The 115,343-nt window shown below is 45.1% G+C and carries 106 protein-coding genes and 3 pseudogenes (1 of these 109 cut by a window edge); 26 read left to right on the top strand and 83 right to left on the bottom strand.

The window, feature by feature from the left end; translation table 11 throughout:
- The 17 genes from AC0L13_RS05185 to AC0L13_RS05105 form a co-directional block, all read right to left on the bottom strand.
- A protein-coding gene (locus AC0L13_RS05185) for a methyl-accepting chemotaxis protein (RefSeq protein ID WP_473644654.1) crosses the window boundary here: on the bottom strand, nt 1–141 show its beginning. It extends 1,341 nt beyond the left edge of the window; 141 of the gene's 1,482 nt are visible here — the first part of the coding sequence; its start codon is at nt 139–141; its stop codon lies off the left edge, out of view.
- Between the two features lie 176 nt (nt 142–317).
- A complete protein-coding gene (fliT, locus tag AC0L13_RS05180) occupies nt 318–656 on the bottom strand; it encodes a flagellar protein FliT (protein WP_473644652.1) in 339 nt (112 codons plus the stop codon).
- Nucleotides 657–667: 11 nt separating this feature from the next.
- Nucleotides 668–1,069, bottom strand: a complete 402-nt coding sequence (gene fliS / locus AC0L13_RS05175; RefSeq protein ID WP_473644650.1) for a flagellar export chaperone FliS — start codon at nt 1,067–1,069, stop codon at nt 668–670.
- A gap of 76 nt (nt 1,070–1,145) precedes the next feature.
- Nucleotides 1,146–2,633: a flagellar hook-associated protein 2 gene (locus AC0L13_RS05170; RefSeq protein ID WP_473644648.1), complete on the bottom strand. Its 1,488-nt coding sequence runs from the start codon at nt 2,631–2,633 to the stop codon at nt 1,146–1,148.
- Nucleotides 2,634–2,648: 15 nt separating this feature from the next.
- Nucleotides 2,649–3,020, bottom strand: coding sequence for a flagellar protein FlaG (gene flaG, locus AC0L13_RS05165; RefSeq protein WP_473644646.1), 372 nt, complete (start codon nt 3,018–3,020; stop codon nt 2,649–2,651).
- A gap of 135 nt (nt 3,021–3,155) precedes the next feature.
- A complete protein-coding gene (locus tag AC0L13_RS05160) occupies nt 3,156–4,637 on the bottom strand; it encodes an AMP-binding protein (RefSeq protein ID WP_473644644.1) in 1,482 nt (493 codons plus the stop codon).
- 18 nt (nt 4,638–4,655) lie between these two features.
- Nucleotides 4,656–5,396 carry a 3-oxoacyl-ACP reductase FabG gene (gene fabG, locus AC0L13_RS05155; protein ID WP_473644642.1) on the bottom strand — a complete coding sequence of 247 codons (741 nt, stop codon included), beginning with the start codon at nt 5,394–5,396 and terminating at the stop codon, nt 4,656–4,658.
- 12 nt (nt 5,397–5,408) lie between these two features.
- Nucleotides 5,409–6,308 carry an intracellular short-chain-length polyhydroxyalkanoate depolymerase gene (phaZ, locus tag AC0L13_RS05150; protein WP_473644640.1) on the bottom strand — a complete coding sequence of 300 codons (900 nt, stop codon included), beginning with the start codon at nt 6,306–6,308 and terminating at the stop codon, nt 5,409–5,411.
- Nucleotides 6,280–7,335 carry a 3-oxoacyl-ACP synthase gene (locus tag AC0L13_RS05145; protein WP_473644638.1) on the bottom strand — a complete coding sequence of 352 codons (1,056 nt, stop codon included), beginning with the start codon at nt 7,333–7,335 and terminating at the stop codon, nt 6,280–6,282. Before AC0L13_RS05145 ends, phaZ begins: the two co-directional genes overlap by 29 nt.
- On the bottom strand, nt 7,332–8,324 hold the full coding sequence (locus tag AC0L13_RS05140; RefSeq protein ID WP_473644636.1) for a branched-chain amino acid ABC transporter permease: 993 nt from the start codon (nt 8,322–8,324) through the stop codon (nt 7,332–7,334). Before AC0L13_RS05140 ends, AC0L13_RS05145 begins: the two co-directional genes overlap by 4 nt.
- A 4-nt stretch (nt 8,325–8,328) precedes the next feature.
- The gene (locus tag AC0L13_RS05135) at nt 8,329–9,189 is read right to left on the bottom strand and encodes a branched-chain amino acid ABC transporter permease (RefSeq protein ID WP_473644634.1); all 861 of its coding nucleotides are present in this window, start codon (nt 9,187–9,189) and stop codon (nt 8,329–8,331) included.
- Nucleotides 9,190–9,202: 13 nt separating this feature from the next.
- The gene (locus AC0L13_RS05130; protein WP_473644633.1) at nt 9,203–9,910 is read right to left on the bottom strand and encodes an ABC transporter ATP-binding protein; all 708 of its coding nucleotides are present in this window, start codon (nt 9,908–9,910) and stop codon (nt 9,203–9,205) included.
- Complete coding sequence (locus AC0L13_RS05125; protein ID WP_473644630.1) at nt 9,888–10,661, bottom strand: ABC transporter ATP-binding protein; 774 nt, start codon at nt 10,659–10,661, stop codon at nt 9,888–9,890. Before AC0L13_RS05125 ends, AC0L13_RS05130 begins: the two co-directional genes overlap by 23 nt.
- A 106-nt stretch (nt 10,662–10,767) precedes the next feature.
- Nucleotides 10,768–12,027 (bottom strand): substrate-binding domain-containing protein, encoded by a 1,260-nt coding sequence (locus AC0L13_RS05120; protein ID WP_473644629.1) that lies wholly within the window; start codon nt 12,025–12,027, stop codon nt 10,768–10,770.
- Nucleotides 12,028–12,346: 319 nt separating this feature from the next.
- Complete coding sequence (locus AC0L13_RS05115) at nt 12,347–15,541, bottom strand: BTAD domain-containing putative transcriptional regulator (protein ID WP_473644627.1); 3,195 nt, start codon at nt 15,539–15,541, stop codon at nt 12,347–12,349.
- 141 nt (nt 15,542–15,682) lie between these two features.
- Nucleotides 15,683–17,284 carry a gamma-glutamyltransferase family protein gene (locus AC0L13_RS05110; RefSeq protein WP_473644625.1) on the bottom strand — a complete coding sequence of 534 codons (1,602 nt, stop codon included), beginning with the start codon at nt 17,282–17,284 and terminating at the stop codon, nt 15,683–15,685.
- Nucleotides 17,285–17,415: 131 nt separating this feature from the next.
- On the bottom strand, nt 17,416–17,694 hold the full coding sequence (locus tag AC0L13_RS05105) for a hypothetical protein (protein ID WP_473644623.1): 279 nt from the start codon (nt 17,692–17,694) through the stop codon (nt 17,416–17,418).
- A gap of 416 nt (nt 17,695–18,110) precedes the next feature.
- Between AC0L13_RS05105 and AC0L13_RS05100 the strand changes: the two genes are divergently transcribed.
- Nucleotides 18,111–20,093 (top strand): methyl-accepting chemotaxis protein, encoded by a 1,983-nt coding sequence (locus AC0L13_RS05100; RefSeq protein WP_473644620.1) that lies wholly within the window; start codon nt 18,111–18,113, stop codon nt 20,091–20,093.
- Nucleotides 20,094–20,189: 96 nt separating this feature from the next.
- On the opposite strand, the gene AC0L13_RS05095 is transcribed toward AC0L13_RS05100, so the two are convergent.
- From AC0L13_RS05095 to AC0L13_RS04970, 26 genes and pseudogenes are all read right to left on the bottom strand, one after another.
- Entirely contained in the window at nt 20,190–21,491 is a 1,302-nt protein-coding gene (locus tag AC0L13_RS05095; protein ID WP_473644618.1) for a Na+/H+ antiporter NhaC family protein, read from the bottom strand.
- 175 nt (nt 21,492–21,666) lie between these two features.
- Complete coding sequence (locus AC0L13_RS05090; protein ID WP_473644616.1) at nt 21,667–22,974, bottom strand: protoglobin domain-containing protein; 1,308 nt, start codon at nt 22,972–22,974, stop codon at nt 21,667–21,669.
- Nucleotides 22,975–23,271: 297 nt separating this feature from the next.
- Entirely contained in the window at nt 23,272–24,264 is a 993-nt protein-coding gene (locus AC0L13_RS05085) for an ABC transporter ATP-binding protein (RefSeq protein ID WP_473644614.1), read from the bottom strand.
- A complete protein-coding gene (locus AC0L13_RS05080) occupies nt 24,261–25,244 on the bottom strand; it encodes an ABC transporter ATP-binding protein (RefSeq protein WP_473644612.1) in 984 nt (327 codons plus the stop codon). Before AC0L13_RS05080 ends, AC0L13_RS05085 begins: the two co-directional genes overlap by 4 nt.
- Nucleotides 25,245–26,138, bottom strand: coding sequence for a serine hydrolase (locus AC0L13_RS05075; RefSeq protein ID WP_473644610.1), 894 nt, complete (start codon nt 26,136–26,138; stop codon nt 25,245–25,247).
- Nucleotides 26,139–26,152: 14 nt separating this feature from the next.
- The gene (locus AC0L13_RS05070; RefSeq protein ID WP_473644608.1) at nt 26,153–27,049 is read right to left on the bottom strand and encodes an ABC transporter permease; all 897 of its coding nucleotides are present in this window, start codon (nt 27,047–27,049) and stop codon (nt 26,153–26,155) included.
- 29 nt (nt 27,050–27,078) lie between these two features.
- A complete protein-coding gene (locus tag AC0L13_RS05065; RefSeq protein ID WP_473644606.1) occupies nt 27,079–27,999 on the bottom strand; it encodes an ABC transporter permease in 921 nt (306 codons plus the stop codon).
- Nucleotides 28,000–28,062: 63 nt separating this feature from the next.
- Nucleotides 28,063–29,619 carry an ABC transporter substrate-binding protein gene (locus AC0L13_RS05060; protein ID WP_473644603.1) on the bottom strand — a complete coding sequence of 519 codons (1,557 nt, stop codon included), beginning with the start codon at nt 29,617–29,619 and terminating at the stop codon, nt 28,063–28,065.
- A 313-nt stretch (nt 29,620–29,932) separates the two neighbouring features.
- Nucleotides 29,933–30,535 carry a DUF8042 domain-containing protein gene (locus AC0L13_RS05055; protein WP_473644601.1) on the bottom strand — a complete coding sequence of 201 codons (603 nt, stop codon included), beginning with the start codon at nt 30,533–30,535 and terminating at the stop codon, nt 29,933–29,935.
- Nucleotides 30,536–30,639: 104 nt separating this feature from the next.
- Entirely contained in the window at nt 30,640–31,344 is a 705-nt protein-coding gene (locus AC0L13_RS05050) for a hypothetical protein (protein WP_473644599.1), read from the bottom strand.
- 426 nt (nt 31,345–31,770) lie between these two features.
- Nucleotides 31,771–32,952: a hypothetical protein gene (locus tag AC0L13_RS05045; protein WP_473644597.1), complete on the bottom strand. Its 1,182-nt coding sequence runs from the start codon at nt 32,950–32,952 to the stop codon at nt 31,771–31,773.
- Between the two features lie 435 nt (nt 32,953–33,387).
- Nucleotides 33,388–33,501, bottom strand: a pseudogene (locus AC0L13_RS05040) (flagellin); the annotation flags it as partial.
- Nucleotides 33,502–33,843: 342 nt separating this feature from the next.
- Nucleotides 33,844–35,106, bottom strand: coding sequence for a flagellin N-terminal helical domain-containing protein (locus tag AC0L13_RS05035; RefSeq protein WP_473644595.1), 1,263 nt, complete (start codon nt 35,104–35,106; stop codon nt 33,844–33,846).
- Between the two features lie 242 nt (nt 35,107–35,348).
- Nucleotides 35,349–35,573 carry a carbon storage regulator CsrA gene (gene csrA / locus AC0L13_RS05030; RefSeq protein WP_473644593.1) on the bottom strand — a complete coding sequence of 75 codons (225 nt, stop codon included), beginning with the start codon at nt 35,571–35,573 and terminating at the stop codon, nt 35,349–35,351.
- Nucleotide 35,574: 1 nt separating this feature from the next.
- A complete protein-coding gene (gene fliW, locus AC0L13_RS05025; RefSeq protein ID WP_473644591.1) occupies nt 35,575–36,012 on the bottom strand; it encodes a flagellar assembly protein FliW in 438 nt (145 codons plus the stop codon).
- A gap of 94 nt (nt 36,013–36,106) precedes the next feature.
- Nucleotides 36,107–36,661 carry a DUF6470 family protein gene (locus AC0L13_RS05020; RefSeq protein ID WP_473644589.1) on the bottom strand — a complete coding sequence of 185 codons (555 nt, stop codon included), beginning with the start codon at nt 36,659–36,661 and terminating at the stop codon, nt 36,107–36,109.
- Nucleotides 36,662–36,716: 55 nt separating this feature from the next.
- Entirely contained in the window at nt 36,717–37,607 is an 891-nt protein-coding gene (gene flgL, locus AC0L13_RS05015) for a flagellar hook-associated protein FlgL (protein WP_473644587.1), read from the bottom strand.
- 18 nt (nt 37,608–37,625) lie between these two features.
- Entirely contained in the window at nt 37,626–39,164 is a 1,539-nt protein-coding gene (gene flgK / locus AC0L13_RS05010; RefSeq protein ID WP_473644585.1) for a flagellar hook-associated protein FlgK, read from the bottom strand.
- Between the two features lie 11 nt (nt 39,165–39,175).
- A complete protein-coding gene (locus AC0L13_RS05005; RefSeq protein ID WP_473644583.1) occupies nt 39,176–39,673 on the bottom strand; it encodes a flagellar protein FlgN in 498 nt (165 codons plus the stop codon).
- 36 nt (nt 39,674–39,709) lie between these two features.
- Nucleotides 39,710–39,973 carry a flagellar biosynthesis anti-sigma factor FlgM gene (gene flgM, locus AC0L13_RS05000; protein WP_473644581.1) on the bottom strand — a complete coding sequence of 88 codons (264 nt, stop codon included), beginning with the start codon at nt 39,971–39,973 and terminating at the stop codon, nt 39,710–39,712.
- A gap of 278 nt (nt 39,974–40,251) precedes the next feature.
- Entirely contained in the window at nt 40,252–40,752 is a 501-nt protein-coding gene (locus AC0L13_RS04995) for a GNAT family N-acetyltransferase (protein ID WP_473644579.1), read from the bottom strand.
- Nucleotides 40,745–41,164 (bottom strand): TIGR03826 family flagellar region protein, encoded by a 420-nt coding sequence (locus tag AC0L13_RS04990; protein WP_473644577.1) that lies wholly within the window; start codon nt 41,162–41,164, stop codon nt 40,745–40,747. Before AC0L13_RS04990 ends, AC0L13_RS04995 begins: the two co-directional genes overlap by 8 nt.
- 12 nt (nt 41,165–41,176) lie before the next feature.
- Nucleotides 41,177–41,785: a ComF family protein gene (locus AC0L13_RS04985; protein WP_473644575.1), complete on the bottom strand. Its 609-nt coding sequence runs from the start codon at nt 41,783–41,785 to the stop codon at nt 41,177–41,179.
- The gene (locus AC0L13_RS04980) at nt 41,782–43,161 is read right to left on the bottom strand and encodes an ATP-dependent helicase ComFA (RefSeq protein WP_473644573.1); all 1,380 of its coding nucleotides are present in this window, start codon (nt 43,159–43,161) and stop codon (nt 41,782–41,784) included. Before AC0L13_RS04980 ends, AC0L13_RS04985 begins: the two co-directional genes overlap by 4 nt.
- Before the next feature lie 377 nt (nt 43,162–43,538).
- Complete coding sequence (locus AC0L13_RS04975; protein WP_473644570.1) at nt 43,539–44,384, bottom strand: DegV family protein; 846 nt, start codon at nt 44,382–44,384, stop codon at nt 43,539–43,541.
- Between the two features lie 63 nt (nt 44,385–44,447).
- Nucleotides 44,448–45,683, bottom strand: coding sequence for an EAL and HDOD domain-containing protein (locus AC0L13_RS04970; protein WP_473644568.1), 1,236 nt, complete (start codon nt 45,681–45,683; stop codon nt 44,448–44,450).
- A 134-nt stretch (nt 45,684–45,817) separates the two neighbouring features.
- Here AC0L13_RS04970 and AC0L13_RS04965 point away from each other — a divergent pair, with 134 nt between their 5' ends.
- Nucleotides 45,818–46,594 (top strand): enoyl-CoA hydratase-related protein, encoded by a 777-nt coding sequence (locus AC0L13_RS04965; RefSeq protein WP_473644566.1) that lies wholly within the window; start codon nt 45,818–45,820, stop codon nt 46,592–46,594.
- Nucleotides 46,595–46,691: 97 nt separating this feature from the next.
- Here AC0L13_RS04965 and AC0L13_RS04960 read toward each other — a convergent pair whose 3' ends face one another.
- Nucleotides 46,692–47,099 (bottom strand): flagellar export chaperone FliS, encoded by a 408-nt coding sequence (locus AC0L13_RS04960; RefSeq protein WP_473644564.1) that lies wholly within the window; start codon nt 47,097–47,099, stop codon nt 46,692–46,694.
- A gap of 115 nt (nt 47,100–47,214) precedes the next feature.
- Between AC0L13_RS04960 and AC0L13_RS04955 the strand changes: the two genes are divergently transcribed.
- Nucleotides 47,215–48,042, top strand: a complete 828-nt coding sequence (locus tag AC0L13_RS04955; protein WP_473644562.1) for a flagellin N-terminal helical domain-containing protein — start codon at nt 47,215–47,217, stop codon at nt 48,040–48,042.
- Between the two features lie 24 nt (nt 48,043–48,066).
- Here the strand turns inward: AC0L13_RS04955 and AC0L13_RS04950 are convergent, their stop codons facing one another.
- The 10 genes and pseudogenes from AC0L13_RS04950 to AC0L13_RS04905 form a co-directional block, all read right to left on the bottom strand.
- Nucleotides 48,067–48,351 (bottom strand): late competence development ComFB family protein, encoded by a 285-nt coding sequence (locus tag AC0L13_RS04950; RefSeq protein WP_473644560.1) that lies wholly within the window; start codon nt 48,349–48,351, stop codon nt 48,067–48,069.
- A gap of 295 nt (nt 48,352–48,646) precedes the next feature.
- Nucleotides 48,647–48,859 carry a helix-turn-helix domain-containing protein gene (locus AC0L13_RS04945; RefSeq protein ID WP_440499859.1) on the bottom strand — a complete coding sequence of 71 codons (213 nt, stop codon included), beginning with the start codon at nt 48,857–48,859 and terminating at the stop codon, nt 48,647–48,649.
- 10 nt (nt 48,860–48,869) lie between these two features.
- Nucleotides 48,870–49,288 (bottom strand): annotated as a pseudogene (locus AC0L13_RS04940) (DUF2975 domain-containing protein).
- A 294-nt stretch (nt 49,289–49,582) separates the two neighbouring features.
- The gene (locus AC0L13_RS04935) at nt 49,583–50,227 is read right to left on the bottom strand and encodes a TetR/AcrR family transcriptional regulator (RefSeq protein WP_473644557.1); all 645 of its coding nucleotides are present in this window, start codon (nt 50,225–50,227) and stop codon (nt 49,583–49,585) included.
- Nucleotides 50,228–50,239: 12 nt separating this feature from the next.
- Complete coding sequence (locus AC0L13_RS04930) at nt 50,240–51,268, bottom strand: ABC transporter permease (RefSeq protein ID WP_473644555.1); 1,029 nt, start codon at nt 51,266–51,268, stop codon at nt 50,240–50,242.
- Nucleotides 51,265–51,996 carry an ABC transporter ATP-binding protein gene (locus AC0L13_RS04925; RefSeq protein WP_473644553.1) on the bottom strand — a complete coding sequence of 244 codons (732 nt, stop codon included), beginning with the start codon at nt 51,994–51,996 and terminating at the stop codon, nt 51,265–51,267. Before AC0L13_RS04925 ends, AC0L13_RS04930 begins: the two co-directional genes overlap by 4 nt.
- A gap of 132 nt (nt 51,997–52,128) precedes the next feature.
- Nucleotides 52,129–52,659, bottom strand: coding sequence for an SF0329 family protein (locus AC0L13_RS04920; RefSeq protein WP_473644551.1), 531 nt, complete (start codon nt 52,657–52,659; stop codon nt 52,129–52,131).
- Nucleotides 52,656–53,201: a GNAT family N-acetyltransferase gene (locus tag AC0L13_RS04915; RefSeq protein ID WP_473644549.1), complete on the bottom strand. Its 546-nt coding sequence runs from the start codon at nt 53,199–53,201 to the stop codon at nt 52,656–52,658. Before AC0L13_RS04915 ends, AC0L13_RS04920 begins: the two co-directional genes overlap by 4 nt.
- Nucleotides 53,202–53,218: 17 nt before the next feature.
- The gene (locus tag AC0L13_RS04910) at nt 53,219–55,189 is read right to left on the bottom strand and encodes a S9 family peptidase (RefSeq protein ID WP_473644547.1); all 1,971 of its coding nucleotides are present in this window, start codon (nt 55,187–55,189) and stop codon (nt 53,219–53,221) included.
- A gap of 77 nt (nt 55,190–55,266) precedes the next feature.
- A complete protein-coding gene (locus AC0L13_RS04905) occupies nt 55,267–56,340 on the bottom strand; it encodes a citrate synthase/methylcitrate synthase (RefSeq protein WP_473644545.1) in 1,074 nt (357 codons plus the stop codon).
- Between the two features lie 103 nt (nt 56,341–56,443).
- Between AC0L13_RS04905 and AC0L13_RS04900 the strand changes: the two genes are divergently transcribed.
- Nucleotides 56,444–57,325: a LysR family transcriptional regulator gene (locus tag AC0L13_RS04900; RefSeq protein WP_473644543.1), complete on the top strand. Its 882-nt coding sequence runs from the start codon at nt 56,444–56,446 to the stop codon at nt 57,323–57,325.
- Between the two features lie 150 nt (nt 57,326–57,475).
- Here AC0L13_RS04900 and AC0L13_RS04895 read toward each other — a convergent pair whose 3' ends face one another.
- From AC0L13_RS04895 to AC0L13_RS04865, 7 genes are all read right to left on the bottom strand, one after another.
- The gene (locus tag AC0L13_RS04895; protein WP_473644542.1) at nt 57,476–57,691 is read right to left on the bottom strand and encodes a hypothetical protein; all 216 of its coding nucleotides are present in this window, start codon (nt 57,689–57,691) and stop codon (nt 57,476–57,478) included.
- A 193-nt stretch (nt 57,692–57,884) separates the two neighbouring features.
- Nucleotides 57,885–59,438 carry a fatty acid--CoA ligase family protein gene (locus tag AC0L13_RS04890; RefSeq protein WP_473644539.1) on the bottom strand — a complete coding sequence of 518 codons (1,554 nt, stop codon included), beginning with the start codon at nt 59,436–59,438 and terminating at the stop codon, nt 57,885–57,887.
- A 320-nt stretch (nt 59,439–59,758) separates the two neighbouring features.
- Nucleotides 59,759–61,681 (bottom strand): FtsX-like permease family protein, encoded by a 1,923-nt coding sequence (locus AC0L13_RS04885; protein ID WP_473644537.1) that lies wholly within the window; start codon nt 61,679–61,681, stop codon nt 59,759–59,761.
- 30 nt (nt 61,682–61,711) lie between these two features.
- Entirely contained in the window at nt 61,712–62,482 is a 771-nt protein-coding gene (locus tag AC0L13_RS04880; protein ID WP_473644535.1) for an ABC transporter ATP-binding protein, read from the bottom strand.
- Nucleotides 62,436–63,485, bottom strand: coding sequence for a sensor histidine kinase (locus tag AC0L13_RS04875; RefSeq protein ID WP_473644533.1), 1,050 nt, complete (start codon nt 63,483–63,485; stop codon nt 62,436–62,438). Before AC0L13_RS04875 ends, AC0L13_RS04880 begins: the two co-directional genes overlap by 47 nt.
- Nucleotides 63,482–64,186 (bottom strand): response regulator transcription factor, encoded by a 705-nt coding sequence (locus AC0L13_RS04870; protein WP_473644531.1) that lies wholly within the window; start codon nt 64,184–64,186, stop codon nt 63,482–63,484. The genes AC0L13_RS04875 and AC0L13_RS04870 overlap by 4 nt, the downstream gene beginning before the upstream one ends.
- Nucleotides 64,187–64,611: 425 nt before the next feature.
- Nucleotides 64,612–65,604: a lipoate--protein ligase gene (locus AC0L13_RS04865; RefSeq protein ID WP_473644529.1), complete on the bottom strand. Its 993-nt coding sequence runs from the start codon at nt 65,602–65,604 to the stop codon at nt 64,612–64,614.
- Between the two features lie 134 nt (nt 65,605–65,738).
- Between AC0L13_RS04865 and yhfH (AC0L13_RS04860) the strand changes: the two genes are divergently transcribed.
- From yhfH (AC0L13_RS04860) to yhfH (AC0L13_RS04850), 3 genes are all read left to right on the top strand, one after another.
- A complete protein-coding gene (gene yhfH, locus AC0L13_RS04860) occupies nt 65,739–65,873 on the top strand; it encodes a protein YhfH (protein ID WP_473644527.1) in 135 nt (44 codons plus the stop codon).
- Between the two features lie 187 nt (nt 65,874–66,060).
- Nucleotides 66,061–66,186, top strand: a complete 126-nt coding sequence (gene yhfH / locus AC0L13_RS04855; protein ID WP_473644525.1) for a protein YhfH — start codon at nt 66,061–66,063, stop codon at nt 66,184–66,186.
- Between the two features lie 78 nt (nt 66,187–66,264).
- Entirely contained in the window at nt 66,265–66,390 is a 126-nt protein-coding gene (gene yhfH, locus AC0L13_RS04850) for a protein YhfH (protein WP_252502348.1), read from the top strand.
- Between the two features lie 37 nt (nt 66,391–66,427).
- Here the strand turns inward: yhfH (AC0L13_RS04850) and AC0L13_RS04845 are convergent, their stop codons facing one another.
- From AC0L13_RS04845 to hemE, 4 genes are read right to left on the bottom strand one after another with little or no spacing between them, the layout of a single operon-like run.
- Complete coding sequence (locus tag AC0L13_RS04845; RefSeq protein WP_473644523.1) at nt 66,428–67,282, bottom strand: glycerophosphodiester phosphodiesterase; 855 nt, start codon at nt 67,280–67,282, stop codon at nt 66,428–66,430.
- A gap of 50 nt (nt 67,283–67,332) precedes the next feature.
- Nucleotides 67,333–68,754, bottom strand: coding sequence for a protoporphyrinogen oxidase (gene hemY / locus AC0L13_RS04840; RefSeq protein WP_473646852.1), 1,422 nt, complete (start codon nt 68,752–68,754; stop codon nt 67,333–67,335).
- Nucleotides 68,755–68,779: 25 nt separating this feature from the next.
- Entirely contained in the window at nt 68,780–69,712 is a 933-nt protein-coding gene (gene hemH / locus AC0L13_RS04835) for a ferrochelatase (RefSeq protein WP_473644521.1), read from the bottom strand.
- 33 nt (nt 69,713–69,745) lie between these two features.
- Nucleotides 69,746–70,783 carry a uroporphyrinogen decarboxylase gene (hemE, locus tag AC0L13_RS04830; protein ID WP_440499879.1) on the bottom strand — a complete coding sequence of 346 codons (1,038 nt, stop codon included), beginning with the start codon at nt 70,781–70,783 and terminating at the stop codon, nt 69,746–69,748.
- Between the two features lie 217 nt (nt 70,784–71,000).
- On the opposite strand from hemE, the gene AC0L13_RS04825 reads away from it, so the two are divergent.
- The 3 genes from AC0L13_RS04825 to AC0L13_RS04815 all read left to right on the top strand — a co-directional run bounded on the left by AC0L13_RS04825 (nt 71,001) and on the right by AC0L13_RS04815 (nt 73,699).
- The gene (locus tag AC0L13_RS04825; RefSeq protein ID WP_473644519.1) at nt 71,001–71,516 is read left to right on the top strand and encodes an antibiotic biosynthesis monooxygenase family protein; all 516 of its coding nucleotides are present in this window, start codon (nt 71,001–71,003) and stop codon (nt 71,514–71,516) included.
- A gap of 311 nt (nt 71,517–71,827) precedes the next feature.
- Nucleotides 71,828–72,994: a M20 family metallopeptidase gene (locus AC0L13_RS04820; RefSeq protein ID WP_473644517.1), complete on the top strand. Its 1,167-nt coding sequence runs from the start codon at nt 71,828–71,830 to the stop codon at nt 72,992–72,994.
- A gap of 168 nt (nt 72,995–73,162) precedes the next feature.
- Nucleotides 73,163–73,699 (top strand): competence protein ComK, encoded by a 537-nt coding sequence (locus tag AC0L13_RS04815; RefSeq protein ID WP_473644515.1) that lies wholly within the window; start codon nt 73,163–73,165, stop codon nt 73,697–73,699.
- On the opposite strand, the gene AC0L13_RS04810 is transcribed toward AC0L13_RS04815, so the two are convergent.
- The 4 genes from AC0L13_RS04810 to AC0L13_RS04795 all read right to left on the bottom strand — a co-directional run bounded on the left by AC0L13_RS04810 (nt 73,665) and on the right by AC0L13_RS04795 (nt 76,872).
- Nucleotides 73,665–74,039: a YhjD family protein gene (locus tag AC0L13_RS04810; RefSeq protein ID WP_473644513.1), complete on the bottom strand. Its 375-nt coding sequence runs from the start codon at nt 74,037–74,039 to the stop codon at nt 73,665–73,667. The genes AC0L13_RS04815 and AC0L13_RS04810 overlap by 35 nt on opposite strands.
- Nucleotides 74,040–74,374: 335 nt before the next feature.
- Complete coding sequence (locus AC0L13_RS04805; RefSeq protein ID WP_473644511.1) at nt 74,375–74,962, bottom strand: nuclear transport factor 2 family protein; 588 nt, start codon at nt 74,960–74,962, stop codon at nt 74,375–74,377.
- A 60-nt stretch (nt 74,963–75,022) separates the two neighbouring features.
- Entirely contained in the window at nt 75,023–75,697 is a 675-nt protein-coding gene (locus tag AC0L13_RS04800) for a response regulator (RefSeq protein ID WP_440499886.1), read from the bottom strand.
- 20 nt (nt 75,698–75,717) lie between these two features.
- Entirely contained in the window at nt 75,718–76,872 is a 1,155-nt protein-coding gene (locus AC0L13_RS04795) for a sensor histidine kinase (RefSeq protein ID WP_473644509.1), read from the bottom strand.
- A 145-nt stretch (nt 76,873–77,017) separates the two neighbouring features.
- On the opposite strand from AC0L13_RS04795, the gene AC0L13_RS04790 reads away from it, so the two are divergent.
- Complete coding sequence (locus tag AC0L13_RS04790) at nt 77,018–77,650, top strand: YigZ family protein (RefSeq protein WP_473644507.1); 633 nt, start codon at nt 77,018–77,020, stop codon at nt 77,648–77,650.
- A gap of 165 nt (nt 77,651–77,815) precedes the next feature.
- Entirely contained in the window at nt 77,816–78,880 is a 1,065-nt protein-coding gene (locus AC0L13_RS04785; protein WP_473644505.1) for an LCP family protein, read from the top strand.
- Between the two features lie 102 nt (nt 78,881–78,982).
- Here the strand turns inward: AC0L13_RS04785 and AC0L13_RS04780 are convergent, their stop codons facing one another.
- Nucleotides 78,983–80,026, bottom strand: a complete 1,044-nt coding sequence (locus AC0L13_RS04780) for a glycosyltransferase family 4 protein (RefSeq protein ID WP_473644503.1) — start codon at nt 80,024–80,026, stop codon at nt 78,983–78,985.
- 239 nt (nt 80,027–80,265) lie between these two features.
- Between AC0L13_RS04780 and secA2 the strand changes: the two genes are divergently transcribed.
- Entirely contained in the window at nt 80,266–82,632 is a 2,367-nt protein-coding gene (gene secA2 / locus AC0L13_RS04775) for an accessory Sec system translocase SecA2 (protein WP_473644501.1), read from the top strand.
- A complete protein-coding gene (locus tag AC0L13_RS04770; protein ID WP_473644499.1) occupies nt 82,629–83,522 on the top strand; it encodes an accessory Sec system S-layer assembly protein in 894 nt (297 codons plus the stop codon). Before secA2 ends, AC0L13_RS04770 begins: the two co-directional genes overlap by 4 nt.
- A gap of 139 nt (nt 83,523–83,661) precedes the next feature.
- Here AC0L13_RS04770 and AC0L13_RS04765 read toward each other — a convergent pair whose 3' ends face one another.
- The 6 genes and pseudogenes from AC0L13_RS04765 to AC0L13_RS04740 all read right to left on the bottom strand — a co-directional run bounded on the left by AC0L13_RS04765 (nt 83,662) and on the right by AC0L13_RS04740 (nt 90,244).
- Entirely contained in the window at nt 83,662–84,465 is an 804-nt protein-coding gene (locus AC0L13_RS04765; RefSeq protein ID WP_473644497.1) for an SDR family NAD(P)-dependent oxidoreductase, read from the bottom strand.
- A 232-nt stretch (nt 84,466–84,697) separates the two neighbouring features.
- A pseudogene (locus AC0L13_RS04760) lies at nt 84,698–86,345 on the bottom strand (ABC-F family ATP-binding cassette domain-containing protein).
- Nucleotides 86,346–86,621: 276 nt separating this feature from the next.
- Nucleotides 86,622–86,780: a hypothetical protein gene (locus AC0L13_RS04755; protein ID WP_473644495.1), complete on the bottom strand. Its 159-nt coding sequence runs from the start codon at nt 86,778–86,780 to the stop codon at nt 86,622–86,624.
- Between the two features lie 220 nt (nt 86,781–87,000).
- A complete protein-coding gene (gene ltrA, locus AC0L13_RS04750) occupies nt 87,001–88,263 on the bottom strand; it encodes a group II intron reverse transcriptase/maturase (RefSeq protein ID WP_473639970.1) in 1,263 nt (420 codons plus the stop codon).
- A gap of 592 nt (nt 88,264–88,855) precedes the next feature.
- Nucleotides 88,856–89,350: a C40 family peptidase gene (locus AC0L13_RS04745; RefSeq protein ID WP_473644493.1), complete on the bottom strand. Its 495-nt coding sequence runs from the start codon at nt 89,348–89,350 to the stop codon at nt 88,856–88,858.
- A 192-nt stretch (nt 89,351–89,542) separates the two neighbouring features.
- Nucleotides 89,543–90,244: a glucosamine-6-phosphate deaminase gene (locus AC0L13_RS04740; RefSeq protein ID WP_473644490.1), complete on the bottom strand. Its 702-nt coding sequence runs from the start codon at nt 90,242–90,244 to the stop codon at nt 89,543–89,545.
- A 305-nt stretch (nt 90,245–90,549) separates the two neighbouring features.
- Between AC0L13_RS04740 and AC0L13_RS04735 the strand changes: the two genes are divergently transcribed.
- From AC0L13_RS04735 to AC0L13_RS04725, 3 genes are read left to right on the top strand one after another with little or no spacing between them, the layout of a single operon-like run.
- A complete protein-coding gene (locus AC0L13_RS04735) occupies nt 90,550–90,705 on the top strand; it encodes a cytochrome c oxidase subunit 2A (RefSeq protein WP_473644488.1) in 156 nt (51 codons plus the stop codon).
- 24 nt (nt 90,706–90,729) lie between these two features.
- Nucleotides 90,730–91,233, top strand: coding sequence for a cytochrome c oxidase subunit II (locus tag AC0L13_RS04730; protein ID WP_440499897.1), 504 nt, complete (start codon nt 90,730–90,732; stop codon nt 91,231–91,233).
- A complete protein-coding gene (locus AC0L13_RS04725; RefSeq protein ID WP_473644486.1) occupies nt 91,230–92,885 on the top strand; it encodes a b(o/a)3-type cytochrome-c oxidase subunit 1 in 1,656 nt (551 codons plus the stop codon). Before AC0L13_RS04730 ends, AC0L13_RS04725 begins: the two co-directional genes overlap by 4 nt.
- Nucleotides 92,886–93,014: 129 nt before the next feature.
- On the opposite strand, the gene AC0L13_RS04720 is transcribed toward AC0L13_RS04725, so the two are convergent.
- Nucleotides 93,015–94,907, bottom strand: a complete 1,893-nt coding sequence (locus tag AC0L13_RS04720) for a sensor domain-containing phosphodiesterase (RefSeq protein WP_473644484.1) — start codon at nt 94,905–94,907, stop codon at nt 93,015–93,017.
- A 379-nt stretch (nt 94,908–95,286) separates the two neighbouring features.
- Between AC0L13_RS04720 and AC0L13_RS04715 the strand changes: the two genes are divergently transcribed.
- The 6 genes from AC0L13_RS04715 (at nt 95,287) to AC0L13_RS04690 (ending at nt 101,538) form a co-directional block, all read left to right on the top strand.
- Nucleotides 95,287–95,634 carry an SCP2 sterol-binding domain-containing protein gene (locus AC0L13_RS04715; RefSeq protein WP_473644482.1) on the top strand — a complete coding sequence of 116 codons (348 nt, stop codon included), beginning with the start codon at nt 95,287–95,289 and terminating at the stop codon, nt 95,632–95,634.
- A 149-nt stretch (nt 95,635–95,783) separates the two neighbouring features.
- Nucleotides 95,784–96,542, top strand: a complete 759-nt coding sequence (locus tag AC0L13_RS04710) for a C40 family peptidase (RefSeq protein WP_473644480.1) — start codon at nt 95,784–95,786, stop codon at nt 96,540–96,542.
- Nucleotides 96,543–96,739: 197 nt separating this feature from the next.
- Nucleotides 96,740–97,342, top strand: coding sequence for an ECF transporter S component (locus AC0L13_RS04705; protein ID WP_473644478.1), 603 nt, complete (start codon nt 96,740–96,742; stop codon nt 97,340–97,342).
- A 24-nt stretch (nt 97,343–97,366) separates the two neighbouring features.
- On the top strand, nt 97,367–98,134 hold the full coding sequence (locus tag AC0L13_RS04700) for an energy-coupling factor transporter transmembrane component T family protein (RefSeq protein ID WP_473644476.1): 768 nt from the start codon (nt 97,367–97,369) through the stop codon (nt 98,132–98,134).
- The gene (locus AC0L13_RS04695; RefSeq protein ID WP_473644474.1) at nt 98,131–99,789 is read left to right on the top strand and encodes an ABC transporter ATP-binding protein; all 1,659 of its coding nucleotides are present in this window, start codon (nt 98,131–98,133) and stop codon (nt 99,787–99,789) included. Before AC0L13_RS04700 ends, AC0L13_RS04695 begins: the two co-directional genes overlap by 4 nt.
- A 165-nt stretch (nt 99,790–99,954) precedes the next feature.
- Nucleotides 99,955–101,538, top strand: coding sequence for a SulP family inorganic anion transporter (locus tag AC0L13_RS04690; protein WP_473644472.1), 1,584 nt, complete (start codon nt 99,955–99,957; stop codon nt 101,536–101,538).
- Nucleotides 101,539–101,583: 45 nt separating this feature from the next.
- Here AC0L13_RS04690 and AC0L13_RS04685 read toward each other — a convergent pair whose 3' ends face one another.
- From AC0L13_RS04685 to AC0L13_RS04665, 5 genes are all read right to left on the bottom strand, one after another.
- Nucleotides 101,584–103,557 carry a TRAP transporter permease gene (locus tag AC0L13_RS04685; RefSeq protein ID WP_473644470.1) on the bottom strand — a complete coding sequence of 658 codons (1,974 nt, stop codon included), beginning with the start codon at nt 103,555–103,557 and terminating at the stop codon, nt 101,584–101,586.
- 69 nt (nt 103,558–103,626) lie between these two features.
- Nucleotides 103,627–104,631 (bottom strand): TAXI family TRAP transporter solute-binding subunit, encoded by a 1,005-nt coding sequence (locus tag AC0L13_RS04680; RefSeq protein WP_473644468.1) that lies wholly within the window; start codon nt 104,629–104,631, stop codon nt 103,627–103,629.
- Nucleotides 104,632–104,864: 233 nt separating this feature from the next.
- Complete coding sequence (locus AC0L13_RS04675; protein ID WP_473644466.1) at nt 104,865–105,968, bottom strand: amidohydrolase; 1,104 nt, start codon at nt 105,966–105,968, stop codon at nt 104,865–104,867.
- Nucleotides 105,969–106,079: 111 nt separating this feature from the next.
- Complete coding sequence (gene murJ / locus AC0L13_RS04670; protein ID WP_473644464.1) at nt 106,080–107,363, bottom strand: murein biosynthesis integral membrane protein MurJ; 1,284 nt, start codon at nt 107,361–107,363, stop codon at nt 106,080–106,082.
- Nucleotides 107,360–108,460 (bottom strand): glycosyltransferase, encoded by a 1,101-nt coding sequence (locus AC0L13_RS04665; RefSeq protein WP_473644462.1) that lies wholly within the window; start codon nt 108,458–108,460, stop codon nt 107,360–107,362. Before AC0L13_RS04665 ends, murJ begins: the two co-directional genes overlap by 4 nt.
- 367 nt (nt 108,461–108,827) lie before the next feature.
- Here AC0L13_RS04665 and AC0L13_RS04660 point away from each other — a divergent pair, with 367 nt between their 5' ends.
- The 3 genes from AC0L13_RS04660 (at nt 108,828) to AC0L13_RS04650 (ending at nt 113,932) form a co-directional block, all read left to right on the top strand.
- On the top strand, nt 108,828–109,724 hold the full coding sequence (locus AC0L13_RS04660; RefSeq protein ID WP_473644461.1) for a C40 family peptidase: 897 nt from the start codon (nt 108,828–108,830) through the stop codon (nt 109,722–109,724).
- Between the two features lie 137 nt (nt 109,725–109,861).
- A complete protein-coding gene (locus tag AC0L13_RS04655; protein ID WP_473644459.1) occupies nt 109,862–111,574 on the top strand; it encodes an N-acetylmuramoyl-L-alanine amidase in 1,713 nt (570 codons plus the stop codon).
- 192 nt (nt 111,575–111,766) lie between these two features.
- Nucleotides 111,767–113,932, top strand: a complete 2,166-nt coding sequence (locus tag AC0L13_RS04650; protein ID WP_473644457.1) for a 5'-nucleotidase C-terminal domain-containing protein — start codon at nt 111,767–111,769, stop codon at nt 113,930–113,932.
- 219 nt (nt 113,933–114,151) lie between these two features.
- Here the strand turns inward: AC0L13_RS04650 and AC0L13_RS04645 are convergent, their stop codons facing one another.
- Nucleotides 114,152–115,231 carry a CapA family protein gene (locus AC0L13_RS04645; RefSeq protein ID WP_473644455.1) on the bottom strand — a complete coding sequence of 360 codons (1,080 nt, stop codon included), beginning with the start codon at nt 115,229–115,231 and terminating at the stop codon, nt 114,152–114,154.
- Nucleotides 115,232–115,343 lie beyond the last annotated feature (112 nt).

Raw genomic sequence — 115,343 nt, 5'->3', positions numbered from 1 at the left:
GATCGTCTTCAACGCATCTTGCCCGGTCAAAAAATAATAAATTGCACCAATTAAACTTGACGCGCCGAGTGTGATGAATAATATGAAATTTTTCTTCGCAAATTGCTCCTGCATTAATGTATCCACATTTTCAGTTGCCATTTCCATTCCCCCTTGCCGGTATAGTTAATCCCTTGTCTCTATTTTCAATGTATCATGAATAGTAAATTTGTTCCATATTAAATTAGTGTGAATTAGACTTAGCGGTGACTAGAAATGACTTTCAATCTGCGGACAAAAAAAGACGAAGGAAAATACTATATTCCTTCGTCCCATTATTATTGTTTCGTATCGTAAAACGTTCCATCACGCGCAACTTTCCCGTATGGATTGACATAACTTTTGACATGTTCTTTCTTGGATTGTGCCGCAGTAATGTCTGTGCGGATCCTTTTAGTAAAGGCGACAAGAGCAGCAGCAACTTCTTTTTCGAGTGCGACGAGCTCCTTGCCCAATGCCTCTTCTTCCGGCGCGAAAGGAGCGACGATTTCTGCCTGCAAAGCATCTCTTTCATCGAGCAGTTTGTTGATTTCGTCTATGACGGCATCCCGATGTTCTTCCTCGGTGCGGCTTGTTGCGGACAAAAGCTGCCGGGCACTCTCTTGCCACCGGATCATTGCCGGCCGTATCATATTTCGTCCGTATTCGCGTACTGCTTCGTGCGATTAATCTGGATCACTTGCTTCCAAGTATCGCGAAACTCCGTAATAATTTCGGCAGCTTCATCGTAGAGCGCGATATCGTTTTTAATATTTCCTTCAATCAGGCGGTTATTGACGAAATCATAGAGCACCATCATATTTTCGGAAACCGGAACGGACATGTCCAACGTTACCATCAACTCGGACACGATGGCCTGCGCCTTTTGAGTTGCCGTGTTCTTTTCCTCGATATTGCCTTGTTCCATTGCCTTCTTCGCCTGTTGAATGAATTTCAAGCATCCATTATAGAGCATGAGCGTCAATTCGCCAGGCGTCGATGTATTCACAGAGTTATTCTGATACGTTGCATATGGATTGTTAATCGCCATTGATTGCATATCTCCTTTAGGGGATCCCACCCAAACACCAGAGGAATCCATTTCTTACTCATTGATTGTATAAAAATCATTGCCCTAATGCACTCATAAGACTTGCAGACTGGGCGTTCGCCCGCTGAATAGCCGTTTCCATAGCCGTGAATTGTTTCCATAGTCGATTTTCAGTCATCTTTAAACGCTCTTCGAAACGGGCGATTTGTTTATTCATGCTATCTAACGTCTTGCCTAATGTAAATGTATCATTTACGTCGCCGACTTTACCGGCCCGCTTTGCGATTGCACTTTGGGCCTCGTCAACCGCAGTACGTAATTGCCGGGCCAACCCAATATTTTTGGTCGGATCTGCATCTTTACTAGCGTCGCGTGCAAATAGCTCATGTACTTTATTCGGATCTTCAGCAATCGCCTTTTTCAATTCGTCCTCATTGATAACCAATTTACCATTATCTAAATATGCTTTTGATGTGGTAATACCAATATCCTTCAAAGTTGTTCCGTTCACCGAACCCATCAACGCAGTCCGCATTTTTGTGAGCATCGTGGAAATTTCGGAGTCATTTCGCAATGTGCCGCTTTTCGCTTTTTCTTCCCAAAGCTCAATCTCTTTCTCTTTCATATCTTTTTTCTGTTCCGCAGAAAGTGGTTGAAAATCTCGATATTTCGGCTCCCGAATTTGCTTGTTCAAATCTTCGATGAGTTTGTTATATTCATCGACGTATTTGACGACGGATTCGAAGATTTTATCGGTGTCCGCAGTTGAACTGAATGAGATATCTTTCGAATTTGCTTCATTCAATGTAAATTCAAATCCATTCAATTTGAAATTGTTTGTTGAGCGGGTCATATCAAGTCCGTTAATAGAGAATTTAGCTTCTTGACCTTTAACGACTTCCACCCCTTCTAAATTAAGGGCTGCAGCCAAGTTTCCAGTCAGTTGAATTTCTTTTTCGTCGGTGGGCAATGCGCCGCCATGCTTGGAGGTGACTGCAATTTGTCTAGTTTTCGGATCAAAGAAAGCATTAACACCAGTTTCTTTATTTATTTTATTTATCACTGTCTGAAGAGTATCTGTTTTATCGAATTTAAGTGGTTCTTTTAGTGGTTGAAGTTCTCCATTTTCATCTAATGCACTAATATTTATTTCAATTTTTCCATCAGCTGTAAAAACAGCATTCGGTAAATCCTCCAACTTTGAGTTTACTGTAAAACCGTCTGTCCCAATTGCCGCCGAACTCTTCGCTGTTGATGACTTCGCCAGTTGTGTAACTTTAATTGTCCCAGCAAAGTCACTTGTAGAGCCTGCTCCCTTTATAGTAACATCACTTGATGACACATTAACCGTTTTCGCTTGGAAATTCGTCGACAAGATCATATTACTGAACGTGTTCTGACTAAAATCAAACAATTGCCTATTCACTGCCCGATAATCATTCAATTGCCATTCCAAGTATTGCTTCTTCTGTGTAATCTTATCCAAAGGGATCCGATTCGCTGTCATCATATCTTTAATAATCTGTTCCGTATCCATTCCTGTTGCTAACCCACTAATTCGCATGTCCTAGTAACCCCCTCAAATTTTTCGGTCGATGAGCAATCCGACAAATTCCTTCATGGCCGCGTAAATATCCATCAGTTTTTTCGAAGGAATCTCTCGGACCACTTCGTCTGTTTTCGAGTCGACGATTGTCACGTAGTACTCCTTTAGTTCATTATGCAATTTGAATCGTAATTGTGTGTTTACGCTTTCGAGGAACTTATTCATACTATCGGTCATCTGCTGCGCTTTTTCAACGGGCAGTTGACGTTCTTCTCCAGCTTGCTGTTCGTTTTGTACTGTAATAGCTTGCACTTCCGCTACCGCGATTCCCCTATCAAGTGCTGTGCTTTCCACTTTTGCACTAATTTGCTGCGTGCCATTCGCTCCCCCAATGCGTCCGACCATACTCCCGCCTCCTTGTTTTTGAAAATCCCATTACTCTTTCTATCGGCCTTGGTCAAAAAAAGTTGAGCCAACACTGGAAATTTGATTGGAAATAAAAAAGTGTCTCCGAGCCAAAAGAGGCTTAAGAGACACCTATCATTTCATGAGCATTTTGCACAAGCTCCCATTGTCAATCTTCCCAACATGGGTTTTAGGCAGTTCTGGTAGCACGATGAACTTTTTCGGAACTTTATAGGAGGCTAACGAAGCCTTACAATGCGTAATCAATGAATCTTCATTAAACCTATTCTCACCGTCAATCGCGACAAACGCAACGACTGTTTCTCCCCACACTTCATCTACAAAACCGACGACAGCCGCTTCGCGAATGCCTTCAAAAGTAACAAGGCATTGCTCCACTTCTTGCGGATACACATTTTCTCCGCCTGTAATGATCATATCTTTTTTTCTGCCTACGATAAACGCGTCCCCGTCTTCGTCGATTTTAGCGAGATCACCTGTCCGAAGCCAACCTTCCTTCAACGCTTGCTCTGTTTCACGTGGTTTATTCCAATAGCCAGAAAATATATGTGGACCTTTCAACAGTAATTCGCCGATTTCACCGGTCGGACAACAATTCCCTTGTTCGTCCACAACTTGAATTTCATTGAACATCATGCTTTTCCCGACAGAGCCAACTTTGTCCTTCGCCACCTCGGGGGTGATGAAGAAATTATTCGGACCCGCCTCCGTCATTCCATACCCTTCCTTGAATCGCAGCCCTTTAGCTCGGAATGAATGGTAAACCGTCTGCGGACAAGGCGCTCCGCCGGACAAGAAAACATCCATAGATGGAAATGAAGATTGCCTGAAATAGGATGTTCCGATCATCAATTGGTACATCGTCGGGACGAACAACGATATCGTCGCTTCGTACTTGTCTGTTGCGACGAGCGCTTCCGTTGGTTCGAACTTATGTCCGACAACAACCGTTCCGCCAGCCATCAGCAATGGAATGCTTAATGCATTAAGCCCACCAGTATGGAAAAGCGGCATATAACTGATCGTCGTGTCGCGACTTGACAATCCCCAGCTCGTAATCGTGTTCAAAGCATTCCAATTGACCGCATCATTGGAAAGCATAACCCCTTTCGGCAACCCGGTCGTGCCGCCCGTATAAATGATCATCCACGTATCGGAGCGATCATGAAGACCGGATGGCTGCCACCTTACTGGTGTAAGGACTCTCTCGATAACGGAAAGCGAAATGGAACTTTTCGCTGACAATCCATCCATACGATCTTCGAAATCATCGTGGAAAAGAAGCAGGATCGGCTTGCAATCATCAAGCAAAGACTGCAATTCAATTTGACTCAACCGCCAATTGAGTGGAACGTATATTAATCCTTGCAGGCCGCAAGCAAACAGCACGGCAAAGAGTTCCGGGTTGTTCGGCGAATAAACAGCGATACGCTCCCCTTTTTCATAGCCTCGCTCCCGGAAAAAGGATACCCATCGAAGGATGCGATTTTTCAAGTCCGCGTAAGTCCAGCACGTTTCCGAATGGACGTCAATCAATGCGGGCCGTTCCGCGGAGAGTGCGGCCCTTTTCAATATCCAGCCATGCTCATGGAACACGCGGAACCCCTCCTTCTCTTACATCATTATGCCGCCATCAACATGTAAAACGTGGCCGTGGACATAGTCCGATTCTGAGCTCGCTAAGAAAAGATATGCATTCGCGATGTCCTCCGGCTTTCCGAGCCGTTGCAAGGATACGACAGATTCCATCTGTTGGATGACTTTCTCAGGCATCTTCGCGACCATTGCCGTCGCCGTGAAACCAGGTGCCACTGCATTGACATTAATCCCTTTTCGCCCTAATTCCTTCGCCCACGTCTTCGTCATCCCGACGACCGCCGCCTTTGTCGCCGCGTAATTCGTTTGACCGAAATTCCCATACACACCGCTGACAGAAGACGTATTGATGATTTTCCCTGCACCTGCTGAGATCATATGAGGTGCAACTGCTTGTGTACAATTGAAAACACCAGTCAAGTTCACGTCCAGCACACGTTGGAAATCAGCAGGATCCATTTTAAGAAGTGTCGCGTCTTTCGTAATGCCCGCATTATTGATCAACACGTCGATTTTGCCGTGTTGATCAAGCGTCTGTTCTACAAGACTTGCGACGCTTTCACGGTTAACGACATCTACTTGTACGAACGTAACGTCATGCCCTTTTTCTTTTAAAAACGATTCCTGCTCTTTCCCTGCATTCTCATCAAAATCGGCCATAATGACGGAAGCCCCTTCTTCCGCAAAACGCTCGCACGCAGCGAGGCCGATTCCGTTCGCACCACCAGTAATGATTGCCACTTTTCCCGATAGTCTCATGCTGTCCTCTCCTTACTCCAAAAACGTTTCGATTGTTTTCGTTAGTTGGTCTAAATTATCGACGAGCGGCGAATGCCCCATATCTTCAAGGGAAACGAACGATGCATTGTCGCTGAGATCTTCCATAATTTCTTCCGTCATTTGTGCATTGACGACATAATCCCGGTCCCCTCGCAAGACAAGCACAGGGATGTCAATATCCTTCGCCTGGTTGCTGCCCTCGTTCACACCGTTATGACGCGGACTAATATTGAATGTGTTCAATGAATGATACACATCCGCCAAATTCCGCTGCGTGAGCATATCCTCAACGTATTCATCGTATTTCGCTGCATCTGGCTGATTATGCGTGTAGATCACTGCATTCCAGACTGCTTTCAGCCCGTCCCGGTTTTTCGTATCATACAGACCTTGCATCGGTATTGTTTTGCCAGGGTCCTGCTCGACATCCTCAATCGTTTGGAGGCGATGTTCAAGATTCGGACTGCCATCCTCCTTCGTCCCGAAAAACGGATAACCACGCGTCGAAGCAGATGCAAGCAGGACGAGCTTTTCACATTTCCCCGGATGATCCGCCACATATTGCATACATATCGCGCCGCCTGTTGACCAGCCAACTAAATGGAAATCTTTCAGACCCAACGCTTCGATGAACCCGTGCAGATCTTCTGAAAAATCGCGGATGCCTGTCACTCTTTCGTTGTAAGTCGATTCCCCAAACCCCCGGTTATCCGGCGCGTAAATTTTATACTTTGGATCCATCGCGTCAATGAGGACATCCCAATGCTTCGACGATGTCATATTGCCGTGGACGAGGATGACGACTTGCTCGCCGCCTGCCCGTTCCCGATACGCAATCTGTTCAGTGTTCGCCAAAGTCACTTTATTCAGCCCCACTTTTTGAAGTGCCATTTTCCTTCTCCCCCTCGCTTTTTCCCCATTTCACCGTAATCGCTCCCCATGCGTAACCGATGCCTGCGCTGACGAGTACAGCGATATCTCCATCATTCAATTTATTTTCCTTTTGAGCAAGCTCTAAAGACAAAATTTGGTCCATTTGCCCAATATGGCCGTATTCATGTAAATAAACCGATTGCTCTTCCTGAAGACCGAGCTCACGCAGTACGTAATCATGTGCTGATTTTTTCATATGCAAGATTGCAAGGTAATTTAAGTCCTTCTCCGTCAACCCACTTTTCTCTAATGAACTGCGAATGACTTTCAAGAAGTTTTCCATCGACTTCTGTTCAAGCCGCGCTTTCATTCCGATCGGGTCGAGCACATCAAGACGGTAAAGTCCGTTCTCAAGATCTTCCGACGTGAGCGGCTTTTTCGTACCACCAACAGGAACGACGACATCCTCCGAGAAGGATCCATCCGTAATAAGCTCCGCCTCCATAACGATATTTTCCGGATGGTCGCGCCGCAAGATCATCGCGGCACCCCCTGCAGCCAAGTTGAACATGAAGCGGGTCCTTTCATTTTCATAATCGATGAAATCGCCGTTCCGATATCCTCCTGCGAGAAGGATCGTCCGGATTTCGGGGTCGGAAAGCATAAGACTTTTCGCCACTTTCATCGCCATGATTGCAGTTCCGCAGCGGAGTGCTACGTCGAACGCCCATGCGTGATAAGCGCCAAGCTCTTCCTGCATTTTGATGGCGGCTGTCCATAACGGGTATTCCTTATGCTCTTCCCCGATATAGATGATGACGTCGATTTCCTTCGGGTCAACCTGCCCTTTCCTAAGCGCCTCGCGTGCCGCCCAAACGCCCATCGCGACAGTATGATCGTGCTCTCCAGGTATCGGTTTTTCCGTTATCCCCATCTTTGTCTTCACAACGTCCACCGGCAACCCCGACCGGTCCGCAATTTCCTCTGCAGTCATTTTTGTCGACGGGATATACGTGCCTGTACTGACAATACCGATAGTCGTCATGAGACTTCCTCCTTCCCGAGCGGACGCGTTTTCGTTTTACGCTTCCAGAACTTCTCGCGTATCGTCCCGACGATGCCTCGTGGGAAGAAGATGACCGCCAGAATATAAACGATTCCGAAGAATATGATCCACCTTTCAAAGATCGGATAATCCTTCGCGAGGCCGGATAAATAATGCTGGGCCAATTCGATGACACCTGCACCGACAATCGGGCCGATCAGCGTTCCAACGCCCCCGATAATTGTCATAAGCAATGCGTCAAGCGTAATATCCATCGTCAATACGCTTGTATTGACGAATCGCAGAGAGACTGCGTATAGCGAGCCCGCCAAGCTTGCGATGACACCAGCTACAACGGATGCGATAACTTTATAATGCAATGTGTTAAATCCGAGCGACTTTGTCCGCTGTTCATTCTCCCTTACAGCGACGAGTACACGCCCGAATGGCGAATTGACGAATCTCCGCAGCAGCAAGTAGACGAGCACGAGACAGATGAGCGTGACGAAGTAGAACATCATCCGATCCTTGAAAAACTCGGGTGCCTTGAACGTAAATCCGTCATTCCCATGCGTCACCGTGCGCCATTTTTCCGCTAGCACTAAAAACAATCCTGAAACGGCCAATGTGAGCATCGCGAAGAAATGGCTTTTCAGCCGCAGCGTCATTAATCCGATGAAGAAACTGATCAATGCTGCAAGCAGCATTCCGCAAACGATTGACAGGACGAAGACACCGATCGTCGGCTCCATCCTTTTTAGCATGACGGCGGTCGTATACGCCCCCATCCCGAAGAACATCGCATGCCCGAATGAGACGATGCCCGTATAGCCGAGCAAAATATCATAGCTCATCGCCAAAATCGAAAAGATGAAAATCTGTGTTAAAAGAATCGTCCATGTCCTCGAATCCGAAACGAGCGGGAAAACGGCGAGCACAATCACAATGATTGCGAGAAACAAGTTGTTCCATTGAAATTTGTTTTTCATGCCGTCACCCCTTTGCTGTGAAAAGCCCTTGCGGACGGAATATTAATACGATTGCCATAAGCAACATATTGACCGCAAGTGATAGAGCGGGAACGTAATACGCCATATAGCTTCCCGCGAGGCCGACCAAAATGGCGGCAAACAACGAGCCTGGGAAGCTGCCCATCCCGCCGATGACAACGACGATGAACGCCAAAATCGCAAATTCAAAGCCCATCTCCGCGTAGATGACACCTGAATACGGCGCAAACAGAACACCGCTCAACGCCGCAAGCGCAGCACCCGCCATGAAGACGTACAAGAAAACACGCTTAATATTGATGCCTAGCGCCTGAACCATATCCTTATCCAAGACGCCAGCCCGAACGATTAGGCCGATTTTTGTCTTTTGCAGCATGTATTGGAAAATGCCGAATATGACGAAGCCTACGATGATGATGAACAACCTATATTTGATGATGAGGACATCCCCGAATTCCCAGCTTCCCGCCAAATACGGAGGCACTTTCGCCGCGATTTGATTCGGTCCCCAAACGACTTTCAGCATTTCAGCAAGCACGAGCATGAAGCCGAGCGTAATGAGGATCTGCTGAACGTGATTGCCGTACACCGGCGTAATAATCAACTTTTCGGTAATGAAACCGAGAATGATTCCTGTAAGGATAGCGCCAAGAATGCCGACAATGAAGCTTCCCGATATCGTATAGAACCATACACCCGAAAACGCACCCCACGCGAACAGCCCCCCATGCGCGAAATTCAGCACGCTCATGAGTCCGAAAATGAGCGTCAAACCGGAAGCGAGAAGGAAGATGAGCATGCCCGTCGCCAAACCGTTTATCGTTAAATTGATAAGTAAATCCATCGTGCAGCCCCCTTCATCCGATTCCTAAGTATTTGCGTTTTATTTCTTCGTTGTGGATTAAATCTGCCATATCCCCTGCATGGACCGTCTCTCCGTCGTCGATGAGCGTATAACGGTCGCCGATCCGGCTTGCCATAATGAAATTCTGTTCCACGAGCACAATCGTCGTGCTTTTCTTCATTTCAGTAATTGCTTCCATCACCTTCTCGACGACGATCGGCGCCAATCCTTTCGACGGTTCATCAATGAGGAGCAGCTTGCTGTCATTGACGAACGCCCTTGCCATCGAAAGCATTTGCTTCTGCCCGCCAGACAAATGGCCGCCGTCCTTCTTCCAAAACTTCTTCAAATCCGGAAAAAGTTCCAGCACATAATCTTGTCGCGCAAACGCAGCTTCGTCTTCCTTCCGCATAGCTACTTTCATATTCTCCTCGACAGTCAAATCGCCGAAGATGCCTTGGTCTTCAGGCACATAGCCGATTCCGGCGTTTGCGATCGTGTACGTCGCTTTTTTCGTAATATCCTGTCCTATGAATTGAACCGTACCTTTTGAAGCCGGCGTCAATCCCATAATTGTTTTTAGTGTCGTCGTCTTTCCCGCTCCGTTCCGACCAAGAAGAACGCTCACTTCCCCTTCACGTGCTTCGAAGGAAATGCCTTGAAGGATATGGTACTGGCCAATATGAGTATGGATGCCATCAACTTTCAGCAAGGTTTTCATCGTAGAGGCCTCCCAAATATGCATTTTGTACAGTTTCGTTGTCCATAATTTCCTTTGGGCTCCCATCCGCCAGCAGTTTGCCGTTGAAGAGCACCATGATGGAATCCGATAAATCCAAAATCATATCCATTTTGTGTTCGATTAACAAAATCGTTTTTTCACCTGTTTGTTTAATTTTCCGGATGACGTCCAATATCGCTGGCACTTCCTCAAGAGACATCCCAGCCGTCGGTTCATCGAGCAACAGAACTTCCGTATCGAGCGCAAGAAGCATCGCGATTTCAAGCTTCCGTTTCTCCCCATGGGATAATTGGCTTGCGATGGCATGTTCTTTTCCGTCAAGCAGTACAAGGGCAATCAATTTCTCCGCCTCTTCGATGAGCTGCTTATAATGAATAAAATGCCGAATCATTTGATACCGGATCTTCTCCTTTGATTGGACTGCGAGCCGGACATTTTCCAGCACAGTCAAATTCGGAAACACATTCGTTATCTGGAATGAACGGCCAAGCCCTTTCCGCGTCCGGGCAACTGCTGATAAAGGAGCCATCGATTCTCCTTTGAAGAAGACATCCCCTTCCGTCGGTTTCAGCTCTCCGCTCAATAAATTGAAAAATGTCGTCTTGCCCGCGCCATTCGGCCCGATGATCGACTTCAAGTGCCGTGGCGGCATTTCAAAATTCACATGCGATACGGCAGTATGCCCGCCGAATCGGATTGTCAGGTTTTCTGTTCTGATAATCGGTTCCACTCGTTCTCCTCCTTCCCCATCCTTCTCAATCGGATCAAACTGTTTTGATGTGATTGAGAAGGACAGCGAGTTCACTGTCCTTCCATATTTCATTTCCTATAGGTGATCAGTTATTGATCGGCGGCTCAGTTTCTTCAGGCGAAAGCTCCCTGATCAGCACTGGAACCGGATATGGTACGCCATCCTGCTTTTCAAGCTTGATGGAATAAAGCGTTTGCAGTGCTTGGTGATCTTCCGCACGGAAAGTCATTGTACCTTTCGGTGTGTCGAATGACATACCTTCCATAACACCGATCAACGTATTGCCATCCGCGTCTCCATCCGTCTTTTTCAACGCTTCGACAATTGCGATCGCAGCTGTCATACCTCCTGGCGTGAATAGGTCAGGAACTTCGCCGTTATAGCGCGCTTTATGCTCCTCGACTAACCAATCGTTAATTTCATTGTCAGGAAGTGTATGGTAGTAAACCGAGAACCCTTCCATTCCGACGAGCGGCTCCATGATGGAAAGTGCAGGAATATCCGGTGCACCTGTCGAGATTTTGATGCCTTTCTCTTGCATCTTCAAATCAGCGATCTGGTTCCAAGGCGAGTTCGCCCCAGCCCAAACGACAAACATATAATCAGGGTCTGCTTCAATAATCTTTTGCAAGTTGGATGTAAAATCCGTTGCTGCTGGATCCGCAAATTCTTCGATCACGATTTCTGCTCCTAAATCTTCAGCAGCTTTCTTGAACGCCGCTACGCCATCCCATCCGAATGAATAATCCGGTGCAAACGTTGCAATTTTCACGCCTGGCCCAGCGATAGCAGCGGCTCCAGCGACAGCATCTTGTGACGAGTTACGCGCCGTCCGGAAAATAAACGGGTTAAATTCTGAACCTGTGATGCTATCCGCAACAGCCGGTTCGACGATCATGATTTTCTCGTATTCTTCCGCTAACGGAAGAACAGCAAGTGTGTCACCAGAACTAGAAGAACCGACGAGGAAATCAACTTCATCCTCTTCTAAAAGCTTCGTCGCTTTTTGGACAGCGACTTCAGGTTTCGTTTCGGTATCTTCGAAAACGACTTCGATTTTCTTGCCTGCGACTTCCATCGTGCCGCCAGTCGCATATTCAAGACCGAGCTCGAAGCCTTGTCTTGTTTGCTTTCCGTATGACTCGAGCGCTCCAGTTAATGAGGCGAGGACACCGATTTTGATTGTGCCGCCTTCTTCACTACTTGCTTCTCCCGATACAGGCGTTGTATTCGATGGCGTTTCCTTTTCAGAAGACGATGCATCTCCTTCTTCCGATTTGCTGCAAGCCGCGCTAATGACTAGCATCATTGCAAATAATAGAACTAACCACAATTGCTTCTTCATACTGCAACTCCTCTCTCCCATTCGTTTTGTAAACGCTTTCTTCCTGTCTATTACTCTATGGGAGAGGAGTTGCAAAAGAGTTACAAACGCAGATTGCAAAGTTGATTTCCGCTTCGTGCGGACGCGTTCCGCGGGCACGGCTTCAGCCGCTTCCCTCGCTGCGCTCGGTCCAGGGTCTTCACCTCGTGCTGTTCCCGCCGGAGTCGCCGCCCTCCGCTCCAATCAAAGATGCTTCTTAGATTAAATAAATACAATATAGAAAAAGGTAAAGGAATATTTGCTTTCCTTCACCTTTTTGTCTCTTTTATTATTAAAAGCTCTATAATTCATTCATAATCATCTTGTACATCTGCTCGGTTGTTTCCATTGGTTCAATGGCGAGTTCGTCTTGCAAAACGGATTGGCATTTGCGGTACCATTTGATGGACTGTGGGCGATTTTGGAGTTGATAATGTGCATACATGAGCAAGCGGTACGCTTCTTCCCATGTTTGATCAATCCGCAAAAGTTTCTCCGCCCATTCAATCGTTTTTCCATAGTTTTGCAGTCTCGTATAGGACTGGGCAAGGCGTTCGAGTGCTTGGATGTAGAGCAGTTCGATGCGCTCGCGTTCTTGTGTAATCCATTCGACGGATAGCTTTTCCTCGAAGAGCTTTCCTTTGTACAGCGAAGTTGCCTTCAACAATTGGTCGACTGCTTTTTCGGCTGTCTTTTCAGATAGACCAGCTTCTACGTATTGTTTGAATCGTTCAAGATCTGTCCGGATGTCTGCTTTCGGGTTTAGCCGGTACATCGTTTGTTTTCGGAGAATGAAAAACGGATTTCCCCTGGCACTTCGATTCGGTTCAATCACTTTCAGCAAGGCATTCAATGCCACTTTAAAATCCCGGTCGGCGCTCTTGTCGTCGGCATCTTCCCAAAGCGCCTGCATGATTTCTTCTTTCGGGACGAAACGGTTTTTATTCAATAATAAATATAGGAAGATTTCCTTCGACTTATCCCGCTGCCATTTCCGGTCGTCGACTTCTTCAAGCCCAAGTTGAATCATGAAAGGACCTAAAAGTTGGACTTCGATTTTATAGCCTGGATGCGAAGTGGTATCTTCCAATCCAAGGAGATGAATGGTGTGCTGAATGCCAGTGTGCTCTATATGGAAACGTGCCGACTTGAGCACTAAAGGATGGATGGACTGGCGGTCAAACGGGCCGAAAACAGTGTCTGCCGTTAGAAAGAAGGAATAATCCAGACAAAGTGAAAAAAATCGGTCGGCGTGCTTGGAAAAACGTGCTTCATTGCCGGTTCGATCATACAAGTTCATTGACCAAAATGCGGTTACCATTTCTCCGTATACATCTCCACATGTTTGGAATAAACGATTCGCCTCAATCAAATGGTGTTCCGTGTCCAAATCATTGTTTCCGTAAAAGTGGACGATTGCGAGTCCAATATGAATTAATGCGGAAAGCCAACCATCATTGACCTTCTCCGTCTCCCGCAAGCCCGCTTCTCCGTACCGGATCGCTTCCGCAAATTCGCCTTGCCGCGCCGCCACAATCGACAAGCCCATATAAGGCTCCGCGTTCCCTCGCGACACGTTCAGCTCATCCATCCGTTCGATTGCCCGGAGATAATGTTCCTTCGCAACGGCTACATCAGCCGGGTTGGCTATCGTTCTCGCATGCCCCATCCTGATAAGCCCTACAGCTTCGATGAAACCCGATTTCTCCGCTTTTCCAAGCTCGATTCCTCTTGTTGCACTCTCCAAAGCGAGTTCGTTCTCGCCCGTCATCGAATAAATCAAAGACAGTAAAATATCGGTTTCCCGATGAGCATCAGGCAACGTCGAATCATCGATACGTTCCGTCAAAATCGCTTGCGCTTCCCGTAATTTTCCGGTCCGGAGCGCAATCCTAGCATCCAAATTCCCTTCACGAAGAATGGCCACGTCATGGATTTCATGCTGCACCCATTTTGCAGCGTCTGAAGCTTTACCGAGATTCACGAGATTTTCTGCGAATTGACGTTTCAATAATTCCATTTCCAATTCGCTTGTCCTTTCGCTCTTCTCCGCGAAAAGAATCGCATTCATCAAATACGGATCTGCGAGTCCAGGTTGGATCGTATCAAGATAAATATTCGCGATTCCCGCATGTGCGCGACCTGCATAATAATCATCGCACTGCTTTTCCGCCGCCTCGATGCACGCCGTATACGCTACTCTCGCTTTCTCGTAAAAAGCACGGTACCGATGCGCCTCTCCTTCAAAATAATAGAGTGGATAAAATCTTTCAAGAATGTCCGGCGATAAGCCTTTGATAATATCGAGCAGCCACTCAAACTGGCCAGCTTTGATTAAGGTTGATCCATTGTTAACAATAATTTGACCGATGAATGTGGGATCACCACTTTTGACGGCATGAGAAATGGCTTGGATCGGGTTTGATTGCCGAATATAAAACTCAGTCGCCTGTTTTTGAGTTGTATAAAATTGATCAGGATTGACCGACTGCCATTTGCGCTCCAAAAATTGATGGAAGAGAGCATGGTAACGATACGTCCCTTCCCCGAGAGTTTGGATGAACACATGTCGTTCCGCCAATTGCTCAAGTGTACTTGCCGCTTCATTGCCATAAAACTCACCGACAAGCTGCAAAGAAAATGTCGGAAAGATCGAGAAAGCCAGTAACCAATCTTTCTCTTCCTCACTCATCCGGTTGAACACTTCTTCGGATAGATAGGCAAATAGCTCATGCAACGCGGGCTTCATCGCAGTCGGCAAATGAGTTTCACCCCCGGCAAGATGAAGCGCAAGCAAATTGACCGCAATCGCCCATCCTTCCGTCAAACGAATAACGGATGCCGCCTCCGCTTCTGTTAGGGTCTGTTCGAAATAATCCTCGTAAAAAACCGCAACTTCCTCTTCCGAAAATAGAAAGTCTTCCTCCATTAGTTCGTTCAGTTGGCCAGTCACCTTCAATTTGACGAGGCTCGCCCATCGCGGTCGGTTCCGCGTCGCGACGATGAGATGGATGTTCGGCGGCAATGAACCGATCATCTTTTCGACGAGATAATTGACTAAAAACACATGGTCGACGTGGTGAAAATCATCGATGACAATGAAAAGAGTGGTGTCGAATTCACAAAGCTCATTCATGAAAAGGGCGAGCCATCGTTCAAGATCCATTTCCTTCGGATGCAACGTCGGCTCCTCCCATTCAGACAAGGAAGCCCCGAATTCCGGCACGACACGACGGATACTTTGCGTCAAATATGTAATGAACGGAAGGACGTCATCATCTTCATCCGTCACGGAATACCAACTGTATTCAGCGTTCGTATCATGGAAATAAGCAGAAAGTCCTGAACTCTTCCCATACCCCGCTCCGCTATGCAATAAAGTCAGCTTCACCCGGTTCGCCATCTTCATCTTTTTAATGAACGAAGCTCTCCGCATATACGTGGCGGACGGCGTTGGCGGCATCAGTTTGGATAGTAAAATGGGCTTTGTCTGCATCGATTCTCACCTACCCTAGTATCTCTTTCTAACTATTTTAACATAGAAGGTTCTGAATTGGATGACACCTATAAAAAATACCTCCTTTCAGCTTCGCTGTGGAAACTGAAAAGGAGGTATTATGATTAGTTTAAAATTTCATCACCAAACGGCAATCGATCCATCGGTTCTAGCTTCGGTACCGCCTGCGAGGACGCCGGTTTCCGGGTCGCGCCAAATGATCTGCCCTCTGCCGAAGGAACCGCCGTCCAATGTCGGCACTACTTGATGCCCTAGCCGGACGAGCGCTTGCGCAATATGGTTCGGGAAGTTCGGTTCGACGTGCACTTTATTCCCTTCGATCCATTGCCAGCGCGGCGAGTCCAACGTCGCTTGTGGATTCAAATGATAGTCGACCGTGTTGACGACGACTTGGAAATGGCCTTGTGGCTGCATGAAACCGCCCATGACTCCGAACGGGCCGACAGCTTGTCCATCTTTCGTGAGGAAGCCTGGGATAATCGTGTTATATGTCCGTTTGCCCGGCTTCAAGACATTCGGGTGTGTTGGGTCGAGCGAGAAATCAACTCCTCGGTTTTGGAGCGCGATTCCTGTTCCCGGCACGACAACTCCCGAACCGAAGCCCATATAATTCGATTGGATGAATGAAACCATATTTCCCTCTTCATCCGCAGTCGCCAAATAGATCGTTCCGCCTCGAGGAAGCTCAAACGGCTCCGGAACAGTTGCCCGTTCTTTAATTTCCGCGGCACGTTTCTTCGCATAATCCTTCGACAGCAATTCCTTCACATCAATCGGCATGTCTTGTTGTTCGGTAATGAATGCTTTTCCGTCAGTAAAAGCGAGCTTCATCGACTCGATTTGTTCGTGCAACGACTGAACGTCTCCCGCTGCGGCAGGATTCATTTCAGAGAATATATTAAGTGCCATTAGCGCCACGACACCTTGCCCATTCGGCGGGATTTCCCACACATCATAGCCTCGATAATTCGTCGAAATCGGATCAACCCATTCCGCTTTATAGTTTTCAAGATCTGATTTACGGAGATAACCATTGTTCTCGATTACATGAGCGTCAATCAAATTCGCAAGCGCTCCTTTGTAAAATGACTCTGCATTCGTTTCACCGATAGCACGCAATGTCTTTGCATGATCCGGCGACTTCCACATTTCTCCGATTTCCGGCGCTCGGCCATCCGGCGCGAACACTTTGAACCACTCGTCGAACTCAGCAGAGTCTAGCGATTTGAATTTATTGTATGCCATTTTCCAATACTTCCCTAAAACTGGAGTGAGCGGATATCCTTCTTCCGCATAACGGATTGCAGGAGCAAGCGATTCGATCAACGGCAACTTGCCGAATCGTTTCGATAGCTCCGCCCAAGCAGAGGGAACCCCTGGCACCGTAATTGGCGTGAATCCAAATGTCGGAATCTTTTCATGCCCTGCCTCTTTCATTGCGTCAAGCGTCAATGCTTCTGGCGCAGGCCCGGACGCATTCAAGCCATACAGCTTATCCTTCATCCATACAATCGCAAACGCATCGCCGCCAAGTCCGTTCGTTGTCGGCTCGACGACCGTAAGCGCAGCGGCAGTTGCTATCGCAGCATCGACCGCATTCCCGCCTTTCTGCATTACTTCAATGCCCGCTTGAGACGCCAGCGGTTGCGATGTCGCCACCATCCCTTTCCGCGCGAATACGGTATGGCGAGTTGTTGGGTATGGGTTATATAAGTAGTCCAATGGAATTCCCCCGTTTTTTTCTTCTATTATACGATACTTTCGATAGAATGGAGGAAAACTTTAGAATACTCGTTTTTTATATGACAATAAAAAAACTTCCGCTGGATGCCGATTGCACCTTAGCGGAAGTTTTAGTGATCATAAAACCCCTTTTTTAATCGATGTACGTCTGCTTGAGTTGAGAGCAGTGATGAGTTCAATACTTCGAATTTTGCATCAATCTTCTCTACTTTGTCTTCGAGGCGCTTCACATCTTCTTTCAAGATTTTGACATCATCTTTTAAGACTTTGACATCCGTCTTCACTTCTTGAATTTCTTCTTTCAATTCCACTTTAGTTTCCTTCAGCTGGTTCGATAACTCTAAAATTGCTTGCAAGATCGTTTCTTGGGTTACTGGTGAACTCTTCAACTTCTTCAGCCCCTTTCCATTTGAAATACTTTCCTATATCTATTTATCTGTTAAGGACGTTTTTTTATGTCTACCTATCATAACATGATCCGGGGTTATTATCTTACACAAATCGACAAAAAATCGGCTCATTGTCGTGCCTGTGCAAGACACATTTATGACAATTCAACTAAAATTATAAAAATAAAAATAAACTCAACCGTCATTTGAGACAGTTGACCTATTGGTTTTGGTTATACATTTGTAACTTATAATCTGAATAGTTCTTTACTCATTCACCGAAAAGAAAGCGTTTCTAATATAAAAATTAATAAGAGAAACTATTTTGTTCACCCGGTTGGGAAATCACTTGAATCGCTACAGAATTTGTCGAAATAACATATATAGATCAAATTTACTAGGAAGGGTGAATATTTATGGTCAAATCACTAAAAATTAAGATCATCTTCACAGCTCTAATTCTATTCTTTGCGGGAACCTTACTCATGGCCTTCATGCTTAATGGCCAGGTGAAGAAACGGTCGCTGGAAAGTGTTATCGATTCAAGCGACGCTATTTCGAGCCAGATGGGTTACTCTGTGGAAAACTTCCTTGCACAATATTCGAAAGGAATAGATGCACTTACTGACTCGGATGAAATTATGAACTTCGCTGGCCCTAGTGGTTCAAGTGTAAGTGAAGCGGAGTTGATTCAAAGACTGAAAAACTTCTTGGGCGTCTATTCCGATGCAGTGGCAGTCTATTATGCACTACCTTCTAAGCATATCAACATTTATCCGGTGTCGGATTTGACTGGCTTCGATCCGACAAGCCGTCCATGGTATGAAATCGCGATTGCTGAACCGGGCAAGGTTCAATGGTCGTCACCGTACATCGATGAGGTCAGCGGCAATTTCATGATTACTGCTTCCATTGCTGTCGAGAAGAACGGAACTGTAGTCGGTGTGGCCGGGGTTGACCTCATGTTGACCGCTATCGCCGAAATGCTGAACTCGACGTATATTCCGCATGATGGCTATTCCGCACTTTTTGACGAAAACGGCACAGCGATTGCGCATCCAACAAAAGGCGGGGAAAACTTGATGGAGATTGCCTATGTCAAGAATATGTACGGTTCTGACCAAGGGAATGAGACATACAATGATGAGAACGGAGACAAGATGATCAACGTCCATTCAACCATTCCCGAGTTTGGTTGGAAGGTCAGTACAGTGTATGAAGAGAATAACCTTATGGAAATGTCCCGTCAGCTGCTATTTTCAATTTTCATCATTTCAATTACCACACTCGTCGTAGTCGGAATCGGCCTGTACTTCCTCATTAGCAGAATGCTTAAACCGATTGCACGTCTTCGAAGCTTGATGGATGAAGTAGCAGAAGGCGATCTGACCGTCCAATCGGATATCCGTACGAAAGATGAGATTGGACAACTTGGCGAAAACTTCAACAAAATGATTGTCAACATGCATGGCATTATTTCCGTTGTTAATCAATCCGCTGACCATGTCAAGACAAACTCTGAAAGTTTGAGTGCCGTGGCAGAAGAGACGAGTGCGTCAAGCTCGGAAGTCGCACATGCCGTCAATGAAATTGCACATGGCGCTTCCAGATCCGCGGAAGATGCCGAAACGGTCACTGAAAAGGCAGATGAACTTGGCAGGCAGATTAACGATATTACGGAACGTGCGATTTCAATGAAGACAGTAGCGGAGCAGACAGGCAAGATGAACACGAATGGCCAAACCCAGATGCACAATCTTCAACAGAAGTTCGAATCATCAGGCACAAATCTGAAGTCTATGAACGACGCCATTAGTGCCCTTGGTGAAAAGGTAAAGGAAATCGGTGGAGTCATGGAAACAATCACTGATATTTCCTCACAGACAAACCTTCTTGCACTGAACGCAAGCATTGAAGCGGCTCGTGCAGGCGAACACGGAAAAGGCTTTGCAGTCGTTGCAGAAGAAGTCCGGAAACTTGCGGAAATGTCTGCGCGTGCTACGGAAGAAGTTAAAGAGACCGTCTTGCAGTTACAGGAAGAATCCCGACTCGTAACTTCTCAGATGGATGAAACAATCGCTACGTTCCGAGACCAAGAAAGCGTCGTCCAGGAAACGGAAAAGACATTCGCCCAACTCTCCGATTTGATGGAAAATATGCAGGCTTCAATCGATTCGATTTCCAATGAAATTCAGAGCGTAGCCCGTCGTAAAGACGAAGTGGCAATGACAATCCAGACGATGGCGGCCACATCCCAAGAAACAGCAGCCGCATGTGAAGAAGTTAGCGCCTCAACCGACGAGCAGCTCAGGGCAATACAATCAGTCACAGATGCTGCAGAATTACTGACAGACTTGAGTGAAAAACTGAACCTTGCAATTGACCGTTTCAAGATGTGAAACAACAAATAAATCCCGCATTGGCTAAGAGCCAGGCGGGATTTATTATTTGTGTTAAGACTATTCCGGTTGATTTCATCAATTCAATCCAAATTCCTACCCTGCTTTCTTAAACCGCGGATATCCAATCAATATCGCCACAACGCAGCAAATCCCCATCAGTACTGGGTAAAACGAATAAACGATGATGCTTAACGGTGAAATCGCCGCTAAGCCTGCCGCTGCCAATACTTGGACACCGTACGGCAAGACGCCTTGCCAGACGCTTGAGAACGTATCAAGCAAACTTGCGGATTTACGCGGATCGATACCGTACTCATCGGCAATGCGCTTTGCAATCGGCCCCGTAATAATGATGGCGATTGTATTATTAGCAGTCGCAATATCCGCCACGCTCACTAATCCCGCAATCCCGAATTCCGCGCCTTTTTTCGACTTGATCTTGTGGGTGATGACCCGCAATAAGTAATCGATGCCTCCATTATGCTGAATGATCCCGACGATTCCGCCGATCAAAATAGAAACAATCGCTAAATCCTCCATTGATATAATCCCAACAGATGCTGCCTGCAAGAAGCTATCCAACTGGTAAGAACCATCCAGCAAGCCAATGACACCGGCAAATATCGTTCCGCCAACGAGGACGATCAATACATGCGCGCCTAACAATGCGGCCACTAAAACAACCAAATACGGCAAGATCTTTATAATTTCGAATGGGTATTCACCGGTAAGTTCCGCTGAATTGCCATGCGTCAACAAAGCAAGGAGAATCATCGTCAGTATCGCTCCCGGAAGAACGATAAAGAAGTTCACTTTAAACTTATCCTTCATTTTTGTCTGTTGCGTCCTGACCGCCGCAATTGTCGTATCCGAAATCATCGACAAGTTATCCCCGAACATCGCGCCGCCAATGACCGTTGCCATGGCAAGCGCTACAGGGATGTCCGTTTGAGCGGCAATCCCTACCCCGATCGGCGCCAACGCGACAATCGTGCCCATTGATGTCCCCATCGAAATCGATATGAAACAGCCGATGACAAACAAGCCGACAATGAGCAGATTCGCAGGTAGCAGAGACAATCCTAGATTGACCGTCGACTCAACGGCTCCCATTCCTTTCGCCACTCCAGCAAAGGCACCTGCTAAAAGAAAAATGACTGCCATTAAAATTATATTCGGATGCCCCGCATGCTTCATAAATACATCGACCTTTTTACTGAACGTCTCTCGCCGATTCATTACGAGCGCCACAGCAGCCGCTATAAGCATCGCCACATTCAAAGGCATATTTGAAAAGTCTTTCGTCAAAATTCCTGACCCAATAAACAGGACAACAAAGACAATAAGCGGCAAAAACGCTAAAAGACTCCCTTTTTTCAATTGTTCATTCGACATATGCATTCCTCAACTTCATCATTTTCAAATATTGGTGGCAGTTCATATCAAGTACTGCGAGCTACCCAGTATAACATAAAAATCAGCTATTCATTCGAGTAAACTACTCGTTCGAAAGCTGATTTTGGTTGCATTTTTTTAAGCGTGCAATGATTGGTGCAGTAGAACGGAATAATTATTGAATCAACTGACTCGCCGATGCATTCAACTCCTCCACCGCATCGATAATACGGTCCGTCGTCACTTCTGTATCCTGAATGCCACTTAATAATTGAGTCATATCCGCGTTTGCCTGATTCACATACGTGATATTCTCATCCATCGCCTTCACGATGCTCTCAAACGATTCTTTCATCTGTTCAAAGCCTTGCCTTCCGTCTGCAATTCGGTCATCGACAGCGGAGAGCGTATGTACTGTTTCATCAATCATTTTATGATTCAGCCTGACTAACTCTGTAATCCGAAAAATAGAATCCCTCGTCATCTCGGCCAAATTCTTGATCTCCTGCGCGACAACGCCAAAACCCCTTCCATGCACACCCGCACGCGCTGCCTCGATGCTTGAATTCAACGCCAATAAATTCGTCTGGTCCGCAATATTTTTTACAATATTAACTACCTCCAAAACTTCCTTGGACGACTCCGTCACTTGCTTCACCATCATTTGAATTTCAGCGGAGCCTGTCTGGATTTGCATGATTTTCCCGTTCAGCACTTCCATCTGACTGTATCCTTCCTGCGCCATTGACCTTGTAACCATCGATTGTTCAGATGTCTTATGAATGATCCCCGAAACGTCGTCCGCTCTCTTGACTAATTTCTCTACCGATTCGCGCGCATTCTCTATCAAAGAATGTATATTATCACTCATAAAGCCAATGGAAGACTTGATCTCTTCGCGGACCTTCCGATTCTCCTGCGCAATCCCATCCGAATAGCTGCGATGGTATTCTTCCAACACAATTTGCTGTTCAAAGTTGAACACTTTTGCAAGCGCTCGGATAAAACGATTCGCTAGACTTTGATCTGTAATTTCCGTCATCACGAATTGAACGATGCCATCCTGCAGCAATTGAAAAGCGCCCATATACCATTGAGGTTCCAGGCCGATATGATAGTGAACCTTAGCAATTGTCAACCGCTGCTCACGAAACGCCTCATCAAACTGTCCCTCCAGCATTTCCCTCACATGGTTCAGCAACGTCGTCCGCAACCGATCCGTCGTACTATGTACATCAATGATTCCTTTAAGCGCAGGAATCGCCAATACCCTCGAATAAAATCCATCAACAATCTCTTCCAAATGAGGTGCAATCACAATACCAACTTGCTTCAAAACTTGTAAATCATCGACACTCAAATCGATGAAATCCACTTGTCGCTCCACTTGCTCATTCTGAAAGGAAAGCGTAACGAATTGCTCATCAATGACAGAAACCCCTTCTGACCGATCCACCTTGAATAAACCTTTAAACCCACCCATCATACAAAAACCTCCCCTTAGTAGTACATTAATCCCTATATTTATAATATAATTTGTTTTCCAGTAATTACAAAGGTCTGTGTTATTAATTCACAATCTTGTCATGAGATGGTGGCGGGATTGTGACGGAGGGCGGTGGCCCTGTTTTGGTGCCTGTGCAAGGTGCAATTATGACTATTTATCTCAAAGCATATAAATACTAATAAAAGTCAACCATCGTACGTGATAGTTGACTTATTGTTTTTCTCTATGCAATTGTAGTGCATTTTTTCTTACAAAGGCACCATAAAAAGCACCTTAAAAATTGTTACGGTATTCTTCATCATACATATGGCAACTTACGGTTCTTACTGGATTGATAGAGATTTCCTTCGGTACTGCTGTTTTGCAAACGTCTTTGGCAAATTGGCATCGCGGATGAAACGGACATCCTGAAGGTGGTGAAGCAGGGTTTGGGACATCACCTTTTAATATAATTTGTTCTTTCTTCATGTCTGGATCTAACGAAGGGACCGCTGACATTAAAGCTTGCGTATACGGATGCAAAGGATTTTTGAATAGCTCCTTTTTTTCAGCAAGCTCCACGATCCTCCCTAAATACATGACGCCGATTCGATTACTGACATGCTTGACGACGCTCAAATCATGGGCGATAAAAATATAGGTCAGCCCCAATGTCTCCTTCAACTCTTCGAATAAGTTCAGAATCTGGGCTTGTACTGAAACATCCAATGCCGAAACTGGCTCGTCCGCAATAATAATAGCGGGATTGACCGCGATGGCCCTCGCAATTCCGATCCGTTGCCTTTGCCCTCCGCTGAACTCGTGCGGATAGCGTCCGATATGCGAAGGACTCAAACCGACTTTCATCAGTAATTCCGCAATCATCTCTTTTCGTCGCTTCGCATTTCCCCCAATCTGATGGGTCGACAAGGCCTCGTCCAATATAGCGCCGACCGTCATTTTCGGATTTAAAGATGCATACGGATCCTGAAAGACGATTTGCATTTCACTCCGCAAATTCCGTAATTGAGAACCATTCAACTCTGTCACTTCCTGGCCTTCGAATTGGACAGAACCAGAGCTCGGTTCAATCAATCTCAATATACTTCGTCCCATCGTCGATTTCCCACATCCACTTTCCCCGACAATGCCAAGTGTTTCGCCCCGGTATACTTGAAAACTAATGCCATCCACTGCTTTCACAAATCCGTTATTTCTTTTAAACAAGCCCTTACCGATTGGGAAATGTGTTTTTAAATCATTAACTTTTAGCAACGGTTCGCTCATACCAGTACCGCCTGCCCCTCGTACAACCAACATCTGACTGAGTGGTTACCCAATTGGAATAAAGGCGGATTTTCTTCTTTACATTTGTCCAATGCCCTTTCACATCTTGCCCTGAAAGGACAGCCTGCCTGGATGTCTCCTAAATTCGGAACAGTTCCATGAATTGGATTCAGCCGCGCTTCATCCTCAGCCTCCAAAGTTGGCACAGAATTCAATAAGCCTACTGTGTATGGATGTTTCGGCTTCTTAAACAATGAACTAACATCCGCCTCTTCAACAATCTGTCCGTAATACATGACCATTACACGATCCGCCATTTCTGCTATAACACCTAAATCATGGGTAATTAAAAGGATTGCAGTTTTGTATTCCTTCTGCAACGTATCCATCAAATCCAATATTTGCGCTTGTATCGTTACATCCAATGCCGTTGTAGGTTCATCTGCAATCAACAATTTTGGGTTACATGCCATCGCCATTGCAATCATGACACGTTGACGCATACCTCCTGACAACTGATGAGGATACTCATCGACAATTTTCTCAGAGCGAGGTATGCCGACTTTCTTCAGAATTTCTATCGTTCGAGCTTCAATTGTTTTCGGGTCACCCGCATCATGCAATAACAGCACTTCGCCAATTTGCTTGCCGATTTTATGAACCGGATTCAAAGAAGTCATAGGCTCTTGAAAGATCATTGACATTTTATTCCCACGGATAGCCCGCATTTCTTTTTCACTGCATGTATTCACATCTGTATCGTCAAGCAAAATTCTTCCTTCCGTAAACCCGGCATTCTTCGGAATCAACTGCATAATCGAAAGTGACGTCAAGCTCTTCCCGCATCCCGATTCTCCAACGAGTCCAAGCGTCTCCCCTTCATGGATATGGAAATTCAGTCCTTTTACCGCAGGAATGACGTCACCTTTCTCTCCATGAAAGAAAATATGCATATCTTCTACTCTTAAAAGCTCTTCCATCTACCGAGCCGCCCCTTCCAAAAAATAATCGAAGGCGATTTTCGCAATACGGGCGATCGGTTCATTCCCTTCGTAGTCGAGCGTTTTGCCGACAGAGAATACTGTGATGACAAATTCACCTTTCGAATCAGGCAAATAGACGATACCCGTGTCGTTATACACCGTTCCTAAACTCCCAGTTTTATTGGCGACCTTCGTGCCTCTTGGCAATAAACCCGGAATGCGCTGCGTATATTGTTGGCGGAGGAGGATATTGCGGATATCGGTTGAACACGCTTCAGAGTAGATTTCCCCTCTCGCAATCTTCTCCATTAACCAGTTCATATCACGGGTTGTGCTTACATTGTTTTCCGTGCTATCTTGAAAAACGATGCTATCTCGATCATAATGGCCTGCTATCAATGTGTTGATAATCTGATCGAACATTTCATCACTATACTCTGTAGGCGAGATACCCGCACACAAACTTAACAGCTCCCAAATCGAATGTTTAACATGAATATGTTCCAGTCCATGGGATCGCATATAATTCTGTACAGTTTGCGCATTCACCATCGACAACAACTTGTCCGTCGCCATATTGTCACTGACGATGATCATCATCATTGCCAAGTCTTTAATCGTCGGGGATATTCCAACATCCATTTCCTGAAAAACCCCGGAACCAGGGACTCGATCATCTCTTTGTAGCTCGATCCTTTCGTTGACATCGATTTCACCTTGATAGATGGCATCATATAAAGCAGCAAGTATCGGTACCTTTACAACGCTTGCAGTTTGAAAGTAACGGTCGCCTTGTATATGAACTTCTTCGTTTGTCTGTAAATGTTTGATTGAAATGCCAAACGTGGCGTCAATTCCATTGATATACGATTCGATTTTTTCCTTTAGCAACCTGATCGCCCCCACTATTTAAGCCTAGGATCCAAAGCATCCCGCAACCCATCACCCAATAAATTGAAGCCTAAAACAACGAGCATAATTGCAAGCCCCGGGAATAATGTCATCCACCATGCTTGGCTTAAAAATGATTTACCTACGTATACAAGCGCACCCCATTCCGGATTCGGCGGTTGTGCCCCCAATCCAAGGAAGCTAAGTGCCGCGGCGGATAAAATGCTGCTCCCGAATTGAATCGTTGCAAGTACGATAATTGGCGAAGCGACGTTCGGCAAAATATGTTTCACGATGATCTTCCAGTTTTTCACGCCTAACGCTCTTGATGCTTCCACATATTCCGTTTCTCGAACGGACAAGACAGAGCCTCGGACAACCCTTACGAATGAAGGAATGACTGATATCGCCACTGCAATCATCGCATTCGTCAACCCGACCCCAAGAATCGAAACGATGGCAATCGCCATAAGCAATGAAGGAAAAGCCATCAATATGTCCATGAGCTGCATAATATACATATCAAGCCTTCGATAATAGCCTGCGATGACCCCTAATATGACGCCGATCGTCCCCGAAATGGAAACGGCAACTAGCCCCATTAGCAACGACACGCATCCGCCATATAACATTCTTGTGAATAAATCGCGCCCGAATTCATCCGTCCCTAGCAAATGCTTAGCACTTGGCCCTTGTAAACTGTCTTCGAATATCATTTCATTGACAGGATACGGACCGATGAACGGTGCAAGGGTGGACATTGTAATGAAGAACAGGAGAATCCCGGCTCCTACGAGAGCGCCTTTATTCTTCTTGAGCTTCTTCCAAAAACTCCGATACTTCGAGTGCGTTTTCGTTTCAACTTCTTCTACATAAACAACCGGTCCGTTCCCGGTGTCCAACTGTTTCAAATTCCCATTCCCCCTTTCATTCCCAAGCGTCAGTCAAATCGAATACGCGGATCCAGCTTTGTGTAAAGCAAGTCCACAATTAAATTCGCAAGTATGATCATCGAAGCCATAAACAAAAGCAATCCTTGGACAGTTGGAATATCTCGCGTTGAAATTGCGGACACGACTAAGCTGCCTAGGCCAGGCAACGCGAACACTGTCTCCGTTACGACTGCTCCTGCCATTAAATAACCGAACTGCATTCCGATGACGGTTACAACCGGAATGAGTGCATTTTGCAAGCTATGGTGGAAAATGAGTCTGTAGAGGCTTGCCCCTTTTGCCTGCGCAGTCCTTATATAATCCTGCTTTATGACATCGAGCATACTTGAGCGCGTCATCCGAGCAATCGTTCCAGCTGTCCCTAGTCCTAGCGTAATTGAAGGCAATATGAGCGAGTAGAACCCGCTATATCCCGAAATCGGGAAAATGCCGAGCTGATAGGAGAATAGGAGAATTAAAAACAACGCAATCCAAAAACCTGGTGCAGAAATCCCAACGAGCGCTATCAGCATCGCCAATTGATCGTAAATCGTATTTTGCTTCACAGCCGCAATGATCCCCATCAAAATCCCGATGATCGACCCGAAAACGACACTATACAATGCCAATTGGGCTGTAATCGGGATACGGTTTAAGATCTCCTCCACTACTGTGTAACCGGTAATGTAGGAAGTTCCGAGATCTCCTTGAACAGCATTTAACATATACGTCCAATATTGAGTAATGATCGGCAAGTCCAATCCGAGTCGGCTTTCCAGCTCCCGAATCGATTCTTCCGTTGCAAAATCACCTAATATATACGTTACCGGATTGCCCGGCACGAGATGAATCATGAAGAAGACAAGCAACGAAACGCCAATCAAAGTGATTCCCATCGTCAACAGACGCTTCAGTAAATAAGACGACATTTCATGCACCCCTATACATACGGGAACACGGTCTAATACAAGACTGCGTTCCCATGAAATCGACTATTTTGCCACTTTGACGTTTTCCCACATAATGAGATTACGTTTCGGATGAATCTCAAATCCCTCAAAATTCCGGATTGCTGTAATGTTTTCTTTTACATATAGAGGAACCCATGGAGATTGCTCAACTAATAGTTTCTGTGCTTCCTCATACAGCTTCAACCGTTTCTCCTGATCCATTTCAACTGCGCCTTTTTCCAGTAAGCTATAAATCTCTTCCACTTCATAATGGAGACGAGTCGATTTTCCATCGCCGAATAGAAGGAAGTTCAACACATCTGCGTCCAGCCAACCGAAGCTCCATAGAAGCATTTCATGCGCACCCTTCGGCGTCTGCTCGATAATTGTTGCTGATTCCTTCACCGATATGGATAGGTCAATTCCGATTTCCTTCAATTGATTTTGAATGATTTGCGCTGCGCGTTGGTTTGCAGGATCATCATCGACCCACATGTCCACTTTGAACGGATTGCCATCCTTCATGACGATGCCGTCTTTATTCGTATCTTTCCAACCCGCTTCAGATAATAATTGTTTCGCTTTATCAAGATCCCTCGAATATTTATTACGAGCCATCTCTTCGATTTCCTCGTTATATCCGAACGTCGCTGGCGGCAGCGGTCCATATACTGGCTTCGCTTCGCCTCTAAACGTGTTCGTAATGATCGAATCCCGATCAATTGCAAGTGCAATCGCCTGTCTTACGCGTACATCCTGAAAAATCGGCTTTTTATTATTCCATCCAAGATAGCTCAACACATAATTCGGAACCCGTACGATCGTCACACCATCTTCCTTCTCAAGCTCTTCGATATATTGGTATGGAACGCTGCCCAACACATCGACATTTCCTTTTTTGAATTCAAGAATCCGTGTCTCTTCATCAGGAATGAAACGGAATGTCACTTTTTCAAAGCCTGGCCCATCCGATCCCCAGTCAAATTTATCGCTCGGCTCGTACACTAACGAATCTCCACGCTTGATTTCCTTAAGCTTCAAAGCACCTGTGGCACTAGGATTTTTTTCGAATCCTTCTCCGTTACTATCAAGAACTGATACATCAATCGGAGATAAATAATCCGAAGTGGCATTCGTGAAGAACGGAGCGAACGGCTCAACCCATCGAATCTTAAATACATATTCACTAACAACTTCGATACTTTCGATGTCGCCTGCATTCGTTTTGAAAGGTGACGATTCCATCAACCGCTCAAACGACTTTTTCAGAGCCTCGGCATTCACAGGCTGTCCGGAATGGAATTCAACACCCTCTTTCAGTTCAAATGTCACTTCCTTGCCATCCGGCGAAACAGTATACTCCTTCACCAAATTCCCAACGATATTCCCATCATCGTCATACTTCATCAACGGATCATACAACGCAGAGTTCGCATCTCCCATCGACGACGTCCGGTGCACATCAACCGAATCAGGCTCCGAAATCGCCGCAACGATGATTTCCCCATTCCCTTTCTTCGCCTTCTTCCCTCCGCAACCGGAAAGGACGAGTGCGAAGACAATCATAGTGAGAAAAAGAAGCGTGAATGTCTTTTTCATTTGCAAGTTCCCCCTTTATTCAATTTTGTGGAGCGAGTTGTGTTATGGCTTTTCTTTATATTTGGTGGATTCCTCCTTTGGGACTCGGAGTGGTGCTTGTCCGAGAATAGGTTGTCGGTGATTGTTACAACTATATATATTCGGGGGAGGTGGAAAAATGATAGATTGATGGGGAAAATAAAAAGCATTGATGATCTTTTGTGTGATCGTCAATGCTTTTCGTTATTCGTATATGATCGTTTGTATTATCAGCGTTCCATTTTTAATACGGTACTAATAACCGCTCTCCTTTAAATCAAAAAGTCTTTTCGAATTAATTTAAATCCCTACGAACAAACTCCGAATCAATCGTCTCTCCAAATTCCTTCTTCAACCGTTCAAAAATCGGCAGCAGTCCATTCTTAATGATTGTCGAAATTTGAACATTTTTCTTCTTTTCAACTGCTTTTCCAAGCTTCGACAACTCTGCTTGCATGCTGGATGTCACCTGTTGATACATTTCCGAGTTCGAAGGGCGTTCTTTGCTATTGCAAACGACTTTCAACATATCGTTCAGCCATTCCACTCCGCCTAACAGCATTTCAAATCTGTCCCATGTATCGCTCGTCGGAACACGTTGGAAGTCATTAGCAAGTGCGCTCACTTCAGGAATTGCACGCTGCAAATATTCCTCTGCTGACAAAAGGACATCATTCATGAATTCCTTTTCTGTCTTAATAACAACTTCAAGCTCCTTGATCTCCTCCAAGTTGCTCTCCAAAAACTCCTCGTGCTCGTCGTAAACTTCCGTACCATCTGAAATAAAATGGCTGAAATAATACCCTTCCGTCACGCTCTCATTAATCCGTTCAATCACATCATCCGCTGACGGCTTCTCTTTATACTCAATATGTTGCTTGCCAATAATTAATTTCAAAATGTTTCCTCCATCAAATCCAATTTTGCAGTACTATTGTTTATATCGGTCAGTATGGACATTATTTCAGTTTTACAAAAGTGCATAATGATTCCTGAGGAATACTATGCTTCCCCTTTCGTTAGATCTAACACGAATTCTTCCACTCGCCTTTTCGGTAACTGATATACTTGTCCCTTGCTCATACCACGCTCCTGCTTCATTTGCGCCACCATCTGATCCCAATTTCTCCGCAAAGCTGTAGGGGAAAGGATAACTGTCCGCCAGAAATGATGTTGCTGTGACCAAGTTATAAGATGCTGGACCTGTTCAATTGTTCGCTGATCATTCACAACGATGCGCTTCATGTCATTTGTCCATTTCCCCAGATTGGGCTCCCTCAGGTCGGGATGATTGCTACGAATTCCTTCAAGTAACGCCAGTGCCAGTTGAGTATACCCGGATGATTCATCGTAAACAGCTGTAGGATAATTAATTATTACTTTCTTTTCATTCTTAACATTCTTGTTAGGTGTTAACTGTCTGTTAGCGGTCTGTTGACTGTCTGTTACATCGCGTGTTCTAGATCTGTCATCACGTTGATAAATAACCCAATTCACAATGGTAATAAGCCGATTTTGATTTGTTGATTCGTCTGTCAAAAATCCATATTTCGCAAATCGTTTCAGAGCTGTACGGATTTTCTGCACGCTAACAGCTTTGCCGCATTTTCGCTCAAGAGACGGCAGTGACGTTATCATTTGACCCGGCTGCAACGAATATGAAACCCCTTTCCATTTCCACTGCCTTTCTTTGTGTGTCGCCATCATCAGTAACGTTACCAAAATCACTTTCTAATCCGACGTCGCATTCGTCCAAATTGGCTTATCCAACAATGACCTATGTACTCTTATCCAGCCTTGTTCCACCTTTCTTCACCTCAATTAGTTAATTGTATGGACAACCGCTTCGCTATCTATATAGGCTGGTCCTCCGCGAAAGAATACAGTTTGGTGAATTTTATTAGAGGGACTAGGCAGTGTTTTAGACAGAATTCAATGCAATTTACAAGTTTCTTTCAAAAAAATGAAAATTGAATAGTATTTCCTAGTAATTGTAGTAATTCAATAAACGAATCATCATTTCAACTACCCTATTTATAGTTTATATAATGCATAAAATTTAAAAACACGGCTGGAAACCCCGGCCGTGTTTTGTCTTTTGCTTCAACAATGTGGAAGTTTTTGCTTTTTATTTTACTTTTGCAGCTTTTCCAATTCCTGTTTTAATAAATTTACTTCTTGCTTATTTTTCTCAGAATAATTTTCAATAATTTCATTAACCTTTTTTTCAATGATGTCTATGTTACTTTCATGATTATATTCTAAATAAACAAACACAGCTATTATTCCAATTACTGTTGTGATTAAGAAGATTGTAAACTTATTATCCTCAATTTTAGAATCAAAAACTAATGTTTTTAATATATAAAACAAAATTAATAGACACAATATTATAGAAAGGTTCATGGCTAATATATTTGCCGTAAAATTACTTTCGATTTTAGGTATTGCACTTATATTTACACCAAGGACTGCAAATGCAGCAACCAATATGGAAAGTATAGTTGCTACATCTTTATAAAAATCATCGATTTTATCACTATGTTTTATTATTAATTTGTTTATTTTTTCAATATCCTGCACTTGTGACTCTTTGTTTTGTTCGAATTCTTCTAACAAATGTGTTTGATTTATTTTTGTCTTATTTATACCTTCCAATATATTCTTTTGCTCTTCCATTAACTTGACAGTCCGTTTACTCGCATTTAAATGTAAGTAATGTAGTCCTTTGCTTGTTAATTTTATTTGGGATTCATTAGAACTTATTAAATCTAAAATACTACCAAAATAAAGTATTTTATAGTAATTGCGAATTTCAGAATCCTTCCCTTGGTACTCATGAAAATATTCTTCAAGAAAAATATGCTTTTCTTTTTTGAAAAGCCTATGTAAATTATATCTATATTGCGTTGTAGGATCTATAATTAAAAAATTATTATCATATAGCACCGCTTCAGATTCGTTTTCAATATCAAATTCGACGGGTTTATAATAATCAATATATCCATTCATAAATAAAATTTTGATGAGCTTTCTGAATTCCCCTTCATCAATCTCTGAATTCTTCATTAATGAATACAAATTTTTACTTGGAAATTCACCGAAATCCGTTACTTGGAAAGATGAATCTGAGTAAATAATACTCTCCAATATCGATAATATCTTTTCTTCGGACTTGTTATCTTTCAATAACTCATTTAGTTCCATACCTAAGCCTTCATTGAACTTAGAAATTTCTAGCTCCTCTTCAATAAGTTCTTTTTTTACCTCTAGTCCATCTAATTCTATATAATTCATATTTGCTAAATTTTTCATTGATCACATTCCTAAATGAATTTATTCAAAAACGCGGCCGGAAATCCCGGACCGCGTTTTATTAACCAGATTAACGTAGAAGTTGAAGTACGCCTTGTGGTTGTTGGTTTGCTTGCGACTTGTCTCGTTATTTCTAACAAGGTCAGACTATATCTTCACCCTTATATAAGGGGCTGGGCACTTCGAATGTTACGACTCGTAACACCCTACGGATTTCATCGTCGTAGCGGATGCCTTAGACGGTATATCCTAGTCGTTGAACGTTCCCCACGGTTTCCCGACAGGGGCTTCGCTGCTGATTGTCCAATCTCTTCGTTTTTCAAGCCATCGCGATTACCGTTTCCAGTTGCGCTGTGGCAGAAGAGCTCTCAGGAGGTTCCAGCAATTCACCCAGTGATAATCTTAACTGTTACCAGTTAAGACGCCCGTACAACATTACCGTAGGAGTTGAAGTACTCCTTGTGGTGTTTGTTGTGCTTGAGCCAACATTGCTTGTGCTGCTTGAGTCAAGATGTTGTTCTTTGTGAACTCCATCATTTCTTTCGCCATCGTGCGAACATTAGCTTTCACTAATGACCAGACTATATCTTCACCCTTCGATTGCTCGGTAGGGGTCGGGCACTTCGGATCGGCAAGGTACTCAGTCTTGCGTTTCCTATGGATTTCATCATCATGGCTTGTGCTGTAGATGGTATACCCTAGTCGTTGAACCTTCTCCACTCTTTCGAGACAGGAGCTTGGCTGCTGATTGCCCAATCTCTCTTCTTTTCAACCCGTCACGCTTACTGTTTCCAGTTACGTTGTGGGGAAGAAAGCTTCAGGGGTTTCCAGCAATTCACCCGATCGTACTCACTGACCGTTACCAGTCAGGACGACTTTGTCTGTCACTGCTTACGCAGCAGCTAAGACATAATCCACGTCGCGGATACGTGATTCCGCAGCTGTTAAGTTTTCGGAAGCAGCACCTAAGTTATTAATCGTATGTTCTAAGCGGTTTTGGAATGCACCAAGTTTTGAACGCTCACCGGAAACTTGTTGGATAGCATCGTCCAATACTTTGATAGCGTCATTCGAACCGTCTTTCGTCAATAAATTAATATCTTTTACATAATCACCGTTCGCCTTATCCCCTAGGACATTAGCACTGATTTCACTGATATCGATTTTCATATGTTGATCCTTATTCGCACCGATTTGTAGCGACGCTCCGCCACCAGTAACTGAAACAGTTGCTGTGTCAGTCGCAGCACCTTTGGCAGTAAACTCAGCACCCTTATAGGTAATAGATTGGCCAATACCTGTTACTTGTTCTGTTGCTCCATTTGGCGCTTCAACAGTAACTACTGCATCAACACCTGCAGCAACAGTACCACCAAATTCTGCTGCATCTGCTCCACCTAAAACTATTTCAGCATCTGAGCCAAAAGATGTTTGTGTTAAAGTGATTTCTGCAGTACCAGACGCTTCAACACCTGTAACGTCTTTATATTCATTGATTTTCGCAACAATTGCGGCTGTATCAGCGTTTGTCATCCCGCTAAAATCAATTTTAGTTCCATTAATAACTAATTCTTTTCCAGAAACGTCTGAAGCTGTTGTGAAATCTGTCCCACCTGCTGCTGCAGTTGCTTTTGTAGCAGCTGTGTCTACTGTAAAATTATAATCACCTTTTGTAAGACCTGTTGCAGTAACAACACCCAATACATCTTTATCACTTGATGTTCCATTTACACCAAGACTACCGTTCAGTAATTTTTTCGTATTAAACTCAGTAGTTTCAGAAATGCGGTTCACTTCAGCTTTTAATTGTTCAACTTCTTTTTGAATTTCTTTACGGTCATCTAAAGTATTTGTGTCGTTGGATGATTGCACAGCCAATTCACGCATACGTTGAAGAATTGCATGTGTTTCATTTAGTGCACCTTCAGCAGTTTGGATTAAAGAAATACCATCCTGTGAGTTTTTCTGAGCCATGTCCAAACCGCGGATTTGACCACGCATTTTTTCGGAGATTGCAAGACCTGCTGCGTCGTCTCCTGCACGGTTGATTTTAAGACCTGAAGATAGTTTTTCTAGGTTCTTAGATGCTTGTGTGTTGTTAGCACCTAGTTGGCGGTGTGTGTTAAGTGCCGCGATATTGTGGTTAATTCTCATTGTAATTTTCCTCCTTGAGTGTTTATGGGTTCACGTCCTTGTGACCCTAAGTAATTTGTTGCTCACGGAGTAAGAGCCGGCCGAACTCGTTACTGCCGCTTACAATATTAGTATCGGACAAGTTGGTTAGGAGTTTAGCGTTTTCTAAAAGTTTTTGTTGAATTTTGGTTTATTATAAGGAAAGTTTATTGCGGTTTGAAAATGGACGCCTGGAAGTATTCCAAGGCATCCATTTTGAAGTGTTATTGCTCTTTCTTTGTTAGTTGAGAGAAGAGGGAAGTGTCTAATGTAAGTGCTTCTGTGTTTGTTTCTGTGATTGACTGGATGAGTTCACCTCGAAGGATGTCTACATTTTTCGGAGCTTCTATGCCGATTCGGATTGTGTCGCCCTTAACTTCAAGTATGCGAATCTCGATGCCATCGCCGATTTTGATTGTTTCATTTGTTTTACGAGAGAGGACTAGCATGTCATTTTGCCTCCTTCGGTTGGCCAATTGTGTGGCGGGTAGTAAAACGGTTGTCGTTTATGATCATTTGCTTTGCTTTTCTGCTGTTCATTTGGAAGATGAGTGGTGCTTGCAAGTTGATGGTCGATGTTTCGAATGGCTGTTTCAGTGTTAGAATGCCTAGTACGAATACATCTTCCGGTTTTTCGATGTCGAGCAGTTCGATTGTCGGTTCATCGATGTCGAATGAGTAGTCTGCGACTAGCGTGTATGGATTAGTGACGATGAACGCAACCGATGATGTATTGGAAGACTGTAAGACTTGGAAAATATCGTTTCCTTCAATAGGAAGAAGAATAAATTCCTTTTCGTCTTCAAATCCTGGAATACCTTTTGGGAAGTTCCATAGTTGGTCCGTATGGATTTCGATTTCGCCATGGAATTTTGTTTGGATGTTCATATGTTTTCGCTCCTTTGCTGATTCGATCAGTTATTGAATAGCATAGCATGTTCTAGTTTTCTTGCATAAAAAAAGAACGTTTTGGTTACGTTCTTCATAGTTTCCAATCGATTTGGATGGAAGGATACTGTTCCATGACACCGGTCACTTTGCCTTGTGTATAGTTATGGATCGGTTTGTTGATTTGGACGTCTAACACCGGTTTTTGCGGTGTTGCGTTGATGTTAAGTGAGCCTGGTTGGAAGGACATTTGGATTTTTGTCCGGTCGCCGACGAATTTGAAGGCCATTTGCTTTGGCGGCGGTGTACCATTCTGTTTAGCGATATCGGCGATTGCCCCGCCTCCGTTTTCGATCTGCACGAGCTGCTGGCCTTCCTGTGCTCGGCGGGCGATGCCTTCCATGAGTTGTTGCAATCCGTATTGGGCGTTTTCGGCTGAACGCCTCAACGGACTTTTCAAGTCAATATCCGCACGTACTTCAGTTGTATCAAGTGATAGTTGTGGTCTTGTCGAAGACATTTCCAAAATAGCGGCAGGTTGTTTCTGTGTGAGAGTCGCTTTGGGCTGCTCGATTTCTTGGATCGGTTTGTCGATTTGAAGTCCTAGAATGCCCCTTGTCGTTTGGATTTGCAATTGTGGAATATTCATTCGCTTCACCTTTTGGAAAGGCGCTCGGAGTGTATCCAAACGCCTTCATTATTTATTATCGTAAAAAGTCTACTAGTGATGGCTGGATGATGCGTGCGCCAACAGATAGAGCAGCTCGATGGATCGATTCCTCAGTGAGCATTTCAGTGATTACTTTTTCGTAGTCAATATCTTCGTTTTCGGATTGCTGTTTTTTCGCTGCGCCTTCTTGCATTTCTAGGCGGTTATGCATGAGTTCTGCGCGGTTGGAGCGAGCGCCGATGTCTGCACGAGCTGTAAGGACAGCATCCATTTGATTTTCTATGTCTTGTAGTGCTGCACTGAAGTCAACTCCATCGCCGTCCTCAGTAAGCTTCCCAAACAGATCATCTATGCCTTTAAATAAATTGGCAGCATCCGTATTCACTTTTAAGGATACTCCATCAAACACTTCTATTTCTACACTACTTTTGAAAGCTGGATCCGTTTCAATTCCAATGACATCCCCATTATTACCCGTTGCTTTATTATATAAGGGTTTGTCAGTCATCGTGCCGCTGAAGATATATTTATCCCCAACCTTAGTGTTAGCCAAGTCTTGTATTTGTTTTTGAAGTTGCTTTAGCTCAATCTTAATCTTCTCACGATCCTCAGGTGTCATCGTCCCTGTATTCGCAGCATTCGTCACAAGTTCTTTTGCACGGTGCAAGACTTGCCCAACGCCGTCAAGTGCATCATCGGAACTGTCGAGCCAGTTGTTCACTTCACCAAGATTCTTCTGGTAAGTGGCGACTTTGTCAACTTGCATCCGGTAGCCCATGCCCTTCATAACAACGACAGGGTCATCGGATGGACGGTTAACCTTCTTACCGGAACTCAGCTGTTCTTGCAGCTTGCCCATTTTATTATAGCTCGACGTTAAATTGCGGAGCATATTGTTCGATAGCATTGATTGTGTTACACGCATTTAGTTGTTTCCCCCTTCTTATCGACCGACAACGCCCATGCCGTTGATAATTTTGTCAAGTGTTTCGTCCATGACGGTAATCATGCGGGCAGAAGCGTTGTATGCTTGTTGGAATCTGATCATATCTGTCATTTCTTCATCGAGCGAGACAGAACTGATAGAGTCTCGGCGGTTGGAGACTGCCCCTAGAAGTGTTACCGAGTTTAGAGACATTTTCACCGCTTGTTCGCCTTGAACGCCAAGCTCGCCGATTACGCCTGAGTAATAGGTTTGTATACTAGATCCTTCTAAATCTCCTAGGGGTTTAAAGAGTACGTCCCCTAATTTTTTTGCATTTTCCGCATTTCCAACTTCACCTGCTGCACTTGAAGCATTGATTCTACTAGGATCGTTTTCGATGGCATCGGCCACTTTGATGCCAGATGCTCCAGAGCCTTCAAAGAAATCCTCAACTTTTTCTTTAGTAGGTTGACCTTCAGGTGTAGGAAGCGGTTGCCCAGATGCATGAACTTCATTAAACGCCTTCATAAATGCATCTGCCATTTTATCTAGCTTTGCTAGCATTTCAGGATATAGGCCTTTAATTACACCTGCCCTATCCTCATAACCATAAGAATTCGCCAATGATTTAAGCGATCCTGCTAGCTGCATATCGTTTACATCTAATGTATTTACTTCCGCAGGTCCGCCAGAGATAGTGAATCCCTTCATATCCCCTATAGGATTACCTTCAGAGTCAGTGCCATCTGTTCCTTCTGGTGTCAGTTTTGAGTAACTACTCTTTTGCACTACCGTGATTGGATCACCAGACGTCTTTATCTTGACCGTCACCGTACCTTCAGCTATTTCCAAAGCTCGTCCTCCGGATTTTTCATAGCTGACTTCAATCGGTACATATGTGGACAATTCATCTAACAATTGGTCTCGTGCATCATACAAGTCGTTTGGCATATACCCGTTCGGTTCGACTTCCGAGATTTGTTTATTCAGCGATCCTATTTGTTCTAGAAGGGTATTAATTTTCTTTGTGGAGACACCGATTTCCTTTCCAAGATTCGTTTGGATTTCCGACAAAGATTTATGCATGTAGTTGAATGAATCCGCCACTGCTTTCCCGTTTTGAACGACGACAGCGCGTGCCCCACCATTTTCCGGATTTGCCGCGAGTGTTTGTAGGGACTGCCAGAAGTCGCTTAATGATTGCTGCAGACCGTATGCGGATGGTTCTGCCAGGACGTCTTCCATTTGTGAAATAGCTTTTGATCTTGATTCCCAATAGCCGAGCTTGTTCGATTCTTGTCTGAACTGCTGGTCGACGAATCCATCACGGATACGTTGAATCGAACCTGCTTCAACACCTGTTCCGAGGAAGCCGGGCATTGTCGGTGTATTGAGGCCGACACCAGGGAAGCCGGACGTTGCTTGCATGTTGACGCGTTGGCGGGTGTAGCCAAGAGTGTTGGCGTTGCTGATGTTGTGTCCTGTTGTATAGAGTCCGGATTGTTGTGTGTACAGTCCGCGTTTATTCGTTTCGAGTCCCATGAATGTGGAGCGCATTGTGTTCCTCCTTAGGCTTGTGAGTCGAAGTTTGGTAGTTCCTTCTTCTCTTTTCTGCCGTTGATTTCAGTTTTTGAGTAGGTAGCCGATTCCGGACGCGGGCGGATCATGTCCAGCGACAGATTCACGAATTGAAGGGATTGGTATGTCAGTTTTTGGTTCAAGTCGTTTTGCCATTTCAATTCATGAATCGCATGCAGGAGACGGTCCTTCGCCTCCACAAGTTGGTTCTTTTCCGGTTCGGGTGTTGCTTCGATCAGATTGGCGATTGTCGGGTTCATCGGCACGGGACGTCCTTGTCCCTTCAAGTAGGCGATGACCGCTTTTTGCCTGTCATTGTCCATTTGGACGATGGCAGCAAGATGTGCCTGCTCGTCTTTCATAAGCTGGTCGATGCCACTGATGTCGCCGTTTTTAATGAGCGCAGTTTTTTCGTTTGCAATGCGAAGCAGGCTCTTATGCAGTTTTTCCAAGTTGTCGAGTATGGAAAGGATTGTTTCTATTGACATGGAGACCCCTGCTTTCTCTTATCGTATTTCTTTTGGTTATTTTTTGTAGTACTTAATTAGATTGGAAGCGAGTTTTTCAGCGTCCACTTTGTAGTTCCCTGATTCGATTTCTGCTTTCAACTGCTGCACGCGCTCGTTCCGTTGTGTTGTGATCGGTGATGTTTCGGAGAGCTGCTTCGCTTCGGATGAGATTTCAAGTTTATCCGTTTTGATTTTCGCCTGTTCCTTCGCTTGCTCGGCTTTCAGTTGATTCGTCCGGTAAGGGTTGACGGGAGGGATGTTAATTTTATTGATTTTCATATGTCTCGCTCCTTTCGATGTGTCAATTTGGTCTTACCTCTTATTTCGGCAGATTTGTGACAACGTTTAGGGTCTTTTGAAGGAAAACGAAGTTTGTGCGTTTTGCAGGGGTAGTCCTAGCTTATTGTTTCCTTTAGAAGGAGGAAAAAACCGACTTCTGCAAGTCGGTGTAGAGCGTTTATGCGTGGTTGGGCGGATTTATGCGTATCTCTTGAGTTTTATGCGTACATTTTGAGATTTATGAGTTTTTCTCGGCATTTATGCGTAGTTCTTAGGTTTTATGCGTTTGTAAGCCTAAATTGAATCAACTGGCTGTCTTTCCCCATATATTCTTCGCTACCGATCCTGCTCACTTCCTTGAACCCAAGGTTGTGCAGCATTTTTTGTGAGCGGATATTTGAATCGTTTGTTTCTGCAATAAAATCTGTGATTCCTAGTTTCAAGGATGCGTAGTTCATTAAACTGAACGTCGAATGATATCCGATGCCTTGTCCCCATATCGAAGAGTCACCGATTGCGATGCCTATTTCGGCGGCGTTCCCTTCTATATTCGCCAAGTCGGCATAGCCGATCAGTTTGCCTTCGTATTCAATTCCCATTCTGATGAAATCTTCCGCTTGGATGTTTACACAATGAACCCACCATTGATAAAGCTCCTCTGCATCGCGATTTCTATCCCAGTCGTTTGCGGCACAGAATAGATCGTCCTTGCTCCAGTTGAGGACGGCTTCATAATCGTCGATGCGTAATGGTCGTAATGCTATGGAATCCTTATTCATTTCGGTTTCGATCTGCCAAATATGTGCCAGATTCGCTTTTTTGGACTGCTTCCCTGAATTCTTGAGCGGCTTCGAATTGGCGCAGGCCACTTTTCAGTTCCTCAGTGCAGTTTACGCAAAGTTTGCCTTTTGTCGTGAGCTTGCCGCAGTTGTCGCATGGGTAACCCAAGTTCGGGAATAATGCCGGTTGCAGGCGGCCTTTCCGTACCCATTTATGCAGCAATGTTTCGGTGACGCCTGTCACTTCGACGATCCGCTCGATTGTTGCGGCGCGGTTTTCACGTCTTCTTAGGAAGCGATACACTTCCTCGTACTTTTCTTCTTCGTCGCGCGCGCATTTGGCGCATACTTCGCGTATACCAGTGTAGTTGAAAAAATCGCCGCAAGTTGGGCAATTTCGTAAGTCTGCCATAATAATTTCCTCCTATTTTTCGGCACGGATGAGCGTGACTGCCTCCACTCGACTAGCGCCAGCTTCCTTCAGGACGGTTGCTGCTTGTCGGAGCGTCGTGCCAGTTGTGTAAATGTCATCGACGAGTATGTAGGTCGTATTTTGGATTTCGCTTCCGGGTTTGATTGTGAATAAATTGCGCATGGCAAGCCGCTCTTCTCTCGTTTTCTCTCCCATCACTTCGGTGTTTGTCTTAAGGAGTAGGTCTTCGAATGGAATGCGTGCTTCCTTAAGCATTTCCTCGACGTGAGCGAAAGTTCGCTCGATTTTCTTTTGCGGATGCATTGGGACCGGTACGATAATGGCGTCCTTCCTTGTCAGTTCCGTGCGCATTTCCTCTCCGAATACGCCTGCGAGTGCGACGTCTTGGAGGAATTTGTATTGGTGGAGATATTCGCGCATCGGTTCGTTGTATGTATAGATAGAAGTGACGTGATCGATCGGATCGCCTTCCTCTTTTATGTCGACCCGTTCGAAGCTTTTTGAACAGTTTTCACAAATTAATGATGTCTTTTCAATGGCAAAGAGAGAATGCCAGCTCGGTGTAGAGGCAAGTTTCTGCTCACAAAGGAGGCAATTCATGTGCGGACGCCTCCTTTGTTTAATTTGTCAATTTCCGTCTTCGCTTCGTCCATCGCATATGTGATGCCGTTATGGAACAGGATGAAATCACCGGACGGATAATCTACTGACCGTCCGACCCTGCCGCCAATTTGGATGAGTGCGCCTTTGTCGAAGATTTGTTGCTCAGCACCGACGACCGCCACTTGGACATTCGGGATTGTAATGCCGCGTTCAAGGATTGTTGTCGTTAACAGACCTGGCAGTTCTTTATTCCGCAACGCTTGCACATGCTCTTTCCGGTCCGGAAGCGACGCGTGGACAGAGCGGATGCGCGGATCGATGTGCTGGAATAAAGGCTCTGCTTCCTCCATTAATCCGATATGATGGAAGAAGATGAGGAATGGTTCCTTGTTAGTAAGCCGTTGTTCCGTCCATTGGATAAGTTTTTTCGGAAGGACGCCTTTTCGGATTTGCTTTTCGTAGCTCCATAACGGGATATATGTCGGGACAGGCAATGGATGGCCATGGTAGCGGCGGTTAATGATGGAGACAAAGCCCATCCGTTTGATATCCGACAGGAGCTTATCTGAAGGTGTTGCTGTGACGTAATGGACTGGAAAGCCCGGTTTGACCGCTTTTTGGACAGCCTTTTGCAATGTTGCATCAGCCTTGTATGGGAAAGCGTCCGCTTCGTCGACGAAGACGGCATCAAATGCGTGCCGGAATCTGTATAGCTGATGGGTTGTCGCGAGGACGAGCTGGGAAGCTTCCATTGTCGGCTTGGCACCGCCGTATAACGCTTCGATTTTCGTTTCAGGAAAAGCTGCGCGCAATCTCGGTTCGAGTTCAAGAATGACATCGACGCGAGGCGTCGCGATGCAAACACGTTTTCCTTCGATGAGCAGCTTATGTATAGGTTGGAACAAGATTTCCGTCTTCCCTGATCCGCAAACGGCATAGATGAGATGGGACACTCGTTTGTTTTGGCTTTCAGTCAGTTCGTCGGATGCTTTTTGCTGATGGGGTGTAAGTGTGCCTTGCCAGGCGATTGTGTGGTTCGTCGGGTATTCCGGCTTTTCGCCAATCCAGACGATGAGCTCCGTGCAAGAAGAAACACGCCCCATCTTCAGACATTGTCTGCAATACGTGCACGGTCCTTCACATTTGGCGCAGTGGAATGTCGTGAAACGGGTCGGATCATCGTTTTCACACCGGTTGCAGAAGTGGCGTTTTTGATTCAGAAAAGATGGTTTTGATTCGATGCCTTTGATTGTTTGAATATGACCTGCGTCAATAAGCACATCGATTTCTTCACGTGGAAAAGGGGTGTGCATGCGCAACCAAATCCGGCCGTTCAGAAAATCACGAATCGCCGGATTGAATGGTTTTGTCATGTTCACACCCCCACTTTTGTTAATTTTGTAGTTGTACGCGGCAAGAACTTGGTTAATGATGCGTTGTGCCGCGCAGAATGCTTTTGACCTATTGTTCCTTTAAGTGATTAATAGAGCCCTCCTTGGAATAAAGGAGCCCTTGTAGGATTAATTGAGCCTTTTTCGAAATAAATGAGCCCTGGTGCAATTAATTGAGCCTTCCTCAAAATAAATGAGCCTTTGTACAATTAATTGAGCCCTTATCTGAATCAAGCATTACGCTTTCCGCTTGTCTAGACTCCAGCGGCCAGACGCTCGGGTCATAAGTCAGCCCTGCTGCACGGCAAAAAGCGCCGTTTCGCAGGTCCGCCTTATGCCTGTCGCATCTAGACGGCCGCTTACGCTTTTCGCCGAGTCCATCCAAGCCCCATCGATCCCTCACCCAAATGTGTACCGATGACCGGGCCGAAGTGGCTGATAGTGAAATTGACATCAGGAAGGCGTTCGGATAGTTCCGCTAACCAGATTTCCGCTTCTTCAGGTTGGTTGGCGTGGATGATTGCTGCGTCGAGATGCATTTTTTCAGCGTCTTCTGCGAGCATGTCGGCGATGCGTTTCATCGCTTTTTTGCGTGTGCGGATCTTTTCGAATGGGACGATCACTTTGTCTTGGAAATGAAGGATTGGCTTCACTTGCAATAGGCCGCCGATCAATGCTTGTGCGCCAGACAGTCTGCCGCCACGCTGTAAATGTGCAAGGTCGTCCACCATGAAGTAGGCGCGCGTTGTCATTTTCATTTCCTCGAGCTCCGCCATAATTGCATCAGGAGTAGCACCTTCTTTCGCCCTTTCAGCTGCCCGGATGACGTAAAATCCTTGGACATAGCACGAAATTTCCGAGTCGAACGTGCGGACGTCTAGGCCTTCCACCATTTCTCCTGCTTGGCCGGCACCTGCGTATGTACCGCTTATGCCGCTCGAAAGGTGGATCGAAATGACGGCATCATAGTCCGCTTTCAAAGATTCGAATAGCTCGACGAATTTCCCGACGGGCGGCTGGGATGTTTTCGGCAATGGTCCTTCGCCGCGAACTTTATCATAGAAATCCGCTGACGTCAGATTGACTTCCTCTTCGTAGGCATGTCCGTCAATCGTCACTGTCAGCGGGATGACGTGGATATCGAGCTTGTCCATTATGTATGGTGGCAAATATGCCGTACTATCTGTTACAATTGCTGTTTTCACTTCAAATCAACTCCTGCATAATATTCTACTTGATATGCAGGTGAAATGAAAAGCTTTAAAAGCTCACCTCTCAAGAGTTCGCGCCCACTGGTTCGCTTTATTCGAAAACGCAGCAATCTCCTCTTTCGACACACCGAACTGTTTTCCGATTCTCTCGATCCTTTCCAATTCAAACCGCTCCGTCGCGATGGAAAGTTCCAAGTACGGGCTCAAGTCGGTTTTCTTTCCTTGCAATGTTTCCGCCACATCCTTGGAAAACGGGAACATCGGTATAATATTGTCCCAGCCGCGCTTCATAATGACGTCGAGCAATGAAAAAAGTCCGACGAAGAAATGCTCGTCTCCATTCGGATACCCTGTGCGGACTGCGATGAGTTCACACATTTTTGCACGTGACATCGAATAGGAAACGAGCGCTTTAATGCGGCCGCTCGATGAATGATCACCGATATCTTGCAGCATTAAAATCCGCATCCATTTCCTCAATTCACGCAAGCCGATCAAGACAATCGCCTGCTTGACAGAGCCGACGCTTTTCGGAATATTAAAGTTCATCGTGTTTATAAATCGCAGCAATTTGTACGTCAGTGAGATGTCATGGAGTATGAGATTTGCGATTTCGTCGATGTTCGGGTCCGTTTCATTCAGCCTGTTAATAATTTGCATATGCAAATTGAGGTTCGCAGGAATTTCGACGCCTTTGATAATTTCGGGCTTGGCGAAGAAATACCCTTGGAACAGATCATATCCGCTCTTTTTTGCAATCTGAAACTGCTCTTCAGTTTCGATTTTTTCCGCAAGCATTTGAATATGAGGATATTGTTTAATGAATTTCTCAATCGCACGTCTACCCTTTTCGTCTACGGCGAGAAAATCCACTTTCACATAATCGATCAGCTCAAATAATTCGGTATGTAAGGCGTATTGGTCTTGCATGATAAAGTCGTCGAGCGCAAGTTGAAATCCGTCCTGCTTGATCTCCCTAATTCTTGAGATGAGAGCTGGAGTAATTTCAACGTCCTCTAAAATTTCGATGACGACATATTCCGGCTTCAAGCTTGAAAAAATGTCCTTAATGAGCAGGTCACCGGAGAAATTGATGAATGACTTAGAATCCCCCGAAATCTGATCGACGCCAATTGATAAAAACGTATTGATAAGCAATTGGATTGTTGCCTGCTCAGGATCGATATTCGGGAAGCTGTTTTTTTCACTATTACGGTACAGCAGTTCATACCCATAAATGTGCCCTTCGGTGTCCAAAATAGGCTGTCTTCCTACAAATATATGTGCCTCCATGTTCCCACCTCTCAATGCAATCAGTATACCAAAACTGGTCCTCTTTTACTATTAATTTTCAAACTATTTTAATAGCGGTCGATTGAGAAAAATGATATGTTGGAAGAAAGTTAGAGGAAATGGGAGGTTTCACAATGGAAACACTACTATTTGAACAAGTGGGGCACGTCGCGAAGGTGACGTTGCACCGTCCGGAAGCGATGAATGCGTTCAATTACAATATGCTGTCAGAACTAGGACAAGTGATCGAGTCGATTCGCATCAATCCCGATATCAGGGCTGTCATCTTTACGGGCTCTGGGGACCGTGCATTCAGTGTGGGGGCTGATTTGAAGGAGCGAAGGCTGCTGACGGATTCGCAAGTGAAACGGAATATTTACAAGATCGGCGAAGTGTTTACCATGGTGGGAAATTTGCCGCAGCCGACGATTGCAATGTTAAACGGGTATGCGTTCGGCGGCGGAATGGAGCTTGCTTTAGCTTGTGATTTCAGGTTCGCGGCGGATTCGGCAGTAATGGGACTGACGGAAACGGGGCTCGCAATCATTCCAGGAGCTGGCGGGACACAGCGGCTGCCAAGATTGATCGGAGAGGCGAAAGCGATGGAGCTTATTTTGACGGCGAGGCGGCTGAAAGCGGATGATGCGCTTGTATACGGCATGTTGACGGGTGTCGCTCCGGCGGATATTTTACTCGAAACGGTAGACCAGTTTACAGAGGGGCTGCTCGCGAATGGACCGATTGCGTTGCAGCAAGCGAAATTCGCGATTAAGCATGGAATGAACACCGATTTGCAGACGGGGCTTGCGATCGAGCGGAAAGCGTATGAAATTACTATCCCGACGGAAGATCGGTTGGAGGCGTTAGCGGCTTTTGCGGAGAAGCGGAAACCGGAATTTAAAGGGAAATGATGATGGGATATCCCGGGGTAGCGAGTGTTCTCGTTTACTTCCGGGATTTTCTTATTTATGTGGAATGAGTTCTCGTTATATACCAAAAAGTTACCGTTCAAAGGCGGTCTGTCGTGAAATTCCTGCGGCGCGTTACTTGTTTGGCGACTTGCCATGACGCGATTAACTGAACAGTCATTTCCTCGACGTGGTCGAGCAGACTATCCGTTTTGGTCATATGCGTTTGGACGAGGCATTGGTTCATGTGAAGGTAAATGGACATAAGCCGGTCGCTTCGTTCGGCTTCGTGGTCAGTTGTTGTCATGAGCTCGAATAAGAAGTCTTGTGCTTTTTGCAATGTACGGTCGCGTTCGTCGGCATCTCCTGCCCCGATCGCTTGCTTGCATTGCTGAACGTTTTTTTGTAGTTCGTTGAGCAGGAGGAGGACGTATTCCATCATCGATAATGTGGAGGCGCTCGCTTCTTTGTAGATTTGGATTGCTTTTTCGATGTCTACGGTTGTCAATGTCGGTGCCTCCTGTCGCTTTTTCTTTTTGTATCGGCTTTTTTCTGTTCATTTCAATCGTTTTCGTCCGATATATAAATGGAGATCGTGCAGAAGTTTGAATTGGGGTGATGGAATGCGTGTTATGAGCGGTGAGCAAATTGCGGTGTCGGCGAATCGGTCGATGCGGAATGCAGGTCAGATTGAGAAGAGTTTGATGAAGCTCGGATCCGGCGTGAAGATTGCGAAAGGCAGTGATAACGCTTCGGGTCTGTCGATTTCAGAGACGATGCGTGCGCAGATTCGTGGGATTTCTCGGGCGCAGAGCAATATGCAAGACGGGCTGTCCCTTCTTGAGGCTTCGAATGAAGGGCTGAATAATGTGAATGGCCTGTTGCAGCGGGCGCGTGAGCTTGCGGTAATGAGTTCGAATGATACGCTTACGGTGAATGACCGGGCGGCGAGTCAAGTGGAGCTTGAGAATTTGCTTGGCGCTGTCGATGATACGGCTTCGAAGCTGGAGTTCAATACGAAGAAGATATTGGGCCAAGAAGGTTCGTTGACGTTGCAAGTCGGGGCGAATCCGGGGCAGCAAATGCAAATAACGCTTGTGGATGTCAGTGCTGAAGCTTTGGGGCTTCGCCAGGATAACGGCAAGTATGTATCGTTAGAATTGCGCGATTTAGCGAATGAGCTCATTACGAAAATCGATGATGCAATCAAGACAGTTTCCAGCCATTTGACACGGATTGGTTCGAATATGGAGGCGGTCGAGCATCATTTGACGAATGCGTTGACGTTCGAAAATAATTTGACGAAGTCGCTTTCGTTGCTTGAGGATACAGATATGGCGAAGGAAATGATGAATTTCGTGAATTTGGATATCCGCCAACAAGGGGACCATCTGCTTGTGAAACAGGTGAATCAGAATATCCATAGTGTGATGTCGTTGTTTTCGAAGTGAGTAGGCGTTGGGATTTCTCCCTGCCTACTCTTTTTTTGCGTTTTCGCAACGCGGGTTCGCAGAGACGATGCGTGCCGCTTTCACGACGGTGGAGAGGATATTCGTTGCGCCTTGCCGGTCTGCGACGTGGGCAGCGCGTATGAATGGGCTTAATTCACTGTTGACGATATAGCGCGGTTTCAGTTCGTTAAGTGCGATTGCCATTATGTCGTCTTTGCATCTGTCGCAACTACACGAAAGATGTAGTTCTTTTTCGTATTGCTGCAATACGGCTTGGACGACTTCTTCCATTACGTTGTATACTGGCATGTTTCGTAACCCCCTAGTATGGAGCTTCCTATTTATCGTAACATCTAAAGGAAAATTAAGGAACTGTAGGAAAGTTGTATTATTAACGAAGGACTTTATGTCTATCCGGGAGGTTTTATGCGTGATTCCGGGCAGTTATGCGTGAAGTAGTGGATTTATGCGGTTTTGGAAGGAGTTATGCGTACTTACGAGGGATTATGCGGTTTTGGAGGAATATATGAGCGGTTCGTTAAAAGATCCTCTTTTCATTACAAAAAAGTCGAATTCCTAATGGATAGGAACCGACTTTTTGTTATTACTCTTCATCATTTTGGTATTCCAAAATATCGCCAGGCTGACAGTCCAAAGCTTTGCATATCGCTTCTAACGTTGAAAATCGGATCGCTTTTGCCTTTCCATTTTTCAATATCGATAAGTTCGCCATTGTAATTCCGACTTTCTCTGTTAGTTCTGTTACGCTCATTTTCCTTTTTGCTAGCATCACGTCAATGTTTATTATAATCGCCATTGGTTTCACCTCAGACCGTTAAATCATTTTCTGATTTTATATGAATAGCTTCTTGCAGCAATCTTTGCAGGACAGCAGCGAAGACCGCGATCACGAGCGAAGCGAAAACTGGAACCATTCCGAAGATGATGAGACCTGGCGCATCGTCATGGCACAGAATTTGATTTTCTGCAGAGCTTTTACGGATAGCTCGGAAAATGCTTCGTTCTTGTCGATATAACTTAACAGTTTAAATGCCTGATACAATGCAGTGAAAAACGGTATGACAGACACATACATGCCTATCGCAATTGGATAGAGGATGTAGGCATACTCCGGATTGAATGGATTATTAATTAATGAATAGATCCCGTATATACATAATGCAAGCACCGGCATCCCGATAAGAAACACTGCCATCTTTAAAAATAATGTTGATCCTCGTTTCATAAAAAGCACCTCGCATCTTTATAATGATTTGATTATAACTTGTTATTTATCGATAATCAATAAATAATTATCGATTATGGTTAAAATAATATTGAATAGGGATGTTAAGAGATAAGTTTTATGCGCATTTGAAATGATTTATGCGTGATTCACGGGATTTATGCGTTTCTAGGAGGATTTATGAGCGTATGCGGGAAGTTATGCGTGATTGGAGCGATTTATGCGCGGTTCAGAGGATTTATGCGTGAATCGGATTGATTCCAACAAAAAAAGAAGGTGCGGGACCTTCTTTTCTCATTCGTCGGGAGTTAGACCTTTTTTGAGGAAGTGGATCATTTGATTGATCTCCTCTTCGTCATCCCATTTTACGCCGACGACGTATTTGGCGGCGAAGTAGCCCATAATTGTCGAGGCTGCGAGGCGGACGACGGTTGTTGCGGGCAATTTGACAATCTGGCCTTTTGATTGGTAATGCTCGATGATCTGGATAAAGCGTTTGACGACCCTTTTTCCAATATGTTCGATGAATTGATCGCGCAGTTCGGAATGGAACGGGATTTCCTGGAGAAAGATCTGGACGACTTTCAAGTTTTTCTCGAGGAATTCCTGGCGGTTTTTAATCATCGCTCGGACAAAGTCTTCGAAGTGCTCGAATTCTTTGTCGAGCACTTTGTTCAAGTCTTTAATGATGATTGGACCGAGCATTTTCACCATCATCGGTGTGACGATGGAAAGAAGCAGGTCCTTTTTCGTCTTGTAATGGCGAAAGATCGTGCCTTCCGCAACGCCCGCTTTTTTGGCGATTTCATTCGTCGATGTGGCGGCGAAACCTTTTTCCGCGAACATTTCTGTCGCTGCAACGAGGATTTTTCTTTGTTTATCTGTCAGGCTGTCGTCTTCCTGCAGCATTTCCTCAAGCAGTTGGTTTTCGTCTGTCATGACGGCCTCCTCTTACATTTTGCGATATTTGCGTAGCACGGCGATGTTAATTGCAATGAACAGCAGGCAGAATCCTGCAAGTATGAGCACGTTTGTTAAAATGTCACCGAATCCGGCACCTCTTACCATGACGTCGCGCAACGCTTCGGCAGCATAATAAAGAGGCGTCAAATAGCTGATCCAGCTAAGCCACTCGGCGATTGTCTCCAAATTGAACAGGCCGGAAAAGAATACTTGCGGCACGACGACAATCGGGATGAATTGCATCATTTGCAGCTCGTTATGCGCAAATGAGGAAAGCAAGATGCCGAGCGTCAATGCGGTCATCGCAAGGATGAGGATGATCAGGAGCACGTAGAAGAAGGCTCCTTCCATAACCATGCCAAGCACATAAATTGCGTACGCTGTTATAATTGTAGACTGGATTGTTGTGAAAAGTCCAAAGCCAATGACGTAACCGGCGACGATTTCCCATTTGCGAAGCGGGCTAGCAAGAAGTCGCTCGAGTGTGCCCGTTGTCCGTTCGCGTAGGAATGATACGCCCGCGATGAGAAAGACGAAAAAGAACACGAAAAATCCGAGCAGCACTGGACCGAAATAATCGAATTGCCCCATATCGCTGGAGCCGTGTAAGTAGTCAACATCCAATTCCGGAATATCGACTGCTTGCGGATGCTTCGGCAATGCGCTTTGCAGCCATTTCATCGTAGCGCCTGTGACACTAGGATCGCTTCCCTCCAGAACGATGGACGGTTTATTGTCTTCGATTTTCAAATAGCCGTCGATTTCCTGAGCGGCTAGTCGTTCCTTTGCTTCCGCCTCCGTTTCGAAGGTCGTCACTTGCGCCCCTTCTGTGTTGATTTGATCAACGAGCATTTCCGTTACGTCGACCAATCCGATTTTCGGTGTGTAATCGTCACCGTTAAAGACGAAATAGAGCATCGTCAGCACGAGGATCGGCGCAAAGATGAGCAGCCCAATTGTCCGTTTGTCCCTGACAAGTTGACGGAGAATCCGTTTTACTAATGCCATCACTCTCATCGTTCCCCACCTCCGAAGACGAGGAATGCTTCCTCGATTGTTGCGGAAGACGTTTGCTTTTTCAACTCTGCCGGCGTGCCGACTGCTATGAGTTTTCCGTCGCGAATTAAACCGAGTCGATCGCATTTATCTGCTTCATCCATGACATGTGTCGTAACGATAAGCGTTTTCCCTTGCGCTTTCAAATCAGTGAAAGCGTTCCAAATGCTTTTCCGTAGGACCGGGTCGATTCCGACAGTCGGCTCGTCGAGGATTAGCAATTCCGGTTCATGGAGTAGTGCAATCGCGAGGGAAAGGCGTCTTTTCATTCCCCCGGAGTAGTTCGAAACGAGTTTTGTAACGTCGCCCGAAAGCTGGACGAGCTCCATCACTTCTTTGACGCGCTGCGCTTGTTTCTGCCCTTTCAATCCGTACAGTTCCGAGAAGAATTGAAGATTTTCCTTCGCTGACAATTCCTCGTATAAAGCGTCCGATTGCGCCATATATCCAATTCGTTTAATGAGATTCAGAGAAGGCATCTTCTCGTGGAATAAATGATTCTCCCCTTCCGTCGGTTCGTCGAGTCCCGCCAGCTCTTTCACTAACGTCGTCTTCCCAGCTCCGGATGGTCCAAGCAAGCCGAAGATTTCTCCTTCGTAGATGTCAAGATTGATGTCTTGAAGGACTTGATGCTTGCCAAAGCTTTTGGAGACGTGGCGGATGGAGACACATACTTCGCTTTCTTTCATCGATGGTCACCTCTTTTTAATAGTGAGTGATTACTCACTCCATTGTATTCTACGAGATTCGGTTTGTAAAGTGAGTAATCACTCATTAATTTTTTTAAAAAAAGAGAGGCGAATTTCCGCCTCTCTTCATTGTTATAGTTCATTGCGAAGCGCATAACTCCGCTTCACTAGTTCATCTTCATTATGAATCTCAATCTTTTTCCATCTTCTCTTCCCTAGCCGCCGGTCGAGTAAGGAAATTGCCCGAATGAAGGGGTGCTCATGGGTCAGCGCTTCTTCGAATGGCATTTGAATGTAGTCGAACAGAAGCCGGATAATTTCCCATGACGGGTATACGCCACGCTCTTTCATTTCCGTCTCAGCATCGTCGTATGCCGCATGCAGCAGCTTCCGTTCATTCGACTCCCACATCTTTCGCCAGTCGGAGTCCCATTGTAATGGGTCGATCTCTCTTTCCTCGGTCAATTCCTGTCCGCGGGTGTTGACGGCAATATTGAAGGGAATATCGGAGGCCCGGTAGATTTCCGTACCATCCAATGTCATCCGGAATGTTCCCGGCTGATCATGGCTTTTCCGATGAATGATCCAATGGTATTGGATTCGCCCTTGAAGAGATTCGCATAGAAATCCTTCCGCCAATTGCTTTAGCTTCGACCATCTCATTTCGCCTTATGCGCTTCCCATTCCTCCCGCAGCATGCCCATCCGAACCGAGTCGTAGTAGACGCCGTTCCAATAGCGGACTTTGCGGATGCGCGCTTCCATCGTCATGCCGAGCTTTTCGGCGACGCGGATCATACGCATGTTGCCGGACCAAGTTGTGAGGCCGACGCGGACGAGCGGCATTTCGTTGAATAAATGATCGATCCACATCGTGAGCGCTTTCGTTCCGTAGCCGCCGCTCCAATATTTCGGCTCATAGATAAGGATGCCCATCTCAAGCCAGAGGGACGGCTCGTGCTCCCAATAGTAGCTCACCATTCCGATAAGCTCGCCGTCCACTTCGATGCCCCAATAATCGCCTTGCCCGATGATTTGGTCTTTCCGTTCAAGAAACGCTTCGTAAGGTATCGATACATGCGGGTAATACGGAGCGTCCCATTTCTTCCATTCAGGATTTTCCTCTTTGAAACTCAATTCCCACATGCGATACAAATCTTCATCTTTAATCGGGCGAATTGTTACGCCTTCTACTGTATAAGTCAAAAAAACTCCTCCGGTTCTTATAAATACTTATCGAACCAGCCCGTAATCTCGTTCAAACGTTCAATTCGCAGATTCGGTGCGCCGGTCCGCGATAAGTTGTGGTCTGCATCTGGGAAGCGAACGAATTCCGTCTCTTTCCCCATGCTCTTTAATGTAATATATAGTTGTTCCGCCTGTTCGATTGGGCAGCGGAAATCTTTTTCCGAATGAAGGATCAACAGCGGCGTCCCCACGTTTTCCGCGTATTTTAGCGGGGAATGCTTCCAGAGCGTTTCGACGTCTTTCATGTCTGCGGCAATTTGCCAGTCGCTGAAATAATAGCCGATGTCGGATACACCGAAGAAGCTAATCCAGTTGCAGATCGAGCGCTGTGTGACAGCCGCTTTGAAACGGTTCGTATGGCCAACGATCCAGTTCGTCATGAAGCCGCCATAGCTGCCTCCCGTAACGCCGAGACGATTTTCGTCAATCCACTCATTTTCCGCTAACACATAGTCGACAGATGCCATGATGTCCTCATAATCGCCTCCGCCGTAATCGCCACGGACGGCATCGACGAATTCCTGGCTGTAGCCATGGCTGCCGCGCGGATTGATATAAAGCACGCCGTATCCTTTTGCTGCAAGCAGCTGCATTTCATGGAAGAACGTGTTGCCGAACATGGCGTGCGGTCCGCCGTGGATGTCGACGATAAGCGGATATTTCTCCCCGTCTTTGAAGTTCGCCGGTTTCATGAGCCAACCGTGTACATCCCAATCTTTTGGCCCTTTAAAGACGATTGCTTCCGGTTCCACAAGTTGAACTTCCTGCAAATAGTCTTTATTGAATGAAGTGACGGCTTCTCTTTCGCCCGTCGCGATTGTCAATTGATAAATTTCTCCTGGATTCACTGCAGAGCTTACCGCAAGCAATGCGAAATCGCCTTCCCGATTCACATCATAGCCATAAACATGCTCGTTTTCCTGAGACGCCGGGTACAATTCCCCTTCAAGCGTTGCAAAATAAAGGCGCACGTCGCCCATCGACGAAAGCTGGAAGTACAAATCATTGTCCTTCGTCCAGACGGCAGCTGGCGCGCTCGCCCCTTGCTGATGATCCGCAACAGTATAGTCGCCAACTGGAGCATCGACGCTTTCCGTAATGTTGATCGTATTGCCGCGCCTCGTATCGTACACATACAAATTCCCGTGTGTCGCATTTTGGAACGCGCGGTCCGAGCCGACGAACGCTATATAGTTGTCATCGAATGAGAAGTTTGCGCCGCCATAATAACCTTCCTCATCGATGATGACTGTCTCTTCCTTCGAATCGACTTCGACCAAATAGAGCGGCTGACGGAATTCAAAGTCCAAATTCTCGTTCCGGTTTACGCCGATGACAATTTGCTTTCCGTCATTCGAAACAGCTTGCAATGTATGCTGGTGATTGCCTTCCGTAAATTGCGTCACTTCCTCAGTCTCGATATCAATGACACCAATTTGTTTGAATGAATCCTGAGGCAATAAGCCGACACCGTCCATTTTATACTTCATTTTTGTCACGCGAACGGGTTCCGGTTTCTTCTTTTCATCCTTCTCTTCTTTGTCCGTGAACGTTTTGCCTTCTTTCACTGAAGCATCGAACCAGATTTTCGTTCCGCATGGAGACCATTCGAAGCCGGAAACACCTTTTTCGAATGATGTTAGCTTCTTCGCTTCGCCTCCGCGGGCGGAAAGGATGTATAGCTGATTTTTATCGTCGCGATTTGACAAAAAAGCGATCTGCTTGCCGTCCGCTGACCATTTTGGCGAGCTGACACGGTGGTTTCCGTATGTCCATTGTGTCGTTTCTTTCGTCTCGAGGTCGATATGATACAGGTTGGAAATATATTTGTTTTCTTCTTCGTCGATATGCGTTTTGATGAATAGCGCTTCTTTTCCGTCAGGTGAAAGCTGCGGGTTCGTGACGGATTGCAGTTTGAATAAATCTTCTGTTTGTAAGTTTCTCATGGGAATTCCCCCTTTTCTTTTCTATTCTACATATTTCGACAGCCGGAGGAGTTTTCCCTTTTTAATTTTGCATTATTTCAAGATTTTTTTCCGACGTAGACGGATTGCGGGCGAAAAATCGTGTTATCGCTCAATTGCTCGATGGCGTGGGCCGTCCATCCGACCATTCTTGCTGCACTGAATGTCGGAGTGAAGAGTTCGGGCGGCATTTGGATCGCGCGCATAATTGCAGCTGCATAATATTCGACGTTCGTGTACAGTTTGCGCCCCGGCTTGTATGCTTCGAGAAGCTTGATGATTTCTTTTTCAGCTGCTGTCGCGAGGTCTAGCCAGCCGTCTTGACCGGCTAGTTTGTCGCATTTGTCCCGTAATAAGATTGAACGCGGATCTTCCGTTTTATAGATGCGATGACCGAATCCCATAATTCGTTCGCCGTTTTGCAGTTTAGCTTGGATGACGGGACGGATGTTGTCCTCTGTACCGATCTCTTCAAGCAGTTCGATGACGGCTGACGGCGCGCCGCCATGCAAAGGGCCTTTCATCGTACCGAGCGCTGACGTGACAGCCGCTGTCAGATCGGACTCTGTGGAAATCGTGACCCGCGCTGCGAATGTGGAGGCGTTCATGCCGTGTTCCATCGTTAATTTCAAGTATGTTTCGAGCGCTTCAACGTGGACATCTGCAGGTTTTCTGCCGGTTAACATCCATAAGTAGTTGGCGGTATGAGATAGGGACGGATCAGGTTCGATAATCGGCAGTCCGTTTGCATTCCGGTAGTGCCTCGCGATGATAACCGGAAGTGCAGCCGTTAGTTGGCGTGCTTGCTGTTCGATTGGTTGATTCGTGAAATCGAGATGCGCATATGCCGATATTGCTGTTCTCATTACGTCCATCAACGGCGTTTCGGATGGTAGAGCGTCGATGATTGTTTTAACATGCGCTGGTAAATCCCTACCTTCTTGAAGAGTATATGATTCGTTTCGGTCTGGGAATTTTCCGTTCCAAAGGAAGTGTGCAATTTCCTCGAATGAATGATTGGCGACCAGTTCGCTCACTTGGACTCCGCGGTATCGGAGTTCACCGATATCCCCTTCTACGGAAGCAATTTTCGTGTGTACTGCAACGACATCTTTCAAGCCTTTTTGAAACATAAGTCATTCCTCCTTTTCTTCAGTATAGGCGGAAGGTATAATTAGGTAAATTGAATGTTTTGGAATGGTTTGATTAATTTTATTAATCAAGAGGTGAGTATGAGTGGATACGCAATGGCTAAGAACATTCGTTGTGGCGGCGGAGACGTTGAATTTCAGGAAGGCATCGGAGAGATTGCTGTTATCACAGCCGACCGTCACAGTACATATTAAGCTGCTGGAAGAGCATGTTGGCGTCCGGCTTTTCGACCGGATCAACAACCGCGTTACGTTGACTGATGCAGGAAGAGTGTTTTACGCGGAAGCAGAGAAACTGCTGGCGGGGCTGGATGAAAGCGTGAATCGAATGCACGCATTTGCGCAAGGCTATCGCCGAATGTGGACGATCGCCATTTCACCGCTTATGGCGGAGACGATTTTGCCTTATTTCTTGCGGACGTTCATGGTGAGTCATGCCGATGTGGAGCTGACGATCCGTGTCGAGGAATCCGAGATGATTGAGCGGCTCGTCGATTCGGGCGAAGTGCATTTAGGCATTTCTGCGCTGGACGCGACGTTGAAAGGCATCGAATCGATATGCATCTATGACGACCCGATCGTATTTATTACTCCGACGGACAGTTACGACGAGGAAAGCGGCCCGCCTGTCGACGTGGAGGAAGCGCTGCTCGGAAATTATTTATTGACACATCATCATCCGGTCTACTGGGAAGAATTGCTTGTCATGCTGCATAAGCATGTGACGGGGGTCCGCACGATGAAAGTGACGCAGGCGCATATCGCGAAACGGTTCATCCAGGAAGGGTTAGGCGTCTCGTTCCTCCCCCACTCGATCGTTCGGCGCGAACTGACGGAAGGGCGGCTTATGCGGCCTCATTTCGATTTGTTCCCTTTGCCGACCGTTTCGACGTTCATTCTTGTAAAAAAGAAAGGCGAATTGGAAGAGTCGTTCATTCGGGAGATTTCGGCTTATTATTTTGGATAACGGATGGGGGAATGGACCTTGAACAAGGAATTTTGGAGCAGCCCTCGACCACTTATCGCAGCTCTTTCTGCTCTTCAAAGCCCCAAGCTTCACATCACCATCCGCCTCCTTTATTTCAGGCTTAGAAAAAGCACCCAAAGAATTGAGTGCTTAATAAATAGTAGACTTAGATGCTTTATAATAGTTTAAAATAACCGCGTACTTGTTTTCACCACACCACAGAACCTGATGGATTTCGACTTCTTGAGTTCCGTTTTCTCTTTTGCACATTCCTACAATTCGATCTACACCAGACCTCATATTTGGAGTACCAGGCCCTAAATTGAATTCACCAATATACTGTCCCTTTGTAAATGTTGATATCACTTATCTCCCCCCCACTGACTCTATTCGCCAAGAAAGGTGAAAATCCTTCATACTCTCAAAACTACACACACGCTGTACCTAGTCCAACTGTAACATTCGTCCTTGAACGCTGATGAATGAACCCTTGATGAAATAATGGAGCCCTCGCCAAAATAAACGAGCCCTTCCACATTTCGCGGAAGGGCTCTCCTCTTTATAACTTCACTTGATCTTTCAACGACCTACGCAATATTTTCCCCGTGGTATTCTTAGGAAGCTCGTCCAGGAATTCGATCGTTTTTGGCACTTTATACTTCGCTAAACGGTTGGCGCAAAATGCTTTCAGTTTCCCAGCGTCTGCCACAGCGCCTTTTTTCAACACGACGAATGCTTGGACTTCTTCGCCGAAATCAGGGTCGGGCACACCGATAACCGCTGCTTCGACAATATCGTCATGAGTGAATAAAACCTCTTCCACTTCACGCGGATAGACGTTGTAGCCACCGACGATAATCAGATCTTTTTTGCGGTCGACGATATAGAAGTATCCGTTTTCATCCTGCCGAGCCAAGTCCCCCGTATATAACCAGCCTTCACGGATGGCTGCAGCCGTTTCTTCCGGCATCTTATAATAGCCTTTCATGATGTTCGGCCCTTGGACGATGAGCTCGCCGACTTCGCCGACAGGCACTTCATCCCCGAATTCGTCCACGACTTTATTCACCACATTGACGATGTTCGTGCCAATCGAACCGGGGACACGCTCGCGGTCGAACGGATTGAATGTCGTAACTGGAGATGCTTCGGACAAGCCGTATCCTTCTGAAACCTTCACATTGAATTTATTCTCAAAGTTATGCAGCAATGCGACAGGCAATGATGATCCTCCGGAAATCGCAAGACGGATCGTACTGAAGTCTGCCGGATCGCCTTCCGGGAATTGATATAGGAAATTGTACATTGTCGGCACGCCTGCGAATACAGTCGCTTGCTGTTCCTTGATCGTCTGGAATACATCCGCTGGGCTGAATCGCGGCACGAGCACAATTGTCGCCCCTTTCAACAATGGTGCATTCACGACGACGGTTAGCGCAAATACGTGGAAAACAGGGAGCGTTGCGACGACCCTGTCGTCTTCCGAGAACCCTAAATAATCAGCGACATCGCGAGCGTTCGAGAACAGATTTTTATGCGTCAGCATCGCGCCTTTCGGATGGCCCGTCGTTCCAGACGTATAAAGAATGACAGCGGTTTCATTTTCATCAACGGGTATTGGCTCGAGATTTGGCCGTCCAGTTATGATAAGCTCAGAAAATAGTTTCACTTTCGCCCTTGCCTTATCCGAAAGCGCCGCCACTTTCGCACCTGCTTCTGCGCTCATTTCACAGACGATATAATGACCGATCGACGGAAATAGCGTAGCTGACTTCTCGACGAGCGGCAACAGCTGATCGAGCGCGATGACCGCTTTCGCGTCGCTATTATGTAAAATGTACGAGATTTCGTCAGGCGAATAAATCGGATTGATTGGAATTGCCGTCGCCCCGATTCGCATTGTCGCATAAAGCGAAATAAGGAAATGCGGCGTATTCCCTAGCAATAATGCGATATGATCGCCCTTTTCGATTCCCAAGTCTTGCAGTGCAGTTGCAAACATGGACACGGACTGGTCGAACTCGGCATATGATGTGTCTTTCCCCATGAAGTGATAGGCCGTTTTCCCAGGTTGCAGCTTCGATGTTTCATAAACTTGTGTTACCAAATTCATCGTGAACATCCTCCCTTGTAATTGAATGAATCATCATTCATTTAACCCATCTATCATTATATAAGAAAAATTAAAAGTTCACAATACTTTTAGAAAATCTATGGAAATTGCAAGTTAGCATCTTCTCGTATTTTATTTCAGGAAAACAAATGCCTTCCCTGTCGTTCGCGGGAAGGCATTATGCGCCGATTTTTGCATTTATGCGTTTCTGATGTGATTTATGCGTACATTTTGTTATTTATGGACTTCTAAACGGTTTTATGCGCTTTTGAAATGATTTATGGAGTTTTCAAGACATTTATGCGCATTTCATTCCCCATCTACTCCGGTGTTCGGATATGGGCTAAATAGCGCCAGCGGATGAGGTAGAAATAAATGACTTGCAACGCTGTGAAGCCGACGAGCACCATGATCAGTTCGCGGACAATGGAAATTTCCGCGAGGGCGTCCCAGATCACTTGAAGCGACAGGAACGCAAAAGAGCTATGGACGAGCGCAACGCCCCATGGGACGAAAAATTGCGGAATGAGCTGCCGATTGACAATCTTCTTGAATTCCCTGTCGGTGATGCCCATGCGACGGAGCACGTCGAACTCCTTTCGGTCACTGTCGAGCGACGTATAGAGCCGGAAATAGATGAAACTTCCCGCAGCAAGAAGGAAAACACCCGCCAGCAATAAACCGATGAACAGCAGCAATGTGAACGTCGTCCGCATGACAGAATAGTTCATGCCGGGATTGTCGAAAGTGAAAAGCAGTTCGCCGCGCGTTCCCATAATGATCGATTCGGTCACTGAATGCTCGATCGTCAGCCCGATGTTTTTCGTCCTCTGCCAGTCTGGAATATCGAAGGCGTGATAGATGGACGACGGCTCGACGAGTAAAGCTAATTTTTCATAATCAACATCATTTAAAATAATCGTATTCGTGCCGATTGCATGCGCCGGGAATAATTCGTATGGATAGGCTCCGTTGATGCGCACTGGGATGCCGCTTTCCTCGAGGACCGTCTCGACAGATTGCCTGTTCAGCTGCTCGAATGTGGTAGCGGTCGGCGGCAGGAACAGCGCTTCCCCTTCCTTCAGTTCAAACGCTTGATTGCCAAATGACTTCGAAAGCCTGTTGACACTCGAAAGCTTGATGATCGTGACGGTATAATCCGTCAAAGATGACCGCTGTTTCAACACTGGAAATCGCACGTATGTGTAGTCGATTTCGTTCTTCCTCAGTTCGTACCCGAGCCGGTTAATATGCTCCTGCTCCATGTCATTGCCCGGAAAACTTTCGTATACGAGGCCGAGCGGGTTTAACTCCCTATATTGGGAAGCGAATGAAGTGAGTGAAGCGAGGATCCCGACAGACATGAAGGCGACCGTCGATACAATCGTCACGATGAAAAACATCCGAGCATTTTCTTTCAGTCGGATGACGCCTTCGGAAATCGCGAGCAGGCGGAAATGCCGCCAATAGAACTCCTTCCGCACTTTGAAAAGATGGAGGAGGAACGGCAATGAATCCGTAAAAAAGAAATACGTGCCGAGCGTCGCGAGCGGTGGCAGCATGAAGACAAGTCCGATGACGATGCTGTTTGACGTGAAAGCTGCCATTCCATAGGACAGTCCGAGAAGAACGAGTCCGATCACCCCGCGGATTTTTGAAAAGCCGTGCTGTTCCACGCCAGTTCCATCTCCACGAATCAATACATCGAGCTTGCCTGTTTTAATGAAAACCGGTGCGACCCACGAAATGATGATGAATAGACTTAGGAAAGCACCGACCGTCAATGCGAACGGCTTCCACGATAAATATAAAGGGAGTGCCGGCAGCATGACAATCCTCTTTACAACCATGAAAAAGAACTTCGAAAACATATATCCTAAAAATGTTCCGACTCCGATCGATGCCGCGCCGATAATGAGCGTTTCGATAAAAATGAGCCGGTGCAGCTGCCGTTTCTCCATCCCTAAATGGAGAAGGACGCCGAACTCCTTCGTTCGAGCTTGCAAAAAGGCCCGCATCGAATAAAACAGGAAAAACATCGTGAATATGTAAAGGACAATTTCAGCGATCCCCATGCCGAGCACCGCAATGTCCTGTACGGCACTCCCTTCAATCGACGGATGGAAGAGAAGCATGGAATAAAGGAAAAACACCATGACCGAAAAAACACTCGCCATGAAAAAGGCAGCGTAGATCCGCCGGTTGCGCATGACATTCCGGAAAGCGAACTGGCGAAACGTCATGAAGCATTCCTCCCTATTCGACTGTTCGTTTTACAGCATCCGCAAATCATGGACATTTCCTCCAAGTAAACTAAGTACGTTCAAAATCCGCTGGAAAAACGTTTGGCGCCGTTCATCCTTATAGATTTCATTGAAAAATTCGCCGTCCTTTATGAACAGCACGCGATCGCAATAGCTCGCCGCGATCGGGTCATGCGTCACCATGATGATCGTCGTCCGCTCGGTTTGATTCACGAGGCTTAGCAATTCCAGAACTTCTTTTGCCGATTTCGAATCGAGATTCCCGGTCGGTTCATCAGCGAGAATGAGCTTCGGCTTATGGATCAGCGCCCTTCCGACTGCGGTTCGCTGTGCCTGCCCACCCGACAACTCATCCGGACGACGGTTGAGGATCTCTTTCAAGCTCAGCTGTCCAGCGAGCCGGTCGACCCGTTTTTGCATCTCCATGATCGGCAGCCCGTCCAACGTGAGCGGCAGGACGATATTCTCCTCCACCGTCAAACTTTTTAGCAGATTGATGTCTTGGAAGACGAAGCCGAAATTATGCCTCCTGAACAGTGCTAGTTCATTTGTATTCAATGCTTCGGGCTCGACCCCGTCGATAATGACACGCCCGTATGTCGGCATATCGATTGTCGAAATGATATTCAGCAACGTCGTCTTCCCGCTTCCAGAAGGCCCCATAATGGCGATGAACTCTCCTTCATCCGCCTCGAAGTCAAGTCGATTCAACGCGCGGTGCATCACTTTTCCTTCATAGATCTTCGTCACTTGATCCAGCTGTACGATCGAGTTCTTCATCCGCTTCACCTATCTCTCCATTTGTAAACAGAATCTTGACGGAAGTCCCTTGCCCCACTTCCGATTCAATCGTCAATGGATGCCCGAGCTTCGAGCACACTTCATCGGCGATATAAAGGCCCATCCCTGTCGATTCGCCGGTGAGCCGACCGTTTTCACCTGTGAAAAACGCCTTCGTCACCCGCTTCAAATCGGACGCCGGAATGCCGACCCCTTCATCCCGTATCGTTAGCTCGAAGCCTTTCTCGGTCTGCTCCGCAGTCAAATAAACGCGCTTCCCTTTTTCAAATGTATATTTCACAGCATTCGTAATGAACTGCCCGATGACAATTTTCATCCATTTGGCGTCCGTTGCAACGACGAGCGACTCGTCGATTGAAATGACCGGAAATACGCCATTCGTAATGAACAGCCGTTTATGGTCCGTCACAATTTGCTGAATGAGGCTTTTCAAGCCGATACGTTCGATCTGCATATCTTCCTCGAACGTCTCAAGCCGCGCGTTGACGAGCACGACGTCAAGACCGCGCTGGATTTTATCGACTTCTTCCCGGATGCTTCGCTTGTCTAGCTCGCCATCTTCCTGCAGCAGCAAGTTGATGACGGAAATTGGAGTCTTCATCTGATGCACCCATTGATTCACGAACTGAAGCTGCCGATGCTGGGATGCATACAGCGATTGAACTTCATTCTGATACAACCCATACAAGTCGCGCATGAAAACAGTCGATTGGCGCTGTTCAGTCGTCTGAACGTTTCGGATAAGCGCGTCTTCCATCTTTTCCGGTTTGCGCAAAATTGCCGCATAATACGACCGCCGCATAATGAATCTCCCGACGAGGAAGCCCGACGTCAGCAGCAAGGTCATAATGATCGAGTAAATCGCTGTATTAATACCTCTAAAGCCGTCCAGCCAATATAAGACAAGGACGAATGTGACGAGCATCATTTCAAATATGATCCATGATAAATGCTCTTTCAGGAATAAAATAATTTGTTTCATGATTCCTCCGGTGCGACGAGGAAGCGGTAGCCCGACCCGCGGACCGTCTCGATGACAGATTGCACGCCGTAATCCGTCAGCTTTTTCCGTACGCGCGTCATGTTCACATTGAGCGTGTTTTCATCGACAAACGACTGGTCATCCCATAATTCCTCAAGCAGCGTCTCCCTTGATACGACTTTCGGGGAAGCATCCATCAACAGCTCAAGGATGACGCACTCCTTCTTCTGGAGCGGAATTGCTTCATCCCGCAAATGCAGCTCCATCCTCTCGATAAACAGCTCGAGCGAACCAAGCTTTACTGTTCGTTCTCCTTGGCTCGGCGCATATTCCCCGAACGCCCTTCGTAAATGGCTCCTGATCTTCGCAAGGACGATCTCGTAATGGAAAGGTTTCGTAATGAAATCATCCCCTCCATTCTCGAGCGCAAACACTTGGTCCATATCGCCCGAGCGCGCGGAGATGAAAATAATTGGGCACGTTGTCGTTTGCCGAAGCTGACGACACCAATAATAGCCGTCATACGAAGGCAGATTAATATCGAGCAGGATCAAATGCGGATCGAACGCCGCACATTCCGCCTCCACATTATCAAAATCCTCGACGATTGCTACATCATATTGATATTTGCGCAACGTATCCGCCAACAACCGCGCAATTTTTTTATCATCCTCAACAATGAAGATACGGTGGTTCCTCATCGCAAATTCCCCCTTCACTATTCCATACATTATATCGCAAAACTGGAATGCACGCTCGGCGGGCGAGGAGGAAATGGGTTACCACCGTTATTCGGTGTGTTACCACCGATTCGGAGGGCTTTACCACCGTTGCTTGTCGTGTTACCACCGATGCGAGGGGCTTTACCAGCGATTCTCCGCCTTTTACCACCGTTGCGGATAATTTATCACCACTCGGGCAGTATTTATCACCACTCAAACAAGCTTTATCACCACTCAGGAGAGGTTTATCACCACTTAGAAAGGCCTTATCACCACTCGGACAAAGGTTATCACCACTCAGCTATTCATAACTTGCATCCAAACCTGAGATAACCACACCTGCAGAAGCAATCGCGCATAAACTATAGCAAAAGAAAAAAACCGGCTCAGCACCGGTTTTCAACTTAGTAGATTAAATTAATGAATTCTTCTTTTGTAATGCCGCCCAATATCGTCGGGATGTCGATTGCGTCGAGTGCTTTCGTAATGGAATCACGATTGTATTGAACGCCTTTTAAGCTTTCTTCAACAACGGTTACATCGCCGACGCCGAAAAAGTCGCCGTAAATGCTGACGTCTTCGATCTTCCCTTTCTCAACTTGCAGGCGCACATCGATGCCGCCGACAGGGAAGCGATGGGAGTGCTGCATATTGAATTTCGGGGATTTACCGTAGTTCCAGTCCCAGTTTCCGTAACGCTCTGCGGATAAAGCTCGGATGTTGTCCCAATCTTCATCGGTCAGCTCCCAATATTGGATGTTTTCTTCGCCTTCGAAAATAGACTTCAAGATTTCCATGCGGAATTGTTCGATCGTCATCGGCTCTTCGATGAACTCCGAAATGTTCGCGACACGGCTGCGAATCGATTTGATCCCCTTCGATTCGATCTTGTCCTTTCTTACTTTCAATGCAGATACGACACGCTCGATTTCCGTATCAAACATCAATGTGCCATGTGTAAACATACGGCCTTGCGTCGCAAACTGCGCATTGCCCGAAACTTTCCGTCCTTCGACGAGAATGTCATTGCGTCCAAGCAATTCCGCTTTGACACCCATATCCGCCAATGCTTTGATGACCGGCTCGGTGAATTTCTTGAAGTTGCGGAATGATTCCCCGTCATCTTTTGTAATGAAGCTGTAGTTGAGATTCCCTAAGTCATGGTATACAGCGCCTCCGCCGGAAAGCCGGCGTACGACGTGGATGCCGTTCGCATCGACGAATTCTGTATTGATCTCCTCAACCGTATTTTGGTTCTTTCCGATAATGATCGACGGTCCATTGATATAGAACAGTAAAAACGAATCTTTGTTGATATCCATGCTTTTCAATACATACTCTTCGATCGCAAGGTTAATTCTTGGATCCGTAATGCCTTTATTGTCAACGAAATACACGATAATCGCTCCCTATGTAAATGAATTCACTTTTATTTTATCTGAAAAGAACGAATAAGTCTTGACTTTTGTTTCTCTGTTATATTACAATCACACTATTACATTTAGTTATAGAACAATAGGAGGAAGATGAAATGATCGAGAGTATCGTAGAGTTTTTCAGAAACCTGCCTGCCAAAGCCTGTGATGTTTGTGGAAATGAAAATGAGGAACAGCATGAATGCTATAGCGATAAAGTGAAACTTCAATCAGTAAGGGTTTTCCACTGATTGTTAGTTGAACCAATCGGGCATTTACTGACTGTTGTTTCCCAACTTGTTGGGAAGCTTACAGATAGTTAATGCGGGACAAATGTGACGAGTGCAATATCGTCTAATTTTTTTACTTATGCTGTTATATAATAATAGCCCATATACCTATTGAGTATTAGTACAAAAAGAACAGGAGGAAACACCGATGCTAGAAAATGTCATTGAATTTTTCAAGAACCTGCCTGCGAAAACTTGTGCCAATTGCGGAAAAGAAATCGAAGAACAGCATGAATGCTATAGCAATAAATGTGACGAGTGCAATATCGTCTAATTTTTTTACTCATACTGTTATATCACAATAAACAATACGCCCATTTAGTATTAGTACAAAAGACAGGAGGGAACGTCGATGCTAGAGAATGTCATTGAGTTTTTTAAGAACCTGCCTGCAAAAACATGTGCCGAATGTGGAAAAGAAATCGAGGAACAGCATGAATGCTACAGCAATAAATGTGACGAATGCAATATCCTATAAAATTAAAACAGCTGAGATCATGTGTCTCAGCTGTTTCCTATTCACTCAATATATCAGGCTCGTCCGTATGGATTCCGTTGACGCCCATTGCCTGCAACCTGAGGGCAGCTTCTGGGTCATTCACCGTATAGGCATATACAGCCAAGCCTTCGTCATGCATCGTATTGACGAAAGGAGGTGTCAATGCTTCATAGCTTATGCTGATGCCTGAAGCGTACGTCAAAATATCCTTCAATTCCTTCTGCGAAAGTTCTGCTTCTTCCCCTTCGTCAAAGGAGATCAATTGCAACAATGGGATCGTTGAATCAATTTCATGCACATGTTTCAATGCTTTTTTATCGAATGAATGGATGACCGCCTTCGGATATCCTTTATTATCGACACCCGTCAACTCATATTCCTTCATCACACTGACTAATACCTCTTCAACGCGTGGATATTGCTCTGTATCCTTCAACTCGATGACAAACCGGAGTTCACCTTTCATCTCTTCGATTACTTCACGCAATGTCGGAATTTCATATGCCTCTTCGTCCTTGCCATTGACAGCCACTTTCTCGCCTTTTTCCTGATTCGCGGTCAATTCTTTCAATTCGGCAAGTGTGAAATCTTTTATTTTCCCGGCAGCTTCCGTCGTCCGTTTCACGTCATCATCATGCATGACGATCAGTTCATTGTCTTTCGTTAAATGAACGTCAAGCTCGACATAATCCGCGCTCAAATCGTCAGCGAGCTCGAAGGATGGCATCGTGTTTTCCGGTTCATATGCGGAAGCGCCACGATGCCCGATAATGAGGAAACCTTCCTCAGGCATCGGATTGTCCCATTCGTTTCCGATGGAACAAGCAGACAATAAAATTGCTGTACTAATAATAAAGAATAGCTGTTTCATACAAAATTCCTTCCAATGTAAAAAGTCCGCGCGAGGGCGGACTTTTCGATTTAATTCGCGAATAACTCGGCGATAACCTCTTCCATAGCCGCTTTGCCTTGATCGATGCAGTCCGGTAGTCCGACACCGTCATAAGAGGCGCCTGCCAATTTGACGTTCGGAAATACTTCTTTCAGTTCTGCGCGGGCAGCATCTATTCGTTGACGATGGCCGACCCGGTATTGAGGGCGGTCTTCCTTGAATCGCGTAATGACCGTGAAGTCCGGCTTGCCTTTAATTGTAAGTATTTTGCTCAAATCTTCAAGGACGATCCGTTCGATTTCGTCATCAGGCAAATCGACGATCGCTTCTTCCCCTACTCGCCCGACGAATGCGCGCAAAAGGATTTTCCCTTTCGGCGTTGTCGTTGGCCATTTTCGATGGACCCATGTGCAAGCAGTAATGGAGTAGTCGCTGCTTCTTGCAACGAGAAAGCCGGTTCCTTCCGTGTCTTGGACGACTGCATCTTCAGGAAATGCGAGAGCGACTGTCGCGACGGATGTCGTCTGGATTTCTTTCAGCCCTTCAAGCAGTCCGTGTGAAGCGAATAGTTGGCTTGCCGCCATATGACCGGTCGTCACGATGACCGAATCGGCCATAATCTTTTCCCCCGTATTCAGCTCGAGGGCGGTTTGATTTTCCTGTTTGGAAATGCTTTCGATGCGAATCCCTTTCCTTACCGTACCAGGCTCCAACTGTTGCTCCGCCGCCTCGACGATCGATTCAAGACCGTTCCGCAATGAATGGAAAGCCCCTTTTTTGGAGGCTCCATGCCCGTCCTTCTGCGGCACTTGCTTCGGCGTCGTCTTTTTCATCCCGAGGATGAGGCTGCGGTGTTTCTTTTCAACTTGGTAAAATTGTGGATACGTCGATTGCAAGCTCATATGGTCGATATCGCCCGCATACACTCCCGAGAGCAGCGGTTCGATGAGGTTCTCGACAATTTCCGTTCCGAATCGACGACGGAAAAAGTGACCGAGCGACTGGTCTCCTTCAATTCCTGAACGTGGCAAGACGAAATCCCCAGCCGCTCTCAGCTTGCCTGCTAATGAAAACAGATCCGATTTCAGGAATGGTCCAACCTTCGTCGGGATGCCCATGACAGAACCGCCTGGAATCGGCTGCAAACGATCGTTTACGAGTATATACGCTTGCCCTGTTGCGTTGCGTACTAGATCTTCACCGATGCCGAGATCTTTCGCGAACGTATCCATGCTTTTCTTTCGAATGAGGAAGCTATCAGGTCCCCGTTCAATGACAAAACCATCGCGGCGGACCGTCTGAATCTTCCCACCTAGCCGATTCGTCGCTTCGATGAGCATCACTTCAATTGGCAAGTTTTCTTCTCGTGCTTTTTTTTGCATATAAAATGCCGCGGAAAGCCCGGTGATCCCTCCACCTACGATGACGACCTTTTTCTTCTGTTCACTCATGTCCATCATCACTTCCTAGCTGCCATTAGGCGTCTTTCAATTGTTCAAGAACTGCGTCTGCCATTGAGCTAATGAATAGCGGGTCCGTATTCGGCATTGCCGGACGGTAATACGATGCACCGATTTCATCACATACGACTTTACATTCGTAATCGTTATCGTAAAGGACTTCCAAATGGTCCGAAACGAAGCCGACCGGTGTATAAACGAATGTTGAATAGCCTTTCTTCTCATGCAAATCACGTGTCAAATCTTGGACGTCCGGTCCGAGCCATGGCTCGCCCGTCTGCCCTTCACTCTGCCAGCCGACTGCATAGTTTTCAACTTGTGCAGCTTCCGCAATTAATTTGGCGGTCTCTTCCAATTGATCAGGATACGGATCTCCGAATTGCTTGATCTTTTCAGGCAAGGAGTGTGCTGAAACGATGAGGCATGCTTTTTCCCGCTCTGCCTCGCTCATGCTTTCATACGAACCGCGGATTTTGTCGGACCAGTATTCGATGAATTTCGGCTGTTTGTACCAGCTCTCGACCGATGTAATGGAAATACCGTATTTTTCGGCTTCTTCCTTCGCACGTCCATTATATGATTTCACGGAGAATGACGAGTAATGTGGCGCCAATACGATGGACACCGCTTCCTTGAGGCCATCAGCATCCATCTTTTCAACTGCTTCTTCGATGAACGGTGTGATATGCTTCAAACCGACGTAAACGGTAAATTCAATTTCGTCCTGCATTGCATTCAGACGGTCGCCAAGCGCGTTCGCTTGATTTTCTGTAATTTTCGCTAGAGGCGAGATACCCCCGATTGCTTGATAACGCGACTTTAAATCTTCCAGCTGTTCCGGTGCAGGTGGACGACCGTGCCGGATATGCGTGTAATACGGTTCGATATCTTCTTCCTTATATGGCGTTCCGTACGCCATGACTAAAAGTCCCATTTTCCTTTTTGTCATCAGTTGCACCTCATTACAATTTATTTGCGTAATTTATTTGCGAAGCTGCGCGCTATATTCATGAACAAACTCTGTGAGTCGTTTCAATGTTGCCGGTTGGACTTCTGGGAAAACGCCGTGACCAAGGTTGAAAATATGACTGCCGTGTTCGACGCCTTGTTCAACGATCACCTTCGCGCGCTCCTCGATAATATTCCAATCCGCCAACAGCAGCGAAGGATCCAAATTCCCTTGTAATGTCTTCGTCAATCCTCTTTCCCCAGCTTCCTTAATAGATAAACGCCAATCCAAACCGACGACGTCTACAGGAAGGTCATGCCATTCATTCGCCAAGTGGCTAGCTCCAACGCCAAACGTGATCAATGGTACATTCAATTCGCGAAGCTCACTGAAAATGCGTGTCATGACAGGTTTAATGAACGTTCTGTAATCGGAGACATTCAACGCGCCGACCCATGAATCAAACACTTGGATTGCCGCTGCTCCCGCTTTCACTTGAGCTTTAATGGACGTAATAATTGTATCTCCCAATTTATCCATAAGCGCAAACCATGCTTCCGGCTCAGATACCATGAAAGATTTTGTCAAATTATAGCTTTTTGACGGGCCGCCTTCAATCATATAGCTCGCTAATGTAAATGGCGCGCCCGCGAAGCCGATCAGCGGAACAGTTAATTGCTCTTTCAAGATTTTAATAGTATCGATAACGTAAGGGATATGATCCTCCGGAGAGAGCTCCCCGAGATTATGAACGTCCTGCACCGAACGGATTGGATTTGAAATGACTGGGCCAACGCCCGCTTTTATTTTCACATCTACGCCGATTCCTGGAAGCGGCGTCACAATATCCTTATACAAAATCGCCGCGTCGACGTTGTAGTTGTCGACAGGCAGCTTTGTCACATAAGCGCAAAGCTCCGGCTGATGCGTAATCTCTTCTAGTGAATACTTTTCTTTGATCTTACGGTATTCAGGCTGAGAACGGCCCGCTTGCCTCATGAACCAAACTGGCGTATGGTCGATTTTTTCTCCTCTAGCAGCACGAAGCAGTGTATCGTTAAATGTTGTCATAAATCGATTCCCACTTTCTTTATAATAATTATCGAAGTTCACATATTCGTTTTCAAATATAGACGTTTCTACTTTGAATGTATAGTGTTTGAGCTGTTTTGTCATGAAATTGTGCTCACTTTTCATCCTTGCTGCCATCAATTCGACAATGTTTGTTTTAATTGTCCGGTTAAGGGAAAATATGAGTACTACTTAATTTTGGCAGGAGGTTTTGGGAATGTATATGTATTTGACTAGCGGTACGATTGATTTCATGGAAAAGATTCAACAGCGTCATTCTAATGAAGAGATGATTCTCATGCATGGCGGCGGACGGTCGCTTCTCGTGCATGAAACAGAAGGAAAGTCTGTCTTCCAGGCACCAAGGCGGTATGAAGTCGTTAGCTCTGCCGGCAAATTGAAGGAAGAAGGTTACTTTGTCTTCAACAACATACCTGTCACGGATGAAGGTCGGCCTGTCTTCGAGCATCGCTTTTCAACAAACACCGGCAAGATTGAAAGCGAGAAAGGTTTCATCGCTTTTCGTCTGCTTCGCCCACTCGATTCGGACACATATATTGTAATGACTGAATGGGAAGATGCGATCGACTATGACCGCTGGAAAAATTCGCAAGCGTTCAAGGACTCTCCTCATTCACTCAATATGAAAGATTTCGCAGGCAATACGACACATATTTTTGCAAGTGCATCATATATAACGACTTATACTGCGAAAACAGATACCCAAGAATGATCCAGCCTGTTGGCAAACGCTCGCATCCGTTGTTGAGGCCTACACGAAGTAGGTCATGCAACCGTTGCCAATCGAACGGCGAAGGGTTCGATTTGCCGTATTTCTGCGCTCTCAGCAGAAATTAAGGCACCATCAGGACGTGGCGATCTTAGGTTGCCTTCCTTGACAAGCGTTTTCAATCAGGCTGGGGTAATCCCGTTGCATCGCTCTCTCACTTTGAAAGAATGATCGTTTGATCGCATTGCGACCCTCGAAACGTATTGTTATAATTGTGAAAGTATAAATAAAAGCGTTTCGAGAGGGGTAATTGAATGAATGAGCAATTGTTCGAGAAATTAGATCTAGCTTACGAAGATATGGTCGTCATCCGCAGACATCTGCATATGCACCCAGAATTATCTTTCAAAGAGGAGAAGACCGCACAATATATCCATGATTTTTACGCAGACCTCGGCGTTGAAGTACGCACTGGCGTCGGCGGCAACGGTGTAGTCGCCCGAGTCAAAGGAGCGCGTCCCGGCAAGACTGTCGCTTTGCGTGCTGATTTCGACGCATTGCCGATCCAAGATGAAAAAGACGTCCCTTACAAATCGACGGTCCCAGGCGTCATGCACGCTTGTGGGCATGATGGACATACAGCTGCATTACTGCAATTGGCGAAGGCAATCCATGAGCTGCGGGAAGATCTCGCGGGGGAATACGTCTTCATTCACCAGCATGCTGAAGAATTCGCTCCAGGCGGGGCCATTTCGATGATTGAGGACGGTTGTCTTGATGGTGTCGATGTCATTTTCGGCACACATCTTTGGTCGCTCATCCCCTTCAAAACAATCGAATATTTAACAGGGCCGGTCATGGCTGCTGCGGATCGGTTTGAGATTACAATTCAAGGTGCAGGCGGCCACGGAGCGGCGCCTCACCAAACGAAGGACGCTGTCGTCATCGGTGCGCAGCTCGTCATGAACCTTCAGCAGCTCGTATCCCGACGCGTCGATCCGATTGATGCCGCCGTATTGACGATCGCGTCATTCATCGCGGATAATGCGTTCAATGTAATCGCCGATTCTGCGAAGCTCGGCGGTACGGTGCGCACCTTCAATCCTGACGTTCGCGATATGATGGAACGGGAAATGGCACGGGTCGTGGAAGGCACGGCACTTGCCAATAACTGTGAAATCCGGTTCGACTATTTCCGCGGCTACCCTGCTGTCGTGAACCATAAAGAAGAAACCGAGCTTTTGAAACGCGTCGCTGAAACGATTCCTGGCGTCGAGCACGTTGTGGAAAGCAAGCCGCAAATGGGCGGAGAAGACTTTGCTTACTATTTGGAAAAGGTGCCTGGCACATTCTTCTTCACCGGCGCTCAGCCAGCGGAAACATATCCCCATCATCATCCGAAATTCGATTTTGAGGAGCAGGCGATGCTGCTTGCAGCGAAAACGCTCGGCGCTGCTGCGTTGGATTACCAAGCTGAATAATACTTCAACTCCCCGTTTATTGACGGGGGTTTTTTCATTCAATTAAATAGTAGAATTGTATTTCTTGCCGAATAGTTCAAATTATTCATTTAAAATACTTGTTTTTCTAATTTCTTATCCTATAATACTATGTGAGGGATGGAATAATTAGGATAGGAGGAAGTGGATTTGACTGAAGTCGTAACAAGGTATTATTTATCGTTCGATACCCTCATGCTACTACCAATTGAAGAAGGCAATAAAATCTTCACAAGGGTGATTGAGCGGAATAGGACTCTTACAGTCCTGCAAAAACCGATACATATTGTAAGCGGTTCCTGCACTTTCTATGGTGCGAGCTATAAAAATGTTATGAACACGTCTAGGCTATTATTTGGGGATAATAAGCAGAAGGCGCCTCTACTGACGGCAAACGCTTTCGGCATTCCATTAATCTTTATTCCAACGTTATCTCCTTCATCGGACCAAAATGTATGGATTTCCTCCCATGCAATCGATTTTTTCGAGACTGACGGCTTAGGCATTGCTGTCACATTGGAGAATGGGAAAAAGTACAAATTAGGAATTTCAATTACGACGATGTATCGCCAATATTCGTTGGCAAAATTGCTTGAGAGGAACTTCATAAGAAAACAGAGGGCCTTTGATCGTTCCTCTTTCCTGTTTCCGCCTAACGACCCGCCGAATGATTATCCGACCTTGTAAAATACAGGTCCAATAATTCTTCTGTGCGATTGCGAAGTCGGACATTCAAATAGCGACGGTGGTCTTCGTAGCCGCCATGGATGAAAATGTATTCCGTGAACATGCTATCCCTCGTTTTCCGAATCACTTTCATATTATGGCGTCGTAAATAAAACGTCGTTTCTTGCAGCTCGCTTTGGACCTGTTTGATCGAAGCGTCAATTCTTTTCAAGTAGGGCCCTTTCAATTTGAAGGGGCCCTTTTCAAATAGTTCCCGATCGCGCTGCAACACGATCAGGACCATCGGCAAGTAGATCATGTTTTCAAAATGAGGCAATGCCTTCGCTGGAATTAAAGGCATTACGTTTTCCTCCCTTCAAAGGAACATTTGTTCTCATTATACCTTCTTCATCTCTGGAAAGCAATATAGTGGAGGAAGGTAATATTAACCGTTTCGGAACGTAAAAGCCGTTACTTTCCGTTTCAGGCGGACGCTTTCCGCGGGGCACGGCTTCAATCTCCTCGTCGCTTCGCGTCTGCGGGGCTTTCAGCTCGTGCTTTTCCCTCAGGAGTCACCGCCTTCCACTCCAAAAAAATCAAGAACGAATACTAATAATTTCATAAACAGAATAAAAAACTGCCCTCGCAGTTTCGCTTGGGCAGTTTAGTTTGTGGATATCTAATTGTAAATAAACGTTATTTCTGTTCTTCCATATAATAAACGGAGTTCACTTTCCAATCTCCGTCCTCTTTTGTGAAGACGGTGACTTGTCTGCCGTCGCGGTTCGTCTCTAGGCCGGTGGATTTTTGTTTCATTTTTGTCACCAGATTGGCGAATACTTGGGCTTCACCTGTCTCCTCATCAAACTTCACAATTGTAACATCCTTTGCCTCGCGGGATAGTTCAAACTGTTCAAATGCGCTTTCGATATACTCGCGCTCTTCCTCCAAGTTGAAGCTTTTCGGCTTCTCGGAAAGTGTACTCATATATTCATCGATGTCCTGATTGTTGAACGCGTGGATATATGTATCGAAAGACTTGATAATCAGTTCTTTCTCGTCCGCTGGCACGTTTGCAGCTTCTTCAATCGTGCCGCCTGACAAGTTGAAGCCGACTTTATTGTCATCGTTATTTTCATCTACGCCATGATCAATTGAACCAAATTCACTCGGCTTTTCTCCGTCATTCACCGAACCTTGATTTGACGAAGTATCTTCCTTTTTCGAACATGCGCCAAGAATAAGCACAAATATAAGCATTGAGAAAACGAACATTTTTTTCATTATTCTTCCTCCTATACAGTAAAAGGGACCTTCCATAAGAAGGCCCCTTTTATTATAACATTATTTTACTTCAACCCAACCGTTTTTGATTGCTGTGACGACCGCTTGTGTACGGTCGTTGACACCCATTTTCTGCAAAATGCTCGAAACGTGGTTTTTAACCGTTTTTTCGGAAATGAAAAGCGTTTCCCCGATCGTCCGGTTACTTTGTCCATCTGTCAACAGCTGCAATACTTCACATTCACGCTTCGTCAATAAGTGAAGCGGACGGCGGATATCGTTTTGTTGGAAAGATCCTTTATGTTCTCGTTCGCTGAGGCGGCGGAATTCCGACACGAGGTTATGTGTCACTTTCGGATGTAAATAAGATCCGCCTGCTGCGACGACTTTGATTGCTTGTACAATTGCGTCTGCATCCATTTCTTTCAGCATATAACCGAGCGCGCCCGATTTCAATGCATGTGACACATATGATTCGTCATCATGGATGGAAAGCATGATCACTTTCGCTTCCGGAAATTCATTTTTCAGATTTTCCGTCGCTTCCACTCCGTTCATTCCAGGCATATTGATGTCCATCAAGACGACATCCGGCTCAAAGCGGCGGTATAGCTCAACAACTTCGCTGCCGTCGTCTCCTTCTCCTACTACATCGAATGAATCTTCAAAATCAAGGATTCTCTTAACTCCCTCACGGAATAGCTGATGATCATCTACAATTAAAATTTTCGTCATTGTCATTCCCTCCCAATACCCTATTCAATTATATTTTCATGTAACGGAATACGGAATAATACAGTTGTGCCCTTGCCAATTGTCGACATGATTTTCATCTCGCCTTTTAGCAGTTCGACGCGCTCCCGCATCCCTATAATGCCAAATGATTTATCTTTAGTTTGATTCGGGTCAAACCCTTTTCCATTATCCTTCACGACAATATTCATTGTATCACGAAGCCATTCGACTTTCACCCAAACATCTCTTGAATTTCCATGTTTAAGTGCATTTGAGATGCATTCTTGGACGAGTCTGAAAATCGCCACTTCGATGCTTGACTCAAATCTTTTCTCCGTTCCATTATTCATGAAATGGATTGTGATACCTTTTTCATATTCCATGACCGTCGAAGAATATTTTCGGAGCGTCGGAATCAAGCCGAGGTCATCCAATGCCATCGGACGTAGATCATAGATGATGCGTCGGACTTCAAGAAGGGCGTTCCGGACCATCTCCTTCAATTGATTGAGTTCGGACAAGGCAGCATTTGGACCTCTTTCGGCAAACGTCTTTTCGATGAGTCCCGATCTAAGTAGCACATTGGCAAGCATCTGCGCTGGACCATCGTGGATATCGCGCGAAAGTCGTTTGCGTTCCTCTTCTTGAGCTTGGATAATTTGAATGGCGAACTCTTGTTTTTGCCGGGCTGTTTCAAGCACTTCCCCGACCTTTTTCAAATCAGAAGTCAAATATGTAATGACCGTCGTCACTTGATTGACAAGATGATCCGCCTTTTCTATCGTTTCCAAAAGGGCGACAATGCGCCGGTCCAACTCGTCCCGCCGAACACGTAATTGCTTTTCTTCCATCCGGTTGATTGATAATCTGACGAGTAAATCATTAGCAACTTCGTACGCTTGACGCACTTCTTCTTCAGAGTAGTTCATAAAGTTTTTAGAAACATCCGCCAGCCGTCGTCGAGATTGGCGAGTCATATCCTCCAAATAATCACCTTCAGTGATTACCCGGGAAATATCTTCTTTAATAATAACAAGTTCGGTTTGCATCTCTTGGAAGGTTTGACGGCTTTGCTCGCTTATAGTGAAGATGTCATTTTTGGATTGATCCATCACATTAACCATATTGTCGAATATTTTTTCCAAGTTTTGGATATCCATCGTCTTTTCTGCCATCTCAACCCCTCCCTTCTGGAATGCGAAAAAAGCTAAACATAGGCAATGTTGCAGTATTCCTTGATTCCTTATACACTTTATTATTATATCATCATAAAACTAATTGCGTATTAAGATTGTATTACAAGTGATAGGAGTGCTGCAAATGCGAGCAGATTATAAAACAGTCAAATTGGCAGGGGAAAGTGAAATCGTCATTCAGAAATCCAGATTCCTGACGTACGTCAAACGTGTTGAGACGGAGCAGGAAGCAATGGGCTTCATTCAAGATATAAAAAAGATGCATCATACTGCAACACATAACTGTTCAGCCTACATTATCGGTGAGCACGATCAAATCCAGAAAGCGAACGACGATGGGGAGCCTTCGGGCACAGCAGGAGTCCCCATGCTGGAAGTACTAAAGAAGCAAGGGCTGAAAGATACTGCTGTTGTCGTAACACGTTATTTTGGAGGCATCAAATTAGGAGGCGGCGGCCTCATCCGTGCGTACGGTCGCGCAACTACCGAAGGAATCGCCGCGACAGGCGTCGTCGAACGCAAACTTCACGCGCTCATCAAAGTATCCATCGATTATACATGGCTCGGCAAAGTTGAGAATGAAGCGAGGCAATCGCCTTATCCACTTAAAGAAATTTTATACGAAGAGGACGTCAGTTTACTATTAAATGTTCCTATAGCAGAAACTGATGCATTCATTAGTTGGATGACAGAATTGACGAACGGCCAAGCAGAAATTTCTGAAGTCTCAACTTCATTCCTCGAATTCGATGTGTGATAATAGTATACGACCAGGGAATTTAATAGTATAATGGGGAAAGTTGACGATTCATTGTGAATTTTGCAGGATTCTGTTCTTGTTTGCGTCAACTTTCCGTTGTTCATTGAACATTAAATTTGCTTGGGAAGATTCCTTAGCCAATGGTGGAGGCCAAAACAAGCTATGAAAAGAAAAGACTATAGAAAAATGAAAAAAAAGACATCTAAAGGTCGTCTAGCTATTAAAATCGGGTTATTAGTTTCGCTAACTGCCTTGCTTGCAATTGCAGCCTATGGACTTTCGTTAAGAAACCAAGCAGAGCAGGCAGTCGACCGAGCGTACGAAGCCGTTCCTGCTACACAGAAATCCGAATTGAGGGCCGAAGCGAAAGTGGAGCCTGCGAAGGACAACGTATCTGTCCTTTTGATCGGTGTGGATGACAGTGAAGCGCGTATGCAAGGAGACAGCCACAGTCGTTCGGATGCCCTTCTCGTCGCTACGTTCAATCCAGAGGAAAAGTCAGTGAAATTGCTTAGCATTCCGCGTGATTCGTACGTCTACATCCCGAAAGTCGGGTATAAAGACAAAATCACTCATGCCCATGCATTTGGCGGAACGCATGCATCAATCGAATCAGTTGAAGAAATGCTTGATATCCCAATTGATTACTACGTGAAAATGAACTTTAATGCATTCATCGAAGTCGTCGACGCATTAGGCGGCATTGAGGTCGATGTTCCGTATAACAGGCTTGAAAAAGACGAAAACGACAAAAACACGATTCAATTAGTAAAAGGCGTGCAAACGCTTGATGGTAGACATGCCCTCGCATTAGCGCGTACACGTAAGCTCGACAGTGATCTCGAGCGCGGAAAACGCCAACAAATGATTTTACAAGCAATCATTAAAGAGATGGTATCAGTCAAATCCATCGCAAAATACGGTGACGTCATTGAAGCGGTCGGAGACAATATGAAAACCGACATGACTTTCAAAGAAATGACTTCCTTCTGGGAATATGCAAAAGGCGGCATGCCGCAAATCGACTCACTCAATTTGCAAGGCTATGATGATTGGTCAACAGGTACCTATTATTATAAATTGAACGAAAATGATTTAGAGAATGTGAGTCAGCTACTGAAAGCCCATTTAGGCTTAATTCCAGACTCTTCCTCTTTAACGGATAGCAACAATCCAAATGTTGTCGGAACAACGGATGAAACCGCTGAAGGCAGCGATGATTATTGATTAATACACCCCACTGATTATTTCAGAGGGGTGTTTTTTTATGTACGCAATAAAAAAAGTGATATGCGAAGTTTCGCATATCACCGTATTCTACAGCATTCATTATTTTCCAATCATACGAACTAAATTCAATAATGGCCTGTAATTCGTTCCGGCGAGACCAATGATTTCAACGAACAACTCGATTGCGAGAAGCATGACAATGATTAGTACAATCGCGCCCCATACAGTCGCTTGCGAGAAAAGAACTGCCGCTACACCGAAAAGAATAGCAAGCCCATAGATGATCAGGACAGTCTGCCGATGAGAGAATCCTGCTCGTAACAAGCAATGGTGCAAATGCGATTTATCCGGCGCGGAAATCTTTTGCTTCATCCGCACACGACGGATGATGGCGAAGAACGTATCCGAAATCGGAACGCCAAGGATGATAATCGGAATGATAAGTGAAATCATCGTGACGTTTTTATATCCTAACAGCGCCAATACCGAAATCATATAGCCAAGGAATAAAGCTCCCGTATCCCCCATGAATATTTTCGCTGGGTGGAAATTATAGAACAGGAAGCCTAGTGCACTAGCAGCCAAAATGGCAGCTGTCGCGACAACAAACATTTCTCCCATGATCATCGCCATGACAGAGATGGATATGAGTGCGATCGTGGAAACACCCGCCGCCAGTCCATCTAATCCGTCGATGAGATTAATAGCATTTGTAATGCCGACAATCCAAAGAATCGTGATCGGGATACTTAAATAGCCAAAATCAAGCGGGCCGAAAAATGGCAAGTTAATAAATTCAATTTGTAAGCCGCCCCACGTAACGACGACGATCGCTGCAGCCAGTTGGCCGATCATCTTCGTCTTGGCGGTAATTTCAAGCATATCATCGAGGAAGCCTGTAATAATGATGATGACGGCTCCAACAAGAATTCCGATAGCATGCTCATCTGATGGACGAAGCAATAAATAACCGATGACAAACGCACCGAAAATTGCCATCCCTCCGATACGCGGCATGACGGATGCATGCACCTTCCGATAATTCGGATGATCAACTGCCCCGATACGGAACGCGAATTTTATGACGAGCGGAGTCAGTATGATGGAAGCTATGAATGCAGCAGCCATTGCAAGGAATAACATGTCCTTCCTCCCCGTAAATAACAATAATTTAGTTAGCCACAAGTATTATAGCACAGCTCTGAATTGAAAGCACCCAGGTTAGTGAAATTGGACACTCAATACTACCTTACCCTTTTGTAAGATAGAGTACGCCACTCTGTTGCTTCCGATTTCTTAACAAGGTAGTCTTTTCGTACATAGTTTGATAAAATAGAACCTGTATCCTTAATAGAAGGATTAAATAAAGGAGCGTCCATCATATGTTATCAATTTTTAAACGTTCAAATCAAACGAGCGAACGACAACTTCGCAAATATCGTAAAGTTGTCCAACACATAAATGACTTAGAATCAAAATACGAAACATTATCTGATGAAGAACTTGCACATATGACAGAAGTGTTCAAAGTGCAAATCCAAGAAGGCGAAACCGTACAGGCAATCCTTCCAGACGCATTCGCTGTTGTCCGCGAAGCATCCAAGCGGGTATTGGGCATGCGTCATTTTGACGTGCAGCTGATCGGCGGAATGGTATTGGCTGAAGGCAATATCGCTGAAATGCCGACTGGTGAAGGAAAGACGCTTGTCGCTTCCCTTCCATCCTATTTGCGCGCGCTTGAAGGAAAAGGCGTACACGTTATTACTGTTAACGACTATCTTGCAAAACGAGACTATGATCAAATCGGTCAGATCCACCGCTTTCTCGGATTGACGGTCGGCTTGAACGTCCCGATGATGCAAGGACCTGCGAAGCAGAAAGCATATATGGCTGATATTACATACGGCGTTGGAACCGAGTTTGGTTTCGATTACCTCCGTGACAATATGGTCCAGCATACTTCCCAAAAGGTTCAGCGTCCGTATCACTTCGCCATTATCGATGAAGTGGACAGCGTCTTAATAGATGAAGCGAAAACGCCGTTGATCGTTGCAGGTAAAATGCAAGCGGATCCTGATCTTCATTTCATCGCAGCGAGACTTGCGAAGCGTTTCAAAAAAGGCGTGGACTTTGAATTTGATGAAGAAACGAAAGCGACTTCACTAACGGAAACAGGCATCGAGAAAGTGGAAAAAGCGTTTGGCATCGATAATCTGTACGAACTTGAGCATCAAACACTCTATCATTATATGATTCAAGCCGTTCGCGCCTACGTCATTTTCAAACGTGATGTCGATTATATTGTGAAAGATGACAAGATTGAGCTTGTCGATATGTTCACGGGCCGGATCATGGAAGGCCGTACCCTTTCCGATGGTCTTCACCAAGCGATCGAGGCGAAGGAAGGCTTGCCGATCACTGATGAAAATAAAGCCCAAGCGCAAATTACAATTCAAAACTATTTCCGGATGTATCCGAAGCTTAGCGGTATGACGGGGACGGCAAAGACACAGGAAAAGGAATTCCGTGAAGTGTATAACATGGAAGTTATCCAAATTCCAACGAACCGTCCTCGTGCCCGCATCGATTCACCAGACCGGGTGTATCAGACAATCGACCAAAAATATGAAGCGGTTGCGAAGGAAGTGGCGGAGCGCCATAAAAAAGGACAACCGGTGCTTGTCGGAACGACTTCTATTTTACAATCTGAAAAGGTTGCGGAGTTTTTAGACCGTGAAAAACTTGAGTATCATCTATTGAATGCGAAAAGCGTAGAGCAAGAAGTAGATCTCATTTCCCAAGCGGGTCAACGAGGCCATATTACAGTTGCTACAAATATGGCGGGACGCGGAACGGATATTATGCTCGGTGAAGGCGTCGAAGAACTCGGCGGCCTATTCGTCCTCGGCACGGAGAAGCACGAAAGCCGACGGATCGACAACCAGCTGCGCGGACGTTCAGGACGTCAAGGGGACCACGGCGAAAGCCAATTTTTCCTCTCGCTTGAAGATGACATGTTCAAACGCTTCGCGAAGGAAGATCTTGAGAAGTTCAATAAAAAAGTCGTTGTGAATGAAGATGGACTCGTCCAAAACACTGATGTGAACGAGCTGACTGAACGTACACAGCGGATCGTTGAAGGTGCACATTTCGCTATGCGTGAGTACAACTTAAAACTCGACGATGTCATTAATGATCAACGCGGCGTTCTTTATTCGTTGCGGGATAAAGTTCTTGAACGTACGAACCTTCTCGATCAATTGAAGACAATGGTGTCCGAGGCCGTAGAATTCGTCGTCTATGATAGCTGCCCGGAACATGAAACTCCGGATAACTTTGATTTCGACCGAATTGAGCGGACGATGAACGGACTATTACTTGAAACGGTCACGCTCCCACGTAATTTGGAACGGACAGCAGACGTATTGAAGTTTTATGAAGAGCCGGTTGCCGACCTGTTTGCGTATCTTGATTCGTTTGCCGAAAATGAACAAGTGAACGAAATCATTCCACAAGTGATGTTGAGCCATATCGACACGATGTGGGTGAAACATCTAGATGTGATGGCTCGTCTTAAGGAAGGTATCGGATTGCGGTCATATGGACAAGAAGATCCGATGCGTATTTATCAACGCGAAGGTTTGCAATTATTCGGCACGCATTATCAGAAGCTGCGCCGGAATATCGCATCCGAAGTTATCGGCTTTATGAAGCTTATTTCACAACAACAGGAGGCCCAAGAATCATGAAACTTTTCAACTTATTTAAGAAAACCGAAAAAACGGGTTCAGACAGCACAATTGATTCAGAAGAAATCTTAGAAGGCAGCGCACAGTCTAAAGGCACGGATGAAGTGGAAACAACACTTTCCCTTCATCCGGAGTGGGCTCTTTCTCAAGAACAGGAATATGTTTTCCGTTTCCTTGCGAACGAATTGGAACCTTTGAAGCCGAACCAAATCTCCCTTTCCGGCATCGACATCGATGTCGAACCAGCAAATGGAAGCTGGCTCGTTAAATCATTTTTCCGTTCTTCATTGGAACAGTCGATTTCTGTCGGCTCTGTCGAATTGATGCTCCTTGATGCAGACGGGAAAACGTTGGCATCTCAGGAATTCGATTTGAAGGAATTGGGCGACATTCCAGGGAAGAGCGCTCGCCCTTGGGTATTCGTGTTCACGAAGGAAAACATCTTTGCTGAAGAACCGCCTGCTGAAAACTGGAAGCTCGCATTCAACGTACAATCGATGGTGCCCCATAAACTTGAGTTGGAACAAGCTTGGGAAGACGGCTTAACTGCCGAGCAAAAAGAGGCGCTTGAAAAAGTAGTTGAAAATATGCCGAAGTTGAAGCCGCGCGAAGTGAACTTCGCAGGTTTCCAAGTGAAAAAACAAGAAGACGGAAGCATTGCAGCATCCATCTTCATCCGCAATGGGCACTCAAAGCAGATCAATATCGAAAAGCTTCCATTGGAACTTGTCGATGCGACAGGCGAAATCGTCGCACGCGGCTCATTCGATTTAGCACCGCTTTCCGTTAAAGCGAACACGTCGAAACCATGGACGTTCATTTATCCGAAGGAAATGGTTCAAAAAGAGGAGCCCGACTTCTCCCGTTGGACAATCCGTGTACCTCAATAATGATAGAATGTGAAAGCCGCGATTTTGAGGAAATCGAACAGGAAAAGATGTTTAAAATTAATTCTTCCAACACACATACCCCCATCCTATTTTGGATGGGGGTAAAATATTTTAGTGGATAAGACTCAAATACATGAAATTAACTTAAGCTCTGAATATATTCATGTACTTCATTAACAGTTGGATTCTTTATAGAAAGCCCTCCATCAACAGCAAAGGTTTGACCAGTAATAAATTTTGCTTCATCAGAGGCTAGAAACAATATCATATTGCCAACATCTTCAGGCTCACCTTGATACGGTAAAGCATTATATTTTCCTAAAATCTGCAGTATTTCCGGAGTCACATCTTTTTTAGCTGTTGGGGTTAAAATCAGTCCTGGAGCCACTCCGTTGCATCGTATATAATCATTCCCATATTGTGTAGCGATATAACGGGTTAAATTTATTACACCCGCTTTAGATGTTCCATAAGCAGTTCTTGAAGAATCACCTATTTGACCAGCCATAGAAGATGTGTTTATAATCACGCCGCCTCCGTTTTTTTGCATATAAGGAATTGCGAATCGGCTACCTAATAAAATACTCTTTAAATTGGTTCTCATTGTTTGATCCCAATAATCTAAATCAACATTAAGAACGTCTAAGTCCTTTCTAGCAACTGTCACCCCGACATTATTCACCAAAATATCAATGCGCCCGAAACTCTCCACTGTTTTTTCTACCGCTGATTTTATAGAATTTTCATCACTTGCATCAAGAAAAATGCCAATAGCTTCTCCACCATCTTTTTTAATCATTTCAGCAGTTTCTTTTGCCCCTTCTTCATTAAAATCAGCTACAACAACGCTAGCTCCTTCGGCTGCCAAACGCAATGCCGCTGATTGCCCTATACCAATAGCGGACCCTGTTACCAATGCTACTTTATTTTTTACTCTGTTCATAAAAATTGCCTCCTAGTTTGCCTTTATGAAATACACTATTTTGCTGGACTAATTTTCCTGTCTGAACAACTTGGTCAATAATGAGCTTAATTCAAGATCTCGTTCCCATTTTCTCCACTTTGCCAGATAGTTTAAACAACACTTTTTAACTCGTTCTGATGATTGGTGATACTGAGGACTCTTTCCCCTAATTCCTTTTTTAATCGTCTCGTATTGTTTTTGAAAAGGGCAACTATTTGTTAATAGCTAGACCTTTTTGTGATTTAGTCTCAATATAATCATCATAATTACCGTTATAAAGATTAGCTGCCGTTGGAGTGAGCTCTACTATTCGGTCAGCTAACTTATTAAGAAAATAGCGGTCATGAGAAATGAATAACATTGTGCCTTGGTAATCCATAAGTGCTGTTTCCAATACCCCTTTACTGAATAAATCTAAATGATTTGTAGGCTCATCTATTACTAAAACGTTTGCTTTTTGTAACATAAGTTTAGATAGTGCAACACGTGCTTTTTCACCGCCACTAAGTGAAGATATCCTTTTGAACACATCTTCACCGGTAAACAAGAAATTTCCAAGCACAGCACGAACTCTGGCCTCTTCAAGAAACGGAAATGTGTTCCACACCTCATCTAATATAGTGTTGTTAGGATGTAAAGTAGCTTGTTCTTGATCGTAATAACCAATAGTAATCCCGCCCCCCCCACTTTACTGTTCCATTCTCTAGTGGGTAATCTCCTATTAATGTCTTTAGTAGAGTTGATTTCCCAATACCATTTGAGCCAATTAACCCTACCTTCTCACCACGGTATAGATGAAAGTTTATATTTTTTAATAGTGTGCTTTGGCTGTTTTCTTTACCGATAGCAATGCAGACATCTTTAGCTTGCAATACTTCCTTATGAGATGAATTTTCTATCGAAAATGACATTTGGGTTCTCTTTAGTTCTCGTAGTGGTTTATCTATTCGTTCAATCCTCTCAAGCTGCTTTCTTTTGTTTATTGCACTTTTTGCGGATGTTGCCATGGCAATATTACGTTGAATATAGTCTTCCATTTTCGCAATTTGAGTCTGTTGCATGGCATATTGTTTACCGTGAAGTTCACGATTTTTTTCTTTGCTCTCCACATATTTCGAATAGTTACCGGTGTACCGTTGAGCTACTGTCCGCTCGATCTCATAAATTCCTGTTACGAGTGCGTCTAAAAAATATCGATCATGCGAGACAACTATAATTGCCCCGGAATATGAGCGTAAATAATTTTCTAACCAAGATAAGGTAGCAAAGTCCAAATGGTTTGTAGGCTCATCTAGCATAAGCAAATCTGGTTCTTCTAATAGTATTTTTGCTAAAGCTAGTCTAGTTTTCTGACCACCACTAATATTCTTAATGATTGTTTCCCGAGGAACGTTTTCGAACCCCATTCCGTGAAGAATACTACGAACTTTCGATTCAATTTCATAGCCCCCATGCCGCATGAACCAGTCAGATTTTGCTGCATAACGATTTAAAACTTTATTATATTCCTTAGGGTTATCAAGTAATGAAGGTTCCCCCATTTCTTTCTCTATCTCCCTAAGTTCTTGTTCTACTTGAATAAGGTTAGAAAAAACACTCAGCATTTCATCCCAAATTGTATTCTCCATTTGCAGTCCATTATTTTGACGCAAATAACCAATATTTATTTCCTTCCTCAAATAAACCGCTCCACCCTCGTAGGGGATATCTCCAGCAATAATTTGTAGTAAGGTTGATTTTCCGGCACCATTGGCTCCTACTATGCCAATACGTTCGCCTGCCTCAATCTTCATTGATATATTTGAAAGTACAGGTTCACCTGCATAACTTTTACTAATATCATTTACATGTAGTAACATGTCGATCACACTTCCTTAATTACTTTTCTATTCATTGGTCTTTATTATTTTCAAATCCGCTAACCCGGAATCCACAAAAAGATCTTCATCTTATCTCTCTCCTTTAAAATGCAAAAAAGGCACCGATTTTATCGGCGCCTAAAAAATGCATAATACTCTATGAAATAGATAATCTTGTACATTTTGATTTATATGCACAAAAAGAGACGCCAAACAGAGCCGGCGTCCCAACTTTACATCGTTTTCAATCAAAATTCGTTAAATCATCTGAGCATATTATTTTGAACGTAAGGATGCAAAAAGCTTCCGGTCACTGTTTTCAATATGAAGTTTGCCTAAAAAAGGACAGACTGGTCCCTTTGCAAGCAATCCCCCAAGTAACATGTATGATTTTACACCTTTTTCCAACACTACATTTGTGAATACAGTTTCCATCACTTTTGCCTCCTCTCTAATTTAGTAATATATATTGTAATATATGTTAACCCAAAAAACAACTTGTAAATGAAATTGGGTTCCATGTACCATTGATCAAAAGTTGATCGTCAAAACGCAAATAACGCAGCTCCCACTCCATTAAAATCGAGTAGGAGGGAGTGATTAACTCCCGACCTCTCACACCACCGTACGTACCGTTCGGTATACGGCGGTTCAATTAAGATTGATAACGCAAGTCTTCGTAACGAGATATCAGACTTTTAAGCCCTTGGGAACTCCAATACGAGTCCCCAAGGGTTCTGTGTAGTATCGGACTTTTAGATATTCTCCAGTAACTTTTACGTGAATTGCCCCATTCATATGCTTTTCCCCTCGGGACACCTAGTCCAATGAGTTTTCTCACCTTTGTACTTGGTTTCTTCCAGTTCTTCCACATACACATTCGTAGTCTTCTTTTAATCCACGAGTCAAATTTAATAAACACACTTGGCGTGTCAGCCAGTGCGAAATATCCACACCATCCCATCAGATATTGATTAAGTTTCTCGATCCGGTATTCCATCGCATAAGGTATCTTTCTTGAAGTGATTTCACGGATTTTGTTCTTCATTCGCCTCACACTTTCCTTGGCAATGCGAACCTTCGGTTCCTTACCACTTGTGAAACTGAAGCCAAGAAACTTCCTTTTCCATGGCCGGTCAACTGCGGACTTATTCAGGTTCACTTTCAACTTAAGTTTACCTTCAATAAATGAAGTGATGGAGCTCATGACCCGATTACCTGCTTTCTGTGTTCTCACGTAGATATTGCAGTCATCGGCATATCGGACAAACTTATGCCCTCTCTTCTCCAATTCCTTATCAAGTTCATCAAGGACGATGTTGGAAAGGAGTGGACTCAAAGGTCCTCCTTGCGGAGTCCCTTCTTCACTCATTGTCACGATACCATTTATCATGATGCCCGATTTGAGATATTTACGGATTAATCTAAGAAGATGTTTATCTTTGATTCGTTTCGCAAGTGTCCCCATGAGTCTGTCATGGTTCACTTTATCAAAGAATTTCTCCAAGTCGATATCGACAACCCAGCGATTTCCCTCCTGTATGTACCCTCTTGCTTTTCTGACTCCATCGTGAGCACTTCGATTAGGACGAAATCCATAACTATGGTCTGAGAATGTCGGGTCATATAGAGAAGTTAATACTTGGGCTATCGCCTGTTGGATAAAGCGGTCTATCACGGTAGGGATACCTAATAGACGCACACCCCCGTCAGGTTTCGGGATTTCGACCCTGCGGACAGGTTGCGGTTCATAGGTTCCCTGAAGAAGTTCCATTTTCATGGATTCCCAATGTTCTAGGATGTGCTTCCGTAGGTTTTGTACGGGCATTTCATCCACACCGTGGCTTCCTTTATTGCGCTCCACCCGTTTCAGGGCAGAAAGCAGGTTTTCACGTGACAGTATTCGCTCCATCAACATGCGTTACGCCTCTTTCCGTGAACAACGGTTCTTCTTATGCCAGTCCTGCTCCACCATCTCGAAGTCCCCCGTGGAATTCACCACTTCCTCCTTCAAGCATGCCTTATCGGTTATCTGTGTTCTTCGCAGGTTGCTGAATGCCAAGATGTTGTTCTCTCTTAATTGTTCAGCCCTTCCCATTCTTCTCGAGTTCGAATGGTACTATGGCGTCTGCTGACTTCTGATTGTTCAGCTACCCATCACTGAGTAGGTTACCAAGTGTACTTGGCATACCAATCAGACCTCCCCAGGTAAGAACGTAGTCTTTCCCTCCATCTATCTGCTTCATTTACTACATATGACCTTCGGCAGAAAGGGCTTTGTTTTGAATTGCAAACTCACCCAATCATACATAGCCTTATATGAAGTTCGTGTTCCTCAGACCGGAGGTTTGCCGCTCGCTTCCTTCAGATTCCATGTCACCATGGACACCCTTGCGTTAAGCTAACTGCTACTTCTGCCTTCACAGTTCGGGACTTGCACCCTATAGACTACGCCCATGCTGGGCGCACAATAAAAAAACGGATTCCCATAGAGGAATCCGTTTTGAATTTTATTTATTGAATGCCACGTCATTAGCGCTTGAAATGCGCTTCGCTCCGACATATCGCTTACCCCAATAATGAGGATCGTTTAGCTCGTCAATACGAACACCTTTTGATGTTGATGCATGTGCAAATTTACCATCGCCCACATAGATGCCGACGTGGGAAACCCCTTTGCCAGTTGTATTAAAAAACACGAGATCCCCTTCGATAAGATCGCTCTTGTCGACTTTTTCCCCGGATGCATACATACCGGATGAAGTGCGGGATAACTTAATGCCGTGTTGATTGAAGACATAATTTACATACCCGGAACAATCAAATCCAGCTGTCGTTGTGCCGCCATAAGCATACCGAGTGCCAATTAGGCTCGAAGCCGTTTCTGTAATTGAAGCCGAGTCGGATGATGATGCTTCAGCTTGACCAATGATAGGTGTGAATAATAATACAAAGACAATCGCAAAAAATGCAATCGACTTTTGCATGCGTGAAAGTATTCTCATATGATCCCCCGAATTTTTATTTATCTGAATAAATCATCTGAGATTACTTTACCATGTACTATGCTCGTCCAATATTACAGTTCAGTAACAAAAATATTACAAAAATCCACAATATATTCTATTTGAAACATTCTTGTCATTTCCCCCCAAAAAAAAAGCCGCATCCGACAAGGATACGGCTTTCCATTAAATTTAAAATTCTAAGTCTGTAATAATTGTAACGTCGTTATGTTCGAGAAGGTATGTGATCGTCCAGTCTGGATCGATTTTGCCTTCGAGCACTTTTGTAATCGCTGGGCGTTTTTTCTCACCGAATGCGAGGAGAACCAATTTTTTGGCGCTCATAATAGAAGCGATCCCCATTGTCAATGCAGTGTTAGGGATTTTCTCGTCGTTTTCAAAGTATTGGCTGTTTACGCCGAGTGTCGATTCTGTCAATGTTGCAACGTGTGTGACGGAATCTTTCGGAGTGCCAGGTTCATTGAACGCGATATGGCCGTTTTCACCGACGCCTAGTAGTTGGATGTCGAGTTTTGCTTCTTGCAACGCTTGCTCATAGCGTTTGCACTCTGCTTCGAGATCCTCTGCCATGCCGTCCGGTATATTCGTATCTTTGAATTTTTTCTTGTTGAATAAGTTGTCTTTCATGAAGTATGCATAGCTATTCGGGCTGGATGCAGGCAAGCCGACATATTCATCGAGATTGAATGTGGTCACATCCGAGAAGTCCAGCTCCGATTCCGTCAATTTCTTGTAGACAGGGATCATCGTACTTCCTGTTGCCAATCCAAGCACATGAAGTCGATTATGGTCAAGCTCTTCTTTTATCAACTGATAAAACTGTTCCGCTCCTTTATCAGGATTTTCAACTTGAATAAGTTTACATTTTTCCATTCTTCTCAACCGACTTTCATTATAGATTTGGTCTTACTGTCTTATTTTAATTTCCAAAAACAGTATGGTCAATAAAACGAATAATTTACACAAAAAGATTGACCACACTTCTATTCCCTTTCCTTTTCTTCCGAAACACATCTAGTTAGCGAAAACGTATATGTCTAATTTTTGAAGACGATGTGAACAAAATGTGGACTCTTTCGTAAATTGCAGATTCATAGGGATTTCCCTAATTCTCTATTTCCCCCTCGTGCTTATGATAAAAGTATGAGCTAACAACTTCAATGCAGGAGGTGGAAAGTATGGCTACAGGCAATTCCAAGAAGCGCCCGGCAGAACCATCCGGCAATCCTCATACCGGCATCAATCTGAAAGGGACCTTCATCTCAGTCATGCTGTTAGGTGTCTTCATCCTAGTAACATGGTTCGGCCTTTACGCACTTTTTTTATCTAGATAATAAGTCTCATTAGGAGGAAATACGATGCATTTGCACAAATACGAAAAGATTTGGCTCACGTTCGGATTGGGTTCTCTCGCACTGTTCCTAGTAATTATCGGATTCGCAGCTTTCTGGAAAGGGACACATCCAATGAGTCATATCGAAACGATCGACCCACAAAACGTCGAAGCGCATGAATCTTTCAAACCTGAAAATCTCGGCCTTCGTGAAGTGGCGGAAGGTAAATATACCGTCAATATTGTTGCTTCCGCGTTCAACTACGATTTCGGCACAGATGCGGACGGAAAACCTGTTAAAAAGATCCGTGTGCCAAAAGGTTCCACTGTTTTATTCCAGATCACTACTAAGGACGTCGTGCACGGGTTCCAAGTTGCAGGCACGAATGTCAACATGATGGTTGAGCCCGGACACGTAAGCCGACTTGAAACGGTCATGAAAAACACCGGCGAATTTACAGTCGTCTGCAATGAGTATTGCGGAATCGGCCACCATCAAATGTTTGCAACCGTGGAGGTGTATGAATGATGTTGAAAAACTATCTGTTTCCGAAGAAGGAAGCCCGGCTCTACATGGCGTTCATGCATGTCACATTCGCTTCCTTGCTTATCGGTGGCCTTATGGGGCTCTTGCAAACATTGTCCCGTTCCGGCCAATTCCAATTGCCATTCGGAATTAACTACTACACGATTTTAACGGTGCACGGCGTCATTCTAGGATTAGTCTTAACAACATTTTTCATCGTCGGTTTCCAATTTGCCCTCATGGGGAAAACGGTCGGCATTTCTGACAAACAATATAAATGGGGCTGGGTTGCGTTTTGGACGATGCTCATCGGTACAATTATCACAGCGACGACGATTTTAGTCGGCCAAGCGAACGTACTGTACACATTCTATGCACCATTGCGCGCACATGCTGCATTTTACATCGGTTTGGCATTGGTCATCGTCGGCAGCTGGATAGCGGTTTTTGTCAACTTCCGTCAGCTGTACGTTTGGAAGAAAGCGAATCCGGGGCAAAAATCCCCGTTGCTCGCATTCATGGTCGTCATCAATATGGCGATGTGGTTCATTGCATCTCTCGGTGTCGCTACATCTGTTTTAATTCAATTCATTCCTTGGTCTTTAGGGTACGCGGCGACAATCAACGTCTTATTGAGTCGTACGCTTTTCTGGTATTTTGGCCATCCGCTCGTCTATTTCTGGCTGCTCCCTGCATACATGGCATGGTATGCAATCATCCCGAAAATTATTGGCGGCAAATTGTTCAGTGACTCGCTTGCAAGGCTATCATTCATCCTATTGCTCATGTTCTCGATTCCGGTCGGCTTCCATCACCAATTGACAGAGCCTGGGATTGATCCGACATGGAAATTCATCCAAGTCGTCTTGACATTCATGGTTGTCATACCGACGTTGATGACGGCGTTTTCGATCTTTGCGACATTTGAAACGACAGGCCGTCGGAAAGGTCATAAAGGGCTTTTCGGTTGGTTCAAGCATTTACCTTGGAAGGACGTCCGTTTCCTTGCACCATTCATCGGTATGGTCGCATTCATTCCTGGCGGCGCCGGTGGTATCGTCAATGCATCCCACCAAATGAATACGCTCATCCATAATACAATTTGGGTAACAGGTCATTTTCACCTGACGGTTGCGACGACAGTCATCTTGACGTATTTCGGTATTGCTTATTGGCTCGTTCCACATTTGACGGGCAGACGATTGACACCAAAATTAAATAAGCTCGGAATCATTCAAACGATCGTTTGGACAGTCGGGATGACGATCATGTCTACATCGATGCATATTCAAGGACTCCTTGGCGGTCCAAGACGTTCAAACTTCTCGAATTACGCTGGCGGCGCGCAAGTTGATACGTGGATCAGCTATCAGATTGCACAAGCTGTCGGAGGTACGATTCTATTCATCGGCATCATCATGATGATCTATATCTTCATCCAGCTCGCATTCTTTGCACCACGCGGCGTACAGGAATTCCCGATTGCGGAAGAAGAAGTGGATGCCGATCCGACTCCAAAAATCTTGGAAAACTGGTATCTATGGATCGGAATCACAGTCGCTCTTATCCTTTTCGCATATACAATTCCAGTCATCGACATTATCAAACATTCCCCACCGGGATCTTTACCATTCGACTGGCCGATTGGTCGTTAATTGACAAAAGCGAAAGCCGTTACGAAGAACGGCTTTTGCGAGCATAAGCATAGCGCTGCGAGCATAATGTTTGTAACGACAATAAAGCCTTACGCTTCGGAAATTTCCGTTGCGTAAGGCTTATTTTTATTATAACACAGAAGGCAAAAGCAATTTTCCGCCTCGTCTATGATGATAGATCAGTTCATTAATTTCTTCGACAGGACGAGGTTTGCTGAAATAAAACCCTTGCAGCTCAGAACAGCCGAACTCCTTCAAAAGATCCCATTGCTCTTTCGTTTCGACACCTTCACCAATTGTCTGCAGGCCGAGCATTTCGGCTAAATGAATGATAGTTTGGACGATGCCGGAGCTTTTCGGATCATTTCCGAGTCCATTGATGAATTGGCGATCGATTTTAATCTGCTGAATCGGAAAATGTTGTAAATAAATGAATGCAGAATACCCTTTTCCAAAATCATCGATGGAAACGGAATAACCCATTTTTCGTAAGAGATTAATCCGGTTGGCGACAGCTTCTGTATCTTCCAAAGCGACATTTTCCGTTATTTCCAACATGATGTTTTTCGGTTTGATGTTCGCTTCGGCGATGCATGTATCCAAATAGGATGGTAGATTATGATGAAGGAAATGCCTTGGTGATAGATTGACCGACACCGTTACATTCTTCAATCCCTGCTCTTTCCAACCTCGGATCTGTTTGGCTGCTTGCTTGATCACCCATTCTCCAATCGGTATGATGAGCCCCGTCGATTCGGCGAGCTCGATAAACTCCCCTGGAAAAATGAGGCCACGTTCCGGATGCTGCCACCGGATCAACGCTTCAAAGCCTATCACTTCTCCTGTCCTGCAATTCACTTGCGGCTGATAGTGCAATTTGAATTCATTCAAATCAAGGCCTTTACGCAAGTTCATTTCTGAAAGCATCGTCTCTTTCAAATATGTATGCATCTCTGGATTGTAAAGGCTCCCGCTTTTCCGAACCAACGCCTCTTTTCCTGATTGCAATGCCATATATGCCGCCTGAACACCATACTTCACGTTTGTCGCATGTTCCGGATAGACGGAGGCCCCATAGCTGAATGTCAAATACATTTCTTGTCCGCTTACATGCATCGGACGCTTCAATCGATTCACAATCTGCTCGATCTTACCCATTTCGCATTCCAATTCCCCTTCAAAAGGGAGAAAAATGATGAAATGATCGAAAGCCAATCTTGCGGTTTCAGCAGGCTGTGGGAACAATCTTTTCAATCGACTCGCTGTTATCATTAATATTTGATCCGCGCCATCAGGTCCGAGCACGCTTTGCATATCGGTATATTGATCGATTACGAGATATATGAAGATGCCGCGCTGCCCTTTTTCGAATCCTTCAATTTGCTCCATAACCTTTTCTGTGAATGAATATTGATTATTGAGCCCGGTCAATAGATCGACATATGCAAGCCTATGCACATGCTCCTCCACTTCGATTCTCTCAAGCCGGTCAAAAATAAAAGAAAGCATATCTGCAATGGATGCAATAAGGACTTTATCAAAATAAGTCCATTTTCTCAGTTCGGTTGAGTCGCAAGTGACGACTCCGCCGATCCCCTTGCTTAAGATAATTGATGCGTCAATTAGGGACTTCACTTCCCCATTAACGCAGAATGGATGGGTTACCAATTCCTTCGTCGCCTGATCGATTGCAATGTCTGAAACCGCTAAAATCCGCTCTTGTTGGACCGCTTCAAAATAAGATGGCAACTCTTCGGCACGGATTGTTTCTCCAGACGTATGAGTCGATCTATTTTTGTGGAATGTAATTTGTGCGTTCAAAATCGTTCGTTTCTCATTAAATAACCAAATGCTCACTCGATCGCAAGCCATTATATTAGATATGCGAATGCATAATTCTTCTAAGACAGGGGCAATCGATTTTCGTGAAAGGTCCGACTGCTTCGCCTGCATAAATATGAATTCCTGCTTTTTTTGAAGTTCCTCCAAAATCATGTTGAGTTCTTCCTGAGTACGATTCATCGGACTTATGCAACCCCTTTCTACCTACTACTATACCTACCCCTTTCTATCGACAAAATCCCATGTTTTTTGAGAGATAATACGTACTTTTTCATAATTCTGTTCGTATGGATTTTCTGTTTATGCGTGAAATTATCAGGTTATGAGCAATTAGGACGGTTTATGCGTTATTGCAAGCGATTATGCGTGGATTTAGTGATTTATGCACGGTTGTGAGATGTTATGCGTGAAAAAAGGTATTTATGCGCGTGTACAGTCCGATATGCGCATTTGTCTACTTTTATTCGGATTCTTTCGAGATTTATATATATGATTATGGACAGCATATGGTATAGTGAATGAATAATCACTCATTCAACAGTAAGGATGGTGTTCCCTAATGAATTTGGAAAAGATGACAATGGAAGAAATCTGGACTGAAATTGATTCGCAGCTGAGCGCTGATAAAGGACCAATTGAGGGGATGAATGCGTCGTATTCTTTCGATTTAGCTGGCGAGGACGGCGGCATGTACGGCTTGAAGTTTGCAGATGGGGAGGCGGAAACGTTTCATGGCGACCCGGGTGAAGTCGATTGCGCATTGAAGATGAGTGTTGGCGATTTTAAGAAATTGCTCGACGGCAACTTGAATTCAACAGCAGCTTTCATGATGGGAAAACTAAAAGTGAAAGGCAATATCGGTCTTGCGCTGAAGCTTGAAAACTTATTGAAGCAATACACATTCTAATAGTAGGATCCCGCTGTTTACAATGCGCTAAACAGCGTTTTTTTATTTCATAAATTTTCACGTTTCACCATCTTTCTACCCTCTTGTGTTACGGATAGAATACTAGTAAGATAGAATTATAGAAGTTTGTCTAAGAGGGGGAAATATGCGTGAAAAAGAAAGTTTTTTCGGTGATGGCCACTTTTGCTCTTGCGACATGTATCGCTGCCGGCAATGCGGAAGCCGCCACTGAAGAGTACACTGTTAAAACTGGTGATTCCCTATGGAAAATCGCTTCCCTGCATAAGTTGACTGTAGATGAATTGAAACAGATGAATAATCTTACTTCTGATTCCATAAAGGTTTCTCAAAAACTGCTCGTGAAAAAGCCAGCTGCGACGAAGCAGCCAGAGAAACAAAACACTGTCGGTACGAAAGAGATCAATAAAGGCTTGACGGTCGCGAAGTCGACTTCATCTACAAGCTTCTTCAAATCGGTTGAAGAAAAGGACAAGCCTCTTTTGCCGAATTTGTCGAAATCAGCTCAAGACATTCAAATTGCGTCTGTCGAAGTGGCACTGCCGCTTCTTGATACGCCGTATGCATGGGCCGGTGTTACTCCTGAAGGGTTCGATTGCAGTGGATTCATCTATTATGTGTTCACAAATGCAGGACTCCAATTGCCAAGATTGGACACTGTCAGCATGTTCATGAATTCACAGCCTGTGGACGAGCCAGTTCCAGGAGATCTCGTTTTCTTTGAAAATACGTATCGCGAAGGCATTTCGCATGCGGGCATTTATATAGGTGACGGCATGTTCATTCATGCCGGAACAAAAAAAGTTGAAATCACAGCAGTCGATTCCGCTTACTGGAAAGACAAATTTGTCGGCTTCACCCGCTTCACCCAACTTCAATCAGTTAGATAACAAGCATCAGACCAAGAGATGAACTTCTCTTGGTCTTTTTTTAATGTCCGTAAGTTTGGACGCCCAAATAGAGTTGCCCGCATAAGATGAGAATAAGTAGATATTTTTAAAAATTGCTTCCCTATTTCTTCATATTAGATTAGTATAGTCATGTGTCATGACATCTATCTTGATTATAAAAGAAAAGGAGAATACAAATGAAAAAGAAGCGTATGTGGTCATTGCAGTTTTCAACGGCTGCATTTGTATTGATTCCAGCGGCGGTTGGCATTAACTTTTTGGGGAAATTATTTGCAGATGTTCTGAAACTGCCATTATGGATTGACGCCATCGGGACAGCTCTTGCAAGTATGCTTGCAGGCCCGATTGTCGGCGCAATTGTAGGGATTGTCAATAATATCGTCTATGGGTTTACAACGAATCCCGTTTCGTTCGTATATGCAATTACCCAGGCTGTTATCGGAATCGTCGTCGGGATTATGGCGTATAGAGGGTGGATTTCGAATATCGGTAAAGCAATCGTCCTTGGGGTAGTCGTTGGATTCATCGCGGCCATCGTATCGACTCCTCTCAATATTATCTTTTGGGAAGGGACGACCGGAAACGTTTGGGGCGATGCATTATTTGCAACGATGCTTGCAAAAGACATGCCGCTTTGGCTCGCTTCATTCGCGGACAGCATCGTCGTCGACGTGCCCGACAAAGTGGTCACAGTACTGCTCAGTTTCTTGATTTTCAAAGGGTTACCGAAAAACGTGAAGCTTATGTATAACAACCAAAGTGATATTGAAAGATTGTAAGCATTCCCTGCAGGAGGGATTCGAATGAACAACATGACATTATACGTGCATAGGAATTCACCGGTCCATCTAGCGGATCCTTTGACAAAGCTTTTATTCGTCTTCATTTCCATTGCATCGTCATATATTTTATCTAACCATCTAGCCGTGTTCGGAATCCTTCTTTTCACATTCATCATCTTGTCCATCGGCAAAGTGGCCAAATCCATTTTGCCGGTTATCGGGGTCAGCTTTCTATTAATTGTCTCGATCATCATCGTTCAAGGTTTTTTTCATCCCGATCGAATGACGGTCCTTTTCGAAATTGGTCCGGTAGCGATTTACAAGGAAGGCTTTTCAATCGCCTTTCTCATCACGCTCCGGGTCGTCAATATGGTCGCAGCTTTCGGCGTACTCATTTTGACGACGAAGCCTGATGATCTTGTTGAAGCATTGCTGCAAAAAGGTATGTCGCCGAAGTTCGGTTATGTGTTGCTGTCAGTTCTACAGATCATCCCGCAAATGGTTGCTTTGACTGGCAGAATAACTGATGCACAGCGGGCTCGAGGCATGGAGACGGAAGGCGGACTTTGGATGCGATTCAAGTCATTCCTTCCCCTCCTTGGTCCAGTCGTCCTGAATTCACTTACAGAAACGCGCGAACGGTCTATCGCACTAGAAATTCGCGGATTCAATGCCAAAGGGAAACGGTCTTTTTTATATGAGAGGGCAAACTATCGATATCGGTTGCCGCTGCGAATTGCATTGATCGCCTTCTTTTTGGCTGTCATCGTATGGAGGGTCATTTCATGAGTCTTTTACGTGTAGAGAATTTGAAATATAAGTATCCAGATAGCTCCCATTTTGCACTCAATGATATTTCATTAACAGTGAAAAAAGGCGAATTCATTGGAGTCGCCGGCATGAATACAGCCGGGAAGACGACATTATGCTACGCGTTGAGCGGGCTCGTCCCCCACTTTTTTAAAGGTGCCTATGGAGGCGATGTGTATATTGGCGACATGGATGTTTTATCACATGACATAAGTGAAATTACCGCTCGTGTCGGGCTCGTGTTCGAAAATCCTTTCTCGCAAATGACAGGAGCCAAGTTCACTGTCTATGATGAGATTGCGTTCGGACTGGAGAATCAAGGCGTACCACGTCATGTCATGCATGAGCGGATTCGTGAAAGTTTGAAGATGCTTGATATTGAAGGATTGCAAGAGAAGAATCCATTTTCGTTATCTGGCGGACAAATGCAGCGTGTCGCCATTGCAAGCGTCATCGCCATGAAACCTGACGTCCTTATTCTTGACGAACCGACTTCCCAGCTTGATCCGCAAGGTGCTGAGGAAGTGTTCCGCATCGTTGAAAAGTTGGCAGATGGCGGAATGACGATTATTATGGTGGAGCAGAAAATGGAGAAGCTTGCGGCATACGCTGACAGGATTCTCTTGATGCATGACGGAAAGTTAATCGAAGATGGAAAGCCTGACCAAGTCTTTTCAAGAGAAGATTTGCATGAATTCGGCGTCGAACCTCCTGTCTACGTAAAGATTGCACGAGCTCTTAGCTTGCGGAATGAAGCGACGGGATATTATCCAATATCTTTAAATGAGATGCCAATGGAGCGGGAAATTCAATTTCAGCCGGTAGATAAAATGGATTCAAATAAAATAACGACTGCTACCCTAACTGTCCGGAATCTTCATTTCAGCTATGAAAAGGGGCGGGATGTCATTCGCGGACTGAACGTCTCGTTGAGTGGTGAGCCAATTGCGATTATCGGGCAAAACGGAGCCGGAAAAACGACGTTCGTAAAACTATTGAAAGCATTGTTGAAGCCTGACTCCGGTGAAATTTCACTGAATGGAATGTGGTTATCCGAAACGACCGCTGCTAAATTGGCAAGCCGGATCGGACTCATTTTCCAAAATCCAAACGACCAGATTTTCAAACATAAAGTGATCGATGAAGTAATGTTTGGTCCGTTGAACATCGGACAAACAGAGGCGGAAGCTCTTGCAAATGCAAAAGAGATGCTTGCGCTAGTCGGCCTTGCGGATAAAGCGGAAGAGAGTCCGTATGACTTGAGTCTTGCGGAACGAAAAATGGTAGCGATGGCGTCGATACTTGCAATGGATACAAATATCGTCATTTTCGACGAACCGACGATGGGACAGGATGCATGCGGGAAGGCGAAGGTGAAAGAAATCATTCATTCGCTCTATGAAAAAGGCAAGCTAGTCATCTGCATTTTGCATGATATGGATTTTGTCGCGGAAACATTCGGAAGGACGATTATTTTCAGCAATGGCGAGATGCTTTTCGACGGTGAGACTCGCGAGGCGTTTGCTCAGGAGGAAGCATTGCGGGTTGCGAGGGTCGAGCAGCCGCATATTACGAAGCTAGTGAAACGATTGGGATATGATCATATTGTATTGAAAGAAACCGAACTTGCATAGATTTTTGAGGGGCAGTCCAGAAAGACAGCAAAACTGACTTTTTGCGGCGGCCCTCTGTTGTAGTAAGCGTAGGACTATCGACTTTTAGTATGGGACCTTGTCAGCACTGCGTTTGTCAATTATAATGAAGATAGGAAATATTTTTACAAATACAGTGGAAGAAGTGTGACCGCCTTGTTCAAAGATCAGCGTTTTGTTGATTATAATGCGTCTGGATTTCGGAAAGATTTACTTTCAGGGATCACTGTCGGTATCGTAGCCATTCCACTCGGGATGGCTTTTGCAATTGCCTCAGGCGTTAAACCGGAGTATGGCTTATATACGACGATCATTGCCGGATTTCTCGTCGCCCTCTTAGGTGGATCCCGTTTTCAAATTGCCGGTCCGACGGGTGCTTTCATCCCTATCCTTCTAGCAATTGTCCTGCAATATGGCTATGAAGACCTTTTAATTGCTGGGTTTCTAGCAGGTATTTTCCTAGTGATCATGAGTTTTGCAGGCATTAGCAATCTCATTCATTTTGTGCCTCGCTCTGTAACGATCGGGTTCACTTCAGGAATTGCAATTATCATTTTCACAGGGCAATTCGGAAACTTCCTCGGCCTTTCAGGATTGGAAAGCAAGGAGTTCTTTCATGAAAATATGACCGATGTCGCTAAGCATCTTCATACGATAAACGTCTTCAGTGTGCTCACCGCAGTAATCGGTCTAGCTATGATTTTCATTTTGCCGAAAGTCGCTCCTCGACTCCCGTTGCTGCTCTTCGCTCTATTAATTCCAACCATAGTATCCGTCTTGTTGTACCCCGGAAAAGTGGAGACGATCGGCACTGCGTTTGGCGGTATTCCTCAATCATTACCGGGTTTCCAATTTCCCCAAATCACATTGTCCAAACTAGTAAGCCTTTGGCAGCCTGCATTGATTATTGCCGCGCTCGGTGCAATCGAATCACTGTTGTCGGCAGTCGTTGCAGATGGCATGAAAGAGGGACCGAAGCATGACTCGAAGCGGGAGCTGTTCGGTCAAGGAATCGCGAATATTATTTCTCCGTTATTCGGGGGTATTCCCGCGACAGGCGCGATTGCGCGGACAGCGACGAATATCCGTTCAGGCGCTGTCAGTCCAGTTTCAGGCATGGTGCAAAGTATTTTCGTCTTATTGTTCATTTTAGTTTTTGCGCCGTTCGCTTCTTATATTCCATTGGCAGCGATGGCTCCTATTTTAATGTTCGTCGCTTGGAATATGAGTGCAAGAAAAGCATTCATTCATATTTTGTCCGTCAGATCTAGCGATTCAATCGTACTGCTAACGACATTTTTACTTACGATTTTCATCAATTTGACAGTAGCTGTCCAAGTCGGGATTCTATTAGCAGCTATTTCGTTTTTGAGAAAGATGAGTGGCAAGCTTCATATTGTTTCAGACAAAATTTCCGATGTTGAAACTTATAGATTCGGAGAAGATATTACGAAGTTTATAATTGAGGGACCGTTGTTTTTCGGGACAGCAAAGGCGTTTGAGGATAAGATGCCCGACATCCTTTCGAAAGGAACAGCTAAAATCATTTTGGATTTGGAGCATCTATCAATGATTGACGCGACGGGCGAGGCTGCGCTATCCGCTTTATTAGATGGCGCTAGCAAAAAGAATGTGAGAATTATTGTGAAGAAATTGCCGAAAGAGAAGCTGTCTTTGTTTAAGAAGAGCGGATTGTATGACCGTATAGGCGAAGAGAATTTCTTCATGTAAAATACGTAAAAAGCTGTCACCCATTTTCGGGCGACAGCTTTTCTCTTATACAACAACTTCTTTAACAGCCTGCTTTTCCTCTTCTTCCGGCCTTTTCCTCTGAATGAACCAGATGATCGCGATTAGCAGAAGTCCAATAGCACTTGATACCAACTCCGGGATGATAAGCATCAAACCGGCACCAAATAGGACAAACCGTTCCCACATGCGTGCATTCCGTACGAAGAATCCAATGACAGCGCTGCTGACCCCCATCATGCCAATCAACGCGGTGACGATGGCAAGTATGAGCTTCACTGGAGTGACATCAACGAAGACGAGAATCGGATTATAGATGAATATATATGGAATGATGAAAGCGGCAATCGCCAGCTTTACAGCGGTTACTCCCGTCTTGAACGGGTTCGCCTTGGCAATCCCTGCTCCCGCATAGGCTGCTAAGCAGACCGGCGGCGTTATGTCCGCTACGATTCCGAAATAGAAGACGAACATATGTGCAGCAATCGGCGCAATGCCGAATTCATTGATGAGCGCTGGAGCTGCAATCGTTGCAGTTACAACATAGTTGGCGGTTGTCGGCAATCCCATTCCTAACACAATACAAGCAATCATTGTGAAGAATAGCGCCAAAATCAAATAGCCATTTGATAGGGCGATAATGCCCGAAGCAAATTTTGCTCCTAATCCGGTCATACTTACAACACCTGCAATAATGCCAGCTGTTGCAACAGCCGAAATGACAGGAAGAGCTACCCTTCCTCCTTGCTCCAGTACATAAATGACTCTTTTTAAACTAAACTCTGATTCCTTTCTGAAATACGCATTGAAAATCCATATAACGACAGCGGAAAGGATTCCGAATAAAGCAGCACGCTGCGGTGTGAAGCCGGACATGATCGTAACGATGATGACTAAGAGAGGAATGATCATGTAACCATCTCGTACAAAGATTTTCTTGAAAACCGGCAGCTCGGACTTTGGCAGCCCATGAATTTTTAGCCGTTTTGCCTCGAAATGCGTTCCGATGAAAATCCCCGTGAAGTACAGGATAGCCGGGATAAGAGCAGCCAGCATAATCGTTGAATAGCTGACGCCAAGGTATTCCATCATGATGAAAGCAGCAGCCCCCATCATAGGAGGCATGATTTGGCCCCCTGTCGAAGCGGATGCTTCTGTTGCTGCAGCGAATTCCGGCTTAAAACCAGCCTTTTTCATCATTGGAATCGTAAAGCTTCCAGTCGCCACAGTGTTTCCGACGGAGCTTCCAGATACTGTTCCTTGAAGTGCGCTTGCCACAACAGCTGTCTTCGCGGTTCCGCCTGTATAACGCCCGGTTAATGAAAACGCCAGATTGTTGAAGAACCTACCGATCGGCGTATTGACAAGAAGAACCCCGAAAAACAGAAACAGGAAAATGAATTTCGCGGAAATTTGAACCGGAGTTCCGAAAACACCACTTTCGCGATACCAAAGGTTCGTCATCGTCCGGTCAAGCGAAAATCCTTGGTGAGATAAGATACGAGTCGGAACAAGGTTTCCGTACATTGCATAGAGCATCGCGATACTCGCAACGATGACGATAGGAAGACCAACTGTCCTTCGTGTCGCCTCTAATACGAGTAATACGCCCAGGATAGAAATGATGATATTTATTGAGCTATAGCCCGATACCCTGCTTTGGAGAATGGAATCGTAAAAAAATATTTTATGATACGCCACATACATTGCCGTAAACGCCAGCAACACATCATACCAAGGGACTTTTTTCTGCGTTTTTCTCCATGCCTTCTTTGCCGGATACAGAAGGAATATGATCCCTAAAGCTGTACCAAGATGGATGGCTCCTTGCTGTTGCGATGGCAGAACACTCGTTGCCCCCGTATAGAGATGGAAGATTGTGAGTGAAACTGCAAGAAAGGTAACGACGTATGCCCATCTACCGATTTGGACACGGAACTGACTTTCCTTGTCAAATTTTTCAAGTATCTCTTGTGCATCTACCACCTTATGATTTTTCATATTTTGCCGCCTTTCTCGATCTGACTATATTATGTTGGAATGAACCGGTTTACCGTCTCAAATTAACCTTTATTTCACATCTTCAAAGCTGCTGATTTTCGTTTTTTCTCTCGTTACAATTTGGACGACTTCTGGATAAATATGTCCGATGAACGCTGCGTTTTCCACAGGATTACCTTCAAAATCAGCTTTTCCGTTTCGAGCGTTCAGTGCAGGAACATGGACCGTCATGCCCAAATCCATTTGGCCTTGGCTAATTGACGATAAGTTTTCTACAGAAGCCCCTGTTTCCATATTTGTAACGTTAATACCGTCAATATACTTATTCCAAAGGTTTGCCATCTCACCGCCAAGCGGGTAATACGTTCCTCCTTGACTGCCTGTGCCTAGCGTAAATTCTTCTTTTCGATCCCCTGCTGTAGCTGTCAGTTCGGCCACTTCATTATCGACCGTCAAACCTTGTTCCTCGTAATACTTTTTCGCGCCAGGGTGGATTAACAGCCCTTCAGCACCATTCAATGCATTTTCCAAAATCATTTGTTTTGCTTGCGCATGCGTATTTTCGCTTGCATTTTCAATCATGCTTTTTGCTAATTCATAGCCGAGTTCTTCGTCGATCGTGTCTGTGTTACCCATTAATATAGCGTAGGCTGTTACAGTCTCCACATCTTCTGTCAAAAAATCGTAGGAATCCTTAGGAATTGTGAAACGTTGATAGCCCGATTCTTCTTCGATTTTATTAATTGCTTCATCAGATAGGCTTAACATTTTCACGTCTCCTGCAGATGCTTGCAAGCTTTCGATACTTGCCGCTGGGAGACCCAAAATTCCGATTGAGATGTCGATATTGCCGTCTTGAACGCCGTCAGCTGCATCTCCGAAACCTTCTTGGAACGCTGTATAGTCGCCGTCACCAATTCCATAAGCATCCAAAATGATTTTGGAGAGATTGTTCGTTTCACTTGCTGGCGGGCCGATTGCAATATTCTTTTTCCCGCCTCCACTACACGCTGATAAAACAAGCAAAGCACCTAGCAGCATGAACATTAATACTTTTACACGATTTCTTTTCACTTTCGTTCCCCCTCATTTTTTCAATTTCCCTTCTCGTAAGCGCTTACAAAAATGAAGAAAAATGGAGCTCTTATGGAGGTATTGACGCTATGAAAAAAGGAGTCTATCAATAATTATACTTAAATATGCTCAATAAGCAATTAAATTTCACTTAATTCTGATTAAACTTAATAGATGATATATTGAAAAATTCCATCCTCCCGGCGCTCGTCCGGTAGATGGAGTTTTTGTTTTTATACGCCAAATGAAGCTTTTGCCAACGTCGCCGCCAACACTTTCGCTCCCATTTCGAGCGCATCTCGCTTAAATGTCATATTCGGATGGTGAAGGCCTGGACCTAGATCCGCTCCTATCCCGATCATGGCTGCTTTTAGCTCAGGATTGTGAATCGTATAAAAATGAAAGTCATCGCTGCCTGATGTGATAATGGCAGGTGCAAGCGCCTCTTCCCCAAGCGCCTCCACAATCGCTTCCTTCGCAATAGAAGCGGCTTCTTCGGACACTTCTGCGGCAGGCGTATAATCCGACCAATTCAATTCGATCTGTACACCGTATAGCTGTGCGATCGAATGGATTCCAGCATCGATGCGCTCCTTCAATTCATTCAGCACCGAGTTAGACTGGGCACGAGTATCAATAGCAAACAGGGCATTCCCTGGAATGATGTTCAGGCTTTCGCCACCCGCCTGTACTTTCGTCAATTTTGCAGAATATGCTTCATACGGCGAGAAGTGGATTGTTTTCAGGAATTGTGCAATCGCGAATATCGGATCAAGCGCATTCTTCCCTTGCTGCGGCCGTGCACCATGAGCATCCGCACCTATCACTTTCCCTTCAAGGAAAAGTGCAGCTCCATGATGGATCGCAGGCGATATTTTGCCGAAAGGAGTCTCTTCTTGCGGCCGTAAATGTACGCCGAATAAATGGGAAACACCATCGATCGCTCCCCTTTCGATCATCGATTTAGCCCCATTCCCTTTCTCTTCCGCCGGCTGGAAAATGAAACGGATGCGACTGCCTAATTGTCGCTCTTGCAAAAAGGAGAGCGCGCCGAGCACCATTGACATATTGGCGTCATGCCCGCACGAATGGTTCGCCCGGAAAACACCGTCCACCTCTTGCCAAAGCGCATCGATATCGGCCCGTACTGCGATGATCCGATCCCCGCTTCCGATTTCCGCCACTACGCCAGTCACATCATCGAATGTATGGTGCTGTACATTCATTTTCGTTAGAATTTCAGCAATCTTCTTCGTCGTTTCAACCTCTTTCCAACTAATTTCTGGATTCGCATGAAAATGGTCGAACCATTCCCCTATCTGTTTTTCAATAGACATCGTCATCTCTCCTAATCTCGTTTCTTCTTTTATTCAGAATAGCTCAAATCGATGTGGAATAATAGATAAAAAATATCCCGCACGCAGTCGATCTGCGGCGGGATATATTGTTTACAGCTTCCATTTCAACCTTGCATAAATAACGAGCATGAGTAAGTTGATAGCGGAGCTGATGACGGTTCCGTATGCGATTGCTGTAGGACCGAGAGAGTCGATGAACAAATAAATGATAGCAATATTAATGCCTAGCACACTGATAAGGCTGAAGATGACAGGCAGCATCGAGTTGCCTTTTGCGTAATAGAAACGAGTCACATATGTGTTCGCCGCAAGGAAGAACATTGACAACGCGAATACCTTGAAGATCGGAACTGTAATTAACACCGATGCTTCGTCGAATTCTCCACGTTCGAAAATGATACGAACGAGCGGATCTGCGAAGAAATAGGCGACTGCTGTTGCGGGTGCAATTAATGCAGCTAGCAGGAGCATTCCTTTTTTATACAGTTTCTTAATCGTTTCGTTATCCCCTTCGCCTTCCTTCTTGCTTAACATCGGATAGATAACAGTCGTGACAGCTGTCATCATAATTGCTTGTGGGAAGTTACTCAGCTTGGACGCGTAGTTGACAGCTGAGATGACGCCTTCGCTTAATCCAGCGGCAGCAATTCTATGGATGAACGCATAGAATTGCATCGATGCGCCGCCTAGTAGAATCGGCAATGCGATGATCCATACTCGCTTCACATCTTCCGACTTGCCAAGTGTTGGCTTCAGTGAATAGAGCTTGCTTTTTTTGATGCCAGCGAATAAAAAGACGCCCATCAGCACCGCACCTAATAAAGCTCCGATTCCGTATGCAGTCGGACCGTACCATTTGACGAGAGGTGCAGAAATGATGACGAATGCAGCATTGTAAACGAGGATTGCAATACTCGACAGCTTAAATTTATCGTTCAGATTCAATAAACCGCTCATCCATGTCGAAAGAACGAGAATGATCGTTGAAGGCATCATCCATAGGAATAGCGTATACGTCAATTCAAATTGTGAAGGCGATAAATCATTAAATGCGATCCGCAATAATGGGCCTGCAAAAATAACAGCAAGGACCGTGATAATCGTCGCGGCCATCAATACCGACGTGAACATTCTCCGGACGAAAATTTCTTTATCTGATTTCGATGAATGATAAACGGAAATGAAAGCCGTCGTCAGCCCACCGCCTACGACGAGGTAAATGAAATTCGGAATCGTATAGGCAGTAGCAATTGCATCCGCCGCTGCGCTTGTCCCGAACTGTTTCCCGATGACCACTTCACGCAAAAAGCCAAAAAGCCTAGCAACGATATTGATGATGGCAACTGTGCCGATGATTTTCATCATTCTACTCATTTTGCATTCTTTCCTTTCGACACAGCGTCATAGATTGCCGTCAATCGTTCGGCAATGACATCATACGTATGTTCCGCCACTTTATCTTCGGCGATTTTCTGTCTCGCTTCCGATGGCTCTTCCAATGCTAGTTTCAATCCGACCGCAAGAGATTCCGGGTTTTTCGGTTCAACTAGAATACCGGCTTCATTGTCAAGTAGGAATGAAAGGCCACCGACGTCAGTTCCGACTACCGTTGTTCCGACCGCCATCGCTTCGAGCGCAACAAGCCCGAAGCCTTCATGATGAGAAGGCAAAACGAAAACATCCGCTGCAGCTATCCATTTTGTAATTTCCTTCTGTGGCAACGGTTCCTGATGGGAAATCCGGACATCGTTCGACAGCAGCCGCTTCGCCAATGTTTCCATGAATCTTTCGTCTTTACTCGACCCGATCATATGAAGTGCAGCCTCAGGATGATCTTTACGCACGATGTGGAACGCATCGACAAGGTCGAGCACGCCTTTCGCTTCGATCATATTCCCGACGAATAATAGTAGTTTTTCGGTCGAAGGAATGCCCAACTCTTTACGCGCAGCTTCTTTCGGCATCGGTTGGAAGATCTCCGTATTGACACCCATGCTCATGACGTGGACATACTCTTCCTTTACACCGAATCTTGTGATGACATCGTTCTTCAATCGTTCCCCTACCGTAATGACCGCTTCCGCCCCTTGTAGGACCTTTCGCGTATAATCCGCGATACGCTCACTTTTCGCGGCCATTTTATCGATATCTCCGCCATGCACGGTCACAACGTACGGGATTCCGAAAAGTTTCTTTCCTATTAATGAAAGGACTCCTGTCGGAAATGCGTAATGTGCATGTGTCAACGATAGATGCCTTTTATTGCGTAATAAAAAACCGATCGACTTTAGAAACCAAGCTATATATTTTTTCAAAGTGGCGGCTTTCCCTTTTCCTGGCTCATCGATTGCAATAAGATCGACTTGAATTCCTTTTGAGCGTAACAGCTCCACCTGATTTTTAACGAAAATACCGAACGTCGGGTGCTTCTCCGAAGGGTACATATTGCTGAAAACTGCGATTCTGCGCATTTATTTCTCATCCCATCTACTGTAAGTCTTTACTCTATACACATTAAACGATTATACCATAAGTATGTTCCTTTCATTTTTGTAACATGTCTGTCATATACCATTTTCGCTAGGTTGAAAATCAGGGTGAAATACCTAAAAAAATGATGAAAATTGATGAATAACAGTAGTTTTTTATTATAATTAAACTTTCCTACAAAATTCACCCTTTAAGAAACGTTGATATGAGCGCATTTTCGACACTAGTCGAAGAATGTAACGTTATTGTAATGTAACTGTAACCGAAATGAAGGTTTAGCTATGGTAGGATGTTCTCAGATAAAAGCACACTGTATGTAAACGTGCGAAAGGGGAATTTGGGAACCATATGAAGAAACTGTTTTTCTCGTTTTTGGCATGCTTTTTGTTAGCAACGTCCATACCAGCCATGGCCTCAGCGAATTCACCGACTTCGCTCGTCAGTACAGCGCGGACCTACATAGGAACGCCTTATGCCTATGGAGGCACAACCACTTCCGGATTCGACTGCTCAGGATATACGCAATTCGTCTTTAAAAAGCAAGGCATCAATATTCCAAGATCGACTGGCGAACAGTTTGCTATGGGAACAGCTGTTAAGAAAAGCGATCTTAAAACTGGAGACCTTGTCTTCTTCAACACTTTCGGGAACAGAGTCTCACACGTCGGAATCTATATCGGCTCCAGCAGATTCATCCATGCTTCGACATCCAAAGGTGTCATGATTTCTTCCGTCAACGACCCTGCATACTGGGCTAAACGTTATTTAGGCGCACGTCGCGTCGCGGATTTCAAGAATGACAAAACAGTCGCCTTCGAAGAACCGACGGCAACTGCACCTAACTATGTATCTCGCGCTAAAATAGCAGAGACGCTCGTAAATGAACTTGGCCTAGAATCAAACGCGACTGATGTATCATTCTCTGACGTAGCGGCAGATCATCCACAATACGAGGCAATCTCGAAAGTAGCAAGTGCCGGTCTATTTACCGGAAATGACGGGAAATTCAATCCCGATGATTCATTGACTCGTGCGCAAATGGCAAAAGTCATCGTAGAAGCTTTCAATCTACAAGGTTCTACAAATACATCTTTCACTGATGTTCCTGCAGATCATTGGGCTAATGAATATATCAATATACTAGCCTATAACCATATTGCAAGCGGATATGAAGATGGATCTTTCGGTCTTAACGATAAATTGACTGAAAAGCAGTTCCAGAAGATTCTTGATCGTCTTCATTGATAGCCTAAAAACCGGGTGTTCCGTAGTATTGGACACTCGGTTTTTTTCAAAACAACTCTATTAAAATAGTAAATTCTCTATAGATTTACGTTGATAATACTGGTAAACTTAATCTACATCTTATTTAGGAGGACACCATGAAAACGTTTAAATGGGCAGCTATTGCTTTACTGTTTTTCGCTCTTGTTTCCATCGTCCCTGGACATTCTTCGGCAAAGTTTCAATTCTCGGATATCTCACCTCAGAAGGAGTATTACGAACAAGTACATTACATAGCTGATTTGGGTATCGTCAATCAAGCAGATAAGTTCAATCCCGGCAACAATTTGACACGTGCTCATGCGGCAAAGATGCTCGTCATTGCTTCCGGCAAAAAGGACATGCCTACGCCAAACGTACAGTTCAAAGATCTGAAACCAGGCACTGAGCAATATGAATTTGCAAGCCGTGCAGTGGAACTCGGCTATTTCAAGAAAAAAGCCGACGGAAGCTTTGGTCCGAATGAAAAATTGAAACGGGATGAAATGGGATATGCCCTTTCCGTCGCTTTCAATCTTTCAGAGAACGTGACAGTCGATCGTCCGCTTATGCTAACCGACATGAAAGACCACCCTTATGCAAAACAAATCAATGGTTTGTACTACGGTGGCGTTACACAAGGTGATGCCGGCAAGTTTCTGCCGAATGATCTCTTAACTCGTTCGCAATTTGCATTGTTTGTAGCCCGTGCTTTAAATGACAACTATAAGCTTGCTGTCAAATTGCCTGAACAGACTTCGAGAACATATTTTGCGAAAGTGTCAACTGGCGGAGACAACTTGAACGTCCGTACTCATCCGGCAGTTACCGGTGATGTGGTCAGTCGATTGAAAGATGGCGAAATCGTCGAAGTCATTGGACAGACAGGCGACTGGCTACTCATACTAATCGACGGTAAAAATGGATATATTCATGGCCGTTACACAGTTGAAGTCGGAACTGAAACACCATCCGACGATGATGTAGCTTTGGAGGAACCAGAAGAGCCTGAAGTATCCGAGCCTGAAGTGACTGAGCCTGAGGAAGAGTTGGACAACTCCTCCCCCACTAGCGGATTGGTCGGAAAAGTAACAGCCAAAGTGCTGAATGTTAGAAAATCACCTGATGGCACATCTGCTGTCGTAGGAAAGCTATCACTCAACCAGAAGGTTACTATCGAATCAATAAACGGCAATTGGGCTAAAATCAATTTGCAAAGCGGTCCTGGCTATGTCCATAAAAATTACTTGAAGCTTATCAACCAGACAGGCAATCCATTGAAGGATCGAATCATCGTCATCGATGCTGGTCACGGCGGAAAAGACCCTGGCGCTTCGAGCAATAAATTAAATGAAAAGACCGTTGTATTAAAGGTTGCAAAGCTTGTTGAAAGCAAGTTGAAGAATGCAGGTGCAAAGGTAGTGATGACGCGTTCAAATGACACGTATTTGACATTGGAACAGCGTACAGAGCTCGCTAAAAAACATTATGCAGAAGCTTTCGTCTCCATCCATGTGAATGCAGCAGGCTCATCAGCAGCAAAAGGAGCGGAAGTATACTATGACTCTTCCACGAATCCGAATGCTTCAGAGAGCAAGCTGTTGGCAAGCAAGATTCAAACAAATCTTGTGAAGGACGCCAATATGAATGATCGCGGTGTCCGCGACCAACGTTTCTATGTTATTCGTAATAACAATGTTGCTGCTGTACTTGTTGAGCTGGGTTTCATTACGAATCCTGATGATTTCAATAAGTTATCGAGTGATCAATACGTAGAAATTTACGCAGAAGCAATCTATCAAGGGCTTGTACAATATTACGCAGCACAGTGATCTATTATGCCGGAAAGAAGTGAATTTACTTCTTCCCGGCTTTTTCTATGAACCTATAAATTTACGGAAAATTCATTTGTCCTTTAAATATGATAATGATAAACTTAAAATGAATAGTTTTCATCATTATTCCAGCTTTGTTAATTATATTGGAATACTGGTGGAGAAAAATCCATTAAAGGAAGGTGCATTATGTCAACGAAGTATTTTAAAGGCGCGGCTGCGTCCATGTTGCTGTTCAGTATGGCGGGAATTACTCCTGCTGCTGTTTCCGCAGAAGAAGCGTCAAAAGATTTCTCAATGACGGTGTTCCACACGAATGACACTCATGCGCAATTGGACAACATCCCCTACTTCTCCGCACTATTGAAAGCGAAACGAGCGGAAGTGCCGCATAACGTATTGCTGCATGCAGGCGATGTATTTTCAGGATCCCTCTATTTCAATGAATACCAAGGACAAGCCGACCTTGCATTCATGAATTATTTCGGCTACGATGCAATGACTTTTGGAAACCACGAGTTTGATCTTGGAAGTTCCGAAGACGGCCATAAAGGACTTGCTGACTTCATTAAAAAAGCGGAATTTCCATTCGTTTCGGCGAACGTCGATTTTTCTGCTGACAGCCATTTTGAGGGCCTTCAATTACGTGAAGTAACCGAGGAGTCTGAGAACGGTAAGATCTTTAACGGGATTGTAAAGGAAGTGGACGGGGAAAAAATCGGTATTTTCGGTTTGACGACTGAAGAAACTGTGGATATCTCCAGTCCAAAAGAAATAATATTCACAAACTACATCACTGAAGCTAAGGCTGCAGTTGAAGCTTTTGAAGAGATGGGCGTCAATAAGATTATTGCGTTGACACATATCGGGTTTAACGATAGCGATGCTGTCGATAATGATAAATTGCTTGCTGAAAATGTTCCTGGCATCGACATTATCGTTGGCGGTCACACACATACCAAATTGGATGAACCGTATGAAGTTGAAGGCGAAGCAGGACCAGTTATCATTGTACAAGCAAACGAGCATCAAAAATTCCTTGGACAATTGGATATTACATTCGATGAAAATGGAGTAATCAAAGAGTACAACGGAGTTCTTCATGAAGTCGACACAAAAGAAGGAGAAAAAGACACTGAAGCTGAAGAAATGCTGAAGCCATACGCCGATAAGGTTGGAGCGATCAAAAACTCACCTACCGGCGGTGTTGCCGATGTATTCCTAAGCGGCTTGCGCGATTTGGGCGGCGTCCGTGCAGGTGAAACGAATCTAGGAAACATTATTACAGATGGAATGCTTGCAAAAGCGAAGGAAATCGACCCTGACGTTGCCATTGCATTCCAAAACGGCGGTGGCATCCGTACTTCCATCGACAAGGGCGAAGTCACTTATGGTGAAGTCCTCACTGTCCTGCCATTCGGCAACAGCCTAGCGATCATGGAATTGAGCGGTGCGGAACTTCGTGAAACATTCGAGCATTCTGTTAAGGAATATCCAAAGGAAAGCGGCGGGTTCCTTCATGTCGCTGGCATGCAAGTAATCTTTGATGGTACTGCGGAGCCGGGCAAACGAATTGTTTCATTGAAAATCAATGGCGAAGAAGTGGAAGCGGACAAGATGTACAAAGCGGCAACGAACGTTTTCACTGCTAAAGGTGGAGACGGCTTTGAAGCTCTTGGAAAAGCGTACGAAGATGGCCGTGCAAGTGAACCTGGTTTCAGCGACTGGGAAAACCTTGCTAATCATATTAAATCGATAGGCAACGTTACAACAGGGCTTGAAGGTCGAATCATTGCAACAGTTCCATACAGCGACGTATCACTTGGACATTGGGCATATCCATACATTTCTGATCTGTACTACCGCGACATTTTGACGAAGGATTCAACATTCAAACCAGGCGTACAAATTACACGTGCTGAAATGGTATCATGGGTCGTCAAAGCGAACGGTTTAACAGCGGAAGGCAAAGCGCCATTCTCGGATCTTGACGGACTTTCCGATGATTTGAAAGCTGATATTGCGGCTGCCTACGAAAATGGCATCGTTAAAGGCAATGACGGCAAATTCAACCCGAACGATAAAGTGACACGTGCACAATTCGCTTTAATTCTTGAACGTGCATTTGAAAACTATACTGGCGAGAAATATACTGCTTCTGCGAAAGCACCTTATTCCGATTTCGGAAAGTATGCAGATGATGCGGTAAATGCAATTTCTATGTTGCATGAACTTGGAATCGCTACTGGCTACGAAGGAAAATTCATGCCGGATCAATTCACAACACATCAACAAGCTGCAAAAATCGTTTCGAACTATATTTACAATACGAAACAAGTGAAAAAAGCCGAATAACAGACAAAAGCGGAGGGGGCGTCTAGCTGCGACAGGCATAAGACGGAGTGGCGAAACGGCGCCTTTTGCCGTGCAGCCGGCACGACTAATGACCCGAGCAAATCGAACTGTGTAAGGTTCGATTTGCCGTATTTCTGCGGTTTTGCAGAAATTAAGGCAATCTTTTTGCCTCCCGAAGCTGGATGAGAATATGCCCTCTGCAAAGCAGAGGGCATGTTTTCATTTAGAAGGAAGGCCAACATGGTTCGTCGCCCATTCTTCATTAAAACTAGATTGAGTATTGGCATCTTTCAATGGTAAGACTATAAATCTTTTATTTTCGTCCTTGACGACAGCTGTCGGATAAAATGTCGATTTATCTATTTGCACGAAGCGTTTACCTGCTAGCTCCATAGTCGATACATGCACTTTTGCAATGCCGCCGATGTTCGTCGAATCGAATGCTTGCGCGGAATAGAAGTTTCCTAGCGAATAAAACACTTCCGTATTCCCTATTTTCGTATGCTGTTGCAATACATGAGGATGGTGGCCGAAAATGATGTCAACACCTTCCGACGAAAGCCACTCAGCAAGCTCCTCTTGGCGCGAGGAAGGCTGCAACGTATATTCATCGCCCCAATGAATGGAGACGACCGTAATATCGACTTCTTCTTTCATTTCCTTAATTTCCGTTTCCATGCGGCCTTTGTCGATTAATGAAACTAAATATCCCTTCCCTCTCGGAATAGCAGCTCCGTTCAAACTGTATGTATAGGCCAAAACGCCAATGCGCACGCCTTTCACATCAAAGATCCGCTTAGTATCCCGGTCCTCAATAGACTTATACGCACCTATATATGGCATTTCATATTCATTCATATGACCGATTGCTTTTAACAAGCCGCTTTCCTTCCGGTCGAGCGTGTGGTTATTAGCGATAGATAGCAGATCGACACCATTCGCTTTCAAATCTCGAATAATATGCTTCGGACTATTGAACAGCGGATAGCCAGACAATCCAAGCTCCTTTCCACCCGGCAATGATTCTTGGTTCGCGAGCAGAAAGTCGGTGTCGTTCATCTCGTCTTTCACTGCACTGAACGAAATCTCATAGTTATCGTATGTATAAAGCGGATAATGCAACAGGATGTCCCCAATCATGCCGATTGTCATGTCGGAAGATTTTTCATTCAAATTCAAAGCAAACGGATTGCATTGTAGTAAGGCAAAGTCATCGGGACGGACGAATTCTTCTTTATTTTTTATACACCCAGTTAATAAATAGCTGCATGCTAAGGACAATATAGCAATACGTTTCAAACAACTATCCCCAGTCGTAAAATTAGTAGTCTCTTTCACACTATACTCCAACTTTGAAAATTATGGAAGACATAAAAAAACCTACGCTTCTTCGGGAAGAAGCATAGGCCTT

It is taken from the genome of Sporosarcina sp. QA0331 (genome assembly GCF_055808055.1).
The sequence above is the reverse complement of the archived record's forward strand: the minus strand, read 5'-3'. Positions and strand labels throughout refer to the sequence as shown.

Bases quoted from the DNA above. Each gene is read 5' to 3' on its own strand.
- yhfH (WP_473644527.1), top strand. From the start codon at position 65,739: ATGATCGAGAGTATCGTAGAGTTTTTCAGAAACCTGCCTGCCAAAGCC.
- AC0L13_RS04810 (WP_473644513.1), bottom strand. From the start codon at position 74,039: ATGCCTTTAATTCCAGCGAAGGCATTGCCTCATTTTGAAAACATGATC.
- AC0L13_RS04875 (WP_473644533.1), bottom strand. From the start codon at position 63,485: ATGAAACAAATTATTTTATTCCTGAAAGAGCATTTATCATGGATCATA.
- AC0L13_RS05095 (WP_473644618.1), bottom strand. From the start codon at position 21,491: ATGTCGAATGAACAATTGAAAAAAGGGAGTCTTTTAGCGTTTTTGCCG.
- AC0L13_RS04985 (WP_473644575.1), bottom strand. From the start codon at position 41,785: ATGAATTGCCTCCTTTGTGAGCAGAAACTTGCCTCTACACCGAGCTGG.
- flgM (WP_473644581.1), bottom strand. From the start codon at position 39,973: ATGAAAATCAATAAAATTAACATCCCTCCCGTCAACCCTTACCGGACG.
- AC0L13_RS05045 (WP_473644597.1), bottom strand. From the start codon at position 32,952: ATGAAAAATTTAGCAAATATGAATTATATAGAATTAGATGGACTAGAG.
- AC0L13_RS04965 (WP_473644566.1), top strand. From the start codon at position 45,818: ATGGAAACACTACTATTTGAACAAGTGGGGCACGTCGCGAAGGTGACG.
- AC0L13_RS04905 (WP_473644545.1), bottom strand. From the start codon at position 56,340: ATGTTTCAAAAAGGCTTGAAAGATGTCGTTGCAGTACACACGAAAATT.
- AC0L13_RS04995 (WP_473644579.1), bottom strand. From the start codon at position 40,752: ATGAATAAGGATTCCATAGCATTACGACCATTACGCATCGACGATTAT.
- AC0L13_RS04990 (WP_473644577.1), bottom strand. From the start codon at position 41,164: ATGGCAGACTTACGAAATTGCCCAACTTGCGGCGATTTTTTCAACTAC.
- AC0L13_RS04720 (WP_473644484.1), bottom strand. From the start codon at position 94,907: ATGAATCGTACTCAGGAAGAACTCAACATGATTTTGGAGGAACTTCAA.
- AC0L13_RS05050 (WP_473644599.1), bottom strand. From the start codon at position 31,344: ATGATGGCGACACACAAAGAAAGGCAGTGGAAATGGAAAGGGGTTTCA.
- AC0L13_RS04925 (WP_473644553.1), bottom strand. From the start codon at position 51,996: ATGAAAGAAAGCGAAGTATGTGTCTCCATCCGCCACGTCTCCAAAAGC.
- AC0L13_RS04725 (WP_473644486.1), top strand. From the start codon at position 91,230: ATGATGTTGAAAAACTATCTGTTTCCGAAGAAGGAAGCCCGGCTCTAC.
- AC0L13_RS04880 (WP_473644535.1), bottom strand. From the start codon at position 62,482: ATGAAGAACTCGATCGTACAGCTGGATCAAGTGACGAAGATCTATGAA.
- AC0L13_RS04930 (WP_473644555.1), bottom strand. From the start codon at position 51,268: ATGAGAGTGATGGCATTAGTAAAACGGATTCTCCGTCAACTTGTCAGG.
- AC0L13_RS05120 (WP_473644629.1), bottom strand. From the start codon at position 12,027: ATGAAGAAGCAATTGTGGTTAGTTCTATTATTTGCAATGATGCTAGTC.
- AC0L13_RS04890 (WP_473644539.1), bottom strand. From the start codon at position 59,438: ATGAATTTGGTAACACAAGTTTATGAAACATCGAAGCTGCAACCTGGG.
- AC0L13_RS04800 (WP_440499886.1), bottom strand. From the start codon at position 75,697: ATGACGAAAATTTTAATTGTAGATGATCATCAGCTATTCCGTGAGGGA.
- csrA (WP_473644593.1), bottom strand. From the start codon at position 35,573: ATGCTAGTCCTCTCTCGTAAAACAAATGAAACAATCAAAATCGGCGAT.
- AC0L13_RS04675 (WP_473644466.1), bottom strand. From the start codon at position 105,968: ATGTCTATTGAAAAACAGATAGGGGAATGGTTCGACCATTTTCATGCG.
- AC0L13_RS04945 (WP_440499859.1), bottom strand. From the start codon at position 48,859: ATGGCGATTATAATAAACATTGACGTGATGCTAGCAAAAAGGAAAATG.
- AC0L13_RS04770 (WP_473644499.1), top strand. From the start codon at position 82,629: ATGAAACTTTTCAACTTATTTAAGAAAACCGAAAAAACGGGTTCAGAC.
- AC0L13_RS04790 (WP_473644507.1), top strand. From the start codon at position 77,018: ATGCGAGCAGATTATAAAACAGTCAAATTGGCAGGGGAAAGTGAAATC.
- AC0L13_RS04650 (WP_473644457.1), top strand. From the start codon at position 111,767: ATGTCAACGAAGTATTTTAAAGGCGCGGCTGCGTCCATGTTGCTGTTC.
- AC0L13_RS05020 (WP_473644589.1), bottom strand. From the start codon at position 36,661: ATGAATATTCCACAATTGCAAATCCAAACGACAAGGGGCATTCTAGGA.
- AC0L13_RS04795 (WP_473644509.1), bottom strand. From the start codon at position 76,872: ATGGCAGAAAAGACGATGGATATCCAAAACTTGGAAAAAATATTCGAC.
- hemY (WP_473646852.1), bottom strand. From the start codon at position 68,754: ATGAGTGAACAGAAGAAAAAGGTCGTCATCGTAGGTGGAGGGATCACC.
- AC0L13_RS05135 (WP_473644634.1), bottom strand. From the start codon at position 9,189: ATGGATTTACTTATCAATTTAACGATAAACGGTTTGGCGACGGGCATG.
- hemE (WP_440499879.1), bottom strand. From the start codon at position 70,783: ATGACAACATTTAACGATACACTGCTTCGTGCTGCTAGAGGAGAAAAA.
- ltrA (WP_473639970.1), bottom strand. From the start codon at position 88,263: ATGTTGATGGAGCGAATACTGTCACGTGAAAACCTGCTTTCTGCCCTG.
- AC0L13_RS05005 (WP_473644583.1), bottom strand. From the start codon at position 39,673: ATGTCAATAGAAACAATCCTTTCCATACTCGACAACTTGGAAAAACTG.
- fliS (WP_473644650.1), bottom strand. From the start codon at position 1,069: ATGGCGATTAACAATCCATATGCAACGTATCAGAATAACTCTGTGAAT.
- AC0L13_RS04745 (WP_473644493.1), bottom strand. From the start codon at position 89,350: ATGAGAATACTTTCACGCATGCAAAAGTCGATTGCATTTTTTGCGATT.
- AC0L13_RS04695 (WP_473644474.1), top strand. From the start codon at position 98,131: ATGAGTCTTTTACGTGTAGAGAATTTGAAATATAAGTATCCAGATAGC.
- AC0L13_RS04825 (WP_473644519.1), top strand. From the start codon at position 71,001: ATGTATATGTATTTGACTAGCGGTACGATTGATTTCATGGAAAAGATT.
- AC0L13_RS05100 (WP_473644620.1), top strand. From the start codon at position 18,111: ATGGTCAAATCACTAAAAATTAAGATCATCTTCACAGCTCTAATTCTA.
- AC0L13_RS04735 (WP_473644488.1), top strand. From the start codon at position 90,550: ATGGCTACAGGCAATTCCAAGAAGCGCCCGGCAGAACCATCCGGCAAT.
- AC0L13_RS04805 (WP_473644511.1), bottom strand. From the start codon at position 74,962: ATGAAAAAAATGTTCGTTTTCTCAATGCTTATATTTGTGCTTATTCTT.
- yhfH (WP_252502348.1), top strand. From the start codon at position 66,265: ATGCTAGAGAATGTCATTGAGTTTTTTAAGAACCTGCCTGCAAAAACA.
- AC0L13_RS04970 (WP_473644568.1), bottom strand. From the start codon at position 45,683: ATGGAGGCACATATATTTGTAGGAAGACAGCCTATTTTGGACACCGAA.
- AC0L13_RS04740 (WP_473644490.1), bottom strand. From the start codon at position 90,244: ATGGAAAAATGTAAACTTATTCAAGTTGAAAATCCTGATAAAGGAGCG.
- AC0L13_RS04820 (WP_473644517.1), top strand. From the start codon at position 71,828: ATGAATGAGCAATTGTTCGAGAAATTAGATCTAGCTTACGAAGATATG.
- AC0L13_RS05060 (WP_473644603.1), bottom strand. From the start codon at position 29,619: ATGAAAAAGACATTCACGCTTCTTTTTCTCACTATGATTGTCTTCGCA.
- hemH (WP_473644521.1), bottom strand. From the start codon at position 69,712: ATGACAAAAAGGAAAATGGGACTTTTAGTCATGGCGTACGGAACGCCA.
- AC0L13_RS05035 (WP_473644595.1), bottom strand. From the start codon at position 35,106: ATGAGAATTAACCACAATATCGCGGCACTTAACACACACCGCCAACTA.
- AC0L13_RS05065 (WP_473644606.1), bottom strand. From the start codon at position 27,999: ATGTCGTCTTATTTACTGAAGCGTCTGTTGACGATGGGAATCACTTTG.
- AC0L13_RS04755 (WP_473644495.1), bottom strand. From the start codon at position 86,780: ATGGAAACTGTATTCACAAATGTAGTGTTGGAAAAAGGTGTAAAATCA.
- flgL (WP_473644587.1), bottom strand. From the start codon at position 37,607: ATGCGTGTAACACAATCAATGCTATCGAACAATATGCTCCGCAATTTA.
- AC0L13_RS04655 (WP_473644459.1), top strand. From the start codon at position 109,862: ATGAAAACGTTTAAATGGGCAGCTATTGCTTTACTGTTTTTCGCTCTT.
- AC0L13_RS05145 (WP_473644638.1), bottom strand. From the start codon at position 7,335: ATGACGACTATCGGTATTGTCAGTACAGGCACGTATATCCCGTCGACA.
- flgK (WP_473644585.1), bottom strand. From the start codon at position 39,164: ATGCGCTCCACATTCATGGGACTCGAAACGAATAAACGCGGACTGTAC.
- AC0L13_RS05115 (WP_473644627.1), bottom strand. From the start codon at position 15,541: ATGCAGACAAAGCCCATTTTACTATCCAAACTGATGCCGCCAACGCCG.
- AC0L13_RS04785 (WP_473644505.1), top strand. From the start codon at position 77,816: ATGAAAAGAAAAGACTATAGAAAAATGAAAAAAAAGACATCTAAAGGT.
- AC0L13_RS04730 (WP_440499897.1), top strand. From the start codon at position 90,730: ATGCATTTGCACAAATACGAAAAGATTTGGCTCACGTTCGGATTGGGT.
- secA2 (WP_473644501.1), top strand. From the start codon at position 80,266: ATGTTATCAATTTTTAAACGTTCAAATCAAACGAGCGAACGACAACTT.
- AC0L13_RS04780 (WP_473644503.1), bottom strand. From the start codon at position 80,026: ATGTTATTCCTTGCAATGGCTGCTGCATTCATAGCTTCCATCATACTG.
- AC0L13_RS04920 (WP_473644551.1), bottom strand. From the start codon at position 52,659: ATGAGATGGTCGAAGCTAAAGCAATTGGCGGAAGGATTTCTATGCGAA.
- AC0L13_RS04715 (WP_473644482.1), top strand. From the start codon at position 95,287: ATGAATTTGGAAAAGATGACAATGGAAGAAATCTGGACTGAAATTGAT.
- AC0L13_RS05085 (WP_473644614.1), bottom strand. From the start codon at position 24,264: ATGAGCGAACCGTTGCTAAAAGTTAATGATTTAAAAACACATTTCCCA.
- AC0L13_RS04870 (WP_473644531.1), bottom strand. From the start codon at position 64,186: ATGAGGAACCACCGTATCTTCATTGTTGAGGATGATAAAAAAATTGCG.
- AC0L13_RS04665 (WP_473644462.1), bottom strand. From the start codon at position 108,460: ATGCGCAGAATCGCAGTTTTCAGCAATATGTACCCTTCGGAGAAGCAC.
- AC0L13_RS04845 (WP_473644523.1), bottom strand. From the start codon at position 67,282: ATGAAACAGCTATTCTTTATTATTAGTACAGCAATTTTATTGTCTGCT.
- AC0L13_RS04955 (WP_473644562.1), top strand. From the start codon at position 47,215: ATGCGTGTTATGAGCGGTGAGCAAATTGCGGTGTCGGCGAATCGGTCG.
- yhfH (WP_473644525.1), top strand. From the start codon at position 66,061: ATGCTAGAAAATGTCATTGAATTTTTCAAGAACCTGCCTGCGAAAACT.
- fliW (WP_473644591.1), bottom strand. From the start codon at position 36,012: ATGAACATCCAAACAAAATTCCATGGCGAAATCGAAATCCATACGGAC.
- AC0L13_RS05140 (WP_473644636.1), bottom strand. From the start codon at position 8,324: ATGAAAAACAAATTTCAATGGAACAACTTGTTTCTCGCAATCATTGTG.
- AC0L13_RS04705 (WP_473644478.1), top strand. From the start codon at position 96,740: ATGAAAAAGAAGCGTATGTGGTCATTGCAGTTTTCAACGGCTGCATTT.
- AC0L13_RS04910 (WP_473644547.1), bottom strand. From the start codon at position 55,189: ATGAGAAACTTACAAACAGAAGATTTATTCAAACTGCAATCCGTCACG.
- phaZ (WP_473644640.1), bottom strand. From the start codon at position 6,308: ATGGCACTTCAAAAAGTGGGGCTGAATAAAGTGACTTTGGCGAACACT.
- AC0L13_RS05130 (WP_473644633.1), bottom strand. From the start codon at position 9,910: ATGAAAACCTTGCTGAAAGTTGATGGCATCCATACTCATATTGGCCAG.
- AC0L13_RS04685 (WP_473644470.1), bottom strand. From the start codon at position 103,557: ATGAAAAATCATAAGGTGGTAGATGCACAAGAGATACTTGAAAAATTT.
- flaG (WP_473644646.1), bottom strand. From the start codon at position 3,020: ATGGTCGGACGCATTGGGGGAGCGAATGGCACGCAGCAAATTAGTGCA.
- fliT (WP_473644652.1), bottom strand. From the start codon at position 656: ATGATCCGGTGGCAAGAGAGTGCCCGGCAGCTTTTGTCCGCAACAAGC.
- murJ (WP_473644464.1), bottom strand. From the start codon at position 107,363: ATGAGTAGAATGATGAAAATCATCGGCACAGTTGCCATCATCAATATC.
- AC0L13_RS05080 (WP_473644612.1), bottom strand. From the start codon at position 25,244: ATGGAAGAGCTTTTAAGAGTAGAAGATATGCATATTTTCTTTCATGGA.
- AC0L13_RS04660 (WP_473644461.1), top strand. From the start codon at position 108,828: ATGAAGAAACTGTTTTTCTCGTTTTTGGCATGCTTTTTGTTAGCAACG.
- AC0L13_RS05170 (WP_473644648.1), bottom strand. From the start codon at position 2,633: ATGCGAATTAGTGGGTTAGCAACAGGAATGGATACGGAACAGATTATT.
- AC0L13_RS04765 (WP_473644497.1), bottom strand. From the start codon at position 84,465: ATGAACAGAGTAAAAAATAAAGTAGCATTGGTAACAGGGTCCGCTATT.
- AC0L13_RS04885 (WP_473644537.1), bottom strand. From the start codon at position 61,681: ATGACGTTTCGCCAGTTCGCTTTCCGGAATGTCATGCGCAACCGGCGG.
- AC0L13_RS04950 (WP_473644560.1), bottom strand. From the start codon at position 48,351: ATGCCAGTATACAACGTAATGGAAGAAGTCGTCCAAGCCGTATTGCAG.
- fabG (WP_473644642.1), bottom strand. From the start codon at position 5,396: ATGAGACTATCGGGAAAAGTGGCAATCATTACTGGTGGTGCGAACGGA.
- AC0L13_RS05090 (WP_473644616.1), bottom strand. From the start codon at position 22,974: ATGGGTGGGTTTAAAGGTTTATTCAAGGTGGATCGGTCAGAAGGGGTT.
- AC0L13_RS04700 (WP_473644476.1), top strand. From the start codon at position 97,367: ATGAACAACATGACATTATACGTGCATAGGAATTCACCGGTCCATCTA.
- AC0L13_RS04935 (WP_473644557.1), bottom strand. From the start codon at position 50,227: ATGACAGACGAAAACCAACTGCTTGAGGAAATGCTGCAGGAAGACGAC.
- AC0L13_RS04980 (WP_473644573.1), bottom strand. From the start codon at position 43,161: ATGACAAAACCATTCAATCCGGCGATTCGTGATTTTCTGAACGGCCGG.